At 51.3% G+C, this 115,010-nt stretch carries 109 protein-coding genes, 6 tRNA genes, 1 other RNA gene and 1 pseudogene (1 of these 117 running past the window's edge); 33 read left to right on the top strand and 84 right to left on the bottom strand.

Annotated elements, in window-relative coordinates; genetic code table 11:
- Positions 1-661: 661 nt before the first annotated feature.
- The 3 genes from clpB to rluD form a co-directional block, all read right to left on the bottom strand.
- The gene (clpB, locus tag VHA_RS03260; RefSeq protein WP_005501803.1) at positions 662-3,235 is read right to left on the bottom strand and encodes an ATP-dependent chaperone ClpB; all 2,574 of its coding nucleotides are present in this window, start codon (positions 3,233-3,235) and stop codon (positions 662-664) included.
- A 109-nt stretch (positions 3,236-3,344) separates the two neighbouring features.
- Positions 3,345-4,082 (bottom strand): peptidoglycan editing factor PgeF, encoded by a 738-nt coding sequence (gene pgeF / locus VHA_RS03265; protein ID WP_040528136.1) that lies wholly within the window; start codon positions 4,080-4,082, stop codon positions 3,345-3,347.
- A gap of 2 nt (positions 4,083-4,084) precedes the next feature.
- Positions 4,085-5,062, bottom strand: a complete 978-nt coding sequence (gene rluD, locus VHA_RS03270; RefSeq protein WP_005501807.1) for a 23S rRNA pseudouridine(1911/1915/1917) synthase RluD — start codon at positions 5,060-5,062, stop codon at positions 4,085-4,087.
- A gap of 196 nt (positions 5,063-5,258) precedes the next feature.
- On the opposite strand from rluD, the gene bamD reads away from it, so the two are divergent.
- The 3 genes from bamD (at position 5,259) to pheA (ending at position 8,162) form a co-directional block, all read left to right on the top strand.
- A complete protein-coding gene (gene bamD, locus VHA_RS03275; RefSeq protein WP_005501808.1) occupies positions 5,259-5,990 on the top strand; it encodes an outer membrane protein assembly factor BamD in 732 nt (243 codons plus the stop codon).
- A 367-nt stretch (positions 5,991-6,357) separates the two neighbouring features.
- Positions 6,358-6,699: a ribosome hibernation-promoting factor, HPF/YfiA family gene (gene hpf, locus VHA_RS03280; RefSeq protein WP_005501810.1), complete on the top strand. Its 342-nt coding sequence runs from the start codon at positions 6,358-6,360 to the stop codon at positions 6,697-6,699.
- Positions 6,700-6,992: 293 nt separating this feature from the next.
- Positions 6,993-8,162 (top strand): prephenate dehydratase, encoded by a 1,170-nt coding sequence (gene pheA, locus VHA_RS03290; protein WP_005501812.1) that lies wholly within the window; start codon positions 6,993-6,995, stop codon positions 8,160-8,162.
- A gap of 62 nt (positions 8,163-8,224) precedes the next feature.
- Here pheA and tyrA read toward each other — a convergent pair whose 3' ends face one another.
- From tyrA to ffh, 9 genes are all read right to left on the bottom strand, one after another.
- Positions 8,225-9,352, bottom strand: coding sequence for a bifunctional chorismate mutase/prephenate dehydrogenase (tyrA, locus tag VHA_RS03295; RefSeq protein WP_005501814.1), 1,128 nt, complete (start codon positions 9,350-9,352; stop codon positions 8,225-8,227).
- Positions 9,353-9,357: 5 nt separating this feature from the next.
- Positions 9,358-10,434, bottom strand: coding sequence for a 3-deoxy-7-phosphoheptulonate synthase (locus VHA_RS03300; protein ID WP_005501815.1), 1,077 nt, complete (start codon positions 10,432-10,434; stop codon positions 9,358-9,360).
- 360 nt (positions 10,435-10,794) lie between these two features.
- Positions 10,795-11,376 carry an HdeD family acid-resistance protein gene (locus VHA_RS03305; RefSeq protein WP_005501816.1) on the bottom strand — a complete coding sequence of 194 codons (582 nt, stop codon included), beginning with the start codon at positions 11,374-11,376 and terminating at the stop codon, positions 10,795-10,797.
- A 192-nt stretch (positions 11,377-11,568) separates the two neighbouring features.
- Positions 11,569-12,243 carry a pyrimidine 5'-nucleotidase gene (gene yjjG, locus VHA_RS03310; RefSeq protein WP_005501821.1) on the bottom strand — a complete coding sequence of 225 codons (675 nt, stop codon included), beginning with the start codon at positions 12,241-12,243 and terminating at the stop codon, positions 11,569-11,571.
- A 116-nt stretch (positions 12,244-12,359) separates the two neighbouring features.
- Positions 12,360-12,713, bottom strand: a complete 354-nt coding sequence (gene rplS / locus VHA_RS03315) for a 50S ribosomal protein L19 (RefSeq protein ID WP_005501822.1) — start codon at positions 12,711-12,713, stop codon at positions 12,360-12,362.
- 26 nt (positions 12,714-12,739) lie between these two features.
- Positions 12,740-13,495, bottom strand: a complete 756-nt coding sequence (trmD, locus tag VHA_RS03320; protein WP_005501823.1) for a tRNA (guanosine(37)-N1)-methyltransferase TrmD — start codon at positions 13,493-13,495, stop codon at positions 12,740-12,742.
- A gap of 37 nt (positions 13,496-13,532) precedes the next feature.
- Entirely contained in the window at positions 13,533-14,060 is a 528-nt protein-coding gene (rimM, locus tag VHA_RS03325; protein WP_040528141.1) for a ribosome maturation factor RimM, read from the bottom strand.
- A 31-nt stretch (positions 14,061-14,091) separates the two neighbouring features.
- A complete protein-coding gene (gene rpsP / locus VHA_RS03330) occupies positions 14,092-14,340 on the bottom strand; it encodes a 30S ribosomal protein S16 (RefSeq protein ID WP_002540065.1) in 249 nt (82 codons plus the stop codon).
- Between the two features lie 222 nt (positions 14,341-14,562).
- Entirely contained in the window at positions 14,563-15,927 is a 1,365-nt protein-coding gene (ffh, locus tag VHA_RS03335) for a signal recognition particle protein (RefSeq protein WP_005501828.1), read from the bottom strand.
- A gap of 270 nt (positions 15,928-16,197) precedes the next feature.
- Between ffh and VHA_RS03340 the strand changes: the two genes are divergently transcribed.
- The 3 genes from VHA_RS03340 to VHA_RS19190 all read left to right on the top strand — a co-directional run bounded on the left by VHA_RS03340 (position 16,198) and on the right by VHA_RS19190 (position 19,884).
- Complete coding sequence (locus VHA_RS03340; RefSeq protein WP_005501830.1) at positions 16,198-16,995, top strand: cytochrome C assembly family protein; 798 nt, start codon at positions 16,198-16,200, stop codon at positions 16,993-16,995.
- Positions 16,996-17,118: 123 nt separating this feature from the next.
- Positions 17,119-18,393: an HlyC/CorC family transporter gene (locus tag VHA_RS03345; RefSeq protein WP_005501833.1), complete on the top strand. Its 1,275-nt coding sequence runs from the start codon at positions 17,119-17,121 to the stop codon at positions 18,391-18,393.
- 189 nt (positions 18,394-18,582) lie between these two features.
- Complete coding sequence (locus VHA_RS19190) at positions 18,583-19,884, top strand: methyl-accepting chemotaxis protein (protein WP_005501835.1); 1,302 nt, start codon at positions 18,583-18,585, stop codon at positions 19,882-19,884.
- Between the two features lie 60 nt (positions 19,885-19,944).
- On the opposite strand, the gene VHA_RS03355 is transcribed toward VHA_RS19190, so the two are convergent.
- The 5 genes from VHA_RS03355 to VHA_RS03375 all read right to left on the bottom strand — a co-directional run bounded on the left by VHA_RS03355 (position 19,945) and on the right by VHA_RS03375 (position 25,323).
- Positions 19,945-21,045, bottom strand: coding sequence for an ABC transporter ATP-binding protein (locus VHA_RS03355; protein ID WP_005501838.1), 1,101 nt, complete (start codon positions 21,043-21,045; stop codon positions 19,945-19,947).
- A 5-nt stretch (positions 21,046-21,050) separates the two neighbouring features.
- Positions 21,051-21,932: a carbohydrate ABC transporter permease gene (locus tag VHA_RS03360; RefSeq protein WP_005501841.1), complete on the bottom strand. Its 882-nt coding sequence runs from the start codon at positions 21,930-21,932 to the stop codon at positions 21,051-21,053.
- Positions 21,919-22,824: a carbohydrate ABC transporter permease gene (locus VHA_RS03365; protein ID WP_005501844.1), complete on the bottom strand. Its 906-nt coding sequence runs from the start codon at positions 22,822-22,824 to the stop codon at positions 21,919-21,921. Before VHA_RS03365 ends, VHA_RS03360 begins: the two co-directional genes overlap by 14 nt.
- A 75-nt stretch (positions 22,825-22,899) precedes the next feature.
- Complete coding sequence (locus VHA_RS03370) at positions 22,900-24,147, bottom strand: ABC transporter substrate-binding protein (RefSeq protein ID WP_040528143.1); 1,248 nt, start codon at positions 24,145-24,147, stop codon at positions 22,900-22,902.
- Between the two features lie 132 nt (positions 24,148-24,279).
- Positions 24,280-25,323 (bottom strand): LacI family DNA-binding transcriptional regulator, encoded by a 1,044-nt coding sequence (locus VHA_RS03375; RefSeq protein WP_005501848.1) that lies wholly within the window; start codon positions 25,321-25,323, stop codon positions 24,280-24,282.
- A 293-nt stretch (positions 25,324-25,616) separates the two neighbouring features.
- Between VHA_RS03375 and VHA_RS03380 the strand changes: the two genes are divergently transcribed.
- Complete coding sequence (locus VHA_RS03380; RefSeq protein ID WP_005501849.1) at positions 25,617-26,852, top strand: YbiU family protein; 1,236 nt, start codon at positions 25,617-25,619, stop codon at positions 26,850-26,852.
- A 77-nt stretch (positions 26,853-26,929) separates the two neighbouring features.
- Here the strand turns inward: VHA_RS03380 and VHA_RS03385 are convergent, their stop codons facing one another.
- The 20 genes from VHA_RS03385 to pncC form a co-directional block, all read right to left on the bottom strand.
- Positions 26,930-27,538 carry a transglycosylase SLT domain-containing protein gene (locus VHA_RS03385; protein ID WP_005501850.1) on the bottom strand — a complete coding sequence of 203 codons (609 nt, stop codon included), beginning with the start codon at positions 27,536-27,538 and terminating at the stop codon, positions 26,930-26,932.
- A gap of 85 nt (positions 27,539-27,623) precedes the next feature.
- A complete protein-coding gene (gene gshA, locus VHA_RS03390; protein WP_005501851.1) occupies positions 27,624-29,177 on the bottom strand; it encodes a glutamate--cysteine ligase in 1,554 nt (517 codons plus the stop codon).
- Positions 29,178-29,310: 133 nt separating this feature from the next.
- Positions 29,311-32,145 carry a M16 family metallopeptidase gene (locus tag VHA_RS03395; protein ID WP_005501852.1) on the bottom strand — a complete coding sequence of 945 codons (2,835 nt, stop codon included), beginning with the start codon at positions 32,143-32,145 and terminating at the stop codon, positions 29,311-29,313.
- A 19-nt stretch (positions 32,146-32,164) separates the two neighbouring features.
- The gene (locus VHA_RS03400; protein WP_005501853.1) at positions 32,165-32,596 is read right to left on the bottom strand and encodes a YqaA family protein; all 432 of its coding nucleotides are present in this window, start codon (positions 32,594-32,596) and stop codon (positions 32,165-32,167) included.
- On the bottom strand, positions 32,583-33,170 hold the full coding sequence (locus tag VHA_RS03405; protein ID WP_005501854.1) for a beta-phosphoglucomutase family hydrolase: 588 nt from the start codon (positions 33,168-33,170) through the stop codon (positions 32,583-32,585). Before VHA_RS03405 ends, VHA_RS03400 begins: the two co-directional genes overlap by 14 nt.
- Entirely contained in the window at positions 33,170-34,105 is a 936-nt protein-coding gene (locus tag VHA_RS03410) for an NADP-dependent oxidoreductase (protein ID WP_005501856.1), read from the bottom strand. The genes VHA_RS03405 and VHA_RS03410 overlap by 1 nt, the downstream gene beginning before the upstream one ends.
- 104 nt (positions 34,106-34,209) lie before the next feature.
- Positions 34,210-35,340 carry a sodium ion-translocating decarboxylase subunit beta gene (locus VHA_RS03415; protein ID WP_005501858.1) on the bottom strand — a complete coding sequence of 377 codons (1,131 nt, stop codon included), beginning with the start codon at positions 35,338-35,340 and terminating at the stop codon, positions 34,210-34,212.
- A gap of 10 nt (positions 35,341-35,350) precedes the next feature.
- The gene (gene oadA / locus VHA_RS03420; protein ID WP_005501860.1) at positions 35,351-37,132 is read right to left on the bottom strand and encodes a sodium-extruding oxaloacetate decarboxylase subunit alpha; all 1,782 of its coding nucleotides are present in this window, start codon (positions 37,130-37,132) and stop codon (positions 35,351-35,353) included.
- Between the two features lie 37 nt (positions 37,133-37,169).
- On the bottom strand, positions 37,170-37,418 hold the full coding sequence (locus VHA_RS03425) for an oxaloacetate decarboxylase subunit gamma (RefSeq protein ID WP_005501862.1): 249 nt from the start codon (positions 37,416-37,418) through the stop codon (positions 37,170-37,172).
- Between the two features lie 441 nt (positions 37,419-37,859).
- Positions 37,860-37,936: transfer RNA gene (locus VHA_RS03430), tRNA-Arg, on the bottom strand.
- Between the two features lie 45 nt (positions 37,937-37,981).
- Positions 37,982-38,058, bottom strand: a tRNA-Arg gene (locus tag VHA_RS03435).
- A gap of 16 nt (positions 38,059-38,074) precedes the next feature.
- Positions 38,075-38,167: transfer RNA gene (locus tag VHA_RS03440), tRNA-Ser, on the bottom strand.
- Positions 38,168-38,177: 10 nt separating this feature from the next.
- A tRNA-Arg gene (locus VHA_RS03445) sits at positions 38,178-38,254 on the bottom strand.
- Between the two features lie 47 nt (positions 38,255-38,301).
- Positions 38,302-38,378, bottom strand: a tRNA-Arg gene (locus VHA_RS03450).
- A gap of 12 nt (positions 38,379-38,390) precedes the next feature.
- A tRNA-Ser gene (locus VHA_RS03455) sits at positions 38,391-38,483 on the bottom strand.
- A gap of 280 nt (positions 38,484-38,763) precedes the next feature.
- Positions 38,764-38,961 (bottom strand): carbon storage regulator CsrA, encoded by a 198-nt coding sequence (gene csrA, locus VHA_RS03460; RefSeq protein ID WP_002537591.1) that lies wholly within the window; start codon positions 38,959-38,961, stop codon positions 38,764-38,766.
- 482 nt (positions 38,962-39,443) lie between these two features.
- The gene (gene alaS, locus VHA_RS03465) at positions 39,444-42,026 is read right to left on the bottom strand and encodes an alanine--tRNA ligase (protein WP_005501865.1); all 2,583 of its coding nucleotides are present in this window, start codon (positions 42,024-42,026) and stop codon (positions 39,444-39,446) included.
- A gap of 155 nt (positions 42,027-42,181) precedes the next feature.
- On the bottom strand, positions 42,182-42,655 hold the full coding sequence (locus VHA_RS03470; RefSeq protein WP_418251499.1) for a regulatory protein RecX: 474 nt from the start codon (positions 42,653-42,655) through the stop codon (positions 42,182-42,184).
- Complete coding sequence (gene recA, locus VHA_RS03475; RefSeq protein ID WP_005501867.1) at positions 42,631-43,674, bottom strand: recombinase RecA; 1,044 nt, start codon at positions 43,672-43,674, stop codon at positions 42,631-42,633. The genes VHA_RS03470 and recA overlap by 25 nt, the downstream gene beginning before the upstream one ends.
- 110 nt (positions 43,675-43,784) lie before the next feature.
- Positions 43,785-44,282 (bottom strand): nicotinamide-nucleotide amidase, encoded by a 498-nt coding sequence (gene pncC, locus VHA_RS03480; RefSeq protein WP_040528146.1) that lies wholly within the window; start codon positions 44,280-44,282, stop codon positions 43,785-43,787.
- A 150-nt stretch (positions 44,283-44,432) separates the two neighbouring features.
- Between pncC and mutS the strand changes: the two genes are divergently transcribed.
- A complete protein-coding gene (mutS, locus tag VHA_RS03485; protein ID WP_050778526.1) occupies positions 44,433-46,970 on the top strand; it encodes a DNA mismatch repair protein MutS in 2,538 nt (845 codons plus the stop codon).
- Between the two features lie 82 nt (positions 46,971-47,052).
- On the opposite strand, the pseudogene rpoS reads toward mutS, so the two are convergent.
- From rpoS to VHA_RS03530, 9 genes and pseudogenes are all read right to left on the bottom strand, one after another.
- Positions 47,053-48,034, bottom strand: a pseudogene (gene rpoS, locus VHA_RS03490) (RNA polymerase sigma factor RpoS).
- A 54-nt stretch (positions 48,035-48,088) separates the two neighbouring features.
- A complete protein-coding gene (gene nlpD, locus VHA_RS03495; protein WP_104439910.1) occupies positions 48,089-49,057 on the bottom strand; it encodes a murein hydrolase activator NlpD in 969 nt (322 codons plus the stop codon).
- Positions 49,058-49,067: 10 nt separating this feature from the next.
- Positions 49,068-49,688 carry a protein-L-isoaspartate(D-aspartate) O-methyltransferase gene (locus VHA_RS03500; RefSeq protein WP_005501875.1) on the bottom strand — a complete coding sequence of 207 codons (621 nt, stop codon included), beginning with the start codon at positions 49,686-49,688 and terminating at the stop codon, positions 49,068-49,070.
- A gap of 10 nt (positions 49,689-49,698) precedes the next feature.
- The gene (gene surE, locus VHA_RS03505; RefSeq protein WP_005501877.1) at positions 49,699-50,448 is read right to left on the bottom strand and encodes a 5'/3'-nucleotidase SurE; all 750 of its coding nucleotides are present in this window, start codon (positions 50,446-50,448) and stop codon (positions 49,699-49,701) included.
- Positions 50,429-51,487, bottom strand: coding sequence for a tRNA pseudouridine(13) synthase TruD (gene truD / locus VHA_RS03510; protein WP_005501879.1), 1,059 nt, complete (start codon positions 51,485-51,487; stop codon positions 50,429-50,431). Before truD ends, surE begins: the two co-directional genes overlap by 20 nt.
- The gene (gene ispF / locus VHA_RS03515) at positions 51,480-51,965 is read right to left on the bottom strand and encodes a 2-C-methyl-D-erythritol 2,4-cyclodiphosphate synthase (protein ID WP_005501881.1); all 486 of its coding nucleotides are present in this window, start codon (positions 51,963-51,965) and stop codon (positions 51,480-51,482) included. Before ispF ends, truD begins: the two co-directional genes overlap by 8 nt.
- A 16-nt stretch (positions 51,966-51,981) precedes the next feature.
- Positions 51,982-52,716: a 2-C-methyl-D-erythritol 4-phosphate cytidylyltransferase gene (ispD, locus tag VHA_RS03520; protein WP_005501883.1), complete on the bottom strand. Its 735-nt coding sequence runs from the start codon at positions 52,714-52,716 to the stop codon at positions 51,982-51,984.
- Positions 52,717-52,744: 28 nt separating this feature from the next.
- Positions 52,745-53,017, bottom strand: a complete 273-nt coding sequence (gene ftsB / locus VHA_RS03525) for a cell division protein FtsB (protein WP_005501884.1) — start codon at positions 53,015-53,017, stop codon at positions 52,745-52,747.
- A gap of 191 nt (positions 53,018-53,208) precedes the next feature.
- Entirely contained in the window at positions 53,209-53,844 is a 636-nt protein-coding gene (locus tag VHA_RS03530; protein WP_005501887.1) for a LysE/ArgO family amino acid transporter, read from the bottom strand.
- Positions 53,845-53,950: 106 nt separating this feature from the next.
- Here VHA_RS03530 and VHA_RS03535 point away from each other — a divergent pair, with 106 nt between their 5' ends.
- Positions 53,951-54,868 carry a LysR family transcriptional regulator ArgP gene (locus VHA_RS03535; protein WP_040528149.1) on the top strand — a complete coding sequence of 306 codons (918 nt, stop codon included), beginning with the start codon at positions 53,951-53,953 and terminating at the stop codon, positions 54,866-54,868.
- Between the two features lie 65 nt (positions 54,869-54,933).
- Positions 54,934-55,641 carry an oxidative stress defense protein gene (locus VHA_RS03540; RefSeq protein ID WP_005501891.1) on the top strand — a complete coding sequence of 236 codons (708 nt, stop codon included), beginning with the start codon at positions 54,934-54,936 and terminating at the stop codon, positions 55,639-55,641.
- Between the two features lie 89 nt (positions 55,642-55,730).
- Here VHA_RS03540 and serA read toward each other — a convergent pair whose 3' ends face one another.
- From serA to zapA, 5 genes are all read right to left on the bottom strand, one after another.
- Positions 55,731-56,960, bottom strand: coding sequence for a phosphoglycerate dehydrogenase (gene serA, locus VHA_RS03545; RefSeq protein WP_005501893.1), 1,230 nt, complete (start codon positions 56,958-56,960; stop codon positions 55,731-55,733).
- Between the two features lie 267 nt (positions 56,961-57,227).
- Positions 57,228-57,881 (bottom strand): ribose-5-phosphate isomerase RpiA, encoded by a 654-nt coding sequence (gene rpiA / locus VHA_RS03550; protein ID WP_005501894.1) that lies wholly within the window; start codon positions 57,879-57,881, stop codon positions 57,228-57,230.
- Positions 57,882-57,997: 116 nt separating this feature from the next.
- Positions 57,998-58,600, bottom strand: a complete 603-nt coding sequence (locus tag VHA_RS03555; RefSeq protein WP_005501895.1) for a 5-formyltetrahydrofolate cyclo-ligase — start codon at positions 58,598-58,600, stop codon at positions 57,998-58,000.
- A gap of 35 nt (positions 58,601-58,635) precedes the next feature.
- Positions 58,636-58,818, bottom strand: a non-coding RNA gene (gene ssrS, locus VHA_RS18535) — 6S RNA.
- Positions 58,819-58,834: 16 nt separating this feature from the next.
- Positions 58,835-59,146, bottom strand: a complete 312-nt coding sequence (gene zapA / locus VHA_RS03560) for a cell division protein ZapA (RefSeq protein WP_005501896.1) — start codon at positions 59,144-59,146, stop codon at positions 58,835-58,837.
- Between the two features lie 272 nt (positions 59,147-59,418).
- Between zapA and VHA_RS03565 the strand changes: the two genes are divergently transcribed.
- Genes VHA_RS03565 through VHA_RS03575 form a run of 3 tightly spaced genes read left to right on the top strand, consistent with a single transcriptional unit; the run spans position 59,419 to position 62,447 of the window.
- Positions 59,419-59,988, top strand: a complete 570-nt coding sequence (locus VHA_RS03565; protein ID WP_040528210.1) for a YecA/YgfB family protein — start codon at positions 59,419-59,421, stop codon at positions 59,986-59,988.
- A gap of 42 nt (positions 59,989-60,030) precedes the next feature.
- Positions 60,031-61,236, top strand: a complete 1,206-nt coding sequence (gene ubiH, locus VHA_RS03570; RefSeq protein ID WP_005501898.1) for a 2-octaprenyl-6-methoxyphenyl hydroxylase — start codon at positions 60,031-60,033, stop codon at positions 61,234-61,236.
- The gene (locus tag VHA_RS03575) at positions 61,236-62,447 is read left to right on the top strand and encodes an FAD-dependent 2-octaprenylphenol hydroxylase (RefSeq protein WP_005501899.1); all 1,212 of its coding nucleotides are present in this window, start codon (positions 61,236-61,238) and stop codon (positions 62,445-62,447) included. Before ubiH ends, VHA_RS03575 begins: the two co-directional genes overlap by 1 nt.
- Positions 62,448-62,510: 63 nt before the next feature.
- Here the strand turns inward: VHA_RS03575 and VHA_RS03580 are convergent, their stop codons facing one another.
- The 7 genes from VHA_RS03580 to rlmD all read right to left on the bottom strand — a co-directional run bounded on the left by VHA_RS03580 (position 62,511) and on the right by rlmD (position 71,429).
- Positions 62,511-62,897 (bottom strand): hypothetical protein, encoded by a 387-nt coding sequence (locus tag VHA_RS03580; protein ID WP_040528152.1) that lies wholly within the window; start codon positions 62,895-62,897, stop codon positions 62,511-62,513.
- Positions 62,894-63,373 carry a Panacea domain-containing protein gene (locus VHA_RS03585; protein WP_040528154.1) on the bottom strand — a complete coding sequence of 160 codons (480 nt, stop codon included), beginning with the start codon at positions 63,371-63,373 and terminating at the stop codon, positions 62,894-62,896. Before VHA_RS03585 ends, VHA_RS03580 begins: the two co-directional genes overlap by 4 nt.
- A gap of 430 nt (positions 63,374-63,803) precedes the next feature.
- A complete protein-coding gene (eno, locus tag VHA_RS03590; RefSeq protein ID WP_005501903.1) occupies positions 63,804-65,105 on the bottom strand; it encodes a phosphopyruvate hydratase in 1,302 nt (433 codons plus the stop codon).
- An 81-nt stretch (positions 65,106-65,186) separates the two neighbouring features.
- A complete protein-coding gene (gene pyrG, locus VHA_RS03595) occupies positions 65,187-66,821 on the bottom strand; it encodes a CTP synthase (RefSeq protein ID WP_005501905.1) in 1,635 nt (544 codons plus the stop codon).
- 140 nt (positions 66,822-66,961) lie between these two features.
- The gene (gene mazG / locus VHA_RS03600; RefSeq protein WP_005501906.1) at positions 66,962-67,780 is read right to left on the bottom strand and encodes a nucleoside triphosphate pyrophosphohydrolase; all 819 of its coding nucleotides are present in this window, start codon (positions 67,778-67,780) and stop codon (positions 66,962-66,964) included.
- Positions 67,781-67,840: 60 nt separating this feature from the next.
- A complete protein-coding gene (relA, locus tag VHA_RS03605) occupies positions 67,841-70,051 on the bottom strand; it encodes a GTP diphosphokinase (protein ID WP_005501908.1) in 2,211 nt (736 codons plus the stop codon).
- A 61-nt stretch (positions 70,052-70,112) separates the two neighbouring features.
- Positions 70,113-71,429 carry a 23S rRNA (uracil(1939)-C(5))-methyltransferase RlmD gene (gene rlmD, locus VHA_RS03610; RefSeq protein WP_005501910.1) on the bottom strand — a complete coding sequence of 439 codons (1,317 nt, stop codon included), beginning with the start codon at positions 71,427-71,429 and terminating at the stop codon, positions 70,113-70,115.
- A 191-nt stretch (positions 71,430-71,620) separates the two neighbouring features.
- Between rlmD and barA the strand changes: the two genes are divergently transcribed.
- Positions 71,621-74,365 (top strand): two-component sensor histidine kinase BarA, encoded by a 2,745-nt coding sequence (gene barA, locus VHA_RS03615; protein WP_005501912.1) that lies wholly within the window; start codon positions 71,621-71,623, stop codon positions 74,363-74,365.
- Between the two features lie 51 nt (positions 74,366-74,416).
- Here the strand turns inward: barA and acpS are convergent, their stop codons facing one another.
- The 11 genes from acpS to rpoE form a co-directional block, all read right to left on the bottom strand.
- Positions 74,417-74,800: a holo-ACP synthase gene (gene acpS / locus VHA_RS03620; protein ID WP_005501913.1), complete on the bottom strand. Its 384-nt coding sequence runs from the start codon at positions 74,798-74,800 to the stop codon at positions 74,417-74,419.
- Positions 74,800-75,531: a pyridoxine 5'-phosphate synthase gene (gene pdxJ, locus VHA_RS03625; RefSeq protein WP_005501914.1), complete on the bottom strand. Its 732-nt coding sequence runs from the start codon at positions 75,529-75,531 to the stop codon at positions 74,800-74,802. Before pdxJ ends, acpS begins: the two co-directional genes overlap by 1 nt.
- Positions 75,528-76,241: a DNA repair protein RecO gene (recO, locus tag VHA_RS03630; RefSeq protein WP_005501915.1), complete on the bottom strand. Its 714-nt coding sequence runs from the start codon at positions 76,239-76,241 to the stop codon at positions 75,528-75,530. The genes pdxJ and recO overlap by 4 nt, the downstream gene beginning before the upstream one ends.
- A gap of 33 nt (positions 76,242-76,274) precedes the next feature.
- Positions 76,275-77,189 carry a GTPase Era gene (era, locus tag VHA_RS03635; protein ID WP_005501918.1) on the bottom strand — a complete coding sequence of 305 codons (915 nt, stop codon included), beginning with the start codon at positions 77,187-77,189 and terminating at the stop codon, positions 76,275-76,277.
- Complete coding sequence (gene rnc, locus VHA_RS03640; RefSeq protein ID WP_005501919.1) at positions 77,186-77,860, bottom strand: ribonuclease III; 675 nt, start codon at positions 77,858-77,860, stop codon at positions 77,186-77,188. Before rnc ends, era begins: the two co-directional genes overlap by 4 nt.
- An 11-nt stretch (positions 77,861-77,871) precedes the next feature.
- Positions 77,872-78,771 (bottom strand): signal peptidase I, encoded by a 900-nt coding sequence (gene lepB / locus VHA_RS03645; protein WP_005501922.1) that lies wholly within the window; start codon positions 78,769-78,771, stop codon positions 77,872-77,874.
- 60 nt (positions 78,772-78,831) lie between these two features.
- Positions 78,832-80,628, bottom strand: a complete 1,797-nt coding sequence (gene lepA / locus VHA_RS03650) for a translation elongation factor 4 (protein WP_005501923.1) — start codon at positions 80,626-80,628, stop codon at positions 78,832-78,834.
- Between the two features lie 75 nt (positions 80,629-80,703).
- Positions 80,704-81,198 carry a SoxR reducing system RseC family protein gene (locus VHA_RS03655; RefSeq protein WP_005501924.1) on the bottom strand — a complete coding sequence of 165 codons (495 nt, stop codon included), beginning with the start codon at positions 81,196-81,198 and terminating at the stop codon, positions 80,704-80,706.
- Entirely contained in the window at positions 81,195-82,169 is a 975-nt protein-coding gene (rseB, locus tag VHA_RS03660; RefSeq protein WP_005501925.1) for a sigma-E factor regulatory protein RseB, read from the bottom strand. Before rseB ends, VHA_RS03655 begins: the two co-directional genes overlap by 4 nt.
- A complete protein-coding gene (locus VHA_RS03665; protein WP_005501926.1) occupies positions 82,169-82,795 on the bottom strand; it encodes an RseA family anti-sigma factor in 627 nt (208 codons plus the stop codon). Before VHA_RS03665 ends, rseB begins: the two co-directional genes overlap by 1 nt.
- Positions 82,796-82,825: 30 nt before the next feature.
- Positions 82,826-83,404 carry an RNA polymerase sigma factor RpoE gene (gene rpoE / locus VHA_RS03670; RefSeq protein WP_005501933.1) on the bottom strand — a complete coding sequence of 193 codons (579 nt, stop codon included), beginning with the start codon at positions 83,402-83,404 and terminating at the stop codon, positions 82,826-82,828.
- A 462-nt stretch (positions 83,405-83,866) separates the two neighbouring features.
- On the opposite strand from rpoE, the gene nadB reads away from it, so the two are divergent.
- Entirely contained in the window at positions 83,867-85,480 is a 1,614-nt protein-coding gene (gene nadB / locus VHA_RS03675; RefSeq protein ID WP_005501940.1) for an L-aspartate oxidase, read from the top strand.
- 68 nt (positions 85,481-85,548) lie between these two features.
- Here the strand turns inward: nadB and VHA_RS03680 are convergent, their stop codons facing one another.
- From VHA_RS03680 to VHA_RS03690, 3 genes are all read right to left on the bottom strand, one after another.
- The gene (locus tag VHA_RS03680; RefSeq protein WP_040528157.1) at positions 85,549-87,357 is read right to left on the bottom strand and encodes a methyl-accepting chemotaxis protein; all 1,809 of its coding nucleotides are present in this window, start codon (positions 87,355-87,357) and stop codon (positions 85,549-85,551) included.
- Between the two features lie 126 nt (positions 87,358-87,483).
- A complete protein-coding gene (locus VHA_RS03685) occupies positions 87,484-87,891 on the bottom strand; it encodes a protein YgfX (protein WP_226926534.1) in 408 nt (135 codons plus the stop codon).
- Positions 87,863-88,123, bottom strand: coding sequence for an FAD assembly factor SdhE (locus tag VHA_RS03690; RefSeq protein ID WP_005501950.1), 261 nt, complete (start codon positions 88,121-88,123; stop codon positions 87,863-87,865). The genes VHA_RS03685 and VHA_RS03690 overlap by 29 nt, the downstream gene beginning before the upstream one ends.
- 183 nt (positions 88,124-88,306) lie before the next feature.
- On the opposite strand from VHA_RS03690, the gene ygfZ reads away from it, so the two are divergent.
- The 3 genes from ygfZ to VHA_RS03705 all read left to right on the top strand — a co-directional run bounded on the left by ygfZ (position 88,307) and on the right by VHA_RS03705 (position 90,250).
- Complete coding sequence (gene ygfZ / locus VHA_RS03695) at positions 88,307-89,287, top strand: tRNA-modifying protein YgfZ (RefSeq protein WP_005501951.1); 981 nt, start codon at positions 88,307-88,309, stop codon at positions 89,285-89,287.
- Positions 89,280-89,768 carry an aminoacyl-tRNA deacylase gene (locus VHA_RS03700; protein ID WP_005501952.1) on the top strand — a complete coding sequence of 163 codons (489 nt, stop codon included), beginning with the start codon at positions 89,280-89,282 and terminating at the stop codon, positions 89,766-89,768. Before ygfZ ends, VHA_RS03700 begins: the two co-directional genes overlap by 8 nt.
- 278 nt (positions 89,769-90,046) lie before the next feature.
- Entirely contained in the window at positions 90,047-90,250 is a 204-nt protein-coding gene (locus tag VHA_RS03705; RefSeq protein WP_005501954.1) for a DUF1107 family protein, read from the top strand.
- 83 nt (positions 90,251-90,333) lie between these two features.
- Here the strand turns inward: VHA_RS03705 and gcvH are convergent, their stop codons facing one another.
- From gcvH to tkt, 7 genes are all read right to left on the bottom strand, one after another.
- A complete protein-coding gene (gene gcvH / locus VHA_RS03710; protein ID WP_005501956.1) occupies positions 90,334-90,726 on the bottom strand; it encodes a glycine cleavage system protein GcvH in 393 nt (130 codons plus the stop codon).
- 211 nt (positions 90,727-90,937) lie between these two features.
- Positions 90,938-91,771, bottom strand: coding sequence for a small-conductance mechanosensitive channel MscS (gene mscS / locus VHA_RS03715; protein WP_005501957.1), 834 nt, complete (start codon positions 91,769-91,771; stop codon positions 90,938-90,940).
- A gap of 217 nt (positions 91,772-91,988) precedes the next feature.
- A complete protein-coding gene (mscS, locus tag VHA_RS03720; protein ID WP_005501959.1) occupies positions 91,989-92,882 on the bottom strand; it encodes a small-conductance mechanosensitive channel MscS in 894 nt (297 codons plus the stop codon).
- A gap of 220 nt (positions 92,883-93,102) precedes the next feature.
- A complete protein-coding gene (fbaA, locus tag VHA_RS03725) occupies positions 93,103-94,179 on the bottom strand; it encodes a class II fructose-bisphosphate aldolase (RefSeq protein WP_005501961.1) in 1,077 nt (358 codons plus the stop codon).
- A gap of 217 nt (positions 94,180-94,396) precedes the next feature.
- Positions 94,397-95,560, bottom strand: a complete 1,164-nt coding sequence (locus VHA_RS03730) for a phosphoglycerate kinase (protein WP_005501963.1) — start codon at positions 95,558-95,560, stop codon at positions 94,397-94,399.
- Between the two features lie 71 nt (positions 95,561-95,631).
- Entirely contained in the window at positions 95,632-96,660 is a 1,029-nt protein-coding gene (epd, locus tag VHA_RS03735; RefSeq protein WP_005501965.1) for an erythrose-4-phosphate dehydrogenase, read from the bottom strand.
- A gap of 171 nt (positions 96,661-96,831) precedes the next feature.
- Entirely contained in the window at positions 96,832-98,829 is a 1,998-nt protein-coding gene (gene tkt / locus VHA_RS03740; protein WP_005501966.1) for a transketolase, read from the bottom strand.
- 427 nt (positions 98,830-99,256) lie between these two features.
- Between tkt and metK the strand changes: the two genes are divergently transcribed.
- The 7 genes from metK (at position 99,257) to ruvX (ending at position 104,717) form a co-directional block, all read left to right on the top strand.
- On the top strand, positions 99,257-100,411 hold the full coding sequence (gene metK, locus VHA_RS03745) for a methionine adenosyltransferase (RefSeq protein ID WP_005501967.1): 1,155 nt from the start codon (positions 99,257-99,259) through the stop codon (positions 100,409-100,411).
- Between the two features lie 99 nt (positions 100,412-100,510).
- Entirely contained in the window at positions 100,511-101,002 is a 492-nt protein-coding gene (locus tag VHA_RS03750) for a SprT family zinc-dependent metalloprotease (protein ID WP_040528213.1), read from the top strand.
- Positions 101,003-101,133: 131 nt separating this feature from the next.
- The gene (gene endA / locus VHA_RS03755; RefSeq protein WP_005501969.1) at positions 101,134-101,826 is read left to right on the top strand and encodes a deoxyribonuclease I; all 693 of its coding nucleotides are present in this window, start codon (positions 101,134-101,136) and stop codon (positions 101,824-101,826) included.
- A gap of 84 nt (positions 101,827-101,910) precedes the next feature.
- On the top strand, positions 101,911-102,642 hold the full coding sequence (gene rsmE, locus VHA_RS03760; RefSeq protein WP_005501970.1) for a 16S rRNA (uracil(1498)-N(3))-methyltransferase: 732 nt from the start codon (positions 101,911-101,913) through the stop codon (positions 102,640-102,642).
- Positions 102,643-102,655: 13 nt separating this feature from the next.
- Complete coding sequence (gene gshB / locus VHA_RS03765; RefSeq protein ID WP_005501977.1) at positions 102,656-103,603, top strand: glutathione synthase; 948 nt, start codon at positions 102,656-102,658, stop codon at positions 103,601-103,603.
- Positions 103,604-103,712: 109 nt separating this feature from the next.
- On the top strand, positions 103,713-104,276 hold the full coding sequence (locus VHA_RS03770; RefSeq protein ID WP_040528215.1) for a YqgE/AlgH family protein: 564 nt from the start codon (positions 103,713-103,715) through the stop codon (positions 104,274-104,276).
- A gap of 9 nt (positions 104,277-104,285) precedes the next feature.
- On the top strand, positions 104,286-104,717 hold the full coding sequence (ruvX, locus tag VHA_RS03775) for a Holliday junction resolvase RuvX (RefSeq protein WP_005501982.1): 432 nt from the start codon (positions 104,286-104,288) through the stop codon (positions 104,715-104,717).
- Positions 104,718-104,755: 38 nt separating this feature from the next.
- Here ruvX and VHA_RS03780 read toward each other — a convergent pair whose 3' ends face one another.
- A complete protein-coding gene (locus VHA_RS03780; protein WP_005501984.1) occupies positions 104,756-105,871 on the bottom strand; it encodes a PilT/PilU family type 4a pilus ATPase in 1,116 nt (371 codons plus the stop codon).
- 2 nt (positions 105,872-105,873) lie between these two features.
- On the bottom strand, positions 105,874-106,911 hold the full coding sequence (locus VHA_RS03785) for a type IV pilus twitching motility protein PilT (RefSeq protein WP_040528160.1): 1,038 nt from the start codon (positions 106,909-106,911) through the stop codon (positions 105,874-105,876).
- Positions 106,912-106,937: 26 nt separating this feature from the next.
- On the opposite strand from VHA_RS03785, the gene VHA_RS03790 reads away from it, so the two are divergent.
- The 7 genes from VHA_RS03790 (at position 106,938) to hemW (ending at position 111,759) form a co-directional block, all read left to right on the top strand.
- Positions 106,938-107,642 carry a YggS family pyridoxal phosphate-dependent enzyme gene (locus VHA_RS03790; protein ID WP_040528162.1) on the top strand — a complete coding sequence of 235 codons (705 nt, stop codon included), beginning with the start codon at positions 106,938-106,940 and terminating at the stop codon, positions 107,640-107,642.
- Positions 107,643-107,691: 49 nt separating this feature from the next.
- Entirely contained in the window at positions 107,692-108,510 is an 819-nt protein-coding gene (proC, locus tag VHA_RS03795) for a pyrroline-5-carboxylate reductase (protein ID WP_005501990.1), read from the top strand.
- 9 nt (positions 108,511-108,519) lie between these two features.
- Complete coding sequence (locus VHA_RS03800; RefSeq protein WP_005501991.1) at positions 108,520-109,086, top strand: YggT family protein; 567 nt, start codon at positions 108,520-108,522, stop codon at positions 109,084-109,086.
- Positions 109,087-109,089: 3 nt separating this feature from the next.
- A complete protein-coding gene (gene yggU / locus VHA_RS03805) occupies positions 109,090-109,395 on the top strand; it encodes a DUF167 family protein YggU (RefSeq protein WP_005501993.1) in 306 nt (101 codons plus the stop codon).
- A gap of 76 nt (positions 109,396-109,471) precedes the next feature.
- On the top strand, positions 109,472-109,906 hold the full coding sequence (locus tag VHA_RS03810) for a DUF4426 domain-containing protein (protein ID WP_005501996.1): 435 nt from the start codon (positions 109,472-109,474) through the stop codon (positions 109,904-109,906).
- Positions 109,907-109,998: 92 nt separating this feature from the next.
- Complete coding sequence (locus tag VHA_RS03815) at positions 109,999-110,598, top strand: XTP/dITP diphosphatase (RefSeq protein WP_005501998.1); 600 nt, start codon at positions 109,999-110,001, stop codon at positions 110,596-110,598.
- 6 nt (positions 110,599-110,604) lie between these two features.
- Positions 110,605-111,759: a radical SAM family heme chaperone HemW gene (hemW, locus tag VHA_RS03820; RefSeq protein ID WP_005502000.1), complete on the top strand. Its 1,155-nt coding sequence runs from the start codon at positions 110,605-110,607 to the stop codon at positions 111,757-111,759.
- Between the two features lie 73 nt (positions 111,760-111,832).
- Here the strand turns inward: hemW and VHA_RS03825 are convergent, their stop codons facing one another.
- From VHA_RS03825 to trmB, 3 genes are all read right to left on the bottom strand, one after another.
- Positions 111,833-112,594, bottom strand: a complete 762-nt coding sequence (locus VHA_RS03825) for a DUF2884 family protein (protein WP_040528164.1) — start codon at positions 112,592-112,594, stop codon at positions 111,833-111,835.
- An 82-nt stretch (positions 112,595-112,676) separates the two neighbouring features.
- On the bottom strand, positions 112,677-113,597 hold the full coding sequence (gene glsB, locus VHA_RS03830; RefSeq protein WP_005502004.1) for a glutaminase B: 921 nt from the start codon (positions 113,595-113,597) through the stop codon (positions 112,677-112,679).
- A gap of 114 nt (positions 113,598-113,711) precedes the next feature.
- Positions 113,712-114,428: a tRNA (guanosine(46)-N7)-methyltransferase TrmB gene (gene trmB, locus VHA_RS03835; RefSeq protein ID WP_005502009.1), complete on the bottom strand. Its 717-nt coding sequence runs from the start codon at positions 114,426-114,428 to the stop codon at positions 113,712-113,714.
- Positions 114,429-114,613: 185 nt separating this feature from the next.
- Here trmB and mutY point away from each other — a divergent pair, with 185 nt between their 5' ends.
- Positions 114,614-115,010, top strand: partial view of an A/G-specific adenine glycosylase gene (gene mutY / locus VHA_RS03840; protein ID WP_005502014.1) — the 5' portion only. The gene runs 674 nt beyond the window's last position; only the first 397 of its 1,071 coding nucleotides appear in the window; it begins with the start codon at positions 114,614-114,616; its stop codon lies off the right edge, out of view.

Consider the following 115,010-nt stretch of genomic DNA (forward strand, 5'->3'; position numbering starts at 1 on the left):
TAAAGTTTTGGCTCAACGAATACTGATATAAATTGACTGTGCCGACTAACCGAAGTTAGTTCGTTTGGTCACTCAGTTCGTTGATAAATCTTTTGTCTATCAATGACGAGCGCCCACACAGATTGCATAGGTCAAATTGTTAAAGAACATTGACTTTAAGAAGTTTTACTTCTCACCGTCAGGGCTGCGAATTTTACGCCGCCAGGCGATGAAGTCAAGAAGAAATTTTGAGATTTTTCAGTGTTGCTTTTAGCACCCTCAAAACACCTTGTTGACTTGCCTCTCGGGGTGATTTTCCCTTCAAAGCGGGCGGCCATTTTACTGATCTACCTCAACGCGTCAAGCGTTTATTTAGACTCAGTTTTTAAGGCCTTCGCCGTACCGGTTTGGATGGGTAATTCCGCGTTGGAAGCCGCTCTCCGTGTCGGTGAGGCGGCATTATAGGGAGGCGAAAAAATCTGGCAAGGGCTTTTTTGCAGTTTTTTGTAGAAAAAACATCACCCGAGCATATTTTGAGCAAAAAGCTCATTTCCACACATTTTACACACACCAAGATCACAAAAAGCTGTGGGTAACTTTTAAAATTAAGCTCAGCCCTTACCGTCATATAAAAGAAAAGAGGCCAAAACGGCCTCTTTCACAGACGTTCTATAAAACACGCTTATTGCACAGCTTTGATTTGCTCATCTTCTACGATGAGTTTCACTGGCAAGCTCGGTTTTACTTCACCACGCAGGATAGACTGCGCCAATGGATTCTCAACGCTTTGCTGAATAGCGCGTTTCAGTGGGCGAGCACCATATACCGGATCAAAGCCAGCATCCGCAATAAGTGTCAGCGCTTCGTCAGTGACTTCCAGTATCAAATCACGTTCAGCCATACGCTTCGCCAAATGCGCCAACTGGATACTGGCAATTGACTTGATATGTTCCTGGCCGAGCGGGTGAAAGACCACTGACTCGTCAACGCGGTTAATGAACTCTGGACGGAAATGCTTACTCACCACATCCATTACCATGGCTTTGATACCACTGTAATCCAGTTCACCGAAGTGCTCCTGGATACGATCAGAACCCAGGTTGGAGGTCATAATGACTACCGCATTACGAAAATCAACAGTGCGTCCCTGTCCATCCGTCAGGCGTCCATCGTCCAGAACCTGCAGCAAGAGGTTAAAGACATCAGGATGCGCCTTCTCTACTTCATCCAACAGGATCACGGAATAAGGACGGCGACGGACAGCTTCGGTCAGGTAACCTCCTTCCTCGTAACCCACATAGCCCGGAGGTGCTCCCACCAGCCTTGCCACTGAATGTTTCTCCATAAACTCAGACATATCGATACGCACCATGGCATCGCTGCTGTCGAAGAGAAACTCTGCCAGTGATTTGCAAAGCTCAGTTTTACCCACCCCGGTTGGGCCAAGGAACAAGAACGAACCAATAGGACGGTTTGGATCGGCCAGACCCGCACGGCTGCGGCGAATAGCATTTGCTACCGAGGTCACCGCTTCTTCTTGTCCTATCACACGGCTGTGAAGCTCATCTTCCATATGAAGCAGCTTTTCTTTTTCACCTTCCAGCATCTTGGCAACAGGAATACCAGTCTGACGAGACAGCACTTCTGCAATCTCAGCATCTGTCACGCGGTTTTTCAGCAGTGTCATTTCCTGCATTTCCGCCTGACTTGCCAGATCGAGCTGTTTCTCAAGCTCTGGGATACGGCCATACTGCAACTCTGACATGCGGTTCAGATCACCGGCACGACGGGCGATTTCCAAATCTGTGCGTGCCTGCTCAAGCGCACTCTTGATATGTTGGGTACCGGAAAGCGCCGCTTTCTCAGCATTCCACACTTCTTCCAGCTCCGCATACTCACGCTCTTTCTCGTCGATTTCGCTTTGCAGGGTTTCCAGACGTTTCTTACTTGCTTCGTCGTTTTCTTTCGCCAGCGCCTGCTGCTCAATCTTGAGCTGAATTAAACGACGCTCGAGGCGATCAAGCTGCTCAGGTTTGGAGTCAATTTGCATACGAATGCTCGACGCCGCCTCATCAATCAGGTCAATGGCTTTATCCGGCAGTTGCCTGTCAGAAATGTAACGATGGGAAAGGCTCGCCGCAGCCACAATCGCCGGGTCTGTAATTTCCACCGCGTGATGAAGCTCATAACGTTCTTTAAGGCCACGCAGGATAGCAACGGTATCTTCAACCGTTGGCTCATCCACCAGCACTTTCTGGAAACGGCGCTCAAGGGCTGCATCTTTCTCTACATACTGGCGATATTCATCCAAGGTGGTCGCACCGACACAGTGAAGCTCGCCACGCGCCAGCGCAGGTTTGAGCATATTACCTGCATCCATCGCACCTTCTGCTTTACCCGCCCCTACCATGGTGTGGATTTCGTCAATAAACAGAATGACGTTGCCTTCTTCTTTTGCCAGTTCATTCAGAACAGACTTCAGACGCTCTTCAAACTCACCGCGGTACTTAGCACCGGCAACCAGTGACCCCATGTCGAGAGAAAGCACTCGCTTGTTGCGCAGCCCTTCCGGCACTTCACCGTTGACGATGCGCTGTGCCAGACCTTCAACAATGGCGGTTTTACCCACACCGGGTTCACCAATGATCACGGGGTTGTTTTTGGTGCGGCGTTGAAGCACTTGTACGGTACGGCGGATTTCTTCATCACGGCCAATCACCGGATCAAGTTTGCCCTGCTCAGCTTTTTCGGTCAGGTCGATGGTGAACTTTTCCAGTGCCTGACGCGCTTCTTCCGCATTGGGATCGTTAATGGCCTGGCCGCCACGTATTTTGTCAATCGCATCTTCCACTTTCTTGGTAGTCAGGCCAAGGCTTCTTAACAGCTCGCCCAGCGCACCTTTTTCTTCAACGGCAGCCAGAATGAATAGCTCAGAAGAAATGTACTTGTCTTTGCGCTTCTGCGACAGCTTGTCACACATGTTGAAAAGCATGCCCATACTGTGAGACAGCTGGACATCACCACCGGTGCCCGTCACTTTTGGCAACCTGTCGAGCATTTCGCTCAGGCTGGAGCGCAATTGGGTCAGATCCACATTCAGGAGCGTCATCAATGGACGGATGGTACTGCTGTCCTGATTGAGAAGAGACACCATCAAGTGAACAGGCTCGATATACTGGTGATCGCGCCCTAACGCCAATGACTGAGCGTCAGAAATGGCTAATTGGAATTTGCTGGTAAATCGGTCAAGGCGCATAGCCTCCCCCTTTAATTACGTCGACAATTGCTTCAAGAATGACTTAACAAAAAAATGGGAGCGGCTATGGCTGATTTCAAGTTGATTGGCGAAAATTTTATCTATGTGGTCAGCCACATTCTGTACTGATCCATATACAGCTGGCTTGACGGCCTGTACGGTTTTCCCTGCGGTAAGAAAAAAATGTTTCCGGCGCTGACACTGTACAATATTCACCCCCATAGATTTGGGTAACGCCAGAGGCCATCAAACGCTGTCTTGCCAGCAAATAGATATCTGCCAGCCAACGATCGTTATGCGGTTTAAACGCCACGACGGCATTGGCATCATGCGCCATAAACTGCTCACGTACCTCACTGCCGACTTCAAAGGCATCCGGTCCAATGGCCGGCCCTAACCAAGCCATCACTTTCCCCGGCTCATCAAACTTACTGAGTGTCTGCTCCAGCACACCATTTACCAAACCACGCCAGCCTGCATGAGCAGCCGCGACCTGCGTACCTTCCTCGTTACAGAAAAGCACAGGCAGGCAATCTGCCGTCATGACAATACAGACCTGACCATGAACATCAGTAAAAGAAGCATCCGCATCCGGAACTGCACCTGAGGGCAAAGGCAGTGTTACCACGTCAGTTCCGTGTACTTGATTAAGCCAGGCTGGCGATGTAGGCATCGACATTGTATCCATAAGTATCTGGCGGTTTGCCGCCACTCGATCCTTGTCATCACCCACATGATCCCCAAGGTTCAAGCTGTCAAAAGGGGCATGACTGACACCTCCCTTCCGGGTAGTGCTCACAGCCTTAATCCATGTCGGCGCCAGCCAGTTTGGCGTAATCCAATCCACGATCAGTAGTCCTCGCCGCCATGCTCCAGCACGTCTGCACGCAACACTTCTGTCAGGTTTACCATGTCATCCGGGATAGGCGCATGCCACTCCATCACTTCTTTAGTAGTAGGATGTTCGATACGTAACATCGCAGCATGAAGCGCCTGACGGTCAAATTGGCGTAAGGTTTGGATTAGCTTATCTCCAGCATTACGCGGCGGACGCGGACGGCCACCGTAGAGTGGATCGCCCACCAGAGGGTGGTTCAGGTATGCCATATGAACACGAATCTGGTGCGTACGGCCAGTTTCCAAGCGCAGGCGCAGGCGGGTGTGGGCACGGAAGTGCTCAACCACACGGTAATGCGTAATAGCAGGTTTACCCAGCTCCTGTACCGCCATGTGGGTGCGTTTTGTTGAATGACGGCCAATCGGCTTTTCAATCATGCCGCCACCGGTCATGTTCCCCAATGCAATAGCTTCGTATTCACGAGTGAATTTCTTGCGCTTTTGCAGCGCACGTACCAGACGTGTTTGCGTTGGAATATTTTTCGCCACCACCATCAAACCTGTGGTGTCTTTATCCAAACGGTGAACAATGCCTGCACGAGGCACTTCCGCAATGTCCGGATAGTGATAAAGCAAGCCATTTAACACGGTGCCGTCAGGGCATCCCGCACCGGGATGAACCACCAAATCACGCGGTTTATTGATCACGATAATATCGTCATCCTCATAAACAATGTTCAATGGGATGTCTTGCGCTTCAAAACGTTGCTCATCTTCAATTTCTGCCTGAACAACGATGACTTCACCGCCCATCATTTTTAAACGCGGCTTGTTGACGATCTCACCATCGACGCTTACTTTGTCGGCCAGAATCCATTCTTTGATGCGTGATCGAGAATAATCTGGAAATAACTCAGCCAGTGCCTGATCCAGACGCTGACCCAGTTGATTCTCATTTACTGTGCTGTTTAACTCTAACTGCTGTGCCATAACGAACTTTTTGATTCTCAATGAGACTAATACCACAGGGTATTGAATAAAGCCCTTGGGATTGGTCACGTTAACCAGTTGGTATTATATTTGGTCGATGGGTAGAATAGCCCATAATCGCGCCATTGTAGCTTTTTGCAGCTGACTCCGTAATGGCAAAGGCTGAAAATATTCTTTCAAGGAAGCACCCTTAGTAATGAAACGTCTTACTTTATCCTCTCTACTTGTCATTTCCTTGCTGGCAGGATGTGCCGGCAAGGAAGAGATCGTTCCTGATATCCCGCCGTCTGAACTGTATCAGGAAGCGCAGGTTTCCCTGAATGAAGGCAACTGGAACACCGCAATCCAAAAACTTGAAGCATTGGACTCCCGTTATCCGTTTGGCGCCTATTCAGAACAAGTTCAGCTAGACCTCATTTATGCCTATTACAAAAATGATGATCTGGCACTGGGTGAAGCGACGATTGACCGCTTTATACGCATGAATCCTGGTCATCCTGAAATGGACTGGGTGTTATACATGCGCGGCCTGACTAACATGGCGCAAGACAGAAGCCTCGTCCATGACTTGCTCAGTATGGAGCGAGAAGACCGCGATCCTGAACCGGTTCGCCGTGCCTTCGTCGACTTTCGCCGTCTACTCGATAGATACCCGGATAGTGACTACGCCGCGGATGCTGCAAAGCGTTTGGTGGCCCTGAAAAACCGTTTGGCAGATTATGAACTAGCGACAGCAGATTTCTATGTGCGCCGTGAGGCTTGGGTCGCCGTCATCAACCGCTGCCAACAAATCCAGCGTGATTTCCCGGATACTAACGCAGCGAAACGATCATTGCCGATGATGTTGAAAGCCTATGAAGCGCTGAAATTGGAAGAGCCCGCACAACGCATCCGTGAGTTGATGAAGCTAAACAGCGTTGATGCGTAAAAAATCCTTTTGAGCGGAAAAAGAAAAAGCAGCCATTGGCTGCTTTTGGGTTTTTAGGGTGTGAGATTATTTCCTGTCCGGGTGATTTTGTGAACTGCTGCATTCTTCACCAACACCATTTCTGGCACGAACAGTGCCCCTAACGTCCAATGTTCGCTAGCGACCTTAACCTCCACATCTTGCAATATTTATCAGCGAAGATTCAAGCACTTTCCAGATATTTAAAATCGAAGTTAAACACAGGATCACAATTCATTCGACCGCTAAAAACTCGCAGCATAAAAGTGATGATGATCACATTATTTCCTCGCCAGAAACGTAATCTGAAAGTGAGCCCAGCAAAGGGCAAGCAAAAGAGGAAACCCTTATGAGAGTAGAAATTACTGGTAAAAATATCGACATCACTGCAGCCATTCGCGATCGCATTACTGCTCGGTTTGAAAAGCTGGAGAAATGGCAAGTCGCTCTCATTAATCCTCATGCTGTGATCAGTGAAGAACCCGGCAATAAGTTTAAAATCGAAGCAGACGTGTCTGTACCCGGTGCGAAACTGATTGCCTCCGCAGAGCATGAAGACATGTATGCCGCCATCAATGAAGTGGGCCAGAAACTGGAGAAACAGCTGAATAAACAGGTTCACAAAGGCGAAGCGCGCCGTGCAAGTCACGCAGAGGTGGAAGTGCCGGAGGAGGAATCTGAAGCACTTTAATCACGCCAGAAGATTAAATCAGTCAGCCCCGCTCCGTGCGGGGCTGATTCGTCTTGACATGACAACACCGTGACAATATGGTTGAACAATAATCGAACCAACAAGATACTATATTGATGACGCTTAACCGCTTCACTTTCCCCCGTTTCTTTTTCCATTTCTGATAAGGTGGGGCGTAAGGGCATACATTGATAATGAAAGATTCCCGAGAAGCCTCCCTCACGTAGGGAGGCTTTTTTTCAGGGTCAGTCACCAGACTCCCGGGCGCTAAATAGAATAAGCAGGAACAAGGAATGAGCAAACCAACACTGTCACTGGACGAAATAAGGACTAACGTCAGCCGCATTGACCAGGAACTGCTGTCGCTGTTAGCCGAGCGGCGCAAACTCAGCCTCGAAGTAGCCAAGAGTAAAATCCAGACACAAAAACCGGTTCGTGATATCGAGCGTGAGCAAGCACTTTTGGAAAGGCTGGTTGCAGATGGTAAAAGCCATGATTTAGATCCTCAATACGTAACCAAAATATTCCATACCATCATTGAAGATTCTGTACTGTACCAACAGGCATTCCTTCAACGCTTGGCAAACCCAGAAAATGAACAGCCTCTTGCGCGTGTCTCATTTCTTGGCGGGAAAGGGTCATACTCCAACCTTGCTGCCCGCAACTTCTTTGCCCGCAAGCACACCAAACTGGCTGAGATCCAGTGCCAGAGTTTTAAGGACGTGCTGGAGATGGTGGAAACCGGGAATGCCGATTACGGTGTACTTCCGATTGAAAACACCAGTTCGGGCTCGATCAATGATGTGTACGATCAGCTCCAACATACACGCTTGTCGATTGTTGGCGAAATTACCCAGCCGATCGAGCATTGCCTGCTGACCGCGGTAGACACAGAGATTGATAAAATTGATGTGCTTTACTCGCACCCCCAGCCGCACCAGCAATGCAGCGAGTTTGTGCGATCGTTAGGTGACATCAAGCAGGAATATTGCTCGAGCACAGCGGAAGCGATGAAAGAAGTTGCCGCCATTGCCAAACCCAATGTGGCCGCAATCGGTAATGCTTCCAGTGGTGAATTGTATGGTCTGAAGCCCCTGAAGTTCGGTATCGCCAACCAGCAGGAAAACCACACGCGTTTTATCGTGGTTGCCAGAAAACCGGTGGAAGTGACCGCCCTTATCCCGGCCAAAACCACCTTTATTATGTCAACCGGCCAAACTGCAGGTTCATTGGTGGAATGCTTGCTGGTACTTCGAAACCACGGTATCAACATGACCAAACTGGAATCCCGCCCCGTGCTGGGGAACCCATGGGAAGAAATGTTCTACGTGGATGTCGAAGGCAACATGCGCACTGATGTGATGAAAAATGCGCTGGAAGAGCTCACCAAGATCACCCGTTATATCAAGGTGCTCGGCTCCTACCCGATAGAAAATGTCGCCCCGACAGAAATCGATGTTTAAAGGCATTCGACACCAGAAACGGAGAAGGAGCCAATTCGGCTCCTTCTCTTTTGTCAGAATGATTACCCACGATGAGCGGTGTCGTTTGCCTGACGCAGCAGATTCTGACTCTCTTTCATAAAGCGTGGTGCAAAATCACCAAACCAGTTTTCCACCTGGTTGAACGCCGTGATAAACCCCTCTTTATCCTGTTTATCCAGTAAGTTAATAGCTTCACCAAAGCGCGCATGAAAGCGTTTGATCATGTCGATATTCTGGGTTGATGACATGATGATGTCACCATAAAGCTGTGCATCCTGTGCGAATAACCTACCCACCATTGCCAATTCCAGACGGTAAATGGGCGAACTGAGTGCGGTCAGCTGCTCCAGATTGGCATTTTCCTCTGCCAGATGAAGACCATAAACAAAGGAAGTGAAGTGGCGTAGCGCCTGAATCAGCGTCATGCCCTGATCGTGCTCAATCGCACTGATACGATGCAGGCTCGCCCCCCAGATGCGGAACTGCTCCAACAGCCACTGATAGGCTTCCGGGTTACGGCCATCACAATAGACAATCACCTGTTTAGCAAGGCTGGAAATATCCGGGCCAAACATGGGATGCAATCCCACAACCGGACCTTTATGAGATTCCAGCATCGCTTGCAGAGGCTCGCTTTTAATCGATGTAAGATCAGCCAGCAGACAGTCATCCGGCAATTTACTCAAAGAGCGGATCACGCTATCGGTTTTGTTGATAGGCACCGTGATCACCACCATGCCAGCATCGCTCAGCATTTCATCGGCTTTATGCCAATCCTGCGATCCCAGTACTTTGACGTTATAGCCCGAGAGACGGAACAGCTTACAGAACACTTGCCCCAGCTGACCATTACCACCTACCACCACGATAGAGCGTAGATCAGGGTTCAGGCATTTAAAGCCAGAATCATTTTCGCTGGCATAAGACTCACGCATGGTCCGACGCAAAATATCTTCAATCAGATCCGGTGGAACGCCTTTAGATGCGGCTTCTTCACGGCGGGAAGCCAACATCGCTGCCTCCCGGTCAGGTGCATAAATCGGTAAACCGTGTTTGCTTTTCACCTCGCCCACTTCCGCCACCAGAGCCAAGCGGCGGGCAAGCAATTCGACCATCTGCTTATCGACGTCGTCAATCTGGTCCCGAAGATGGGTCAACTCTGCAACCATGAGGCTTAGTTTCCTTTTAAACGCTGTTCCAGGAAAGGGGTCAGTTCATCATGGGCGCGGCGCAACAGATTTTCCGTATCCTGCCAACCAATACACGCATCTGTGATTGACACCCCGTAGGCCATCTCTTCTCTCGGCAAATCAGCCGACTGATTCCCTTCGTTGATATTACTTTCAATCATCAAACCAATAATAGAGCGATTCCCTTCACGGATTTGATGGAAAACATCCTCGGCGACAAGCGGCTGACGACGGAAATCTTTTCGAGAGTTGGCATGGCTGCAGTCTACCATCAGTGACGCCTCAAGCCCTGCTTCTTTCATCTCATTTTCACATTCGACGACGGAGACAGAATCATAATTCGTCTGCTTACCGCCACGCAGGATCACATGACCATCGGGATTTCCCTGTGTGGTGAGCAATGCGACCTGGCCTTCTTTGTTTATACCCATAAAACGGTGGCCAGATGCAGCGGCCTTCATCGCATTGATTGCCGTGGACAAACTACCATCTGTGCCATTTTTAAAACCAATTGGCATAGACAGGCCACTTGCCATCTCACGGTGGGTTTGAGATTCCGTAGTACGCGCACCAATCGCCGCCCAGCTGAACAAATCGCCAATATACTGGGGACTGATAGGATCCAAGGCTTCCGTCGCCAATGGCAACCCCATGTCCGCCAGAGTGATCAACAGTTCGCGCGCTTTGTGTAGGCCGGCTTCAACATCAAAGGATCCATCCAGGTTTGGATCGTTAATCAAACCTTTCCAGCCAACGGTTGTACGCGGCTTTTCAAAGTACACACGCATCACGATATAAATTTGATCATTTAAAAGGTCAGCAAGCACTTTGAGTTTTTTAGCATATTCAATCGCCGCGTCGGTGTCGTGAATCGAGCATGGTCCACACACCACCAACAGGCGGTGATCTTTCTTATGGATAATGTCTGCGATCTCCTGACGAGCCCTGGAAATAAAGGCCAACGTCTCCTTCTTAACAGGCAGCTTCTTACGTAACTGCTCCGGTGTGATCAGAACAGTTTCGTCCTGAATGTGAATATTAGTGAGCAGATCTCTTTCCATGACAAATTTCCTCTACAATATTTTTCGCACGTAAAATGGTTATTTATCGTGCAACTGCCCATACAATAACAACCTCAAAGCTGATTGCAAGAACATGTAAAGAAAAATCAACATTGTAAATTATTTATTACACTCAAAGACAAAGAGCCAAAATAAGTCTAGATATAAGAGTTTATTACACCGTTCTATGGAAAGAAATATGTAAAGTAAAGTATACGAAATCAGATTTGCCGGTCTTCTATGATGCCTCTCTATTTTACGATCCAAGCTTAGAGGGTCTAGAACCACCCGGTTCACCAACGACCGGCTAATCGCTGTTTTATACCAACCATTCAGTACCTGTTGGTACTCTGTCCACCGTCAAAGAGACTCAGTATGCTTCAGCCCTCTCAGTTTCAAAGATAACGCCACAAACACAGCGCCAAACACAAAGGCATAGGTAGCAATCACCCAGATTATTGCCACCGCGCCAGCAGCCGGGTTAGCCATCAAAAATCCCCCAAACACAATGGAAAAGATGCCACCCAGAATAAGTAGCCACTCCCCAGCGATCTCTTTGCGAAGACGGAGCGCAGCAATAATTTCCAACACGCCTTTGGTAATTGCCCAGATAGCGATATAAAACAGCAATGCGATCGCTGTGATCCCGGGCATGGTGAATGTCAGGATACCGGCAACAACACTCACCACACCCCAGAGCAAAAGGAGTATCCAGTTTTCACGATCTTTTCGCTCAATGAGAGCAGTCCAGCTCTGAAGTAAGCCATCAGCCAGGACAAAGATCCCAAAGACCAAGACCAGTGTTTCTATCGACGCTACCGTTGGCAGGGTCCAAAGCATCAAGCCAAAAATGATGGAAATAATGCCCCTTAGCAGTAATACCCACCAATGGCGGATAAGCGCACCAGCCAGTTGTTTATGCAATGTTTCAGATGATTCCATAGCCACTCTCCTCTATCGTTTTGTTCAATGAAATACCGCGTAGTGAAGTCATTGATATGCAAAGAGTGAAGCGTGACTTGGCGGGAAACGGTGTCCTAAGTTTGAAACCGGGGATGAAATGCTGAATTTATGGAAGCAAACGCATACTAAGAAATTGAGAAATGGCGGGAAAGTTACCCGCCATCATGACGGTTAGCCAAGAAGCTGGGCATGTATTTCTGCCCATGAGGTTGCAACAAACGTCGGCTCGATATCTTCAGGTAAAGGTTTGCCATCAACATTTAGCCAGCAGGTATCAATACCCGCGTTGATACCCCCGCGGATATCAGAGTCAGCATTGTCACCCACCATCAGGATACGCGCTTTGTCAGGGTATTCCATCAACTGGAAAGCATGCTCGAAAATCGCCACATCCGGCTTTGCCACCCCGACTTCCTCTGAAATCACCACCCACTCGAAATATTCACGCAGGCCGGTTTTTTCAAGGCGGATTTGTTGGAGCTGTACAAAACCATTGGTGATAATGCCAAGCTTTGCCTTTTGTGCCAGCAGAGGCAGGATCTCGCGCACTCCCTCTAATGGCTGACAGACATCCGCCATCGCCTTCAGGAAACGGCGGTTAAGTTCAGCCGGTGCGATATCCAACCGGTTTGCCCACACCATAAACCTTTCTTCCTGAAGTTGTTTCGCGGTGATTTCACCATTCTGGTATTTCACCCAAAGTGGCTTATTCACAGCTTCATACTCCGCAAAATCCTGCTCGGTAAAATCCACGTCCAGTTCGTTGAACATAGTTTTGAGGCCCGCGAGGGCATCAAAGGAAAACAAGGTTTCATCAGCGTCAAATAAAATCCAATCGTACTGCACGTTATCTCTCCTGTGTAACGCTGACATTATTGCATGCACCCTCTTGTTTAAAAAAGAAAAAGCCCACCTTTACAGGCGGGCTTTCTGTCCCTTTCGGGAGATAAACGCCGGAGCGATTATTTCTTAGCCAGACGCTCTTTGATACGAGCTGCCTTACCAGAACGCTCACGCAGGTAGTACAGTTTGGCACGACGTACTGCACCGCGGCGTTTAACAGTAATGCTGTCAACAACTGGTGAGTGAGTTTGGAATACACGCTCAACGCCTTCACCGTTTGATACTTTACGTACGGTGAATGCAGAATGTAGACCACGGTTACGTTTTGCGATTACAACACCTTCATAGGCCTGCAGACGCGTACGTTCACCTTCTTTTACTTTAACCTGAACAACAACAGTGTCACCCACTTTGAATTCAGGAACGTCTTTCTTTAGTTGCTCTTCTTCGAGCGCTTTGATGATGTTACTCATTTTCTATACCCTAGAATAAACTGATACTAAATATCTTTAGGTACTTGACTGTGTTCATTGATGAACTCAGCAAGCAGTAATTCCTGTTCGTCAGTCAGAGCTAGGTTTTCCAGGAGCTCTGGTCTTCTGAGCCAGGTACGGCCCAGCGATTGTTTCAATCGCCAGCGGCGAATGACCTTATGATTTCCGGACTTCAGTACCGAAGGCACCTCTAATCCGTCCAACACCTCAGGACGCGTGTAGTGGGGACAATCTAACAAACCATTGGCGAAAGAATCTTCTTCCGCCGACGCCAAGTCTCCGAGGACACCCGGCACAAACCGGGCAACCGCGTCAACCAAAGTCATGGCTGGCAGTTCACCACCACTGAGCACAAAATCCCCGATAGACCATTCTTCATCGACTTCGGTTTGTATAATGCGCTCATCTACCCCTTCGTAGCGTCCACAGATAAGAATCAGCTTCTCGTTCTGCGCCAGCTCCTCAACCCCAGCTTGGTCAAGCTTTCGGCCTTGAGGTGAAAGGTAAATCACTTTCGCCTTGCCATCAGCGGCTTTCTTGGCAGAATGAATGGCATCGCGCAAAGGCTGTACCATCATCAACATGCCCGGGCCTCCACCATATGGGCGGTCATCAACCGTCCGGTGTTTGTCGTGGGTAAAATCGCGGGGATTCCACGTTTCTACCTCGAGCAGGCCTTTTTTTACCGCCTGGCCAGTTACCCCAAATTCAGTAACAGCACGGAACATTTCAGGAAAAAGGCTGATAATACCAACCCACATTTTTCCGCTCCTATTGCTTTACATGTTACTGGGGGAATTAAAATCCAGGATCCCAGTCAACTTCGATCCGTTGAGCAGAGCGATCAATCGACTTGATGACTTGCCCATCGAGGAACGGTATTAAACGTTCCTTCTGGCCAAAAGCATCTTTAGGGTTCGCTTGAACCACCAACACATCGTTAGAGCCGGTTTCCAGAATATCTGTGACTTTACCAAGGTTATACCCTTTGGTGGTCGCCACTTCCATTCCGTAGAGCTCACGCCAGTAGAATTCTTCATCTGACAGCTCAGGCAATACTTCTGCGTTGATCGCGATTTCGGCATTGGTCAGTGCCTGGGCGTCTTCACGCTGATCCAGACCTTTCAATTTACCGACATACCCCTGATTGTGACGTTTCCAGTCTTCAAGACTGAATTCCTGCCACTCGCCACGCACTTTGATAAACCAAGGTGAGTAGCTAAAGATGTTTTCAGCGTTTTCAGTGTAAGAAAAAACTTTGAGCCAGCCACGGATGCCATAAGAAGCACCTAGCTTGCCTACTACAACCTTTTCTTGCTCACTCATGTCTTTTTCTTTCAACCCTGACACTGATCAATTAAGCCGCTTTAGCCGCGTCTTTGATCAGCTTAGCTACGCGGTCAGAAACAGCTGCACCTTCGCCAACCCAGTGGTTAACGCGGTCCAGGTCCAGGCGCAGTTTTTCTTCTTGACCCTGTGCAACTGGGTTGAAGAAGCCTACTTTTTCGATGAAGCGACCGTCGCGCGCTTGGCGGCTGTCTGCAACAACGATTTGATAGAATGGACGCTTTTTAGCGCCGTGACGTGCCAAACGAATGGTTACCATATCGTCCTCTTTGCATTACTAAATTAAATTGGCCCCGCGCTAATACGGGGCCTCGTGCCAAAATAAAGCTCCGGAATTTTACGCTTTCTGTGATCGAATGCAACTGCTTTAGCTAAAAAAGCACCAGCAGTGTCTGTACTTCAATCACTTAGCGATTCCGTCGCTTTATTGATTAATGGCCGGCCTTTCCTGACCCGCCAATTCTTGGGTTATCCAAGGGGGTTAGCGTGGGAACATGCCACCGCCGCCCATCATGCTTTTCATATTGCGCATCATGTTCTTCATGCCACCCTTTTGCATCTTCTTCATCATTTTCTGCATCTGGGTAAACTGTTTGAGCAGGCGGTTAACATCCTGAACCTGGGTACCGGAACCGGCAGCAATACGTTTTTTACGTGAGCCTTTGATGAGATCAGGACGCGCACGTTCTTTTGGGGTCATGGAGTTTATGATGGCTTCCATCTGGACAAAGATTTTATCGTCTACCTGGTTTTTTACATCATCAGACAGGTTTGACATCCCCGGCAACTTGTCCAGCATGCCCATCATGCCACCCATGTTCTTCATCTGCTGAAGCTGGTCACGGAAGTCCTGCAGGTCGAACCCTTTCTTTTCTTTAAACTTCTTCGCCAGTTGCTCAGCTTTGTCTTTATCGACGTTACGCTCGAGCTCTTCAATCAGCGACAGCACATCCCCCATACCGAGGATGCGGCTGGCAACGCGGTCTGGGTGGAAAGGTTCCAGCGCGTCAGTTTTCTCACCCACACCCAGAAACTTGATAGGTTTACCGGTGATGTGGCGAACAGACAACGCCGCACCACCACGCGCATCGCCATCCACCTTGGTCAGTACCACACCGGTCAGCGGCAGGGCATCGTTAAACGCTTTTGCCGTGTTCGCCGCATCCTGACCTGTCATTGCATCAACAACAAACAGGGTTTCCACCGGCTTGATGGCGGCATGGATGTCTTTGATCTCATCCATCATCTCTTCGTCAATGTGCAGGCGGCCTGCGGTATCGACGATAACGACGTCATAGAATTTCAGTTTGCCATGATCAAGTGCCGCTTTCGCGATCTCTACCGGCTTCTGATCCGGTGTTGATGGGAAGAAATCGATGCCAACATCACCTGCCAGGGTTTCCAGTTGTTTGATTGCCGCAGGACGATAAACGTCAGCAGAGACCACCAGCACTTTCTTCTTATGGCGCTCTTTGAGCATCTTACCCAGCTTACCAACACTGGTGGTTTTACCCGCACCTTGCAAACCCGCCATCAGCACTACCGCCGGTGGCTGTGTGGCCAGATTCAGCTCTGCGTTGGATGCCCCCATCACCGCTTCCAGCTCAGACTGGACAATCTTGATGAACTCCTGACCGGGCGTCAGGCTTTTTGAGACTTCCAAGCCCACGGCACTTTCTTTTACTTTCTTCACGAAGTCTCGCACTACCGGTAACGCAACATCGGCTTCCAACAGTGCCATGCGCACTTCGCGCAGGGTCTCTTTTATATTGTCTTCAGTGAGGCGACCACGACCGCTGATGTTCTTCAACGTACGGGATAGACGATCTGTTAAGTTTTCAAACATGTCTTACTCGCTTATCTACGCGACAGTACCACGTGACCAAACCCTGTCAGGTGGCAATAAACAAAAATTGACGCGATTATATCTCATTATTGCTCTTGCTTACATGCTGGCATCACCGATAGTTTTAAAAGGATAGCAGGGGTTTTTGGCGGTATTTGCAATGGATAAGACAGGTTTACATCCTAAAGATCGGCGCGCGTTGATAGCGGCTCTCAATTGCACAGGGTATACTGAAGGCTTTCTTTTTGACGCGATGTTGTTGAAAGGCACATGGATATATTCTTAGCACTTACTGCTGCCCTGCTGTACTTTGCAGCACTTATGCAAATTATTCCCGGCTTGTCCGGCCCAAACCAGATCCCGGCGCGCAACGTCTTTTTGAGTGCTGCCGGCGCGTTGGCGCTTCATGTCTATCTATTATCTGATCTGATCTTTGCCGGGAGTGGGCAAAACCTCAGCATTCTCAATGTTGCCTCGCTGATCAGCTTTATTGTTGCGATCATCACGACCGGTTTAATGTTCAAAATGCGTATCTGGGTGCTTCTGCCTGTGGTCTATAGTTTTTCGGCCATTAATCTAACAGCAGCCACCGTGCTTCCCGGCGCCTTTATTACCCACCTGGAAGCGCAGCCAGAAGTACTGGTTCACATCTCGCTGGCGCTGTTCTCTTATTCCACGCTGATGATTGCCACCCTGTACGCCATTCAGCTGGCCTGGCTTGACCATCAACTCAAACACAAAAAGAAACGGGTGATGAACCCAAACCTGCCACCATTAATGGCCGTAGAACGGCAACTGTTCAATATCATCCTTATCGGAGAGATCCTGCTGACCCTCACCCTGTTGACTGGCCTTGTCTTTGTTCAGGATATGATTGCTCAAGGCAAAGCGCACAAGGCATTGCTCTCGGCCATGGCTTGGGTAGTGTATGGCGTGCTGCTTTGGGGCCATTATCAATCAGGCTGGCGGGGACGCCGCGTCATTTGGATCAGCATTGTGGGCGCATTCTTGCTCACCCTTGCTTATTTTGGCAGCCGGTTTGTGCGTGAGATCATCATCGCCGCGTGACAACCATGTTGTATTTTTAGCATTGGGTTTGACAGCTGAAGTAATTCTGGCCCTTAATGAGGGGCTGTTAACCTTTTGAGATCAACAGCCCCAGGGCTAATCAAACAAGAAGGAACTTGCAATTTGGACGACATATCGACGGGAACGTTAGCGACCGTTTTGGTATTGCTCATCTTTATTTCTGCGTACTTTTCCGGCTCCGAAACCGGCATGATGGCATTAAACCGATACCGGCTTCGGCACTTATCCAACCAAGGGCACAAAGGCGCCAAGCGTGTAGAAAAATTGCTGGAACGTCCTGACAGGCTGATTGGCCTGATCCTCATCGGTAATAACCTGGTCAACATCCTGGCTTCTGCGATAGCAACTATTCTGGGTATGCGCCTGTTTGGCGATCTTGGCGTGGCCATCGCGACCGGCGGCCTGACACTGGTTATTCTGGTCTTTGCAGAAGTCACCCCTAAGACGCTCGCCGCGCTCTATCCCGAAAAAGTCTCTTACACCAGCAGCTTTTTACTCAATGTCCTAATGAAAGTGCTTTATCCACTGGTGTGGATAATAAACGGCATTACCAATGGTTTTCTCAAGCTTATGGGCCTTGCGACCAGTCATGACGGCAAAGATCATTTGAGTTCAGAAGAGCTGCGTACTGTGGTCAACGAAGCTGGTGGGCTGATCCCGCGTCGCCACCAAAGTATGCTGCTGTCGATTCTGGAGCTTGAAGAGATCACCGTAGATGACATCATGGTACCGCGGAATGAAATTACCGGGATCAACGTGAATGACGACTGGAAAGCCATCATGCGCCAGCTCACCCACGCCCCCCATGGCCGTATGGTGCTCTATCGCGACAGCATTGATGAGGTCGTCGGTATGTTGCGTGTGCGTGAGGCATACCGGATGATGGTTGAAAACGAGTTCAACAAAGAGAACCTGCTTCGCGCCGCAGACGAGGTCTACTACATTCCGGAAGGGACACCACTGAATGTCCAGATGCTTAAGTTCCAGCGCAACAAACAGCGTATCGGACTGATTGTGGACGAGTATGGAGACATTATTGGCCTTGTCACACTGGAAGATATTCTTGAAGAGATCGTCGGGGAATTTACCACCTCACTTTCACCAAGCCTTGCTGAGGAAATTACAGCCCTTCCTGATGGCAGTTTTATGATTGATGGCACCGCCAATATCCGCGACCTCAACAAGAGCCTGAACTGGGATTTGCCCACTGACGGCCCTCGCACCCTTAATGGGCTAATTCTTGAACATCTCGAAGACATCCCAAGCAGCCAGTTAAGCATCGAAGTGGAAGGTCACCAAATGGAAATCATTGAGGTGGCAGAAAACATGATAAAGCAGGTAAAAATTCTTCCCGTTCCCAAAGAAGCCCATTTCTAATTTTTACGCTCAAACGCCAACTTAACCGTTGGCGTTTTCTCTTGCTGCCAACAACCAAATTTACCTGAAACGCACGCAGCGTACACCCCATAAAATTAACAACGTTACCAATAGTTAACTACTCTTAATAAGTGTCTCACATGATGTAAAGAAAAGTGCGGCGCGATAGATTTGACCTAAGGAAACAATATGTTCAACGGGAAACTAAAAAAAGAACTCGAAGCGTTGCAAGCCGAAAACAGCCACACCAAAGCAGTTATTGAAGCCATCAATAACAGTGTTGCCACAATTTATTTCACGCCGGAAGGCATCATTAAGCATGCTAATCAACATTTTCTGGCTGCAGTCGGTTTTTCGCGAGAACAGTTGATCGGCAGACATCATCGTGAACTGTGCGATACGGACTATGCCCAAAGTGCGGAATACACCCGATTTTGGGAGCGGCTACGTTCAGGTGAAGTCATTGGTGGTCAGATCCCCCGCGTAAATGCAAATGGTCAACGACTTTGGCTAGAAGCCACGTACTTTCCTATCAAAGAGAACGGCATAGTCACAGAAGTGATGAAAATCGCGTCTGATATAACGAAAGCGAAAACGCGGTTGGATGACCAATCTGCCGTGTTTACAGCACTAGATAAGTCGATGGCCGTGATTGAATTTGAACCCGATGGAACCATTATTCAGGCGAACGCTAACTTCCTCGGGGCTGTAGGCTACGCATTGGATCAAATTGTCGGAAAACACCATCGCATATTTTGTCCCGACCATTTTTATCAAGAAAACCCCGATTTTTGGGGTGAACTTGCGGCAGGTGACTTTAAAGCAGGCCAGTTTGAGCGCATAGACTCGATGGGCAACGTGCTTTGGTTACGGGCGACGTATAACCCGGTTTTTGACAACAAAGGGAAGGTAATACGCGTAGTGAAATTTGCCACCAACATCACCGAAAAAGTCACGCAAGAGCAAGCGATACGCTCAGCGGCCGAAGTGGCATATTCAACATCCGTAGAAACGTCGCAAATCGCCAAACAAGGGGCTGATGTACTGGCTGACACAGTGTCGACCTCACAATCCATTTCAGAGCAAGTCGCTGAAACAGCGTCTTCCATTGCACAGCTCAATGAACAGTCCCAGCATATCGAGGCAATTCTCTCAACCATCAGTGACATCGCAGACCAAACTAACCTTTTGGCGCTTAATGCTGCGATAGAAGCGGCACGTGCTGGCGATCAAGGTCGTGGTTTTGCTGTTGTCGCCGACGAAGTCCGCCAATTGGCTGCAAGAACCAGCCAATCAACAGCAGAAATCTCCGAGGTTGTAAAGAAAAACAGAGAGTTGACGACAGAAGCTACGCGCAAAATGGCGAGTGTGTCAGACTCCGCAGCGAAAGGTCAGCAACAGATAGCAGAAGCCTCATCCGTGATGGAGGAAATTCGTTCCGGAGCAGAAAATGTGGCACAAACAGTCTCCGGATTAAACGTCGGTAACTGATCATTTCTTCACTCACAAAAAACGCTCCACAGGGAGCGCTTTTAGGTTGAGCAGAAAAACCTAGCGTATCCGGCTACCGCTTTCAGCATCAAACAGCACCAGTTTTTCAGGGTTAAAGCCCAGATGCGCCATGTCGCCAGCGTTCAGTGCAACATTCGCTGGCATACGCGCCACCACTTCTTTCCCGCCCAGAGAGGTAATCACATAGGTATCCGCGCCGGTAGGCTCAGTGACATCAACCTTACAGTGCAATGTGCCCTCGCCACCGTCCTGTTCAGTGATATCTTCAGGGCGCACACCGAGACTGACGTTTTTCCCGACATAAGAAGACAGTGCCTTAAAACCGGTATTAATGACAACCGACTGGTGCTCACCATCAAACCCTTCCAGCTCGAGCACGGTTCTGTCATCCCCCGCTTCCAGTACCCTGGCATCAACCAGGTTCATTGACGGGCTTCCCATAAAAGTAGCCACAAACGTATTGGCAGGGTCGTCATACACCTCTGCGGGCGATCCCAGTTGCTGCAATTCGCCGTCTTTCATCACTGCAATCTTGGTTGCCAGCGTCATTGCCTCAATCTGATCATGGGTGACGTAGACAATGGTGGCATTCAAACGCTGGTGAAGACGCTTGATTTCGGTGCGCATATCAACACGCAGTTTGGCATCGAGGTTTGACAGCGGCTCATCGAACAGGAAGATTTTTGGATCACGGACCAATGCCCTCCCCATCGCAACCCTCTGGCGCTGGCCACCAGACAACTGTCCCGGTTTGCGGCTTAACAGGTGTCCGATTTGCAGCATTGAGGACACCTCACCGATTTTGCGCTCCCGTTCAGGTTTGGGCACATTGCGCATTTCCAGACCAAACGAAATATTCTGCGCCACCGTCATATTGGGATACAACGCATAGGACTGGAACACCATGGCAATGTCGCGATCAGCCGGGTGCAGGTCATTGATCACCACATCGCCGATAGCCACCTCACCATCGCTGATGCTGTCAAGCCCGGCAATCATATTCAGCAACGTCGATTTACCGCAGCCTGACGGCCCTACCAGCACCAGAAAATCGCCATCATCAATTGCGATATCAATTCCCTTCAATACTTCAATATGACTAAAGCGTTTTTTTACGTTATTAAGCGTCAAAGAAGCCATTCACATTATCCTTTTACTGAACCTGCCATCAGACCACGAACGAAATAGCGTCCGGCCAGGACATAAACCAAAAGGGTAGGCAGCGCTGCAATCATGGCCCCTGCCATGTGCACGTTGTATTCCTTTACACCCGTGGAAGAATTTACCAAGTTGTTCAGGGCCACCGTAATCGGCGCCGTGTCACCTGATGCAAACGATGCCCCGAAAAGAAAGTCATTCCAGATATTGGTGAACTGCCAGATGATGGTCACCACAATGATCGGCCCCGAACTTGGCAGCAGAATGCGGAAAAACATGCGGAAGAATCCTGCCCCATCAATCATCGCAGCCCGGATAAGCTCACTGGGAAATGCTTCGTAATAGTTACGGAAAAACAGAGTAGTAAAACCCAGACCGTAAACCACATGAACCAACACCAGCCCCGGCGTGGTGTTGGCAATCCCGAGTGTCCCCAGCACCTGACTCATGGGCACCAGCACCACCTGAAACGGAATAAAACAGCCAAACAGCATCAGACCGAATACCCATTTGTGCCCCGGAAAGCGCCATTTGGTCAGTACATACCCGTTGAGCGCTCCCAATAGGGTAGAAAGCAACACGCCCGGTACAGTGATAGCAATCGAGTTGGTGAAGTAACCGCTGATTCCCTCACAGGTCAGCCCGATACAGGCCGTACCCCATGCCGCTTTCCACGGTTCGACGGTCCATACCTCAGGCAGTGCCAGCATGTTGCCCTGACGGATTTCATCCAGCTCTTTAAACGAGGTCACCAGCATCACAAACAACGGCAGCAGGTACATGCAGGCGAACACCAGCAAGGTGGTATAAATCAACACCCGCCAAAATTTAGCCCCCTGAAACGGGGAGTTATTATCAATGCTCTCCATGCTTCGGCTCCTTCAACTCGCTGTAGAGGTAAGGCACGATGATGGCGGCAATGGTCATCAGCATGACAATAGCACTCGCCGAACCTACCGCCATCTGGTTGCGCGAGAAGGTGTAGGAGTACATAAACGTAGCAGGAAGCTCAGTGGCATTGCCCGGCCCGCCACCGGTCAGGGCGATAACCAGGTCATAGCTTTTGATTGCCATATGAGCGAGCACGATAAAGGCGCTCAAAAACACGGGCCGTAACTGTGGAATGATGATCCGGCGATACATCTGGAAGGAGGATGCACCATCAAGCTGCGCCGCTTTCAGCATTTCGCTGTCGATGCCACGAAGCCCTGCTAGGAACATCGCCATCACAAAGCCTGAGGTTTGCCACACGCCAGCTATCACAACCGTGTATATCGCCATCTCAGGGTTAATCAGCCAGTCAAAACTGAAGCTTTCCCACCCCAGTTCATGCATGGTTTTCTCAAGCCCGAGTCCGGGGTTTAAGAACCACTTCCAGGCAGTTCCTGTGACAATAAAGCTCAGCGCCATGGGGTAGAGGAAGACAGGGCGAAGCCCGCCCTCAAAGCGGATTTTCTGGTCGAGCAAAATGGCCAGAAACAGACCAAGCACACAACAAATCACAATATAAAGGATACCGAATACCGCAAGGTTTTCGAGTGCCACCTGCCAGTTCAGGCTGTTCCAGAGTTTTTCATAGGGACGGATCCCATCCAGGTTGTAATTGGGGAGCATCCGAGAACGGCTAAGCGAAATATAGGCTGTCCAGGCAATAAAGCCATAGACAAAAAATAGGATCAGCGCGAACGAGGGTGCAATAACAATTTTTGGCAACAGTTGCTGCCAGAAGCGGCGCGAACTGTACTTTCCTTGTGAAGCCATAGTTGGTCCTTCAAACGACGAGAAACGACTATATGTGGAGTAAAAAAGGAAGGGCTTTACCCCTTCCCCATTGGATTACTGCGCATCCTGAACGGCAGCAACCAGTGCTTTTGTCGCTTGCCTAGCGTCCATACCACCATTGAAGTGGTTGGTTACCACGTCATAGACCGCATTTTTCACCGCTGCTGGAGCCGCGTGTCCATGGGCCATACTGCCGACGAGAGTGTCGTTTTTGTCGGCTTCTGCCAGATCGGCCATGCCTTTCTGCCCGCAAGCATCAAACGCTTCGTTGGAGACATCGGTACGTGCCGGCACCGACCCTTTCACCACGTTGAACGCCGACTGAAACGCCGGAGACATGATGGCTTTTGCCATGGCTTTTTGCGCATCAGAGTCGCCCACATCAAACATCACAAATTGATCAGAGTTGAACGTGACCATGCCCTGGGTGCCCGGCATACGGAAGCAAAGGAAATCCTCATTCGGTTTTTTACCGGCTTTGAGAAACTCACCTTTCGCCCAGTCGCCCATGATCTGCATACCGGCCTTATCTTCAATCACCATGGCAGATGCCAGGTTCCAATCCCGGCCCGGGAAGTTTTTATCTACATAGCCACGCAGCTGCGACATGCGATCAAACACTTTCACCATGGTGTCTGAACCCAACGCTTTTGGATTCAGATCGACCATCGCTTTTCTATAAAAATCGATACCGCCAGTGGTCAACACCACGCCGTCAAAAAGGGTGGCATCCTGCCAGGCCTGGCCACCATGGGCGAGTGGGATATAGCCAGCTGCTTTAAGTTTATCCAGCGTATCAATCAACTCATCCCAATTGGTTGGCTGTTTGGCACCCACTTCATCCAGCAGTTTTTTGTTCGCCCAAATCCAGTTGGTGGAATGAACATTTACCGGTGCCGACACCCACTTACCATCGTATTTGGCAAAGTTTTGCAGCGCATTCGGCACCACACTATTCCAGCCTTCAGCATCGGCGACACGGTTAAGGTTGGCCACCACATCTTCTGCCGCCCAGTCCTGGATATCAAACCCCAACATTTGCACCGCAGTGGGGGGATTGCCCGAGGTCACCCGGGCGCGCAATACGGTCATTGCGTTCCCGCCACCGCCACCGGCAACAGGCATATCCTGCCAACCGATCCCCTGAGCTGCCAAATCGTCTTTGAGAACGTTCAGCGCCGCGGCTTCACCGCCAGACGTCCACCAGTGCAGCACTTCGACATCTTCCGCCTGAGCGACAGTCGCTGATAACAGCAAAGTACCTGCGAGCAGCAGGGTTTGCATCATGTTGTTCTTTATCATGATAGTTGTCCCATTATTGTTGTTCTGTCCCCCCAAGGCATCTGAATGACCTATTCAGCCTGCTTCTATTGCCTGGGAATCTACAGCAGTCTTCCTTTCCAAACCGGGAACCAAGGCCAGACTTCCGACCCTTTATCCCACTACCGAACAACATGACGAACGAACCACAAGCTCCACACCCACAAGGGCATTTCCCGGTACTTTCTGGTTCTCTCGCCATTGTTGCAAGCATTTACATGCCATCTGCCCTATGTCCCCAGCCCTGACCCTGACCGTCGTCAGGGCTGGCGACATCAACCGGCTGTCCTCTAAATCATCAAACCCCACCACCGCGATATCTTTTCCCGGGGTTAACCCCCTATCCTGCAAGGCGCTGTACACGCCATAAGCGATCACGTCGGTAAAGCAAATCACACCCGTGATGGATGGATCCCTGTCAAGCACCCGGTGAATCGCCACAGTGCCGCCTTTACGCTTGGTTGAGCCGGGTTCAATGTCACTGCTTTTCACTGTTAAACCGGCTTCCTGCATCGCTTTCAAAAAACCCGCCTTACGCCCGTGATAATCTGAAATTGCCGTCACGCCACCAACAAACGCGAGCCGCGTGTGGCCAAGCCTGATAAGATGACGCGTTGCCAGATACATACCCTGCTCGTTGTCAGGCATTACTGTCGGCAGCCCAGACCCTTCCACATCCCGCATCAGGCACACCACAGGCTGAGTAACACTGGCCAGCCCCGCGAGCCATTCCGGCTGGGTGCCCGGTGCCGGAGTCATAAAAAAACCAGTCACATTGTGTTCTTTCAGTGATGTCACCATGGTGCGCTGGCGCTCAACACTCTCATTGATATTGACGACAACAGGCATATAGCCTTGTTGTTCCAGTTCTTGCTCTAACGCAATGATCACCTGCGCCAGATACGGGTTAGCCAGATCATTAGCCACGATAGCCACTAGATTGGACTCCCGGCTTCTTAGTCCTGCTGCATCACGGTTATAGACATAGTCCAGCTCACGTATTGCACGATTTACCTTGTCGATGGTATCGGCCTTGACGCCGGTCCCCCCACGAAGCACCAAAGACACCGTCGACTTTGATACGCCCGCTGCTTTCGCAACGTCAATCACTGTGGCTTTTTTAGGGCTTCCATATCCCGCTCTCTGGTTTACGGCCACGCGATCGTCACTCCTGCTCAGACTATTCCGCCCTGAAAAATTACCGTTCAGTTACAAATATATGCGATAAAAAACATTAATTGATCAAAAAATAAACTGGAACGTTCCAGTAAAGGTAGTATATTTGTTCAAACAAGGTTGCAATTTAGTTAAAAGATAAATTAAAAATCAGCCTTCGATCACACCATCACCGCGAGTAATGTGAAAGTGGTTTAAGGACGTGACAAACGCAGAATCAATACCCTGATTTTATTGTGGTTTTTGTCTGCGATTGAGTAGCAAAAGGAGGACGTATGACACTATCCACAGAAAACCTTCCACAGCAGATCCGTGAATTCAAACAGGCACTAAAAGCACAAGTGCCAGATTACCAAAACAGATTTCAACAGGTTTCAGAAGCCATGGAGGAGGAAATTGCCCGGATCCGACAGGAGGAGGCAAGAGGCTCTGCCATTCCACAATTTGATTTTGCCAAGATTGAAAAGCAGGGATTCAGTGACGAACAAAGACAGCAAGTTCACCGCACCGGTTGCTGTATTATCCGCAACACATTACCGACCAAGGAAGTCAGTAAACATAACGAGGCTATTTCCCGCTACATCATCGATAATGGTTACTATGAACACACCCCAACGGTAGAAGATAATTACTTCAGCCAATTGAAATCTGACAAGCCCCAGATTTTCGGCATCTATTGGTCACAAGCCCAGATCTGGGCTCGCCAGCACCAGAACATGGCCACCATCCGCAAACACCTTAACCACCTCTGGACATGGCAAGACGGCGAAAACACCTTCTTTAACCCCGATCTGGAAGTGAGCTATGCTGATCGCGTCCGTCGCCGGGAACCCGGTGATGCCACCCTAGGGCTTTCTCCCCACGTGGACTCAGGTTCGATTGAACGCTGGATTGAGCCTCATTACCGGGAGGTTTACCGCGACGTCTTTCAGGGCAACTGGCAGAAGTATCAGGCTTTCCACGGCGCCAACCGCATCGACGTGGAAGAGTACCCGTCACCAGCAGTATGTAGTGTGTTCCGTACGTTTCAGGGCTGGGTGGCACTCACTGCCCAAGGCAAAGGCGATGGCACATTGCAAATGGTCCCTTCAACACTTGCTATGCCCTACATGCTGTTGCGCGCCATTCAGGATGATGTTCCTGATGATGATCTTTGCGGCGCGTCACCCGGGCGGGCATTAACAGTATCGCCGAAATGGCACCCTTTATTGCTCAAAGGGCTGTTGTCGATCCCGAAAATGCACCCCGGCGATACGGTATGGTGGCACCCGGATACCATTCATGCCGTAGAAGACAAGCATAATGGTGAGGGATACAGCAATGTGCTGTTTATCGGTGCAGCACCGGATTGCGAAAAAAACCGCCGCTTCCTTGAGAAACAACGCAACGCGTTTCTTGCTGGTGAAAGCTGCCCAGACTTCGCACCGGAGCACCATGAGAAAAACTATGTGGGACGTGCCACAGTGGATGATTTGTCTGCTCTTGGCAAACGCCAGATGGGGTTTAAGTAGCGATTTCCCTAAAGCAGGAAGCGCCATTGAAAGGCGCTTCCTGTTTATGTTTTGTCTGTCTGGGCGGTTTATAACACCTAAAATGGCCACCAACTGCGGTTATCTTCCAGCTCTTCCCGGCAACTTCTCAGCTGGGCACCATACGTCTTGGCCTGGCGTTCAACCTTCCTTGCTACCTGCATGACCTTGGGTTTTGATTTATAAGTGCCGCGTTTAAAGCCACCCCGCCCTTCGTGATAGGCCAGATATTGGTTATAGGCATCCCATTTTGAAATGCCCAGCTGGCGTTGGGTTTCGCTGGTATACCAGCCGATAAACTGCAAGGCATCGCCAAAATCGGTACGAGAACCCCCGTTGCGCGTCGCCTTCTGGTAATCAGACCAGGCAGGGTCCTGCGCCTGTGCGTAACCATAGGCACTGCTCACCCGCCCCCATGGGATCACCCAGAGCATATAATCACGCGGTGGCAGGGCGTTATGTACATACGCACTTTCCTGTTTCACAAACGCCATGGCGATATGAATGGGGGTACCCCACTCGTCTTCCATATCGACAGCATCTTCATACCAATCGTCATACTGGCGGAAAATGCTACAAAGGTTATCTGGATTTTTCGGTGGAGGGGTTGCACAACCGGTCAACGCCAGCGCATAGAACATAAGCAGCCATTTGGAAGTAACGCGCATGAGTGTCCTTTCTATTTATGCTTTTTGTAGACAAACAAAAACAGGCTGGGGATACCAGCCTGTTTTTTATAAAAGAGGTATCGTATCAAAGCGATACACTATCACCAAAATACGCCATCAGATACTGATCGAAGCTGATAGCATCGCTTTGCTCCACATCTTGTTGACGTTTCAGGCTGGCTTGGCTTTCTTCTTCAAATTGCTGGGCCGAAAAATACTGGTAATCACCGCCAGCAAACAGGGAGCGGTTATCCTTGGCGATAGACAGGCCCACCTGACCAATGCTTTTCTTCTCAAGGATCGCATTAAGTAATCTCGCTGACAGGGTTTTCTCTGGTTCATCAAACCAGGTGACCAGTTCCTGACAGACAGCCTGATACTTATCACCACCATATGCCTTGTCCATCACAACGGCCAGCTCTGCCAAATCTGCAAATACCCGGCGGCCCCATTCAGCTTGTGTCAGTTGTTCACCTTCACAGCCAATTTGCAGGGTCAGGCCCGGCTTGCGTCCTTCCAACACTACCTTGTTCCAGTTTTCGCGCCAGCACTGCAATTCGCAATCGGTCATTGGTTCGGACTCTGACAGCACGCACCAAGTCAAAAACAGATCCAGAAAGTAGACCTGGCTTTCATCGATGCCTACCGGACTGAACGGGTTAACATCCAGCGAACGGACCTCAATGTATTCTACCCCGCCACGTTCCAGTGCTTCAGACGGCTTTTCATTGCTTTTCGCAACGCGTTTGGGGCGGATCGGTGCATACAACTCGTTTTCAATTTGCAACACATTACTGTTGAGCTGGCGATAGCCATTTTCGTCTTTGACACCAATTTTGGAGAAATCGTCTGATGGTGTACCAATCGCGGCACGCACACCCTGAAGATACTGCTCCAGACTGTTAAACCCGATTTTGAGGCTGCTTTGTGCATTGTTGGTGTACCCCAAATCACTCAGACGCAATGAGGTGGCATATGGCAGGTAGTAAGTGCCATTGCCGACGGTTTCAAAGGCCAGTGTTGAATCGGTTTTGTTAACGAACGATCCGCACAGCGCCGGAGACGCACCAAACAGGTAAGGGATCATCCAGCCAAAGCGGTAGTAATTCCGGATCAAACCGAAATAGGCCTCAGACACAGATGCCTGCCTGTCATACGACGCCTGCTCACCAAATAACTGCTGCCAGAAGCTTGATGGAAAAGAAAAGTTGAAATGTACCCCGGAAATAATTTGCATCACGCTGCCATAGCGGTGCTTCAGTCCCTGGCGGTAGAGGGTTTTCATCTTTCCTACGTTGGAAGATCCATACTGTGCCAGCATAATGTCATCTTCATTACCTACGTAGCAGGGCATGGATAACGGCCATAGCGATTCCTCACCCAATGCGCGGTAGGTAAAGCGGTGAATATCCTGCAGCTGGGACAGCATTTCCGATACGGAATAGGTAACCGGCGTAATGAATTCCAGTAACTGCTCGGCAAAATCGGTAGTGATCCACTGGTGCGTCAAGGCAGAGCCTAGCGCTTTCGGGTGGGTGTCGGATGACAAGGCACCTTGTGGTGTAATGCGCAACGCTTCACGCTCAACACCCCGGCCAATGCTTTTTAGCGCTTCCGGATGCTCAGAAAACGCTTCCAACCTTTTTGAGAAACTAGTCAAGGCTGCACTCGTTTATTGTAATAAAGCAGTAAGATGGCTAAGCATAATCACCTTTTCATGCAAATGCCATCTCACTGTTTCCGCTGTTAGCTTCCCTGCCACAATTTAGTGTTTAATTCTCAATCACTAAACGTTTTACGGGCAGTCCCAGTGTCGATAATGCCGGCTCAAGCGATGCCGCATCACCCACAATAATGATCTGATAGTCTTCAGGCCTAAACCATTTGGCAGCCAGTTTATTGAGGGTGTCTTTGCTCACCGTCTCAATGATTTTTTTCTGCTGCGCCTTATAATCTGGCGGCAGTTGATAACGCAACATGTTGTCAATAAGACCGGCTTTATCCCCAGGTGTTTCATAGCTTAGCGCATCTTTTTGCCCAGCCGCGAGACGCAAGAATGCCAGCTCGTCATCTGTCATGCCACTTTCTGCCATCGTGCGCAATTCATTTTGCATTTCCCGCACCGCATCTACCGTGCTGTCAGCACGTACTTGCGTCTGGTAGACAACACGACCATGATCCTGATCTCCCACAACGTAGCCACCCGCTCCGTAAGTGTAGCCCTTGTCTTCCCGTAAGTTGAGATTCAGGCGCGAATTGAAATTGCCCGCCAGGTTAAAGTTAGCTAACTGGGTCTGGAACATTTCCCCGGTAGCGTCATAGGGCATGGCATGACGTACCATTTGCACCACACTTTGCGGTGCCCCGGGTTTATCCACCAACCAGATTTGCGATTGCGAATAGCGCTTGGGTTTTACACGCGCAGGCTCAGTCGCTTTACTGCCCTGCCATAAACGAAGTCCATTGAGTTTTGCCAGTAAGGTTTGCCTGTCAATGTCGCCAACCGCAATCAGGCGTGCGTTGTCCGGCGTGTAATGCGCAGCATAAAACTGCTTCACATCGTCCAGTGTCAACTGACTCAGTGTTTCTTTTGTTCCTTCAGAAGGCAGAGCATGCCAAGGGTCAGCATAGAGCACTTCGCGCCTTGCCTGCCCAGCTAGCCATTGTGGTGTTTGGTGACTAAACTGGATGCCTTCCAGTGACTGCTTTTTCAAACGGTCAAAATCGGTTTCACTGAATTTAGGGTTAAACAGCATATCCCCAGCAAGTACCAGAGTCTCTCTGAGATGTTTTGTCAGGGAAGAAACACTGACGATGGTGTTTCTGGAAGACGCGGTAACGCTGATACTGGAACCGAGGCGATCAAGTTCTGCTGCGATCTCCTCACTGGTACGGTTGGTGGTACCTTCTGCCAACAAGTCCGCAGTGAGTGACGCCAGGCCATTCTTCCCTTCCGGCTCCATCAGGCTACCTGCCTGTAGTACCAAATGTACCGTGACCGTTGGGGTTTCCTTGGATTCTGACCCGGTGATTTCAATGCCATTTTCCAGGGTAGCCTGATAGAGCTCAGGCACATTGACACTAACCGCACCATTCGGGGATGGTGGCACACTGCGATCAATGGTCTCCGGCGTGTAACGCATCGGTGTTTTTTCACTCCCGCCAGCAACCTGTTTCACCCTGACAGCCGTAAAATTCTGGGGCGCAGCTTCCAATGCGGTATTACCGACGGGGACAACAGACACATTCACCGAAGGTTGGTGCCATATAAAGCGTTTAAATGCCGCTTCTACATCCTGGGTCGTCACCGCATCCAGTTCAGCCAGCCAGCTGCCAAGACGGTCAGGATCACCATAGAAGGTTTCATTGGAGGCAAGCTGTGAAACCTTACCCTGAACACTCTGCAAGCCGAACACAGCGCTGGCTTCTGCGCTGCCTTTCACTTGCGCCAGATCGTCCTCTTTAATGCCGCGCACCTTGAGCGAATCCAGCACTTTCATCACGTCTTCGCGAAGCGCTTTCAGGCTTTGTCCCTGGTTGCCCAATACATAAAGCTGGAAGTTACAGGCAAGCTCAGCACAATCCTGATAGGCACTGGCACTGAGTGCTTTTCCCGGTTTAACCAAATCCTGATACAGAAGGCTGTTTCTCCCCTGCCCCAGCACAGAGCCCAACATGTCGAGTGCAACCTGTGATTCTGCACCAGGGTACTCGGTCGGCCAGCTCATCATCAGCATCGGTTGGCGGATCTTGTCTTCCAACGTCACAAAGCGGTCGACATCAATGGTCACCGGCCACTTCTCGGCCGCTTTCACCTCCGGCCCCCGAGGAATATCGCCAAAGTACTTTTTCACCCACGCCAGCGTCTGGTCGATGTCGATATCACCACCAATGGTCAGTGTCGCGTTGTTAGGCCCATACCAGCGAAGAAAGAAGGCTTTCAGATCGTTAACATCAACCCGGTTGAGATCCTCGACATAACCAATGGTTGACCAACTGTAGGGATGGGTAGGGGGATAAAGGGCGGCCGCCAGCGTTTCATGCACCAATCCATAAGGGCGGTTTTCGACACTCTGTGCCCGTTCATTTTTTACTGTATCACGCTGAATTTCGAACTTGCGCTGCGAAACGGCTTCAAGCAAAAAGCCCATACGATCCGATTCCAGCCACAGCATTTTTTCGAGCTCATTGGCCGGCACCGTCTGGTAATAATTGGTACGATCCCGGTTAGTGGCGCCATTTACACTGCCGCCGGACTCGGTGACAGTTTTAAAATGCTGCTGATCCCCAACGTGCTTGGAGCCCTGGAACATCATGTGTTCAAAGAAATGGGCGAATCCAGACTTACCCGGCTCTTCCCGGGCAGATCCAACATGGTAGGTGACATCAACGTGCACCAAGGGATCAGAATGATCTGGGTGGAGAACAACCGTCAGGCCGTTATCAAGCTGGTATTTCTGATAAGGAATGGCAGGAACATCACCGCCTGCTTGCTTTTGTTCTTCAACAAAGGTGATGCCTTCGGGAAGTGCCGCATCTGTTGATGTCTGGTAAATGCCACATCCCGACAGCCCAAGCAGGGCTGCAGAAAGGATTAAGTAACGCACACACTGTCCTTTTCGGTAGTTAATACAAAATGCCCCGGGTGATCAGCGACAGGATCAAATATCTCAGTGCCTTACCGGTCGCAATCAGGATCCAGCACCAACGTTGTTTGAGTCTCAGCCATCCTGCCGCAAGGCAAAGCGGATCGCCAATCACTGGTAGCCAACTGAGCAGCAGTGTCCAGTACCCGTAGCGCTGAAGCCAGTTAATGGCTTTTTGACCATGTTTTTGTTCAAGGGTTCGCGCAGGGATCACACGGCCAATCCAGTAATTGGTCATTCCCCCGAGCGTATTGCCAAGGGTGGCAACAAGTACCAGAATGCCGACGCCAAATTCGCGCTGTTTCAGCAAGTAAACCAGATTAGCCTCAGAACCACCGGGCAATAAGGTTGCACTCAGAAAACCGGTGGAAAACAACACCCAAAGTGCAGACTCCCCGTTAATCCAATCCAATGTCTGTCACCCTGACATCAATGACATCCATCCCGGCTGATGCGGCGGCATCAATGCCAAATTGCGCATCTTCAAATACCAGACATTTTTCCGGTGACACATTCAAAAGCGTCGCACAACGAAGAAAGGTATCCGGCGCCGGTTTGTGGGCAGCGACCTGATCTGCACCCACAACATAGTCAAACAAGGGAAGAAGCTGGGACTTTTCCAGCATCCTGACAGCGATATTGGTTAATGTCCCAGTACCTACTGCCATGGGCTTTTTCCCGGCATAGCGACGGGCGACCGCAGCAAAAGGCAACACGTCGAGATGCTCTTCCATCAATCCCGCAAAATGCTGTAACTTTCTGTCGGCCAGCGCCTGTGGATCAACATCCAGCTTCAGTGTTTCCACCAGCGCTTTTGCTGTCAGGAGTGTCGGACTGCCGCCACGGGTGTGATACCAGCTTTCGTCAACTGAAAAGCCAAAGTCTGCCGCTGTTTGTTGCCATGCTGCAAAATGCGCCGGCATCGAATCCAGCAAGGTGCCATCCAAATCGAAAATCAAGGCATCATAGTGATCGTAACGACTCATTACTGGGGGATCTCCAACAACATTTTTCCACGGGTCCTGCCGCTCTGGATAGCAATGTGCGCCTGAACACCCTGCTCAAGCGGATAAATCTGACTGATTTCAATATTAAGCATGTTATCAGAAATAGCATTCAGCAACGCATCCAGCTGCGCCGTATTCGGTTCAACCAGCATGCCCAGGGCATCAATGCCCCGTTTTTCCGCCACCTCGATGATACGTGGAGCCGTTATCGTCGGCACGGTGACAACCCGCCCGCCCATTTTAACGGCAGCCAATGCCGCTTCACCGACATCACCCCCCATCAGATCGATCAGTACATCAACATCCTGAACCTGCTCTTCCACGGGTGCCTTGGCGTAATCCAGTGCCTTGGCACCCAAGGATTCCACAAAGGCGAGGTTTTTTTCAGAACAGCTGGCGTAAACGTCAGCGCCCTTTGCCTTGGCGAGCTGGATGGCAATGTGTCCCACACCGCCTGCCCCGGCAAGGATCAGTATTTTATCGCCTTTTCCAGCATTCACTTGTTCCAGCGCCTGAAGCGCAGTCAATCCCGCCACGGGCAATGTGCAGGCTTGCTCCAGAGTGACCTCTTCCGGAATCAAAGAGAGTGCATCCGCCGGTGCACAAAGGTACTGACCATAGCCGCCCCCTTCCACAATGCGCCCGACAACACGATCGCCCGCTTTGAATATACCACTGTCATGAACCACGACACCGGCGGCATCGAACCCGGGTGTCCAAGGCAGGTTGTCCTTAATTTTTTCAGCGCCCCAGCCAAGTCCTGCACGGGTTTTGGCATCTATCGGATTGACCCCAGCAAAGGCCACTTTCACCAGTACCTCGCCTTCGGATGGGGTTGGGATGTCGGATTTTTGCAGTTTGAGGGTGTCAGGTTCACCGAAAGCAGTGATCACAAGTTGAAGGTTCTGGGGCATGGTTTCATCCTTTTCTACGCCAGCGTTAGCGTCCAGTGTTAATAAAAAAAGCGGAAGACTCAATGCCTTCCGCCTTATTATTTGGATGAATGTGCTATTTGGGTCTAGCCAACCAGTGCGAGCAGAACGCCGGCTGCAACTGCCGAGCCCAGCACACCGGCCACATTGGGCCCCATCGCATGCATCAGCAGGAAGTTGTGGGGGTTCGAATCCAGCCCCACCTTGTTCACGACCCGCGCTGCCATCGGTACGGCTGACACACCTGCCGCACCAATCAGTGGGTTGATGTTATCTTTGCTGTACTTGTTCAAAAGCTTCGCCATTAAAACACCTGCCGCCGTACCGATACTGAATGCCACCGCCCCCAGCACCAGAATGCCGAGGGTTTCAAACTGCAGAAATGCATCTGCCTTCAGCTTCGAGCCCACCGCCAGCCCAAGAAAGATGGTGACGATATTAATCAATTCGTTTTGTGCTGTGTTCGACAGACGGTCAACCACACCACACTCACGCATCAGGTTACCCAGACAGAACATACCCACCAACGGAGTGGCTGATGGCAGGAACAAAATCGCCATCATCAGCACAGCCAATGGGAAGATAATTTTTTCTGTCTTCGAGACATGGCGCAACTGCTGCATTTCAATCTTGCGCTCTTCCTCGTTGGTCAGCAGCTTCATGATAGGCGGCTGGATAATCGGCACCAATGCCATATAGCTGTAGGCTGCCACCGCAATTGCACCGAGCAAATCCGGCGACAGGCGACTGGCCAGAAAGATAGCGGTTGGGCCATCTGCGCCCCCAATAATAGCGATAGAGGCCGCATCCGCCAGGGTAAACTCCATTCCCGGCACCAGATTCAGCAAAATCGCACCAAACAAAGTGGCAAAAATACCAAACTGCGCAGCGGCTCCTAACCACAAGGTTCTGGGGTTGGCGATAAGCGCGCCAAAGTCAGTCATCGCACCGACACCCATGAAAATCAGCAGCGGGAAGATGCCTGACTCAATGCCAACGTAGTAGATGTAGTACAGCACTCCACCCGGCTCGGTAAAGCCGGCGTTTGGAATGTTCGCGAGGATAGCACCAAAGCCGATTGGCAATAGCAGCAAGGGCTCAAAACCCTTGCGGATGGCAAGAAATAACAGGATACAACCTACAGTGATCATCACCAATTGGCCAAAGTCAAAGTTAGCCAGACCTGTTTCACTCCAGAGGATCAACAAACCTTCCATGTTTTCCCTCTTACGCCAGACTCAGCAGCGGTGAGCCAACAGTGACAGAATCACCCTCTTTCACCATCACGTCCTGCACAATCCCGGCACGGGTTGCACGAACTTCTGTTTCCATCTTCATCGCTTCCAGAATAAGCAGCACATCACCTTCCTGAACCTGATGACCTTGTTTCGCGACGACTTTGAAAATATTGCCCGCCAAAGGGGCAGCTACGGCCTCAGAATTGCCGGCAGTAGGTGCCGGGGCGGGCGCCGCCGTTGGTGCAGCCGCTGCTGGTGTAACCGATGTCAGTTCACCTTGCGGGCCAACAACCACATCATACACCTGACCGTTCACCTGAACGCTGTAAGCCTCTGTACCGCTGGCCGGTGTCGGTGCAGTTGCTGGCGCGACCTCAGGCTCAGTACCCGGCGCAGGTTCAAACGCATCCGGGTTGCCGCGGTTCTTCAGGAACTTGAGGCCAACCTGTGGGAACAGGGAATACGTCAGTACATCATCAACCTGTGCTTCAGCCAGTAAAATGCCTTCGGCTTTGGATTTTGCAATCAGTTCCTCAGTCAGAATATGAAGCTCTGGCTCAAGCAAATCAGCAGGGCGGCAGGTAATCGCTTCACCACCATCCAGCACACGCGCCTGAAGCGCTGTGTTCACAGTCGCCGGTGCCGCGCCGTATTCGCCTTTCAGCACACCTGCGGTTTCTTTGGTAATGCTCTTATAGCGCTCGCCGGTCAGTACGTTGATCACCGCCTGGGTGCCCACGATTTGGGAAGTCGGTGTGACCAATGGGATATATCCCAGATCTTCGCGAACGCGTGGGATTTCTTCCAGCACTTCATCGAGGCGATCCGCAGCGCCTTGCTCTTTCAGTTGGCCTTCCATGTTGGTCAGCATGCCACCCGGCACCTGGGCAATCAGGATACGAGAATCCACGCCTTTCAGCTGACCTTCAAATTTGGCGTACTTTTTACGGACTTCACGGAAGTAAGCTGCGATAGGTTCAATCTTCTCAAGTTGAAGCCCTGTGTCACGCTCGGTGCCCTGCAGCATGGCAACCACAGTTTCAGTCGGGGTATGCCCATACGTCTGGCTCATGGATGAAATCGCCGTGTCCAGCACATCCAGACCCGCTTCAATGGCCTTCACCGCAGTTGCCGTAGAAAGACCGGTCGTCGCATGGCAATGCAGCGCAAGAGGGATATCACAAGAGGCTTTGATACGCTTGATCAGCTCTTCAGCTTCGTAAGGCTTAAGCAGGCCAGACATGTCTTTAATACACAGGGAATGACAGCCCAAATCTTCCAGGCGTTTCGCCAAATCGGTCCAGGTGTCAATCGTGTGGTAAGGGCTGGTGGTATATGAGAGCGTACCCTGTGCGTGAGCGCCGATATCCACCGCCGATTTCACCGCCTTTTCAAAGTTTCTCACGTCATTCATTGCATCAAAGATACGGAAGACATCCATACCATTGGCGTGTGCACGCTCAACAAACTTCTCCACCACGTCATCCGCGTAATGGCGATAACCCAACAGGTTTTGGCCGCGAAGTAACATTTGCATTGGGGTTTTGGGCATTGCCTTTTTCAGTTCACGCAAACGAACCCAGGGATCTTCGCCCAGAAAACGGATACAGGCGTCAAACGTCGCCCCACCCCAGGTTTCCAATGACCAGTAACCGACATCATCTAACTCAGCGGCTATCGGTAACATATCGTCCAGACGCATGCGGGTCGCAAACAGCGATTGATGAGCATCACGCAAGACAACGTCTGTAATAGCAAGTGGCTTAGACATACGACAAAACTCCTTGTAATTGTATGTTTCGCATCAGCTAGCGCTGACGATTACGATATTTATGAACAGCAGCTGAAATAGCGGCAATGGTTTCCCCGGATATCTGGCCATGATTGTTACTTGAAGGGGGGGGCGTGGTGGCGGTTGCCTGCGGCGGCAACTCTTCGGGGATCAAACGGGACATCAGTTTGACCAGACCAACCAAAATAGTAAGAAAAACGAAAACCACCACCATGCCTGTCAGCATAAGTGTGGCAGCGTGTTGGAGTGTACTACCCAAATCCATATGCGTATTTCCCTGCTGATGCTGCCCTGTCTTCCAAACACCGGGCAGCCAAACACATTCCCACAAAATGGTGTGTTACATTTTGTGGAGAATTTACTTACTCAGTTAAGTTGTTGGTCAAAATACTAACAAAAAGCAATGATGACAATCCTGCTGTTCTCATCATTTGTTCCATTTTCGGCCTCTAACGCAATAAAGACGCGAAATTGTTGCTGCACTGTTAAAAGCGGAGTGGTAAATAGGCGCTATTCTTGTTGCAGAAAGATCATCACATAAAACCGCAGGTTTTCATGCAATTAATCTCGTTTTTCAGTGTAATGGGACAAAGTTCGGTCGAAAACCAGCGAAAATGCAGAAACGAGAGAATGCTACGCTAAGTCAGCTTTTTGAGACAATGGAGAGTTAGTCGAAAAGATGAAATAAAAATGCAAAAGAGGATAATGGCGCGTCCGGGAGGATTCGAACCTCCGACCGCCTGGTTCGTAGCCAGGTACTCTATCCAGCTGAGCTACGGACGCGCAGGCATTGATTGACACTGGTATCAATCAAGGTAAAGGTGAAGATGGCGCGCTCGGGAGGATTCGAACCTCCGACCGCCTGGTTCGTAGCCAGGTACTCTATCCAGCTGAGCTACGAGCGCGCAACGTACTTACAAATGGCGGTGAAGGAGGGATTCGAACCCTCGATACGGCTACAAACCGTATACTCCCTTAGCAGGGGAGCGCCTTCAGCCTCTCGGCCACCTCACCGCACAAATCATGGCGCGCTCGGGAGGATTCGAACCTCCGACCGCCTGGTTCGTAGCCAGGTACTCTATCCAGCTGAGCTACGAGCGCACAACAATTCGGGCTTATTTTCCGGCATTTGCCAAAAAACAAAAATATGGCGCGTCCGGGAGGATTCGAACCTCCGACCGCCTGGTTCGTAGCCAGGTACTCTATCCAGCTGAGCTACGGACGCGCAATGCAAGAATGGCGGTGAAGGAGGGATTCGAACCCTCGATACGGCTACAAACCGTATACTCCCTTAGCAGGGGAGCGCCTTCAGCCTCTCGGCCACCTCACCGTCTTGCGGAGGCACATATTACTTTGAGCCAAGAATATGTCAAACATTTTATCGGGAAAAACCGGCAATCCCGTTGCGTTTGCACACTTCTCCGCCACCTCACAGTTTAAGCGGACAAAATTACCGCCAATTGCATTTTAAATGAACGACATGAGCAAACTTGGTCTATCTGACCACTGGCAAGAAAAGCGAGATTAATGCTATCGGTTTTTTATCGGCTATAAAAAGAAGAAAAGGCCGAGTACAACTCTGGCCTTTCTGAAAACATCTTACACAGTGCTTAGAAGTTACCACCAGTGGGTGCTGGGTTGCCTTTCTCTGCCTGTATACGCATATAGATTTCTTCACGGTGAACAGACACTTCTTTAGGCGCGTTTACACCGATACGTACCTGATTGCCTTTTACGCCCAGCACAGTCACAGTCACTTCATCACCAATCATCAGCGTTTCGCCGACGCGACGAGTCAAAATCAGCATTCTTCTACTCCTTGAGTATTTACAACTTTCTTCTAGTTGAGTCTGTTTGGTCTTTTTACTGCACGAGATTAACTCACACGGCAGCATAAGCCCCGAGATGGACGTTCAACTACTTTCCTTCCTGGCGAGCATCCGTTGCAGGCACCAGTAAGTTTCGTGTGCCTGTCTGGCATAACAATATGGCCCATTTCACTGGCTAACTCCAGTTAACCAATGAGATTTCCACTATCGAATCCAGACATTGTGACCCCTGTGCCCAGAAGATCACGTTGTCAGATGCTGCGAAGCAGGAGAAGTTCATCCTACCGGCGCAAAAAATCGCATCGTATGGTTGAAAATTGATAGCCATACTTACATTAAGGCGATGCACTATACAGCGTTAAAATAAAAGTGCAATTAATAAACTATGTGTTGTATTAGATAAAAAAAAGGCTTCCAGAGGAAGCCTTTTTTTACAGTGAATTTTTGGGTTGAAAAAGCAGTTACAAACGCTCCGCCAGCCATGGTGACACAGATGCCAAAGCCGCAGGCAGCGCAGCCACATCAGAGCCTCCGGCCTGAGCCATATCAGGACGACCGCCCCCTTTACCACCCACTTGTTGGGCCACCATGTTAACCAGTTCACCGGCCTTCACTTTACCCGTCAGGTCTTTGGTCACACCTGCAATCAGGCCAACTTTGTCATCCGCCACATTAGCAAGGAATACCACACCGCTGCCCATCTGGTTTTTCAGGTCATCAACCATGGTACGCAGTGCTTTGCTGTCGGCACCGTCCAGTTTACTGATCAACACTTTGATGCCATTGATTTCCTCAACGTTATTGATCAGGTTTGCGCTTTCCTGAGCCGCCAGTTTCTCTTTCAGGAGCTGGATTTCTTTCTCCAACAATCTGGCACGGTTTTGCGATTCAGACACTTTCTTCGCAAACTCTTGCTGCTGGCTGTAGAAGGCTTCTTCCGCGCCTTGGCCAGTAACAGCTTCAATACGGCGTACGCCTGCCGCAATACCGCCTTCAGAAACGATCTTCAGCATGCCGATATCACCGGTACGGTTGGCGTGAGTACCGCCACAAAGCTCAATCGAGAAATCGCCCATGGTCAGTACGCGCACGTTGTCGTCATACTTTTCACCAAACAGGGCCATGGCACCTTTGGCTTTCGCCGCTTCGATGTTCATGATTTCGGTCGACACTTCATGATTACGGCGAATATGTTCGTTCACCAGTTTCTCAACCGCGCGAAGTTCTTCCGGTTTCACTGCTTCAAGGTGAGAGAAGTCAAAACGCAGGCCTTCTGCACGAACCAGTGAGCCTTTCTGCTGTACGTGTTCACCCAATACAACACGCAGTGCTTCATGAAGCAAGTGCGTCGCCGAGTGGTTCAGGGCAATCGCTTGACGACGCTCAGCATCCACTTTCGCATCAACAGTGTCACCAACGCTTAGCGTACCGTCGACCAGTTTACCGCGGTGGCCAATGGCAGCCCCATATTTCTGGGTATCGATAACTTCGAACTTGCCTGCTTCTGTAACGAGGAAGCCTGTGTCACCGCACTGGCCACCTGATTCGGCATAGAATGGTGTCTGGTCGAGAATAATCACCGCTTCGTCTGCGGTTGCCAGCGCTTCAGACGCCATGCCATCAACAAAGATATTGGTGATCAGGCCCTCGCCTTCCGTCGCGCCGTAACCGGTAAACGCTGACTCACCGTCCACTTTAATCACTGCGTTATAGTCGGTACCGAACTGGCCCGCCTCGCGGGCACGCTGGCGCTGCGCTTCCATTGCAGCCTCGAAGCCTTCCTCATCAATAGAAAAACCACGCTCACGCGCGACATCATTGGTCAGGTCAGCCGGGAAGCCGTAAGTGTCATACAGTTTGAAGACGGTTTCGCCGTCCAGCACCTTGCCGTCCAGCGCTTCCAGTGCGTCATTCAGGATTGCCATGCCGCGATCCAGTGTGCGACCGAAGTTTTCTTCTTCAATCTTCAGCACTTTCTCAACCACAGCTTGCTGCTTTTTCAGCTCTTCACCGGCAGAACCCATCACCTCAGCCAAAGGCCCAACCAGTTTGTAGAAGAAGGCACCGGTTGCACCCAGCTTATTACCGTGACGCACGGCACGGCGGATAATACGACGAAGCACATAACCACGGCCTTCGTTTGAAGGCATCACGCCATCAACAATCAGGAATGCACACGAACGGATGTGGTCAGCCACAACACGCAAAGACTGGTTGGACAGATCGTCATAACCAATCACTTCCGCCGCGGATTTGATCAGGGTCTGGAAAACATCAATTTCATAGTTTGAGTGAACGCCCTGCATAATGGCAGCAATACGCTCAATACCCATACCGGTATCAACTGATGGTTTAGGCAGTGGTTCCATCGTGCCATCAGCATGACGGTTGTACTGCATGAATACGTTGTTCCAGATTTCGATGAAACGATCGCCGTCTTCTTCTGGTGAACCCGGAGGACCACCCCAGATGTGATCGCCATGATCGTAGAAAATCTCAGTGCAAGGACCACAAGGACCGGTGTCCCCCATCTGCCAGAAGTTGTCTGACTCGTAAGGTTTGCCACCTTTCTTGTCACCAATGCGAACAATACGGTCTGCCGGGATGCCAATTTTCTCGTTCCAAAGGGCAAACGCTTCATCATCGGTTTCGTACACAGTCACCATCAGGCGTTCCTTTGGCAACTTGAGCACTTCAGTCAGAAATTCCCAAGCAAAGGAAATGGCATCTTCTTTAAAGTAATCACCAAAGCTGAAGTTACCCAGCATTTCAAAGAAAGTGTGGTGACGGGCAGTGAAGCCTACGTTTTCCAGGTCGTTGTGCTTACCACCCGCACGGACACAGCGCTGTGCGGTTGTTGCTCGGGTGTAGGCGCGTTTTTCTAGGCCTAGGAAGCAATCTTTAAACTGGTTCATACCTGCGTTTGTGAACAACAGCGTTGGGTCGTTGGCAGGCACGAGCGATGAGCTAGACACAATAGCGTGCCCTTTGCTTTCAAAGAATTCGAGAAACGCACGGCGGATCTCGTCGGTGCTCATGTACATTGGCTAATCCTGAAAAATGGAGTTGTAGTAATCACTGCGTCGCCGAATAAGCGACGTGATCAGCGTCAATTGGCGGTCATTGTAAACAACCTGACCCATGGCGAAAAGAGGTAGAAACAAGATAGATCGCAGACTATGCCTGCAACGACAGGGTTTCAGCCTTCATTAGAGAGGGCATAATTGATCTGATCGAAACTGAATCCGCGGCTTTGCAGGTAGCGGGTCCACCTAGCGCGCTGTTTGACATCCACTTTTGGTAAGGTGCCATCTAAATTGCCAAAACGGCGATAGGCGAGATCTTTGGCTAATTCAAACCAATCGTGTTGTTGGTTTTCCTGAGCGGCTTCCAGCAAGGCGACACTGATGCCTTTTCTCTTGGCATCAAAGCAGATGCGTTGCCAGCCATGCCCTTTAGAGGCACCGTGGCGCAGTAGCATTTCCGCAAAACGTTTATCATCCAGCCAGGTATGGGCAAGACAATGTTCTATCGCAGCGTCAATGTCTTCAGGTGAGCACTGTCGCTGCGCCAGTTTCTGGCGCAGTTCCAGCTCAGAATGATCGCGGCGGGACAACATGCCCACCGCTAATTCTTTGGCAGTTAAATTCAGAATGCTTCCTCTTCTGGCAATTCTGCATCCTTGTTTTCTGCTTGTGGCTGACCGTTTTGCAGCAACATATCACGCAGGGTTTTATCCAACTCTTTGGCAATTTCCGGATTTTCTTTCAGGAACTTACACGCGTTCGCTTTACCCTGGCCTATCTTTTCACCGTTGTAGCTGTACCATGCACCCGCTTTCTCAACCAGTTTGTGTTTCACACCCAAGTCAATCAACTCACCGTAAAGGTTGATGCCTTCGCCGTACAGAATTTGGAACTCCGCCTGTTTGAATGGCGCCGCAATTTTGTTCTTCACTACTTTCACACGGGTGTCGTTACCCACCACTTCGTCGCCTTCTTTGATAGAGCCAATGCGGCGGATATCAAGGCGAACAGACGCATAGAATTTCAGGGCATTACCACCGGTTGTAGTTTCAGGGTTGCCAAACATCACACCAATCTTCATCCGAATCTGGTTGATAAAGATCATCAGGGTGTTGCTGTTTTTAATGTTCGCAGTCAGCTTACGCATCGCCTGGGACAACATACGTGCTTGCAAACCCATATGCGAATCGCCCATTTCACCTTCAATTTCCGCTTTCGGCGTCAATGCTGCTACAGAGTCGATGATGATGACGTCAACCGCCCCCGAACGTGTCAGGGCATCAGCAATTTCCAGTGCCTGCTCACCGGTATCTGGCTGGGATACCAACAGGTTATCGATATCAACGTTCAGCTTGCGCGCGTAGATAGGATCCAGCGCGTGCTCGGCGTCGATAAATGCACAGGTTTTGCCTTGCTTTTGCGCTTCCGCAATCACTTGCAGTGTCAGCGTGGTTTTACCGGAAGACTCAGGGCCATAGATTTCAACAATACGGCCATATGGCAGACCACCCGCGCCCAGTGCGATGTCCAGAGACAGTGAGCCGGTCGAAACGGTTTCGATGTCCATGGTGCGGTCATCACCCAGACGCATGATCGAACCTTTACCGAATTGTTTTTCGATCTGACCCAGGGCTGCGGCTAACGCCTTCTGTTTGTTGTCGTCCATTTGATTCTCCAACGGAAGCAATAATCGCTGATAACTGTGAATTGCTGTTAAGTATACTGTCCATTTATACAGTGTCTAGCCCTGTATAAACTTTTTCTTTGCTTTTCGTGTCACAGCTCTGTTTTTTCACTATCCAGGTAAGCCAGTAAACGACACAAACTGTGTGCAATGGTATTGCGACGAATTTCATGCCTGTCCCCCTCAAACAGGCAGGTTTCGGTCACAGTCCCCTTTCGGGTTGCCCAGCCAAAACAAACCATGCCCACCGGCTTTTCCTCACTGCCTCCGGTCGGGCCCGCAATGCCACTGACTGCCAGACCAAAATCGGCATTCGCCGCTTTCATGGCCCCTAACGCCATCTCAGCGGCCACGTCTTCACTGACAGCGCCGTGTTTTGCCAAGGTGTCTGTAGCCACACCCACCAGCTCTTGCTTGGCATCATTGCTGTAGGTCACAAAAGCACGTTCAAACCAGGCGGAGCTCCCCGCCACTTCCGTTAACACATAAGAAATACCACCGCCGGTGCAGGACTCTGCGGTCGTCACTGTCTGGTTGTTCGCTTTTAACCGGTCACCAATTTGCGTGGCTATTTTCACTAACTGTTCCATGCTTTTCCTCATTACGGCTATTTTTCCGTCATCGCGATATCGGTACTTTACCCGTTCGCCGCGATTCACGTATCCTTGTTGCCTTCTCTATATCTTTGTAATTTTGCAGGCCAGACAGTGACAGCACAAGCGACAGCAAATCACACACCGATGATGCAGCAATACTTGAAGATCAAGGCGCAGCATCCCGAAGAACTTTTATTCTATCGCATGGGTGATTTTTACGAGCTGTTTTATGATGACGCCAAACGCGCATCCCAACTGCTTGATATATCACTGACCAAACGCGGTGCTTCTGCCGGGGAACCTATCCCAATGGCAGGGGTTCCGTATCATTCTGTAGAAGGATACCTTGCCCGTCTGGTTCAGCTCGGAGAATCCGTGGCGATTTGTGAACAAATCGGCGATCCGGCCACCAGCAAGGGGCCCGTTGAGCGCCAGGTTGTCCGGATTGTTACCCCGGGTACCGTGTCTGACGAGGCGCTTCTGAGCGAGCGTGTTGATAACCTGATTGCCGCCATCTTCGCCCATGGCGAACGCTTTGGTTATGCCACCCTGGATATCACATCCGGCCGCTTTCTGCTCTGTGAGCCTGCTACCGAAGAAGAGATGCAGGCAGAGCTTCAGCGTACCCGTCCGGCAGAACTGTTATATCCAGAAAATTTCGCTTTTCCAGCACTGACTGAAACGTGCAAAGGCAGCCGTCGCCGTCCGATCTGGGAATTTGATCTTGAAACCGCCAAGCAGCAACTTAACCAGCAGTTTGGCACCCGTGATCTGGTGGGATTCGGCGTTGAGGAATGTGCGTTGGGCCTCGCTGCGGCTGGCTGTCTGATGCAATATGTTAAAGACACACAGCGTACGTCCCTGCCCCATATTCGCTCTCTGGTGAAGGAAAACAAAGATCAATCCGTGATTCTGGATGCGGCAACCCGTCGTAATCTGGAACTGACCCAGAATCTTTCCGGCGGATTGGAAAACACCCTCGCCTCCGTGCTCGACAGAACGACCACACCTATGGGGAGCCGTCTGCTGAAGCGTTGGCTGCACCAACCAATGCGCGACTTCAAAATCGTCAACCGCCGGCTGGATGCCATCACCGCACTGAAAGATACCGGCCTCTATGTCGATTTAGCCGCCGCCCTTCGCCCAGTCGGCGATATGGAACGTATCCTTGGCAGGCTGGCTATCCGCTCTGCCCGTCCCCGTGACATGGCAAGGCTTCGCGGTGCGCTGCAACAATTACCGGAAATTGAAAGCCTGTTAGAAGAGGTACAGGACAGCGCCATTACGCCACTGAAAACGGCATCGGCCCCCATGCCTGAGCTTGCCGAGCTTTTGGAGCGTGCGATTGTTGAAGCACCACCAGTCGTCATCCGCGATGGCGGCGTGATTGCACCGGGCTACAACGCAGAACTGGACGAATGGCGTGACCTTGCTGACGGTGCGACCCGCTATCTGGAAGAGCTTGAGGCGCGGGAACGCGATCGCCATGACATCGACACCCTGAAGGTAGGCTTCAATCAGGTACACGGTTTCTACATTCAGGTCAGCCGGGGCCAAAGCCATTTGGTGCCGCCTTATTATGTGCGCCGCCAGACCCTGAAAAACGCCGAACGTTACATCATCCCTGAGCTCAAAGAGCACGAAGATAAAGTACTGAACTCCAAGTCGAAAGCACTGGCACTGGAGAAAAAACTGTGGGAAGAGCTGTTCGACCAATTGTTGCCACACCTTGAAAAGCTCCAGCTTGCGGCTGACGCCCTTTCCACCCTCGATGTGTTAGCAAACCTGGCAGAGCGCGCGGAGTCACTGAATTACTGCCGCCCAACGCTCACAGAAACACGGGGCATTGATATCGCTGGAGGCCGTCACCCTGTGGTTGAGCAAGTCATGGATGCGCCATTTATTGCCAACCCAACCGCGCTGCACCCCGATCGCCGCATGTTGATCATCACCGGCCCCAACATGGGCGGTAAATCAACGTACATGCGCCAGACTGCTCTGATCACACTGATGGCCCACATCGGTTCGTATGTGCCGGCGGAGTCCGCCACTATGGGACCGGTAGATCGCATCTTTACCCGTATAGGTGCATCAGACGATCTGGCGTCCGGCCGTTCAACGTTCATGGTTGAAATGACAGAAACGGCCAATATTCTCCACAATGCCACGGAAAACAGCCTGGTGTTGATGGATGAAATTGGCCGTGGAACCAGCACTTATGATGGTCTGTCGCTGGCATGGGCCAGCGCCGAATGGCTGGCGGAAAAGCTCAAGGCCATGACGCTGTTTGCCACCCACTACTTTGAGCTGACTGAGTTGGCAGGTCAGGTACCGGGATTGGTGAACGTCCATCTGGATGCAGTTGAGCACGGTGATGAAATTGCGTTTATGCACGCCGTGCAGGAAGGGGCCGCCAGCAAATCTTACGGCCTTGCCGTCGCAGGCCTCGCCGGCGTACCTAAAGCCGTGATCCAACGGGCAAAAACCAAGCTTCGCCAACTGGAAGCCAGCGGTCATGAAGTTGTGACCGGTGAGCATACAACATCACACCAAGTGGCAGCACAGCTTTCTCTGTTGCCGGAGCTCAGTGAAGCCGAGAAAGCTTTGGCAGACCTGGAGCCGGACAACCTGACACCGCGCCAGGCACTGGATGCCTTATACCGACTCAAAGCTTTGCTGTAATACTTAAAAACTTGTCGTAATAAACAGAAAAGCCCCATCAGGGGCTTTTTTCATGAGCACAACACGGAGAAATCAAAGAATTTTAGTGCTCCTGATTGAACAGTGACTCAATGCTCAGGCCCTGGTGAGTCAACATATCGCGCAGGCGACGTAAACCTTCGACCTGAATCTGGCGAACACGCTCACGGGTCAACCCGATTTCACGGCCCACATCTTCCAGCGTAGATGCTTCATGACCAAGAAGACCAAAGCGACGTGCCAGCACTTCACGCTGTTTCGGGTTGAGTTCCTGCAACCAATGGACAATCGACTTTTTCATGTCGTCATCCTGAGTTGTACTCTCTCTCTGGCCCGCCTTCTTTCTCATCCGGGATGATATCCAGTAGCGCCTTCTCAGAATCCCCACCAATCGGATTATCGACCGAACTGATACGCTCATTCAGGCGCAGCATTCGGTTAACGTCTTCAACCGGTTTGTCGAGTTGGAAGGCGATGTCTTCTGCTGTTGGTTCATGATCCAGCTTTTGAGCCAGCTCACGGGCAGTACGCAGATAGACGTTGAGCTCTTTCACTACGTGGATAGGCAGACGGATGGTACGCGTCTGGTTCATGATCGCACGTTCAATGGTCTGGCGAATCCACCAGGTTGCGTAGGTAGAGAAGCGGAAACCACGCTCTGGGTCAAACTTCTCTACTGCACGGATAAGCCCAAGGTTACCTTCTTCAACCAAGTCTAACAGTGCCAGTCCACGGTTTGAGTAACGCCGAGAAATCTTGACCACCAAACGGAGGTTACTTTCTATCATGCGTTTACGTGCTGCTTCATCACCACGTAGCGCGCGGCGTGCATAAAGCACTTCCTCTTCTGCAGTCAGTAAAGGAGAGTAGCCTATCTCACTGAGATAGAGTTGTGTCGCGTCGAGTGCCTTTGTAGATGTGGCAAACGATACCGACTCTTCAACCTCTTCAACTACTTCGTCTTCCGACTCAATGGCGAGTTGTTCCATGTCAACGTCGTCAACACCCAAGTCTTCGACTTTCTTTGCAGTATTATTCTGACTCATAGCGCCTCCCAATTTGGCGTAGCAGCTAGACAGTACAGCAAAATCTGTCCCGGGTTACCGTTTCGGTAAATACCTTAACGGATTAACCGATTTTCCTTTATAGCGAATCTCGAAGTGCAACCGGACACTGTTTGTACCAGAGCTGCCCATTGAGGCTATTCTTTGCCCCTTCTTGACACTCTGACGTTCTGAAACAAATACACGGTCATTGTGCGCATAAGCACTCAAATAATCATCATTGTGTTTGATGATGATTAAATTGCCATAGCCTCGAAGCGCATTACCCGCGTAAACCACTTTCCCATCTGCAGAAGCATTCACGCTTTGACCGCGGTTACCTGCAATGTCTATCCCTTTATTCCCCAGCTCTGAGCTGGAAAATCCAGAGACAACCCGTCCTTTAGATGGCCATTGCCAACTAATTTCCTGTGACGTTGTAGATGGCTTAATTACCAACTTATCAACAGATGGTTTATTTTTTGTTACATCCTGACTGTACTCCTTCACTTTTTGCTGTTCAACATTTTTCTTATTTTGAGACGATGATCCCGACTTATTTTTCGAAGCGATTTTTTGATTATTGGGTTTAGCGTCCGCAGAAGATCCTGAAACAGCAGGCGGTTTCGCTATCACTGCGGCAGGAACAGTTGCTGCTGAGCCCGTTGACGTTATGACAGCTACTGCGGCCCCCTCACCACCGCTGTTTTTTTTCCCGTACGAGGGAGGGGTGTATTTTTCATGCCACAGGTTCAGTTTCTGGCCTGGAAAGATAGTATAGGGTGCTCTCAGTTTGTTGGCGGAGATAATGTCATTGACATCCCGGTCAGTGATATAGGCGATATAATACAAGGTATCGCCCTTTTGCACCTCATAGTAACTGCCACGATAGCTTCCACGCTTAATTTGGCCATAGTCCGGCCCGACGCTTGAAACGGGCGCCGGGCTGGTTATCGAGCACGCAGACAATAACCCCAAGACAGAGAGAAAAACTAAAATTTTCAACTGAATTGAAACCACTGTCACCGAAAGATACCTATGCCAAATCACCAGCGACGAGAGGGACAAAACGTACCGCCTCAATGGCTGTTGTTTCAATGTCATCACCACAACGCGTCACCCGGTAAAGCGTTTGCTCTATCTCGCCAACAGGCACAATAAGAGATCCACCGTCCGCCAGCTGTTCAATTAATGCCTGAGGCATACTAGAGGCTGCGGCGGTTACAATAATGGCGTCGAAAGGTCCTTTACTGGCCCATCCTTGCCAGCCGTCACCGTGTTTTGTTGAGATGTTGTAGAGCTCAAACTGCTTAAAACGGCGCTTGGCAACCATTTGTAATTGCTTAATTCGCTCCACGGAATAAACATGCTCAACCAGTTGCGCCAGTACACATGTCTGGAAGCCTGAACCCGTTCCTATCTCCAACACACGGCTGTCGTGTCTGAGGTTGAGAAGCTCAGTCATTTTCGCAACGATATAAGGCTGGGAAATGGTTTGCCCAAAACCGATGGGCAGCGCATTGTTATCGTAGGCCTGGTGAGCCATAGCTTCAGAAACAAAAAGGTGTCTGGGCAAGCGTGCGATGGCATCCAGTACACGTTGATCTGAAATTCCCTGTTGTCGAAGTTGTTGAATAAGTGAATGCGAGTAATTCACCAATATCACCTTATTGTTTCGTTGCGTGTGTTACCCAGTGGTTCAAAGTATCAATGGTGTCATGCGCTGTCAGATCGATCTGAAGCGGTGTCAGTGAGACACAATTATGCTCAATGGCATAAAAATCCGTACCCGGCCCGGCGTCCTGCTTGGCCCCCGGAGGTCCAATCCAATAAATAGTATGGCCGCGCGGATCTTTATCTTCGATCATGTCTTCCGCACGATGACGCGCACCGAGCCTGGTAACCTGCCAGCCCTGGATCTCTTCCAAAGGCACATCAGGCACATTGATATTTAGCAGACGGTTACGCGGCAACGGTTGCACTTTGTCATTCAGTACCACTTTTTTTACCACCTGCGCAGCAGTATGGAAATGTGTGTTACCACAAAGGGAGACCGCTATCGCAGGCACGCCCATGAAAAAGCCTTCTGTCGCCGCCGCCACCGTACCGGAATACAGTACATCATCGCCCAGATTGGCGCCGTGATTGATCCCGGCAATGACAAAATCCACGTTGTCTTTCACCAGCGCATTCAGGGCGACATGAACACTGTCAGTCGGTGTGCCCTGAACAGCAAACCGGTTTTCTCCCACTTCACGCAAGCGAAGTGGGTTTTCTAACGTCAGGGAGTTAGACGCACCAGAGCGGTTTCTGTCGGGCGCAACAACAGTCACCGTCGCAATCTCAGATAACACCTCTGCCAGCACGTTGATACCGTCGGCAAAGACGCCATCATCGTTACTGATCAAAATGTGCATCTGTCTCTCCCTCATTATTCTCTTCTATGACTTCACGCATCACGGCAGTGGCAAAACAGCCTGCCGGCAATGAAAATTCCACGCTCAGTGTGTCACTTTCATGTTGCCAGCGCATGTCCTGCGGGTAGAGCAGCAAAGCACGGCGCTCATGGCGCATACGGTTGCCACGTATCACAGCCAGCAGGTGCGGCTCCATATCCACGATGGCCTGTTCAAACGCTTGGGCTTCCCCCTGTGTCGGCAGCGCATTGTCGCCGGTCATCGGGCCGGTGATTTGCCAGTTCTTACTCGCCAACAATGTCTGGGCTGTGGCGATATCTTCCACCAGCGATGTTTCTTCCTGCCCATTAACAAGCAGGTCACCCTTCATAGGGGTATGACACAATGCTTTTTCGATCCGGGCAGAGAGCACCTGGTTGAACAGGTAAGATCGTGCAGCAGACAGGTAGAAACTGCGTTTACTCTTGTCCCGGACGCGGAACTTGTCCTGCCCCCAGTCGCGTGCGGATATCACATTGTTTCCGTTGCGGCCAAAACGCTGGCTGCCAAAGTAGTTGGGCACACCTTTGTCACGAATGTCAGCCAGACGCGCTTCAATCGTCTCATCGCCATCAAATTCTGTGACCATCAGCTTAAAGCGGTTCCCTGTCAAATCGCCCGGTCGCAGTTTTTTATCGTGACGGGCGGTTTCCAAAATAGCATCCACGCCTTCGTGAGTTGCAACAAACTCCGAGAGATCCGGATCCGGTTGCCCAGGAAGATGCACGCTGAACCACTGTTCTGTCACTGCGTGGCGATCTTTCAGTCCCGCCCAGCTCACATCGCGGGATTTCACACCACAGGCTTTCGCCAGTTCGTTGGCGACATATTTGGTGTTTTCGCCCACCTTGCGGATACGCACCAGGAAATGCTCGCCGTGACCAGCCGGGGTGAAACCCAGTGTTTCACTGACAAAAAAGTGTTCGGGTCTGGCTTTAAGGCGGCCTTTTGCTGTTGGCTTACCGTGCAGGTAAGCCAACGCACTCATTACATCACTCATTGGAATCCTTACGGATGATCACCACCGCTTCGCAGGCAATGCCTTCTTTGCGGCCGGTGAACCCCAGTCGTTCAGTGGTTGTCGCTTTAACGTTAATGTTGCTGACATCCGTTTCCAGATCCTCAGCGATCACGGCACACATCGCATCAATATGGGGGGCCATCTTGGGTGCCTGCGCCATGATCGTGACGTCCAGGTTACCAATGACATAGCCTTTGGCTTTCACTTTGGCGTAAACATCACGCAGCAGGTGGCGGCTGTCTGCCCCTTTCCACTCAGCATCGGTATCCGGGAAATGGCGGCCAATATCACCGGCAGCAATCGCCCCCAACAGGGCATCGCAGACTGCATGCAAAGCAACATCGCCATCCGAATGGGCAATCAGGCCCTGTTCATACGGCACATTTACGCCACCAATAATCACCGGGCCTTGGCCCCCAAATTTGTGAACGTCAAAACCGTGCCCAATACGTATCATTGTTCTTCCTCGTGTCTCACTGGCCGCGTTTGCGTTGGGCCAGGAAAAAGGCGGCGAGCGCGAGATCTTCCGGCTGCGTCACCTTGATATTGTCTGCATGTCCTGTCACCAGTTTGGGCGCCCCGCCGGTAAGCTCAATCGCAGAGGCTTCATCAGTCACTGCCAGCGATTGATCCCGCGCCGTTTCAAGTGCGGCCAATAACTGATCACGCAAAAACATTTGTGGTGTCAGCGCGTGCCAGAGGTTGTCACGGCACACCGTTGTTTCAATCTTGCCATCAAGGCTGCTACGTTTCATGGTGTCACGTACCGGAGCCGCAAGGATAGCACCATGAGTGTGGGTAGCTGCCGCGTCAATCAGGGCATCAATATCGCTGTGGCGGACACAGGGCCGGGCGGCATCATGCACCATCACCCATTGTGCATCCGTCGCTTTCAGTCCCGCCAATACAGAGTCGGCACGCTCTTGCCCGCCAGTGGTCACCACCACCCGCTTGTTATGGGCAAGGGATGTGGATTGGAAATAGGCATCTTCAGCGCCAATCGCGATCACCACGTTTGAAATTCTTGGATGTTCAAGCAGGTAATGCACCGTGTGCTCGAGCAAGGTTTTATCTCCAATAGTGAGATATTGCTTGGGCAGGTCAGCACGCATGCGCTTACCCACCCCTGCCGCAGGGACAATAGCAACGACGTCAGGCACGACGGGTTGCGGCAAGCTTAGCGTTTGTTCACTGGCCGGGGTTTTCATGTTTCTCTACTTAGTTTGGCGAGAGGGATTAATCACTGACGATCCGAAAGAAGGTTTCTCCCGGTTTGATCATGCCCAGTTCATTGCGGGCACGTTCTTCAATCGCTTCCTGCCCGCGTTTGAGATCGGCAATTTCTGCATACATTTGCTGGTTGCGCTGGTGAAGCTTTTCGTTCGCCTGAGCCACAGACTCAGCAACGGCTGTCACGGCGAAGTAATCTTCGACGCCGTTTTTGCCCCACCAAAGGTGATATTGGAGCCATCCAAACAACACGAACAGTAACACTGTCAACATTCGCATTGAATTCATCCTCCGTTATCCACACAAACCATTTCCTCGCCCATAACGGGGGCAGGAAGACCTAATAATCCCACATTCGTCACTATCGCACCAGTAATGGCAGTGTCAGATCAACGAATTGGGATAAGTATGGCGAAGAATTCCCCCAAGGCAAACAATCTCAGTACGACTGATGGGCAAAGGGGTGGATATTATATGGAAAGACTTGCCAGCCATTTTTGCATCAACAGGTATGCCACATAGAGCATCATGGCTGCCACTAGCAGATCAACGATCCTCTGTACCTTTGGTCTGGAAAGAAACGGAGACATTTTCGCCGCGCCAAGGGCAATGCCATAAAACCAGACCAGTGATGCCAGCATCGTACCCACAGCAAAGGCCATACGCTGTGAGGATTCAAGCTGCCCACCAATCGACCCCAGCACTACCACAGTGTCGAGATAAACATGGGGATTGAGCAAGGTCACCGCCGCAGCACCAAGCAACACCGCCAACAGCCCTTTCCCGGTTTTACCTGTTTGTGTCTGTTCCTTGGCAGGCCCGGTGCGCCAAGCGCTTTTCAATGACTGCCATGCATAGGTCAGGAGAAAGGCAATGCCCCCCAGCGTCACCACACTGAGCAGAGTTTCGTTATCCGCCAGCATTGCGCCACCACCAAACACTCCCAGGGCAATTAAGGCAAAATCGCAAAGAAAGCAGAGTGTTGCCGTTGCAATGTGGTGATGACGACGGATTCCCTGATTAAGCACAAACGTATTTTGCGCCCCGATCGGGATAATCATCGAGAGCCCCAAGCCAAATCCCTGCAGTAATACTGTGCTACTCATTGCCGTGTCTCATGACTTTCATCCCGTGGGGTTAAATTAGTCACGTGACAAGAGTAAGTAAAACTAATAGTTTTAATCACAAATAAGTATTTCTTATGAGGCAGGCATGAAGGGAATGGATTACCGCTGGCTCGATGCACTGGATGCTGTTATCGCCCATGGCGGGTTTGATAAAGCCGCTGATGCCCTGTTTATTACCCAGTCAGCGGTATCGCAGCGGATAAAACAGCTGGAAACGCTGGTCGCACAACCCGTGCTTATCCGGGAATCGCCGCCACAACCGACAGCCATTGGCAGAAAGCTGCTTGGGCTCCATCGCCGGGTACAGTTGCTGGAAAAAGAACTGCTGCCCGAGCTGACACCTGACGGACTGTCTGGCCCGATCACCGTCCCTATTGCCACCAATGCTGACAGCCTGGCCACCTGGCTGTTGCCTGCCCTTTCCCCCTTAATGAAGGCGCAAACGCTGGAGATTAACCTGATTGTGGATGACGAATGCCGCACGTTGAACCGGCTACGATCCGGAGAGGCCGTTGTCGCCATCAGCAATGAACCAACAGCGTTAAAAGGCTGTGTGGCGCAGCCACTTGGGGTCATGGACTACCTTTGTGTCTGCACGCCGGCCTTTAAAGCCAGCTATTTCCCGGACGGGCTCAATGCCGGTGCAGTCAGTCGCGCACCGGCAGTGGTATTTGATCGCTTTGATGACATGCACACCCAGTTTGTTTCCGAACGGTTCCAACTGCCTACGCCGGGTTGGCGAAGCCACATGGTGCGCTCGTCAGAAGCGTTCGTCAAAATGGCTAAACTCGGGGTTGCCTATTGCCTGATCCCACGGCTCCAGATCCGCCAAGAACTGGCACGGGGTGAGCTTATCGACCTTTGTCCCGGAGATGGCATAACGCGCCATCTCTACTGGCATCACTTTGCCACCGAAAGCGGGATATTGGCAGAGATGACCTCGGCCTGCCTTAGTTATGCGCGAACCGTATTCGACAATGGAAAAATATCCCGCGAAGTGTGAATCTTTTCTATATACGCAGAGTCATATAGTCAGATAATGTCGAAAAACAACGTGGAAACAAGACCATGAAAAAACATCTGATTGCTTCCTTCATTAGCGCAACACTTGCGCTCACGGCTCCTTTCGCCTCTGCCTCTGCCTCTGCCCCTGAATTTCCCCATCTGGAAACAACAGGTATCGGAGAAGTGGTTGCTCAACCGGACACAGCCATCATCAATGTTGCGGTTTCCCTGACCCGCGACACTGCACAGGCGGCGAAAAAAGCCTCTGACGATGCCATTGTTGCCTTACTTGGACGCCTTGAGAAAATGGGCGTGGCCCGCAAAGATATCGAAAGTGCCAATCTCAATATCCAGCCTCAGTACACGTACCCGAAAAACGGCGAGCCCAAACTGGACGGCTACCGTGCCAGCCGCAATGTTGCCGTCACCCTCACCGATCTGGGCATGCTCAACACTGTTTTGGATGGCGCTCTGGCTGATGGTCTTAACCGTGTGAACGGCATCCAGTTTTCTTCCAGTAAAGAAACCGAATTAAAAGAGCAAGCCAGAATAGCGGCCATCCGGGATGCGCAGGCTAAAGCCGCTTCACTGGCGAAAGGGTTTGACCTGGATCTTGGTAGCGTGTGGGAGATCCGTTACATGGATACAAACGCTAACCGCCCGGTTTTGATGCGAATGGCAGAATCGTCAGCCAATGTGGGGGCGAGTTACCAGGATGCAGAAATCACCGTCCGCGATCAGGTGGAAGTGGTGTATAAGCTGGGACGATAAGTTTCCAGAGCGCTTTCGCCCAAAACGACAATGGCCGCGAGTGCGGCCATTTTTATTGTCATAAATCAGTACTGTAGACAAACAGTTCATCAGTGGAGAATACGCGCGCGAAGAGTACCTTCAATCGCTTTAAGTTTCTCCAGCGCTTTCTCTGAATGCTCCGTTTCAACATCGATCACCACATAACCATATTCGGCATTGGTCTGCAGGTACTGGCCAGCGATGTTGATGCCTTCCTCTGCAAAGATGGTGTTGATCTTGGTCAGGATGCCCGGCTTGTTCTGGTGAATGTGCAGCAGGCGCGAGGAACCAGTGTGTTCAGGCAGCGACACTTCCGGGAAGTTGACACAAGACAGGGTCGAACCGTTGTCTGAGTACTTCACCAGTTTACCGGCCACTTCGATCCCGATGTTTTCCTGCGCTTCTTGCGTCGAGCCACCGATGTGTGGTGTCAGGATAACATTGTCAAACGCCTGGAGTGGCGACGTAAATGGGTCGCTGTTGGTTTTTGGCTCGGTGGGGAACACGTCAATGGCGGCACCGCCAATATGGCCGCTTTCCAATGCACCGCACAGAGCATCGATATCCACCACTGTACCGCGCGCCGCATTGATGAAAATCGCGCCCGGTTTCATACGCGCAAACTCTTCGCTGCCCATCATGTTCTGGGTGGAATCGGTTTCCGGCACATGTAGAGTGACCACATCACTCTTGTTCAACAGTTCTGACATCGATGCCACCTGCTGGGCATTCCCCAAAGAGAGCTTGTTTTCGATGTCATAGAAGAAAACCCGCATTCCAAGGTTTTCCGCCAGAATCCCCAGCTGGGTACCAATGTGGCCATAACCGATGATGCCAAGGTTTTTACCGCGCGCTTCAAATGAACGGTCAGCCGATTTCATCCACTCGCCGCGATGTGCCATGGCATTTTTCGCCGGAATGCCGCGAAGCAGAAGCAGGATTTCGCCCAGAACCAGTTCAGCGACACTGCGGGTGTTGGAGAATGGCGCGTTAAATACCGGGATACCGCGTTTCGCAGCAGCGTTTAAATCAACCTGGTTGGTGCCGATACAGAAACACCCTACCGCCACCAGCTTCTGGGCTTTTGCAAATACCTGTTCGGTCAGTTGGGTACGGGAACGAATACCCACGAAATGCGCATCGGCAATGGCCGCTTCCAGCTCTTCGCCCGACAGGGAGCCTTTGTGATACTCAATGTTGCTGTAACCTGCGCCCTGAAATACTTCCAGCGCCGTTGGGTGAACACCTTCAAGGAGAAGGATTTTTATTTTGTCTTTTTCAAGCGACACTTTAGCCATGCAATTCTCATCCTTAAAAAAATCTGCATAAGAAATCCGTATATGTCTTCCAGACTGCGGTACCTTTGGTGTTGTTTTCTCTCAGGCCCGCTCAATTAGTGACTAAGGTAACAAAAATTTTTTTACATGGGTAAGAATATTACGTCATAAGTACGAAAAAAAACGGCGCCGGAAAGGCACCGCTAACTTGTTGAGTTACTTAAACGCAAACGTTTGGCTTTTACTTAAAAAAAAGTAAACATCTAACTTGTTATTGATTAACAATTTTTAGCTTTTTACGACACCGTTTGCCGTGCCTTCCAGCACCACATCTGCACCACGGTTAGCAAACAGGCCCACAGTGACAACACCCGGGATCGCATTGATCTTGTCTTCCAACTCTTTCGCATTGGTGATTTTCAGGTTGTGAACGTCCAGAATGACGTTGCCATTGTCGGTAATACAGCCTTCACGATAACAAGGATCGCCGCCCAGTTTCACCAGTTCGCGGGCTACATAAGAGCGTGCCATTGGGATCACCTCTACCGGCAGGGGGAACTGGCCCAGTACATCCACTTTTTTGCTGTCATCAATAATGCAAATGAACTGCTTGGCGATCGCGGCAACGATCTTCTCGCGGGTCAGGGCTGCGCCGCCGCCTTTGATCATTTCATTGTTTGGGTTGATCTCATCTGCGCCATCAACATAGATATCTAAGCTGTCTACCTCATTGGCATCAAACACCGGGATGCCAATTTTCTCAAGGCGCTCGGTTGATGCCACTGAGCTCGACACCGCACCTTTGATTTGCTCTTTAATGGTTTCAAGCGCATCGATGAAGTGATTAACGGTTGACCCCGTGCCGACACCAACAATACTGCCTTTGGTCACGTATTCCAGCGCAGCCCAGCCAGCCGCCTTTTTCATTTCATCCTGAGTCATGAGGATCTCCTGCTAAATAGGGGAAAAATTGCGAGGCCGATTATACAGATCTCACTCTCGCACGGGCAGGTTTTTATAAACCCAGATCCCGTTCTTGCCGATCCATGCTGATCGTGTCAGATCGACCATATCCAGTGTCTGGAAGGCGTCAGGATCTCCGGCAACGGCACATCCCACGCTTCAACAGGCAGTGCACTTACCTGCTGACAATCATGGGCAATACCGATAGGTTTCGCACCACAGCGTGACGCATACCAGGGGGCAAGCGTGCGGTCATAATAACCGCCGCCCATACCAAGGCGCTGACCACACTCATCAAATGCCACAAGCGGGGTGCAAATCACATCGAGCCGGTGGGCTGGCAACACATCAAGCACGCTCAGTTTAGGTTCCAGAATGCCATACCGGTTCGCTATCAGCGTCGAATCAGGATGGTAATGCAGAAACAATAAGTGACCTTTGCTGAAAGGATGAATGACTGGCAAATAGACCGCCTTGCCTTCACGCCAGCAATGTTCGATTAAAGGTTGGGTATTCAGTTCGCCGTCAACAGACAGGTAAAGCGCGATGCGTTGGGCTTGGCGGATGCAGTCCGCGTTTTGGAAATGAGCCAGCACGTCGTGGGCAGCCTGATATTGCTGCTCATCTGTCAGTGACTGTCTTTTGGCCCGGATGGTTTTTCGCAGTTCATTGCGCAGGGAAAACGTGGTTGCTTGCATCGGCTTTCCTTGCCGCAAAGCGGGTTGATGCTAGGGAAAGCCCCGGAGTGCCGTTGGGATCTTTTGCCCTTGAACCCTGCGGTTCAAGGCGGATGAGAAGAATAAACCGCAGGCTTCTCGGTACGGGCCGAGCTTGCTCAAAAGTCTATAACATCCCACCCTTAGGTGTGCTTATCGGCTCAGGGACGCGGATCCGCTGACGCACACTCCAGGGTCAACTTGGTGTGGAAGGGTCTAACCTTCCTTCGATGCGCTGTGTTTTAACAACGCCTCTTCAATCGTCTGTTGCAACAGCGAGATACGCTGTGCCATATCTGCCTGCTCATCAATGCTCTTTTGCCTTTCGGCCCGTAACTCGTAGCAGACGTTCAGGGCAGCAATCGTCAATAACTGCTCTGTATTCGTTACTTTAGTGCGCTCAGACAATTCATGCAACCGTTGATCAAAGTCGTTTGCAGCATCCGTCAACGCCTGCTCCTGCCCGGTTGGACAGTTTACACGCATTGTTTTGCCAAGGATTCGAATTTCAACAGCCTGCGTAGTCATATTTTTTCTGGGCTCCCTTCAAAGCACGAGATCGCACCCTGACGTGACGGGCGCAAACTATAGAAAATGGCAGATTAAACTGCAAGTCTATCCTATAGCGTATTGGCTCACGACGCACCAATCAGACGAAAAGTCGTCAATATGATGAAAATCAGAGCTATCGGGATTCTGTTTTAGTGCTTTTGCTTTTTTCAATCAACAAGAACAGTTCAGTGACTTGGCCCGAAGTGTTAGGATACTGGCAAGACATAACCGGTACCCAAGGTGACCCCGTGACCCAAGCAACTTTACCTGAATACAGCAGCATAGCTGCCACACTAAACGCCGATTCCCTGGCCGTAACCCCAGCGGAAATGCATGGATTGCTCAGTGGTATGCTGTGCGGTGGACTCGACCCGGAACGGGGGAACTGGATGCCGATGCTTTATGACTACACCAATGATGGCGCAGGCTGGCCCCATCAATCCAAGGCACTGGCAGCAACCAGTATTGGCCTTGCGAGCGCCGCGTTGGCCAGTGGACAGATGGATTTCGACATCCTGCTGCCGGAAGAAGGTGTGTCACTGCTTGACCGTGCTGATGCCCTGTCCGAGTGGTTGAATGCATTTATCGCGGGTATCGGTCTGGTGGGTATAACTGCCGGTAAGCTGTCTGAAGACACCAAAGAAGTGCTTTCCGATCTGTCTGAAATTGCCCAATTGGGCATTGATGAAGATGACGATATGGAAGAGCAGGCACAACTGCTGGAACAGGTGATTGAACACGTTCGTGTCTGCGCGATGACCCTTCATGCAGAGTTGGGCATCAAACCACAGACTGAAGAAAAACCTACCCTTCACTAAGGTCTGTTGACCCAAAAGGGCATTGCCGGAGAGTGACACAGAATGGACGCAAGCGCGCCTACCACACACACCTTTGATGTTGTTATCGCAGGCGGTGCGATGGCAGGGGCTACCCTGGCCCTGGCTATTGAACGCCTGACAGGGGCTGGACTGTCGGTCGCCGTGGTTGAAGCCGCCATTCCCGACCACAGCCATCCGGGTTACGATGCCCGCAGTATTGCCCTGTCTTACGGGAGTTGCCAGCTACTCGAACAGATTGGCATCTGGCCGGTGCTGGCACCGTTCGCAACCTCCATCACCACGATTCATGTTTCTGACCGCGGCCACTTTGGACTGACAGAAATGCACGCCTCGAAGGAAGGTGTCCCCTTCCTTGGCAACGTGATTGAACTTGCTGATGCCGGACGCGTGTTCCATAAAGCGCTGGGCGATGCCCAAAACATCACGCTTTTCTGCCCTGCCTTTGTTTCTGAGATTGAACGCGACACAGACAAAGTAACCCTGACACTCAATGACGGCCAGACACTGACAACCCGGCTGGTAGTTGCCGCAGACGGTGCCCTTTCCTCCTGCTGCGAGAAGGTGGGTATTGACCGCCACGAGCATGATTTCGAACAAATTGCGCTGATTGCCAATGTGACCACTGAGCTTGCCCATCAGGGGCGAGCGTTTGAGCGCTTCACCGAGACAGGCCCTGTCGCCCTGTTGCCGATGTCAGAAGGCAGAAGCTCACTGGTATGGTGTGTGAACCCCCACGAAGCGCCAGCCCTGCTCGCCATGTCCGATAACGAATTCGCGCAGGCACTGCAGCGTGCCTTTGGCTGGCGTCTTGGCAGGCTACTTCATGTCGGCCAGCGGGGCAACTACCCACTGGTTTTACGCCAGGCAACCCGTCTTATCAGCCACCGCTTTGCCGTGGTGGGCAACGCTGCACAAACCCTGCACCCTATCGCCGGTCAGGGCTTTAACCTTGGGCTTCGCGATGTGGTGACACTGGCAGAGGAAATCGCAAACGCCCACCTGAACCAAAAAGATTGTGGTGAAATGCCGGTCTTGCAATCCTACCTTGCCCGCCGTGAGCCGGATCGTGATGCCACAGTCGCCATGACGTCAGGATTGGTTCATGGTTTTTCCAATACCGCTGCCCCGTTGATTCTGGGGCGCAATCTGGGACTGGCAGCCATGTCAGTCTGTAGTGAATTGAAAGCCCCCCTGCTTAAACGGGCGATGGGTCTGGTAGAACGATAATGAAAATGACAAATGTAGACATCGCCATTATCGGCGGTGGTATGGTTGGCCTGACACTGGCAGCGGCACTGGCTGAAAGCGATCTCCGTATCGCCATCATTGAAGGCAAGATGCCCGAACCGGAACTGGACACCCTGCCCGACCTTCGCGTTTCGGCCCTGAGCCGCGCCAGCGAACGTATCCTGAAAAACGTGGGAGCGTGGGACGGCATCCTTTCCCGTCGCTACAGCCCGTATCACAAAATGTCAGTGTGGGAACAGGACAGCTTTGCCGCCATTGATTTTGACGCCACCGATCTGGGGCAACCCAACCTTGGCTGCATTGTTGAAAACCGTGTGATTCAGCTGGCGCTGATGGAATGCGTCAAACAGCAGCACAACGTTACCCTGTTCTGCCCGGAACGCTGCCAGAGCATGATGTTCGGTGAAACCGAAGCCTGGCTGACGCTGGAATCCGGCAGTGCCATTACCGCCAAACTGGTCGTGGGGGCAGACGGTGCCAATTCCTGGGGGCGAAACCAGCTTTCAATCCCCCTGACCCATTGGGATTACGGCCACAGTGCGCTGGTGGCGAATATCCGCACAGAAGAGCCTCACGGTGGTGTAGCACGCCAAATTTTCACCCCGGATGGTCCGCTGGCATTCCTGCCTTTGCCTGACTCACACCTGAGCTCGATTGTCTGGTCACAATCACCGGAACAGGCCGATGCCCGCTGCACCATGTCCGCAGAAGCATTCAACAAAGCACTGAGCGCAGCGTTTGATCTTCGCCTTGGCCTTTGCACTGTCGAAGGTGAACGGGCGGCGTTCCCCCTTAAAATGCGCTATGCGAGGGATTTTGTCGTTGATCGCGTCGCGCTGGTTGGCGATGCAGCCCATACCATTCACCCACTGGCCGGTCAGGGCGTCAACCTTGGGCTGTTAGATGCCGCCACGCTGGCACAGGAGCTGGTTCGCCTGAGCAATGAAGGCAAAGACGTCGGTGAAAAAGCCAACCTGCGCACCTTTGAACGCTGGCGCAAGGCCGAAGCGGCGCAAATGATTGCCGCCATGCAGGGCTTTCGCGATCTGTTTGCCGGTGAAAACCCGGCGAAGAAACTAATCCGCGGAATTGGCCTGATGGCAGCAGCAACCCTGCCGGGCATCAAGACGCAGTTTATCAAGCGGGCGTTGGGGCTGACGGGCGATTTGCCGGAGCTGGCGAAGAAGTAGGTTTGAGGTTTGTCAAAGTAGTTTGGTTTTATGCGTTGCCAGCCCCTAGGAGGAAGTTAGCCTTCACTTAGAACTAGAACCAAACATCCCTTTTAATATAATAACCATCAACCCGATAACTGTAGCAAGAGTTGTGGTTATAAAGGTAATCATAACCGACTCTGGAATTTCTTTGCCATTTTGCAAGAAAGAAGAAATATATAACCAAAAAACCAAGGCTGAAAAAATTGTGAACTTTTCCATAAACGAGAAAGTTTTATCAGCTAAATCTTTTCTCATTTTTGTATTGTTTTTAGTATCATCAATGCCTGCTCTAAGTTCATCGATTTCAGCCTGCATTTTTTGTATCTCTAATTGAAGCTTTAGCTCGGCTACTTCGTCAGATAACTCACTTTCATCTTTTGGCGATGTTTCTTTGAAATCCGCGTTTACATTAATGTCTGAAATCATAGAGATGAAGCTTGTCCTGTCGCTTTGATGTTCTCATAATGTGCGCGGATAACATCGTTTGGCATTACTGCGTTATAGGTAGCATTTCCACAATGGTCATACCAAATCTTATGCCATGGGCTACCTTCTTTATGTGTAAGTTCACGCAGTTGCCAGCCATCGAATTTGCCAAAGTTCTTGTAAGCACCTGCTACAATCTCTTTTTCTTCAGTGGTCAGGTCATCACAAGCGGAGATTTCTTTGTTAAGATCAATGTTACCATTGATATATTTTTTGTATCTGTGATACAAAACAGGGATGACTGGACCATGCTTCCATGCATTAACTTCTTCATCTAGGAGTGGTTTTCCTGTATAGCCAAGAGACAAGCCGTGTGCAGTGTACACAAGCTTTTGAATCTGCATGTTTGTTATGCTTTTTTTGTTTTCTTTAGCTAATCTTAAAAACTCATTAGCTACACTCAACGCTTTAGCCATGCAGCCCCCCTACCTATAAGTAACGCTTGATTCATTGTGAGTGTATAACAGTTTACTGTTGTTTTGTCCAGTAATTTCTTAGGAGGCTAACAACATATGAGCCCTTCTCCGGTCAATAGGCAATAGCCTTCTTTCTGGTTGCACCAGCAGCCAATGCTCTCGATCAACAAAGTCGTCTACTTCGTTTCCCCAAACTAAAGTTATCCAAAGTAGACACCCGAGTGAACAAGTGCCAACTCACTTTTGTGTCCAAAAATCCATTCACACCTTAATCTATTCAAATTGCATGGTTCGAGGGAACAGAAGCAACAAAGCAGTCTGGGAGCGTATAAATTTCTCCCCTCTCGAACTCCACTTACCCGATATACCACACAAAAAAAACGGCGCCTTTTCAGCGCCGTTTCTTATTTAGCCAGCTTCAGGTCAGCGATTACGCTTGGCCTTTTACTTCTTTCAGACCGTTGAAAGGTGCTTTGCCAGCCAGTGCTTCTTCGATGCGGATCAGCTGGTTGTACTTAGCAACACGGTCAGAACGGCTCATAGAACCGGTCTTGATTTGGCCTGCTGCAGTACCTACCGCCAGGTCAGCGATAGTTGCGTCTTCAGTTTCGCCGCTGCGGTGAGAGATAACAGCGGTGTAGCCTGCATCTTTCGCCATCTTGATAGCAGCCAGAGTTTCAGTCAGAGAACCAATCTGGTTGAACTTGATCAAGATAGAGTTAGCAATGCCTTTCTCGATACCTTGCGCCAGGATCTTGGTGTTGGTTACAAACAGGTCGTCACCCACCAGCTGGATTTTGCCGCCCAGCAGTTCTGTCTGGTGCTTGAAGCCGTCCCAGTCAGACTCGTCCAGACCGTCTTCGATAGACACGATTGGGAACTGCTCTACCAGGCCAGCCAGGTAGTGGTTGAACTCTTCAGAGGTGAAGGTTTTGCCTTCGCCTTTCATGTTGTAGATGCCAGCTTCTTTGTCGTAGAACTCAGATGCTGCACAGTCCATTGCCAGAGTGATGTCTTTGCCCAGCTCGTAACCCGCTGCCGCAACAGCTTCTGCAATCACTTCCAGCGCTTCAGCGTTAGATTTCAGGTTAGGCGCGAAACCACCTTCGTCACCCACTGCGGTGTTGTAGCCTTTAGACTTCAGTACTTTTGCCAGGTTGTGGAACACTTCTGAACCCATGCGTACTGCTTCTTTCAGGGTTGCAGCGCCAACTGGCTGGATCATGAATTCTTGGATATCAACGTTGTTGTCTGCGTGCTCACCACCGTTGATGATGTTCATCATTGGCAGAGGCATAGAGAATACGCCTGGCGTACCGTTCAGCTCAGCAATGTGCTCGTAAAGTGGCATGCCTTTCGCAGCCGCTGCTGCTTTTGCGTTTGCCAGAGAAACCGCCAGGATTGCGTTAGCACCGAGTTTAGATTTGTTGTCGGTACCATCCAGGTCAATCATGATCTGGTCGATTTCTGCTTGGTTTTTCGCGTCTTTGCCTTCCAGCGCTGCTGCGATTGGGCCGTTAACCGCTTCAACCGCTTTCAGTACACCTTTACCCAGGAAACGTGCTTTGTCGCCATCACGCAGTTCCAGTGCTTCGCGAGAACCGGTAGATGCACCAGAAGGCGCAGCTGCCATGCCTACGAAACCACCTTCCAGGTGAACTTCCGCTTCTACAGTTGGGTTACCGCGTGAATCGATAATTTCGCGGCCCAGAACTTTAACGATCTTAGACATTGTGTTTCCTCTCGTATGTCATATAGCTTAAGAATGCGAAAAAGCGGCCGCACTACCTTCGCGACCGCTTCCTTTTTTCAGTTACAGCTCACCACGCTGGTATTTACCCGCTGCCGCCACAAAGCCTGCAAACAGCGGATGGCCATCGCGTGGGGTTGAGGTAAATTCAGGGTGGAACTGGCACGCCACAAACCATGGGTGCGCAGGGTTTTCGATAATCTCAACCAGCTTTTTATCCGCAGACAGGCCAGATACTACGAGACCTGCTTTTTCGATCTGCGGGCGCAGTACGTTATTCACTTCATAACGGTGACGGTGACGCTCGTGAATCGTCGCATTACCGTACAGCTCGCGCGCTTTTGTTCCTTCTTTCAGGTGACACAGTTGGGCGCCAAGGCGCATGGTGCCACCCAGATCAGATTTTTCGCTACGCTCTTCAACCTTACCGTCACTGTCGACCCATTCCGTGATCAGGCCAACGACCGGGTACTTACAGTTTTTGTCGAACTCGGTGGAGTTTGCACCTTCCATGCCTGCCACATTGCGCGCGTATTCAATCAGCGCAACCTGCATGCCCAGACAGATGCCAAGGTATGGGATTTTGTTTTCGCGGGCGTATTTTGCCGCCAGGATCTTGCCTTCAACACCGCGGTCACCGAAGCCACCCGGTACCAGAATTGCGTCCAGACCCTGCAGTGCTTCTTCGCCTTTGCTTTCTACGTCTTGTGAATCAATGTATTTGATGTTCACTGTCAGGCGGTTTTTCAGGCCACCGTGTTTCAGTGCTTCGTTCACTGACTTGTAAGCATCTGGCAGTTCGATGTATTTGCCCACCATGCCGATGGTCACTTCACCGGTTGGGTTGGCTTCTTCATAAATAACTTGTTCCCACTCAGACAGGTCTGCTTCTGGCGCTGTGATGCCAAAGCGCTGACAGATCAGGTCATCAAGACCTTGTGAGCGGATCAGTGAAGGGATTTTGTAGATAGAATCTACGTCCTTCATCGAGATAACCGCTTTTTCTGACACGTTACAGAACAGGGCAATCTTCGAGCGCTCATTGGCAGGAATAACGCGGTCGCTACGACAAACCAGAATGTCTGGCTGGATACCGATAGAAAGCAGTTCTTTCACTGAGTGTTGGGTAGGCTTGGTTTTCACCTCACCGGCGGCTGCCAGGTAAGGGACCAACGTCAGGTGCATGAACATCGCGCGCTCACGGCCCAGCTCAACCGCCAGCTGGCGGATCGCTTCCAGGAACGGCAGTGATTCGATATCACCCACGGTGCCACCGATTTCTACGATAGCAACGTCGTGACCTTCGCCACCGGCAAGCACACGTTCTTTGATGGAGTTGGTAATGTGTGGAATCACCTGAATGGTTGCACCCAGGTAGTCACCACGGCGCTCTTTGCGCAGCACGTCAGCGTACACACGGCCAGAGGTGAAGTTATTGCGTTTGGTCATCTTGGTGCGGATGAAACGCTCATAGTGACCCAAATCCAGGTCAGTTTCTGCACCATCTTCCGTAACGAATACCTCACCGTGCTGGGTTGGGCTCATGGTGCCCGGATCCACGTTGATGTAAGGGTCAAGCTTCATGATGGTCACATTAAGACCACGCGCTTCTAAAATTGCTGCCAATGACGCTGCTGCAATACCCTTACCTAGGGAGGATACCACCCCGCCCGTAACAAAAATGTAATTCGTTGTCATGCTAAACCTGAGAGTTGGATTTAGGGGAAATTATTGGAAATCTGGACGGGACGACATGTTACCAGAGCCAGAAACTTCCCACAACGTGAAAACTATCACACGGAATGCCGTTTTTTTTTGTCATAAATCAATTGAGTGATTTACGACGATGTGTTGCCCTCATCACGTTTTACTTCCTGCCACAACATTTCGAGTTCATCTTGATGACTTTCGTGCAAATTTTTACCCTTTTCGCGTAATTTCATTTCAACATTCCGAAAACGTTTTTCGAATTTCAGGTTGGCTTTGCGAAGTGCCCTTTCGGGATTGGTGCCAAGATGCCGTGCCAGGTTGACAACAGCAAACAGCAAATCGCCGATTTCTTCATCCACACGCTGCTGGTCAACATCCACCATCAGCGCCTCTTCCATCACCTCTTCTAGCTCTTCCTGCACTTTTTCAGCAACAGGGCCAACAGAATCCCAGTCAAAGCCAAACCGTGCACACCGTTTTTGCAGTTTGGCTGCCCGCCCCAATGCCGGGAGCGATGTCGGTACATCATCGAGAATGCTGGGTTCAGCATCCGGTTTGGCTTTTGCTGCACGTTCCTGAGCTTTGATACCTTCCCAATCGGCTTTTTCCAGCGGATTGCCCTCGGCATCTTTTTCACCAAACACGTGCGGATGCCTGCGCACCAGCTTGTCGCAGATCGCACCGGCGATGTCTTCAAAGTCGAACAGCCCCTGCTCTTTACCGAGTTGACTATAGAACACAATCTGGAACAGCAGATCGCCCAGCTCGTCGCGCACATCGGCCCATTCCTGGCGCTCAATGGCATCCACGGCTTCAAAAGTTTCTTCGACGGTGTAAGGAATTATGGAATCGAATGTTTGCTTCCTGTCCCACTCACAGCCGTTTTCCGGGTCTCTGAGGGTGGCCATAATTTCCAGCAATTCTTGCATTCGTGACAGTGTTTTCATCTGCTACCTTCGGTTGCCACAACGAAAAAGGGAAAGCCGTGCTTTCCCCTTTGATGATTGTCAGTGAAGCCGCTTGGCTTCATGCACATCCTTGACCTGTTCAAGGCGGGAAATCACCCGGCTCAATACATCAAGGTCGCCCAGTTCCAGATCAAAGTCCATGATCGACAACTGCTGTTTAAAATCGACCCGGCTTTGCATGCCGGAGACTTTCACTTTCTCGTTGGTCAGTACATGGGTGAGATCTTTAATCAAACCGCTGCGCTCTGAGGCCGATACCCGCACCGTGATTTGGTAGCTGCCGATGTAGCCACTGCCCCAGACCGTCTCAATGATACGCTCGGGCGCATGGTGGCGAAGCTCGGCAAGCTGCTCACAATCGGCGCGGTGAACCGAGATACCACGGCCTTGAGTAACATAACCTTCAATATCATCGCCCGGGATAGGCTGACAACAGCGCGCCAGGTGAGTCATCAGGTTATCCACCCCCTCCACTACCACGGCATCACGGCGTGGCCGCTTGGTGGAGGTTGCCGCTTCTGCCTGCGCCAGCTTTTCACGAAGCTGCTGGTCTTCCTGCTCCTTGGTCAGTTTGTTGACCACGGAATTGATGTAGTTGATCACCTGATTAATGCGCAGGTCACCGCTGCCCACACCGGCATAGACTTCATCGAGACTGTTGACGTTAAAGCGCTTCATAGCAAGGGCGGCGTCTTTACTGGCAGCGCCGATTTTCGCCAGCTCGGCATCCATGATTTCCTTGCCCGCCTCAACATTTTTCTCACGCGCCTGCTTGCGGAACCAGGCGTTGATCTTGGCGCGTGCCCGGCCTGACGTGACAAAGCCAAGGCTTGGGTTTAGCCAGTCGCGGGACGGATTGGGCTCTTTCTGGGTGATGATTTCAACCTGATCGCCCATGTTAAGGTGGTAGGTAAACGGCACTATTCGCCCTTCCACCTTGGCACCGATACAGCGGTGACCCACTTCCGAGTGAATGTGGTAGGCAAAATCGAGCGGTGTGGCACCGCTTGGCAAATCCACCACATCCCCTTTTGGGGTGAAGGCGTAAACGCGATCGTCAAACACCTGGCTGCGCAGTTCATCCAGCATTTCGCCGGAATCCGACATTTCTTCCTGCCAGGCCAGCAGCTTCCGCAGCCAGGTAATTTTCTCGTCGTAACCGCTCCGGCCCGCTGATGCCCCTTCTTTATATTTCCAGTGTGCGGCCACACCCAGCTCAGCATCATCGTGCATCTGCTTGGTACGGATTTGGATTTCTACCGTTTTGCCTTCCGGCCCCAGCACCACGGTGTGAATGGACTGATAACCGTTAGGCTTGGGGTTGGCGACATAGTCATCAAACTCTTTCGGCAGGTGACGGTATTTGGTGTGCACAACCCCAAGGGCAGCGTAACAGTCCTGCAATTGGTCAGCAATAATGCGCACGGCACGCACATCAAACAGCTCATCAAACGCCAGCCCTTTTTTCTGCATCTTGCGCCAGATGCTGTAAATATGTTTGGGGCGGCCGTAGACCTGAGCGTTGATGTTGGACGCTTCCATCGCGTTTTGCAGATCGGACACAAAGGCCTCGATATATTGCTCGCGGTCAATGCGTCGCTCCGCCAGTTGTTTGGCGATTTGCTTATAGGTAGTGGCATGCTGGTAACGGAAGGCGTAGTCTTCAATTTCCCACTTCAGCTGGCCAATGCCCAGCCGGTTTGCCAATGGCGCATAAATATTGGCGCACTCTTTGGCCACCGCCTGACGTACCTCATCCGGCTCGTTTTTCACTTCACGCAGGTAGGTGATGCGCTCGGCAAGTTTGATCACCACGCAGCGAAAATCATCCACCATCGACAGCAACATGCGCCGCACATTGTCCACTTGCGCGGCAGTGGCCTGTTCATTGTTGGCATTCAGGTGGCGAATTGCCGCCATTTCCTGAACCCCTGCCACCAGTTTGGCGATATTGCTGCCATAGCGCTCTTGTAACAGCTCAAGGCTGAGCACGCCATCTTCGACCATGGGGAACAGCAGGGCAGCAAGGAGGGTGTCCTTGTCCATACTCAGGGTGACAAGGATTTCAATCATCTCCCGGCCACACCAGAGCGACTGTGCGAGCGTTTGCTCATCCCCCAGTGTCTGGCAATAGTGATAGGCTTCCGTTAAAGCCTGAGACACAACAGCTTCCTGGGCAAGGCCTTCCACCCAGCGTTCAAGCACAAATTCTTTATTGTTGTTTAGGTGCGCGCCACGAATTGCGACCATTTCACTTTCCTGTTTTTCTTATCCTTAAACCGGCCATCGCCATGACAGCCGGATGGGCAACTTACTCTCTGACAAACAGTGCCATCGACTCCAGATGCCCGGTATGAGGGAACATATCCAACATGCCCAGCCGAACCAACTGATACCCGTTTTCGAGCAGTACCTGACTGTCTCGCGCCAGGGTTGCCGGGTTGCAGGACACATACACAACCCGCTCAGCCTCGGATTGTGCCACATAAGGCATCACCTCTAAAGCACCGGCACGTGCGGGGTCGAGCAAAATTTTATTGTACTGCTCTTTTCCCCAGACCGTTCCTGTCACATCAAGTTCCAGGTTGGCATGGTAGAAACGTGCGTTTGCCTGATTATTGCTCAACGCATTCTGCGAGGCACGTGCAACCATCTCTTCCACCCCTTCAATGCCCACCACGGCTTTCACTTTTTCCGCCAGTGGCAAACTGAAGTTACCCAGTCCACAGAACAGATCAAGCACCTTGTCTGATTCATCTAGCGCCAGCCAGTCTAACGCCTGTGCAATCATCTTTTCATTGATGTCAGCATTGACCTGGATAAAATCCTGTGGCTCAAACGCCAGGGTTTGCCCACCGATGGAATAAGCGGGCTGCGGTCCTGTCAGGCGGACAACCTCGCCGTCTTCCTGTTGCAGGTAAAGCACCAGGTTATGCTCTCCGGCAAAGGCTTTGAGTCGGCTGATGTCCTCGTCATGCAACAGCTTGATGGCACGCACCAGCAAAACGCGCCCGGCATCCGAGTCCACCAGCTCGATATGACCAATAATGCGACGACCTCGCAGCCCATCAAGCAGGGAATACACCCCGGGCAGCAAGGCATTCAGTTCGGTGCTGAGCACCGGACAGTCTGTCACCGTCACAATGTCATTCGTGCTGCGCTGGCGGAATCCCATTTCCAGCTCACCCTGTTTGCTGACTTTCACACTGAGGCGGGCGCGGCGACGATACGCCAGCGGCTTAGAAATAACTGGGGCATCCTGCGCCAGATCAGCCGACGCAAATTTCTTCATCAACTGTGAAAGGGTGGCTTGCTTGGCCTCGATTTGCGCTTCATGGCTCAGATGCTGGAGGTTACAGCCTCCACATACGCCATAATGCCGACAGAAGGGTTTGATGCGCTCAGCACTGGCTTTCACCACTTTGATCAGGCGCGCGCGGGCAAACTGGCGTTTGTCTTCGGTCAGTTGCACCACCACCTCTTCGCCCGGCAAGGCACCGGCGACAAACACCGGCTTCTTACCATCAAATGCCACACCGTCCCCCTGATGGTCGAGACGCACTACTGAGAAGGCTTTATGTTTGGTATCGAGAGTTTTTTTCTTCTGTGGCTTAAAAAAACGCGCCATGGCTCTTGGTTCCAGCTTTCTGCGCAAACCGGTATGGTGGTTTGCGCATAGATTCGAATATTGGCGGCCAGCCAGTTGTGATAACCTGCTGAATTCTCGCCGTCAGCTTTGGTGTCGATGCGCACCTCTGTTTAGAATGGTTCTTAGGTACGCCGCAAAAATGACGGCAATTCTCCCACAGAATAGACAGCATGACCAAATACGGACTTCGCGCCAGAGTAATCACCCTGACACTCGCCCCGACGCTTATCATCGGCATCTTACTGAGCGCCTATTTTATCAAAAACCGCTATCAGGAGCTGGAGCAACAGCTTGCCGTTGCCGGTCAGGCGATCATTGAACCACTGGCTATTGCCAGCGAAATCGGCCTTGCCAATGAAAGCCGGGAGAATGTGCAGCGCCTGATTGGGCACACCCATCGCCAGCACTCCCAGTACATTCGCAGCATTGCGGTCTTTTCCAGCCAGAATAAGCTGTTTGTTACCTCCAACTATCACCGAAACCTGGACATACTCTCCGTGCCCCGGGGACAGCCCTTGCCAGACCGGCTGGACATTATCCACCTGAAGGACGCCATTTTGCTGCGCGCCCCCATCCGTGCTATCACCGATTCTAACAATGCACAGGTGCAGGATAAGCCCATAGGTTACATCGCCATGGAAATGGACATTTCCTCGGTCAAACTCAAGCAATACCGGGAAATTATTTCTGCTGGTGTGGTGCTGGTTTTAGGGCTTATCCTTTCCTGTTTCTTTGCCTACCGCCTGCTGCAGGATGTGGAAATGCCGATCAAGCAGATGATAAGCATGATTGACAGGATCCGCCGTGGACACCTTGATGTCCGGATTGAAGGCAAATTACTCGGTGAGCTCGATACGTTGAAAAACGGCATCAACGCGATGGCCATTTCGCTGTCGGAATATCACCTGGAAATGCAGCAAAGCATCGATCAGGCAACGTCAGATTTGCGTGAAACACTCGAGCAGCTCGAGATCCAGAACGTTGAGCTGGATATCGCCAAGAAAAACGCCCAGGAAGCGGCGCGGGTAAAATCGGAATTCCTCGCCAACATGTCACACGAGCTGCGAACTCCGCTCAATGGTGTCATTGGCTTTACCCGCCAGATGCTGAAAACCCAGCTTTCCAGCAGTCAGCAGGATTACCTGCAAACGATTGAAAAATCTGCCAATAACCTGCTGACCATCATCAACGACATTCTCGATTTCTCAAAACTTGAAGCGGGCAAGCTGCTGCTTGAAAACATTCCGTTTGATTTTGAGGATTCGCTGGATGAAGTGATGCGCCTGCTGGCCCCCATGGCGCATGAAAAAGGGCTGGAACTCAACCTTCGCATCGACCCACGTATTCCTGCCGGGGTGATTGGCGACCCGCTTCGCATCCAGCAAGTGCTCACTAACCTGATTGGTAACGCCACCAAATTCACGGAACGGGGTCACATCAATGTCAGTGTTGAGCTCAAGCAGCAACGGGACGAACGGCTGGAATTGCAATTCGTGATCCGTGATACCGGTATTGGAATTTCCGAGCGCCAGCAATCGCAACTGTTCCAGGCATTCCGTCAGGCCGACACCAGCATCAGCCGACGCTATGGCGGGACAGGCTTAGGGCTGGTGATCACCCAGAAGCTGGTGCAGCAAATGGGTGGGGATATCGGTTTCAGCAGCCGGCTTCATCAAGGGTCGACGTTCTGGTTCACCATGACCCTGATTAAAACCGACCTACCACTGGTACAGCCGATAGATGCAGAAGGGCTGAAAGGCCAGAGTCTGTTGCTGATTGAACCCAACGCAGAAAGCCGCCACATGATGCGCGACCGTCTTTCTCACCTCAGTATCGACATTGTCGATTACGCCGAGCTGCCCGACAATGCACCGTTCACGTCCTGCGCCCTGATCTGTGTCGATGCCGCCGAGGTACCGACGGCTGACACTCTTGCCGCCATGGCCAAGCAGGCTGAATCATTCACCGATAAAGTGATTTTCTGTCTCCCTACGACCGAACTTGCCCTGTCGGAGTCCTTGCTGTCTTCCGGTGTCGCTGCCTGCCTTGCCAAACCGTTATCGGTGCGCAAGCTGATTGAACAATTACAGGGGCAACGGCACTCACTCGCTCCTCTGCCACCTGCCGTAGAAACCCAGACAGATAAAGTGCCCATTTCGGTGATGGCTGTGGATGATAACCCAGCCAACCTGAAGCTTATCACTGCCCTGCTCAAAGAACGGGTTACCCATGTGGTGACAGCGTCAGACGGAAAACAAGCGGTCGAACAGGCACAAACCCAGAAGTTTGATCTCATCTTGATGGATATCCAGATGCCGGAAATGGACGGCGTCACCGCCTGCCATGAGATCCGTCAAACGCCGATGAATCACCTGACGCCGGTGGTAGCGGTTACCGCCCATGCTATGAGCGGAGAACGTGAGCGCTTACTCAATGAAGGCATGGATGATTACCTGACCAAGCCGATTGAGGAACATATTCTTGAGCAAGTCTTACATCACTGGACTCATCCACACACTGGCGAAGCCCAGCCTAACTCCCCCCTTATCACCCCGAACAAACTGGGGGAATCACTCAGTATTGATTGGTCACTGGCGATGAAGCAGGCGTCGGGCAAGGAAGACCTGGCCAGAGAAATGCTACAGATGTTGGTACGTTCTTTCGATGAAGTGGAAGAGAAGGTCAACCTCGCCCTCAAAGAGAGCGATGTGAACCTTGGCCCGGCAATCCACAAGCTCCACGGCAGCTGCGCCTACAGTGGTGTGCCACGGCTCAAAAGCCTCTGCCATGAACTGGAAACCCAGCTAAAACGCGGGGCCACTGTTGAAGAGATTGAGCCGGAACTGTTTGAGCTGTTGGATGAAATGCAAAACATTCGGGACCAGTCACCGCATTATCTGGAGGATAACTCCTGAACCTAAAGACAAAACGCCCGCACACGGGGCGTTTTGGTCATGGTGTACAGGCTAACAGGACTCGAGCAGTACCGTCGCTACCGCGTAGCGTTTCTCATCGGCAAGGGTGAGAAAAATATTTTGCACCCCACGTTCGTCCGCGAGCTTTCGCGCGACGCCGGAAAATTCGACGACAGGCTTCCCCAACTCGTCATTGGTCACTTCAAAGTCATGGAAAGTGACGCCACAGGCGATACCGGTGCCTAACGCTTTTGACGCGGCTTCTTTGACCGCAAAACGCTTGGCCAGAAAACGGGCCGGGAAATTGGAGCTGGAATAGGTAACCAGCTCCTTTTCGGTCAGGACACGTCTGGCAAACGCATCCCCGGTGCGCGCAATGACCTTCTCAAGGCGCGCAATTTCAACGATGTCAGTCCCAAGGCCCACCACCGCCATCAGCGACGTGCTTCCAGCATCAGGGCTTTCATGTCCGCCACGGCTTTATGCAGGCCATCAAATACCGCGCGGCCAATAATCGCATGACCAATGTTCAGCTCATAAATCTCAGGGATTGCCGCAATCGGTTTCACGTTGTGATAAGTCAGGCCGTGGCCTGCGTTCACTTTGATGCCCAGATCTGCCGCATAACTCGCGCCTGCGGCAATTTTCTTCAGCTCTGCCTGCATCTCTTCGTCGGTCGAGGCTTCCGCATAACGGCCGGTGTGCAGTTCGATAAACGGGGCACCACAGGCTTTCGCCGCATCAATCTGGGCGCGGTCTGCATCGATAAACAGGGATACTTTGATACCGGCAGCGGTCAGGGTTTCGGTGGCAGCTTTCACTTTCTCAAGCTGGCCTGCCACATCCAGGCCACCTTCTGTCGTGAGTTCTTCACGCTTTTCAGGCACCAGACAGACATACGCCGGTTTTACCTCGAGTGCGATGTTCACCATCTCGTCGGTCACCGCCATCTCCAGATTCATACGGGTCTGGATGGTCTCTTTCAACAGGTAAACATCGCGGTCTTTAATGTGGCGACGGTCTTCACGCAAGTGAATGGTAATACCATCTGCACCGGCACGCTCTGCAATCTCTGCGGCGTGGACAGGATCAGGATATTGGGTGCCACGCGCATTACGGACGGTCGCAACGTGGTCAATATTAACGCCCAGGTAAAGGGTATTCATTGCGTTGATTTCCTTGTTCTTAACAAAAATAGCTCACGGCTTTTCAGCGGTTTAGGGCCAAGATAAGGCTTAAGGGCCAGCCGTGTAAAGCGCTTGGCGGCCTTTAGCTGTTCTGCCGTCGAGAATTGCCGGGTTGCCAGCGCCTTCAGGTCGCTGCCCGTAAACATAAGCGTATTGCTTTTCATCAGCGAGGCAACAAACCCCTGCTGCTCACGGAAGATATACGTCATGGTTTCATCAACGGGCTCACCGCTGCCGGCACAGTGGAGAAAATCCACTCCATAGCCGAGTGAGTCGAGCAAGGCAAGCTCAAACCGACGCAGGGCAGGTTCAGGATTGCGGTGCTGGGCGAGCTCCGTCAAGGCGGTGACATAATCATAGAAAAGCTGATGATACGCGGTTTCCGGCTCGACAACCCGGCTCAGGATCTCATTGAGATAAAAGCCCGAAAACAGGGCATTGCCAGAAAGGGGAATTGCAAGCCCCATGGCTTCGGCATGGCGAAGAGTATGCATTTCGCCGCGGCCAGACCATTTCATTAACAGCGGGGTGAAGGGCTGAAGCGCCCCTTTCAGGGGAGAACGTTTACCACGGGCGCCTTTTGCCATCAGGCTGACGCGCCCGTGATTTTCGCTGAATACATCCAGGATCAGGCTGGTCTCACTGTAGGGTCGTGAGTGCAGAACAAAGCAGCGCTGCAAGCCTTCCATAGTGCTCCTGGATTTTCTCTGGTGGTGTGGCGGTTACAGGTCGTCGATGTAACCGAGGCTGCGCAGTGCGCGCTCGTCATCCGCCCAACCGGATTTCACTTTCACCCAAAGCTCAAGGTACACCTTGCGCTCAAACAGCTCTTCCATATCAAGGCGGGCTTCACGGCCAATGGTTTTGATTTTATCGCCACCTTTGCCGATCACCATACGTTTCTGGCCGTTACGCTCAACCAGGATCAGGCCATTGATTTCAAAGCCATCCGTTTCCGGGTTGTAGTCAAAGCGCTCGATTTCCACGGTCACGGAGTAAGGCAGTTCGTCGCCGGTAAAACGCATCAATTTTTCACGGATAATTTCCGAGGCCATAAAGCGCTGTGAGCGGTCAGTCACGTACTCTTCCGGGAAATACCACTCGCCTTCCGGCAGGTGTTTACGCACCAGTTTTTCTACCACATCGATATTGGTACCGTGCTTCGCCGATACCGGCACGACATCGATAAAGTCCATTTTCTGGCTGATTTCCTGCAAGTGCGGGAACAACTCGCCTTTTTCTTTGACGTTATCGACTTTGTTGACCAACAACACTGTGGGCAGCTGGGCTTTTTTCAGCTTGTTCAGCACCATTTCATCGTCTTGCGTCCAGTGGGTACCGTCCACCAGAAACAATACCAGCTCAACGTCGGTCAGGGAGCTGGATGCAGCACGGTTCATCAGTCGGTTGATGGTGCGCTTTTCTTCAATGTGAAGCCCCGGCGTATCCACATACACGGCCTGATAACCGTCACGGGTATCTACCCCCATGATGCGGTGACGGGTCGTTTGCGGTTTACGCGAGGTAATAGACAGCTTCTGCCCAACCAGACGGTTGAGCAGGGTTGATTTGCCGACGTTGGGGCGGCCTACGATGGCAATAAAGCCACAGTGGCGTGTTTGCGGTGTATCTGTCATGAGTCCAGCTTTTGTAATGCCAATTCCGCAGCCGCTTGTTCTGCCTTGCGACGACTGCTGCCTTTACCTACTACAGGCCGATCCAGTCCTGCCACTTCACATTCCACCGTAAATTGCTGGTTATGCGCTTCACCTTGTACCTTGGTTACATTATAGGCAGGCAATGGCTTACGACGCCCTTGCAGGAATTCCTGCAACCGTGTTTTCGGATCCTTCTGGTTCGCGCCCGGCTGAATGGTTTCCAGACGTTGTTTGTACCAGTTCAATACAATTCCACGTACCGTTTCCAGAGAGCTGTCGAGGTAAATGGCACCGATGATCGCCTCTACGGCGTCTGCCAGGATGGAGTCGCGGCGGAAACCACCACTTTTCAACTCTCCTGGTCCCAGTTGCAATACATCACCCAGTTCAAACTCGCGGCCTAGTTCAGCCAGCGTGTTACCGCGAACCAGCGTTGCACGCATACGGCTCATATCACCTTCATCAACGTTCGGGAAACGATGGTAGAGATCGTCAGCAACAACGAAACTCAAAATAGAATCGCCCAAGAACTCCAAGCGCTCATTGTGGTTTCCACTGGCGCTTCGGTGTGTCAGGGCGAGACTGAGAAGCGTCGTATCGTTAAATGTATAACCGATACGACGCTGTAATCTATTCATTGGTGTTGTCATGTTGTTCCAAGTTAATCAATGCCGCCGATGCGGTTGAAGCGCACCCCGACAGGTACCCAAGACGGCAGGAAGCTGTCGCCTTGCTCATCAAATTCAAAACTGATCCAGATACCGACAGCTTTACCTACCAGGTTCGCTTCCGGCACAAAGCCCCAGAAGCGGCTGTCTTTACTGTTGTCGCGGTTATCGCCCATCACGAAATACTGGCCTTCCGGCACCACCCACTCACCCAGACCCGGCGTTGGATAATACTGCCCGGTTTGGTTTGGTATGAAAGGATTCACTAGGATTTGATGCGGCTCAGCGCCAAGGTTTTCCTGCGCCTGAACCAGATTAACGCCACGCTGGACAAATTCACTCTTGTGAACATCGTCGACCGGCACCAGCTCACAGCTAGACTCACCTTGCTTTTGAACACAAAGGCGCTTGTCTTCGTTGTAGCGTACCGTATCGCCCGGCAGGCCGATAACACGCTTGATAAAGTCAATATTGGGCTGTGGCGGGTATTTGAACACCACCACATCACCGCGTTCCGGTTTTCCGGTTTCCACCAACTGATGGCGGAACACCGGATCTTTCAGGCCGTAGGCAAACTTCTCTACCAGAATGAAGTCGCCCACCAGCAATGTCGGCATCATGGAGCCAGAAGGGATCTGAAACGGCTCATAAACAAAAGAGCGCAATACCAGAACAAGGCTAATCACGGGGAACACAGAAGCGGACGTTTCCACCCAGTTTGGTTGAGGAGCAACCTGTGCCACCTGCTCCGCACTCAGCTCGCCGCTGTCCATGTTTAGCGCCTCAGCCGCTTTTTGCTGGCGGCGAGGCGCCCACTTGAACTTATCCAGTACCCAGATAATCCCGGTAAACAGGGTGACAAGCACCAGAATCAGCGAGAAAGTATTAGCCATCGTGTACCCCTAAACCTCTATTCCCTTTGTTACATCACCTTCGCTTTCGTAACGCTCAGGTTATTTATCTTTGCCTACGTGCAGAATCGCCAGGAACGCTTCTTGTGGCAGCTCGACGTTACCGATCTGCTTCATGCGTTTCTTACCTTCTTTTTGTTTCTGCAGCAGTTTTTTCTTACGGCTTACGTCACCACCGTAACACTTCGCCGTCACGTTCTTACGCAACTGTTTTACGGTAGAACGCGCAATAATGTGGTTACCGATAGCTGCCTGAATCGCGATGTCGAATTGCTGGCGGGGAATGAACTCTTTCATTTTCTCAACCAGATCACGGCCACGGCTTTGTGCCTGATCTTTATGGGTGATGATGGCCAGCGCATCCACGTTATCGCCGTTCAGTAGCACATCTACACGCACCATCTTCGACACTTCATAACGCTGGAAATTGTAATCCAGCGACGCATAACCACGTGAGGTGGATTTCAGGCGATCGAAGAAGTCCAGTACCACTTCGGCCATTGGGATGTCATACGTCAGGGCCACCTGGTTACCGTGGTAAATCATGTCGACCTGTGTACCACGTTTCTCAATACACAGGGTGATCACGTTACCCAGATATTCGGATGGCACCAGAATATTACAGCGTGCAATCGGCTCACCAATGTGCTCAATGTCGTTCACCGCTGGCAGTTTTGCCGGGCTGTCTACATACAGTACGTCACCATTGGTTTTCTTCACTTCGTACACCACCGTCGGTGCAGTGGTGATCAGGTCCAGGTCGTATTCACGCTCCAGACGTTCCTGGATAATTTCCATGTGCAGCATGCCAAGGAAACCACAACGGAAACCAAAGCCCAGCGCCGCTGAGTTTTCCGGCTCATAGAACAGGGATGCATCGTTCAGGCTCAGTTTACCCAGCGCATCACGGAAAGCTTCGTAATCGTCTGACGATACCGGGAACAGGCCCGCATAAACCTGTGGCTTCACTTTTTTAAAGCCAGGCAATGGCGCGTCTGCACCGTGTTTTGCGTGGGTCAGGGTATCACCGACCGGTGCACCCAGGATGTCTTTGATACCACAGACAACCCAGCCCACTTCACCGGTACGCAGCCCCTGGGTATCGGTTTGTTTAGGTGTAAAGATACCGATGCGATCAACGCCCCACACCTGACCGGTGCTCATGACCTTGATCTTGTCACCTTTCTTCAACTCACCGTTTTTAATACGTACCAGAGACACAACGCCCAGGTAGTTGTCGAACCATGAGTCAATAATCAGTGCCTGCAATGGCGCTGCGGGATCGCCTTCCGGTGGTGGAATGTTCTTAACAATGTCTTCCAGAACCAGATCAACACCGAGGCCAGTTTTTGCTGAGCAGCGGGTTGCTTCGGTGGCATCGATGCCGACAATGTCTTCAATCTCTTCTGCTACGCGATCCGGGTCTGCGGCGGGCAAGTCGATCTTGTTCAGGATTGGCACCACTTCCAAGTCCATTTCAATCGCGGTGTAGCAGTTTGCCAGTGTCTGAGCTTCAACACCCTGACCCGCGTCCACCACCAGCAAAGCACCCTCACACGCCGCCAAGGAGCGCGATACCTCGTAAGAGAAGTCAACGTGTCCCGGAGTGTCGATGAAGTTCAACTGATAGGTTTCCCCATCCTTTGCTGTGTAATTCAGCGTCACACTTTGTGCTTTGATGGTGATACCACGTTCGCGTTCCAGATCCATGGAGTCCAGAACCTGTGCTGCCATTTCACGATCGGTTAAACCGCCACAAACCTGAATCAGACGGTCTGAAAGGGTCGATTTACCGTGGTCAATGTGGGCAATAATCGAAAAGTTACGAATGTGCTTCATAAATGGTGTGACTAACTCGTTAATGAAAATTAAAGATCGTACGATCAAGTGGCGGGATTCTACCGAAATAAATGGCTAGTCGCTATCCTCTGTTGCGGCATTTATCAGCGTGGCAGTATTCATCGCATTGCCAAGGACACGTAACAGTTTGGGCGTAGTCCCAATTTCTTGTTCCAGCTTTCGCGAGAAACAGCGTGCAACAACGACACCCAACACACCCGCAAGTAAGGAAGACAGGATAATAACGCCCTCTCCTGCTGCCATTAAATCTGCGAGGATCTGTCCCAAAAACGCACCGGATACCGCAAATACCAAAGGCAGGATATACACCACAACGGCCGACTTGAGTATCGTTTGTTCTTCAAGGCCAATTTCCACCAGTGTACCGGCGGCGATCGCTTTTTCACTCGGCACCCGGATATCCATTACCTTGCCCGGTAAGGCATTGCTGACAATTCCGGTGCCACAGGTGTTTTTAGACGCACAGCTGCCACAACTGGTTTTTTGCTGGCAGCGTACTGTCAGATACCCATCGCCGCTACCGGTCACTTCAGCCAGTGCGGTGATCATGGTGCCTGTTTCCCCTTAGTCTTGTTCGGTGCTGTCATCCGGACTGATTCCGCCACACGCTTTGCCGTTGCCGGAGGAATATCACCAACAACCGTAATTTCTGCATTGCCGGAAACCTGGCTGTGCAGTGTACGACGCCCTTTTCTCACCAACTGCTCCCGTACAGAGAAGTCATCGGCTTCAGAAAGGTAAACAGAGAAACTGAACAGACCATCACTGAACATTTGGCTTTCAACCGGGCGTTTCGTGATCATCAAGCGATGGCGGTTGCTGTAAATCGGCGAAAAGCCGTCCGGCAAGGCGGTGACTTGCCAGTTCAACCCCAGATCCTGTTGCTTGGGCACCTGCACCACAGGTGGCAGTTCAATCGATGACATCTGCTTCATCATCTCGCCAACTTGTGACGAGATCACCAACGAAAGTGCGCGATACTGTTCAATCGGCTCGCCATCACGGTCCAGCAGATCCGAACGAACCAACAGCTTGGTATTCTGGTCTATCCAGAGCACGTAGGAATAACGAGTCCCATCTTTCGGAGACACACGCACAACATCACACGCCAGCCCCGCTTCCCGGGCACGGCCAAGCGGCACAAAATCATACAAGGTCGCAAGGTGTTCAATGTCAGACTGCATGATGGCCGGCAGTGGTGCCACCATCTGGTTGCTTTCAATCGTGAAAGGATCGATCCCCGGCTCGAAGTAACTCACTTCATCCCCCCGACGGATCACTTCACGGGGAGGGCCTGCCAGATAAGCAATGTGTCCAAACGATTTATCGTCAATCCGTGCATGACGAAAGCGAAGGGGCTCAATACTGTTCTTGCGAACCAGAATATAGGAGAGTTCGTAATCCAGTTGTTCGGTTGCCTGGTCCATCTGATGCAACAATGCCTCGGCGGGATTTCCTTCCGTCGAGGCATTCGCTACCAGACTGACCAGTGCACAGGCACCGATCAGAAGATGTTTCATCAATCTTGTTTGCTCACTTCTGGTGATAGCTTCTCGTCTCGTTCCATCATTTCATCAGCATTGAGGCGAAGCTGCAACTCATAGTCCTGGAACATGGCATTCACACGACGTCGCTGTTCCATTAACTTCGCTTCAGTCGGATCACCCTGAAGCGACTCCCGACTCAGGCTCACTGGCTCAGCAGAGCCAGACAGAGGAATGGTCTGCAATACGGGAGGCTGAGAACCTGCCAATACCGGATCCGCCTGCTCACCACCATTATACTGCTGCACACCGACAATCACGGCCAATGATACCGCTGCCGCCATGCCCACCTGAGTAAGTTGTTGCAGCCAGGATGGCAGTCCTTTTCTCGCCACATGTGGCGTTGGCTGGGACGCCTGCATTGGCACCACATTGGGTATAGATTGCGGGCCATGCGCTGGCTCGTCTTCAAGCGCTAATGCAACACGGGAGGCAATATCCCAGCCTGTATGACTTGGCGCATCTCCACGCATCACATCCCGGGTGACGGCAAAGCTTTTCCATGCTTGCTGCGCAGACTGATCGTTTTCCAGCACATCAATCAGCGCCTGATCAATCTCATCACCATCGAAGAGAGCGGAAAGGTTTTCTTTTTCAGCCATTTATTTCACCGTAATCAACAGATAACACTGTTAGTGGTTCATCAAAGGACGAACACGCTTGTCTACCGCTTCCCTGGCACGGAAGATACGAGAACGCACCGTTCCCACCGGGCAGTCCATCACTTCTGCGATCTCTTCATAACTTAAGCCATCGATCTCACGCAGGGTGATTGCCGTTTTCAGATCATCAGGTAACGCTTCAATCGTACTGAAAACGACCTGCTTCAACTGTTCAGACAACATAAGGTTCTCAGGGTTCGAAATTTCTTTCAGTGCTCCCCCATTCTCGTAATTTTCCGCCTCTTCCGCGTCAATATCACTCGATGGTGGACGGCGTCCCTGGGCAACCAGATAATTCTTCGCTGTGTTGACCGCTATGCGGTAAAGCCAGGTATAAAAAGCACTTTCACCGCGAAACCCCGGTAAGGCACGGTACGCTTTAATAAAGGCTTCCTGAGCAACATCGGGCACGTCCCCGTTGTTGCTGACGTAGCGAGAGATCAGATTGCATACCTTGTTTTGATATTTTACGACCAGCAGGTTGAACGCCTGCTTGTCACCATTCTGTACGCGCTCAATTAAGGCTTGATCGGTTAACTGCTCGCTCATTCGAGCGCCTTCTCCTTATTATTGATACCGTTAGTCGGCGTTTGTAAGTGCCAGTGTCGCTGCAAAAGGTCAAGGCACTGTCAACTACCGGTATTTCTTCTCGCTCGTTGCCACTGTGGTGCACGACATCTTTAGGGTCGCGCGATTTTGTTAAATGAGCACAGTGTATGAGTGAAACATTAAAAGAAAGTTCCTTTAACGGTTCTGATTAATTTGATGATTAGATCCCACTCGCAAAGTCTACCAGAATGTTTGGCTACGCCCTAACCCGGGCCCATACCTTATTTTCAACACTGTCTCATCATGGCATATCCAATAACGGAAAGAGGGTTGTCGCCGGAAGTTGCAGGCGGATAAGTGAATTGCACAGCAACATTAGTGTAAACTCACTGACATAACTCGAACTCGTTGTTCCAGATGAAGGGATGTTCCTTTCATTTGAGCGAAAGGAATACGTAATCAATGAGCAATCAAGAACACGTATGTGACGTGCTGGTGATTGGCAGTGGCGCTGCCGGCCTTTCCCTGGCGCTCCATTTAGCACCGACACAAAAAGTGATGGTGCTGAGTAAAGGACCACGCAGTGAAGGGGCGACGTATTACGCGCAAGGAGGTATTGCTGCGGTATTCGATGAGAGTGATTCGGTCGAGTCCCACGTGGAAGATACCCAGATTGCCGGCGACGGTATCTGTGATACAGAGGTGGTGAAGTTTATTGCGGAAAACGCCAAGGAATGTGTTCAATGGTTGATTGATGGCGGCGTCCCATTCGATCGCGAAGATGACAACGACAGCGATGAGCCCAAGTTCCACCTCACCCGTGAAGGCGGGCATAGCCACCGGCGTATCCTTCATGCTGCCGACGCAACTGGCGCTGCCGTGCAGACATCGCTGCAGGAAAATGTCATGCAGCATCCCAATATCCGGGTCATGGAGCGTCACAACGCGCTGGATCTGATCACCCGCAAGAAAATCGGTATCTCCGGTCCAAACCGTGTCCTCGGTGCTTATGTGTGGAACCGTGACCGTGAAGCGGTCGAAACTGTGCGTGCCAAGTTCGTCGTGTTGGCAACCGGTGGTGCGTCGAAAGTCTATCAATATACCTCTAACCCGGACGTCTCATCCGGAGACGGTATCGCCATGGCGTGGCGTGCAGGGTGCCGGGTTGCCAACCTTGAATTTAACCAGTTTCACCCGACTTGCCTGTTCCACCCGGAAGCGCGCAATTTCCTGCTGACTGAAGCCTTGCGGGGGGAAGGGGCTTACCTGCGCCGTCCTGATGGTTCACGCTTTATGCCGGATTTTGATGAGCGGGCAGAGCTGGCCCCACGCGATGTCGTTGCCCGTGCGATTGACTACGAAATGAAGCGCCTGGGTGCTGATTGTATGTATCTCGACATCAGCCACAAAGACCCGGAGTTCATTACCAAGCACTTCCCCACTATCAATGAAAAGCTCCTATCTTTTGGCTTTGATTTGACCAAAGAGGCAATCCCGATTGTGCCTGCGGCCCATTACACCTGTGGCGGGGTAATGGTGGACAAAAACGGCCAGACGGATCTGGAAGGCCTCTATGCGGTTGGTGAAGTGAGTTACACCGGCCTGCACGGTGCCAATCGCATGGCCTCTAACTCCCTGCTGGAGTGTGTGGTGTATGCCTGGTCAGCCGCAAAGCACATTGGTGAGCACGCCACACAAGCAGAGCTACCGCCAACGCTGCCACACTGGGATGACAGCCTGGTTACCTGTTCAGATGAAGAGGTGGTGATCCAACACAACTGGCATGAGCTACGCCTGTTTATGTGGGACTATGTCGGCATTGTGCGCTCTACCAAACGCCTGGAACGCGCACTGCGCCGCATCGAACTGTTAAAGCAGGAAACCCACGAGTATTACAGCAATTTCCGGGTTTCAAACAACCTGCTGGAGCTGCGTAACCTGCTACAGGTAGCAGAGCTGATGGTACGCTGTGCCATGGCACGAAAAGAAAGCCGGGGCCTGCATTACACCATCGATTATCCGGATAAAGCCGAAGATTCCGGCCCAACCATTCTGGTGCCGGATTTCCCCTGTTAACTAACGCGCCCTGATGAACAAAAGCCCTCAGATTGAGGGCTTTTTGAATCGGGGGATGTCGGGGATATTTAAGAGCGGAAGGCCAAAACCGCCGTTTCCAGCTCACCACTCTGGGCGGCAACCCTTGCCGCTGCCTGGGCATTTTCACTGGTCGCTACCGTATTTTCCGAGGTGATTGACTGGATCGAATGCACGTTTTGGTTGACTTCCTTCGCCACCATGCTTTGCTCTTCCACCGCAGCGGCAATCTGGGTACTCATGTCCATGATCTGCTGCATATCGATAATGATGTTATCCAGCTCTGACGCTGCCTCTTCAACATGGCTAACCGATTGGTCACTGTCATTCTTGCACGCATTAATACGCTCTACCACACTGTTGGTCTGCTCTTGCAGAGATAAAATCATGGTCGCTATTTCATCGGTGGATTGATTGGTACGGTTCGCCAGCGAGCGCACTTCATCGGCGACCACCGCAAACCCCCGCCCCTGTTCACCGGCCCGGGCTGCTTCAATTGCCGCATTCAACGCCAGCAGGTTGGTCTGCTCAGAAATGTCTTTGATAACATCGACCACTGTCCCAATTTTTTGCGATAGGGACACCAGGCCATGAATGTCGTTACTGGCGGTACAAAGGCCTTCTGACAAGGTAAGAATAGCCTCTCGTGTTGCCTGAACTGTTTGATGCCCTTTCTGGGCGCGCGTCAGGCTTTGTCCGGCATTGATTGCCGCCGTTTCGGTATTGCTGGCAATTTCACGGATAGTCGCTTCCATTTCATTGACCGCCGTCGCCGCCATATCGGCTTCTGAATGCTGCTTGCTAAGGGCCATCTCGGCACTGTGGCTGCGTGACTGAACATCAGACGCTGTAGCATTCAACGTGGTGATTGATGCTTTCACGCCGACAATCAGGGTCTGGCAATGTTCCAGTACCAAGTTAAAGTCTTTCGCCACCAGAGCAATTTCATCGTTCCCTTCTGTCGCTGCACGCAAGGTTAAATCCCGATCAGTGGCCACGTTATCCATGGTTGCTGTCAGGTTAGTCAGGCGACGCTGGATATACCGGTTCAGCAGAACACTGGCGGTAATTAAAAGGGCTGAGATAATGGCCAGGACGATAATCGCACCAACAACCAGGGTATGTTGGGCACCATCTAACTCATTGGCAAGGTGACGGCGCATATCATCAAAATCAGCTTCCACCTGATGAGTCTGGCTACGAATAGCACCGAGCAAGCCCGATTTATGATCTAGCCCGACATCGCGACTCAACTGCATATAACGCTCAACCAGCCCTTTTTGTACATCAAGGGCTGGCAATCCGGTCTCCGATTTTACGCCTTGCCAGACACGTCCAAACTCTTCATACGAAGCTTCGCTGACATCATTGATCAAAAGGCGGCTTAATGTGACAAGGTACGCGATGTCACTGACAGCAGGATTATTCTCAAGCAATTGTGCATTGGCCGCACTGAGTTCTCCCCGAATACCCGATTGGGTATCAAGGCCGAGTTTTTCATAGCCACCAGCCAGCGTCATAAAGCCTTGGTGATATTGCTTCATCGCCTGAGACACAGCACTGATCTGTGGAAGTGGAATGTTCAGTCTTTTCGCTTCTTCGTCCAGGGTATTAAGTAGGGAATTAAAGGTGTCCACGTTATCAACAAAACGGTTGACGTATTTGTTATCCATCCGTGCCAGAAAATCTTTCTCATTACGGCGCAAGTTCAACAGGCGCACTTCCAGATCAGCCACCAGAGATTGTTTGGTTTTCAAATCAATCAAGCGCTCAGATGCCTGCCAGCCAATAAAAGCAAACAACAATAACGACACGGCTGAAAATGCCGTAAGGCCATATAATTTCGTTCTAATTTTCATATCACCACTTCCCTCTTCCACATCATGAGCCGGTGGCAGCCCGTATGGCTGCTGATTTAGGTATCGGCGTACTCAAGGTTTTTTTTAGGGATCGCGTACGATAAACAACTGACGTGGCGATCTTTGTCACACTTTCAATGCCAGATACACACGGCAAAGGTGTCTGAATGCGTATGGGGGAAACGCATCAAAAGACAGCACCAAACGGCGATTCTCCCCGTTACGGGCAATATCCAAAACGATGAGATAACGGCTGAAAAACACCCTCTTCACGACGTTATATTCCTGCCCTTGATACCGACAGGTGCCATCAATATGAAGCGAGAGCTCGCCGCGATTCTGGGCAGCCAGCGTTTGCCACCCCCGGACTTCACGTAACAGAAAGCAGAGAAGGAGAGATTTGACTTCAAGCGGAAGGGCACTGGCGGCAAAAAGCAGACCTGCCGCCAGCAAGTAAAAACAAACAACCCCGCTCACACACAAGCGGGATGACCGGACCTCAGTATTAACGAAGCTTGCGGCGGTTGTGCTCAACAATCTTGTCCGTCATCGCCGCCAGCGCAGGATTTTCACTGCGGCCATGTCCCATTAACCAAGTGAACAAATCAGGATCATCGCATTCCAGTAACGCGACAAAATCCTGCTTTTCATCTTCAGATAATGTATCGAAACACTCTTCAAAAAACGGCATGATAATAACATCAAGCTCCAACATACCACGGCGGCATGCCCATTTGATACGCGCTTTGTCTTCTGCGCCCAGCATGAGTACCTCTGAAATTAGGTTGTAATAACTGGCCCAAATAGTATCAGTGAGGTGGTGGCCTTGCTACGGCTGAAGGATTGAATCTTGTAACCCTGTGATCTGCCCCCATATCAAAGGCATATTGCTGACTTTGCACGTTAATAGCATTAACATAACACCCCTGATTTTTAAGCGAGACACTCCATGACTAACTGGTACCAAACACACGCTTTCCACCGGCTTCCCCTGTCGTCAGACAGCGCACTGCCAGCCCTGTCAGTGATTGCGCTCGATCATCTGGCACTGATCACGGCAGTGGGTCAGGACACCATTCCATACCTGCAAGGACAGCTCACCTGTGATCTGGTGTCGCTTGAAAAAACACGCTCAACCCTTGCCGCACACTGTGACGCCAAAGGCAAGGTGTGGTCTGCTATCCGGATTTTCCACCACGGTAACGGGGTTGCCTACGTTCAACCCGCTTCTGTGGCCGAAAAACAGTTGGCGGAGATTAAAAAATACGCGGTGTTTTCTAAAACTGAGTTCACCCTTTCTGAGCAGGTTCTCATTGGTATTGCCGGGGAAAAAGCGAACAATGCCGTCGAGTCCCGCTTTATCGGTGAGGGGGATGTCAGACCGACACAAACCGGCACGGCAGTGCGCATTGATGGTAACCGCTGGTTACTCGCCATCGACAAAGAAGAAGCCGACACCCTGATAACTGAGCTGGGTGAACGCGCCACCCTGAGCGATAACGCACTTTGGACACTGCTCGACCTACGTGCAGCCCTGCCTGCTATCGAGGATGCCACCACCAACGAGTTCATTCCTCAGGCCCTGAACCTTCAGGCGCTGGATGGTATCAGCTTTAAAAAAGGCTGTTATACCGGTCAGGAAACCGTGGCGCGTGCCAAATACCGTGGCATCAATAAACGTGCAACCTACCTGCTTCAGGGTAAAGCCGAAGACGCCCCCAAAGCCGGTGATGTGTTTGACCGCAGTGTGGGCGAAAACTGGCGTACTGGCGGTACCGTGCTGACCGGCTACCGTTTTGAGGACGGCCAGGCATTGGCATTGGTTGTATTGCCCAATAACTTGGATGATAACAGCCAGTTTCGTCTGCCAGAAACAGACACGTTGTGGCAAAAAGTCGACCTGCCGTATAGCTTGGAAGACGATGCCTGATTTGGACACCCCCATCCTCTCTGTCCTTCGTGATGCCGGGATCCCTTTCCGGCTGTTACCGCATCAACGTGCGGCAACCACAATTCATGACGCCGCCGAGCAGCGTGGCGTCCTACCACAGCAATTGGTGAAATCCATGCTGCTTCGAGACATGGGCGGACAAATGGCATTGGCTTGCGTTCCAGGAACAGCGTCGGTTGATCCCCGTAAAGTACGGGCTCTGCTTGGCTGCCGACGCATGACCATGGTTGACAGCCAGCATGTTCAAAGCATTACCGGCTACTCTCCCGGCACGGTAACCCCCCTTTCCGTATATGGAATGGTCCCCATTTTCTTTGACCCGTCACTCAGTGCGTTTGAACGGGTCAATATCAGTAGCGGCTCCCCCATGGCGGGGGTTGAACTGCGCTATCAGGATTTGGCCGATATCTGTCAGCCCGTGCTTGCGGACATTTGCCGCGAGCACAAAGACGATCCTTGAAACCATTCACCATACGGTTCGATAAAAAGGGTGTAATTTACGTGCCAGAAAGCCACCCATATTTGTCTTATTTTCCATACTGTGAGCTACCCCAAACTCACGATATTGTCTTTCTGAAAATTCAATTAAGTGTCTTGCCTGTCACAATGTAGTCATACCCGCATCGCTATAATGCCGCCCGCCCAAACCGGACCAAAAAGCGTGGCGGTTAACCCTCACAGTTCGTCTTACTGGTTTTAGGTTGTTGACGAGCAAAGAATACACAAAAGGAATAGCGAATGCGGATGTTTAATCGTTATGTCCCTTCATTGATTGCGAAACACGTTTACCGGCTGTTCAGTGGACGTATTCATATTGATGGACGGGGCGATTTCGACTTTCATCAGGGAATGGTGCAGGCGCAGTCAGATGGAAATATTGAGCATTACCGGACAGTCAAGGAAATCAACGCTGAAATCCGTAAACTAAAGGAAATGTATTAATAGTTTTGGGGTTGTTTCCCCAGCACTTCGCTTGAAAAAACACCGCGTTCATGCGGTGTTTTTTTCTCTGGATGTCAGAGGAGTTACTCTTCTTCGTCAATGGAATCCTGATACGCTTCTGCATCCAGCAAATCATCAATTTCACCCTGATCGCTGATACGTATTTGGAACAACCAGCCGTCGCCATAAGGATCGCTGTTGACCAATTCAGGCGCACCATCAAGCTCCTCATTAATCGCAACGATCTCGCCCGTCAAGGGTGAATAAATATCAGATGCCGCCTTTACAGACTCTGCCACGGCACAGTCATCACCGGCATCAACGGTGTCACCCACATCCGGCAAATCGACAAAAACCATGTCACCCAGCAGAGCTTGAGCGTGATCAGAAATACCCACGGTATAAACACCGTCACCTTCTGGCCTCACCCATTCGTGAGAGGAGGTAAATTTTAGCTCAGAGGGGATATTGCTCATAAATCAGATTCCTTCTAAAAAAATGCAGCGATGCCGGACAAATTAGGAAAGCCTTAAGCCGTTAGCAAGAAAAATCACCGTACAAAAAGCCATTGTTTTAACTCGATCATACCTTGGGATTATGGCTCATGATCCGGGCCGCACCTCACCGTTTTCTTCCCAATAAAAACGCCAGCGACTGTCTCCATATCGCTGGCGAATAGCCAAAGACTTAACCGTTGGCTTTGTTGACGTGCACGTCCATCTGCGGGAAGGGAATTTCAATACCTTCTGCATCCAGCGCTTCTTTCATCGCTTGCAACAGGTCGAAATACACTGCCCAGTAGTCTGCTGTGCGTACCCAAGGACGTACCACCAGGTTAACAGATGAATCGGCCAGTTCTACCACACCGATAGTTGGCGCCGGGGTGCTCAGCAGGCGGGTTTCTTTTGCCAATACATCTGCCAGCACGTGTTTGGTTTTCTGCAGATCAGCACTGTAGGAGACCCCTATCACATAATCGATTCGACGGGTATCGTGGCGAGAATAGTTAGTGATGGGACTCGAGATAATCGCACCGTTGGGTACCACCACCATTTTGTTATCCGGTGTTTTCAGCACAGTAGAGAAAATTTGGATCGAGTCAACAGAGCCTGAGACGCCAGCCACTTCTACATAGTCACCACTCTTGAATGGACGAAACGCCACAATCAATACACCCGCAGCAAAGTTTGACAGTGAGCCTTGCAGAGCCAGGCCAACCGCCAGGCCTGCGGCACCAATAACCGCAACGACGGATGCGGTCTGGACACCGAGACGGCCCAACGCGGCAATCAACACGATAACGAACAGTAAGTAACGAACAAAAGTATGCACGAAGTCGACAACGGCTTTGTCGAACCCTTTTTTACGCATCACATTGGCGGCACTATTAGCAATGGCTTTAACAACCCAGTTACCAATAATAAGAATGAGAAGCGCGGAGATGATGTTGACACCGTATTGAAGTAGCAGTTCCTGATTATTATTAAACCAGTTCATTGCTTCATTTGTAGCATTTTCCATTGCAGTTTCCTTGGTGTTGTTACGCCTTATAAATATCATCCTGAACCTGACGAACTTGCCCGGATGAAAATCAGAGCAGAGTGTACAGTTTAATCAGCAATAAAAAGTGTCTCAATTTTAACACGAAAACGCTCTAATCATGTGCTTTCGCGAGAGCTTAAACAAAAAACCCTGCCAATTGGCAGGGTTTCAGCATCAAGATTGCTAGTATCCGCAATTATGCTGCTTGCTTCTCTCCTTTCTCGGTTTTTGTGGCTGTTGCCGCGTAATAATGCACATCCATTTGTGGGAACGGGATTTCGATACCTTCTTTATCCAGGCCTTCTTTGATTGCTTGCAGCAGATCAAAGTATGTTGACCAGTAATCTTCTGTTTTCACCCAAGGACGCACCACAAAGTTAACCGATGAATCCATCAGTGCTGATACACCCACTGTTGGCTTTGGCTCAGGCAGTACACGGGGATCAGCTTTTACGATACGGCTCAGCACTTCTTTGGTTTTCTGCAGATCAGACTTATAAGAAACGCCGATGATAAAATCGATACGACGTGTCGCATGGCGCGAGTAGTTAGTGATAGGGCTGGAGATCACCGTACCGTTTGGCACCACCACCATTTTGTTGTCGGTGGTCTTCAGCACGGTAGAGAAAATCTGGATTGACTCCACCAGACCCGCAACGCCACCCACTTCGACATAGTCACCGGATTTGAATGGGCGGAAAGTCACAATCAGCACACCTGCGGCAAAGTTAGACAGTGAGCCTTGCAGTGCCAGACCAATTGCCAGACCGGCAGCACCAATAACGGCAACGATAGACGCAGTTTCCACGCCAACACGGCCCAGTGCGGCCATCAAGACAACCGCAAACATCACATAGCGAACCAGGTTCTCGATAAAATCGATCACCGCCTGATCCAGGTTACGTTTTTTCAGCACAACCTTGAGCGAACCGGCCACTTTCTTCACCAGCCAGTTACCAATAAACAGGATCAGCAGTGCCGTCAAAATGTTCACCGAGTACTGGATTAACAGTTCTTGATGTGATTCCAGCCAGCTAATGACTTGGGTTGCTGTTTGTTCAACAGACTCTACTGGGTTTTGTTCAATCATTTACTTCTCTCACCACGTCCAATAACCATTGGCACACAAAATCACGCTGCCAGACTCAATGCCTACTGATAAAACAAAACGTTATTCTTAATTCGTATCAGCAAGATAAGCATCAGGCAGCAAGAAAAAAGCGCCTACCGAAATAGCGCCCAATAAAAAACCCGCTAAATTTAGCGGGTTTTATCACATTTTTTAACTGTTATTTTTGGCGTGTCAGCAATTACAGCACGTCGATCGCGTTAAGATCTTTGAACGCCTGCTCAAGACGCGCAACCATAGACTCCTGACCTGCACGCAGCCATACGCGAGGGTCATAGTATTTTTTGTTCGGAGCATCTTCACCGGTTGGGTTACCGATTTGGCCTTGCAGGTAGTCATGATTCTTCGCTTCGTACTGACGGATACCATTCCATGTTGCCCACTGGGTATCGGTATCGATGTTCATTTTGATCACGCCGTAAGAGATAGACTCTTCGATTTCTGCCTGAGAAGAGCCAGAACCACCGTGGAAAACGAAGTTCAGCGCGTTTGGTGCAAGACCAAACTTCTCTGCGCAGTATGCCTGAGAATCACGCAGGATGGTTGGGGTCAGAACAACGTTACCTGGCTTGTATACGCCGTGTACGTTGCCGAAGGATGCTGCGATAGTGAAACGGTGGCTAATCGCACTCAGTTTCTCGTAAGCATAGGCAACGTCTTCTGGAGAGGTGTACAGCTCAGACTGCTCCATGTGAGAGTTGTCTACGCCATCTTCCTCACCACCGGTACAACCCAGTTCGATTTCCAGCGTCATGCCCATCTTTTCCATGCGAGCCAGGTACTGGGCACAGATTTCGATGTTTTCTTCCAGAGATTCTTCAGACAGGTCAATCATGTGAGAAGAGAACAGCGGTTTGCCTGTTGCAGCAAAGTGTTCTTCACCCGCCGCCAGAAGACCGTCAATCCATGGCAGCAGTTTCTTCGCAGCATGGTCAGTATGCAGGATAACTGGCACACCGTAAGATTCAGCGATAGCGTGAACGTATTTTGCACCCGCTACTGCGCCTTTGATTTGCGCTTCCTGGCCTTCCAGTTTCAGGCCTTTACCAACGAAAAAGCCTGCGCCACCGTTAGAGAATTGAACAACAACCGGCGCTTTAACCTTCGCAGCCGCTTCCAGTACTGAGTTGATAGAGTCAGTGTTTACTACGTTTACCGCTGGCAGAGCGAATTTGTGCTCTTTAGCAATCTCAAACACTTTCTGAACGTCATCACCAGAGATAACGCCAGGTTTTACGAAATCAAAAACTTTAGACATAACAATAGTCCTATTTACTCTGTTGTCTTGAGTGAAATCCTATCCAAGCCAGTTTTCCTGCTAGCTTGTTTAATTCGGCAAACGTTTGCGAACAATGCTAGGCATTGTACCCAAACGTGATTCCAAACACAGTATTTTTTGCGCTCGGATATGCATCAATATGATAAATATTTAACTGAGATGCATAAAAAACGGGGGCTACTACCCCCGTCAGCTATTACGCCTTCGCGCGTTTTTCCAGCATTTCTACTGCAGGCAGCACTTTACCTTCAACGAACTCAAGGAATGCACCGCCACCGGTTGAGATGTAAGACACATCTGCTTTGATACCGAACTTGTCGATCGCCGCCAATGTGTCACCACCGCCCGCAACAGAGAAGCCTTCAGACGCCGCAATCGCTTCAGAGATCCCTTTAGTGCCTGCTTCGAAGTTCTTGAACTCAAAGACACCTACAGGGCCATTCCACAGAATGGTTTTTGCATTTTTCAGGATGTCTGCCAGCGCCTGGGTAGATTCAGGGCCCAAGTCGAAGATCATGTCATCGTCCTGAACCTCAGAAACATGCTTGATTTCTGCTTCTGCGTTTTCGTCGAATGCTTTCGCACAGGCAACGTCAGTCGCGACAGGGATAGCACACTCTTCCATCAGTTTCTTCGCCGTATCAACCAGATCTGCTTCGTACAGAGACTTACCGACGTTGTGGCCTGCTGCCGCGATGAAGGTGTTTGCGATACCACCGCCAACAACCAGTTGGTCAGCAATTTTAGACAGGGATTCCAGAACGGTCAGTTTGGTCGATACTTTTGAACCACCAACGATGGCTACCATTGGGCGTGCCGGGTTATCCATCGCTTTACCCAGCGCTTCCAGTTCTGCCGCCAGCAGAGGGCCAGCACATGCAACAGGGGCAAACATACCAACGCCGTAAGTTGACGCTTGTGCACGGTGAGCAGTACCGAATGCATCCATTACGAAAACGTCACACAGCGCTGCGTATTTCTTCGCCAGCTCGTCGTCGTTTTTCTTCTCGCCTTTATTGAAACGCACGTTTTCCAGAACGACCACTTCACCGGCGTTCAGCTCCAGACCATCCAGGTAATCTTTTGCCAGCTTAACGTCGCAATCCAGTACGTCGTTCAGGTAGTTAACCACTGGCTGTAGAGAGAATTCTTCTGCGTACTCACCTTCTGTCGGGCGACCCAGGTGAGATGTCACCATGACTTTCGCACCGGCTTCCAGGCAGTGTTTAATGGTTGGCAGAGACGCCAGGATACGCGCGTCGGAAGTCACTTTACCGTCTTTTACTGGTACGTTCAGATCGGCACGGATAAATACGCGTTTGCCAGCCAGATCCAGATCGGTCATTTTGATTACAGACATGTTCGTCCTCTCTCTAAGTTGCAAAAATTAAAAAATTTGCGGAGGCTTTCGTTACTTCAGAAAGCCGTGGCTCAAGCCTTCGAGCCACCGGTAACGGTTGCCATGGCCAGCGCCGTATCCAGCATACGGTTGGCAAATCCCCATTCGTTGTCGCACCACACCAACATCTTTACCAAATTGTGGTTACTGACCCGGGTCTGCGAGCCATCAACAATGGCACTGTGGGGATCATGGTTAAAATCTATCGAGACAAGCGGTGCCTCGGTATAGTCGACGATGCCGTTCAATGTACACCGAGCGGCCTCTTCGAGTGATTGATTTACGTCATTAACTTTCACTTTCGTGTGAACCGTGACACTTAAATCCATTGCAGTGACGTTAATTGTTGGCACTCTAACCGAAATCGCCTCAAATTTGTCAGAAAATTTCGGAAAGATCCGTCCAATTCCTAAATGTAATTTGGTGTTGACTGGAATAATAGACTGACTGGCGGCGCGTGTGCGTCGCAAATCTGGGTGATAAGCGTCAATCACCTGCTGGTCATTCATCGAGGAATGAATGGTGGTGATGGTGCCGGATTCAATCCCAAATTGCTCATCAAGAACCTTTATCACCGGGACAATACAGTTAGTGGTACAAGATCCATTCGAGACGATGCGATCGCTGGGTTTCAGCGTGTCTTCGTTCACACCAAAGATAATGGTGTTGTCGAGATCGTTACTGCCCGGATGGGAGAACAGGACTTTCTTGGCGCCGGCATCCAAGTGGGCCTGACCATGTTCGCGGGTTCCAAACACGCCGGTGCAATCGAGCACGATATCGATGTCGAGATCACGCCATGGCAACAGGTGAAGATCACTGAGATGGAGGATCCTGATACTGTCGTCGCCGACAAAAAGAAACTCCTGACTGTTGGTCACCTTTTTGAAAAAACGCCCATGGCTGGAGTCATATTGCAGAAGGTGCGCCATGGCATCCGGCTCTGCCAGTTCGTTGACTGCAACCACTTCTATCTGGTCACGTTTATCACTTTCATACAGCGCACGGAGCACGCTACGACCAATACGGCCAAATCCATTAATTGCGACGCGTAATGCCATATCCCTGTCGATCTTTGTCGTTAATGAAATACGGCTGACAGTCTATCCCAAGCCTATGAATTTCGCACGCAATACGTGATGGGTCTCTCATCAAATATTGGGAAGCGTTCAGGACGACTATCCCAAGAAAAAACCCGCCGGATAGCGGGTTTATAAAGGGGATTCTAGCGCTTATGCCAGCAGCTCTCTGGCTGTCTCCACCACGTTTTCAGTGGTGAAACCAAACAGCTTGAACAGCTCACCCGCTGGGGCTGATTCACCGAAGGTGTGCATGCCAATGATGCGGCCGTCAAAGCCCACGTACTTGTACCAGAAGTCGGCAATGCCCGCTTCAATAGCGATACGTGCTGTCACGTCTGATGGCAGTACGGCTTCACGGTAAGCCGCATCCTGTTTGTCAAAGGTGTCAGTCGATGGCATAGATACCACGCGAACCGCTTTGCCTTCTGCGCTCAGCTGTGCTGCCGCGTCTACTGCCAGCTCTACCTCTGATCCGGTTGCAATCAGGATAAGCTCTGGCTTGCCTGCGCAATCTTTCAGGATGTACCCCCCCTTGGCGATGTCAGCCACCTGCTCAGCAGTGCGGTCTTGCTGTGCCAGGTTCTGACGCGAGAAGATAAGAGACGTTGGAGCGTCTTTACGCTCGATCGCCAGTTTCCACGCGACGGCAGATTCTACCTGGTCACACGGACGCCAGGTGCTCATGTTCGGTGTCAGGCGCAGGGAGGCGATTTGCTCAACCGGCTGGTGGGTTGGGCCATCTTCACCCAGACCGATAGAGTCATGGGTATAAACCTGAATATTCTGCACTTTCATCAGTGCGGCCATACGCATCGCGTTACGTGCGTATTCCATGAACATCAGGAAGGTCGCGCCGTAAGGCACAAAACCACCGTGCAGGGCGATACCGTTGATGATGGCGGTCATACCGAACTCACGCACACCGTAGTGGATGTAGTTGCCTGATGCGTCATCTGCGGTCAGCGACTTAGAGCCAGACCACATGGTCAGGTTTGAAGGCGCCAGGTCAGCGGAGCCACCCATAAATTCTGGCAGCAGTTTGCCGAACGCTTCCAGCGCGTTTTGCGACGCTTTACGTGAGGCGATGTTCGCTGGGTTGGCTTGCAGGTCAGCAATGATTTGGTTCGCTTGCGCTTCCCAGTCGGCTGGCAGTTCACCGTTCATGCGGCGTTTGAATTCTGCAGCCAGTTCTGGGTAAGCCGCTTCATACGCGGCAAATTTCTCGTTCCATGCTGCTTCTTTGGCTGCACCGGCTTCTTTGGCATCCCATGCGCGGTAAACGTCTGCCGGGATGTCAAACGGGCCGTGTTCCCAACCGAGGAATTCACGCGCGGCTTTGATTTCATCATGGCCCAGAGGGGCACCGTGACAGTCGTGAGAGCCGGCTTTGTTGGGTGAACCGAAACCGATGATGGTTTTGGTACAAATCAGGGTCGGACGGCCGGTTTCTGCTTTCGCCGCTTCAATCGCTGCGTTGATAGCGTCTGCATCGTGACCGTCTACGGCCGGAATAACGTGCCAGCCGTAAGATTCGAAACGCTTCGGCGTGTCGTCAGTGAACCAGCCTTCAACGTGACCGTCGATAGAGATGCCGTTGTCATCCCAGAAGGCAATCAGTTTGCCAAGGCCCAGCGTCCCCGCCAGTGAACACGCTTCGTGCGAGATACCTTCCATCAGACAGCCATCGCCCATAAACACGTAAGTGTTGTGGTCAACGATGTTGTGGCCGTCACGGTTGAACTGGGCGGCCAGTGCTTTTTCCGCAATCGCCATACCCACCGCATTGGTGATGCCCTGTCCCAGCGGACCGGTGGTGGTTTCAACGCCCGGTGCGTAACCGTATTCCGGGTGGCCCGGAGTTTTGGAGTGCAGCTGGCGGAAGTTTTTCAGATCGTCAATAGACAGGTCGTAACCGGTCAGGTGCAACAGGGAGTAAATCAGCATCGAGCCGTGGCCGTTAGACAGCACGAAGCGGTCGCGGTCAGCCCACGCAGGGTTTTGTGGGTTGTGGTTCATGTGGTCGCGCCACAGCACTTCGGCGATGTCCGCCATGCCCATGGGGGCGCCTGGGTGACCAGAGTTAGCTTGTTGTACACCGTCCATGCTGAGGGCACGGATTGCATTGGCTAAAACCTTGCGGGAAGACATGTCTGCTCCTGGGATCATTGAGGGTCTGATGACCTTTTGGGGTTTGAGTTATGGGCAATCCAGCACAATACTTATACCCAAGCTAACTTGAATATGCTTGAGCACCGCAGTAACACAGCCAGATTGCTGAATTCGGCGGGTAAGTATTGTCGCAAGACTCCGACAGTACTGCAAACGTTTACTTGGTCGATTTTTTCGAGATCTCGTGCGTTTAGTAACGAACGCGCAGCCTCTGGTTACTTGGGTATAGCCGGGGCATAAACGTTTTCTATTTTTATCGACAAAAATGTACGGTTGATTTATGTGTAACTCCACGTAAAATAGACGTCCAGACGGAAAAGCATCTATACTTTTAAACGGTCAAACATCCAAAGATGCTTTTATAAACATTCGATATCAACCACTTATTTATTGCTAGGAAAAAGACATGGCTAAACACCTGTTTACTTCTGAGTCAGTATCAGAAGGTCATCCAGATAAAATCGCAGACCAGATTTCAGACGCCGTTCTTGACGCGATTCTGGAGCAGGATCCAAAAGCACGCGTCGCCTGTGAGACTTACGTTAAAACCGGCATGGTCATGGTCGGTGGTGAGATCACCACATCAGCATGGGTTGATATCGAAGAACTGACCCGTGAAACAGTGCGTGAGATCGGCTATGTACACTCAGACATGGGTTTTGACGCAGATTCTTGTGCGGTTTTGAACACCATTGGTAAACAGTCACCAGACATCAACCAAGGTGTTGATAAGGCGGATCCGAAAGAACAAGGCGCGGGCGATCAGGGCATCATGTTCGGTTACGCCTGTAACGAAACTGACGTACTGATGCCAGCACCGATTACCTATTCACACCGACTGGTGCAGCGCCAGGCGGAAGTGCGTAAAAACGGCACTTTGCCATGGCTGCGCCCAGATGCCAAATCCCAGGTCACTTTCCAGTACGACCAAGGCAAGATCGTAGGCATTGACGCAGTCGTTTTGTCTACCCAGCACTGTGATTCCATCTCAACCCCAGATCTGCGTGAAGCGGTGATGGAAGAAATCATCAAGCCAGTCCTACCAGCAGAGTGGCTAAACAAAGAGACTAAGTACTTTATCAACCCAACCGGTCGTTTCGTTATCGGTGGCCCAATGGGTGACTGTGGTCTGACTGGTCGTAAGATCATTGTTGATACCTACGGCGGCGCAGCACGCCACGGTGGCGGTGCATTCTCCGGTAAAGATCCATCGAAAGTTGACCGTTCTGCTGCATACGCAGCGCGCTACGTGGCGAAAAATATCGTTGCTGCCGGTATGGCTGATCGCTGTGAAATCCAGCTTTCTTACGCCATTGGTGTAGCAGATCCAACGTCTATCATGGTGGAAACTTTCGGCACTGAAAAAGTGTCTCACGACATCATTATCGACGCGGTTCGCCAGCACTTCGACCTGCGCCCATACGGCCTGCAGGAAATGCTGAACCTGCTGCAACCTATCTATAAAAAGACCGCGGCATACGGTCACTTCGGTCGTGAAGAATTCCCTTGGGAGAAAACCGACAAAGTGGCAGCGCTGCGCGACTTTGCAAACCTGAAATAAACGCACTGAAAAGTCCGTTTTAAACAAAGAGGCCACTGGGCCTCTTTGTTGATCCAGGCAGCAAGACAACAGCAACAGGAAAAAACAGAAATCCTCCCCATGAATCAACTGGAATATCAGGTTATCCAAGCCGTAACACGCTGTATAAAGCGTGCAGGCGCTTACTTCCAGTGCACGTTTCCCGTCCCACAGGTGCTTTTTAACCAACGGGGGAAATCGGCAGGCACCGCCCGGCTGCAAAGCTGGCAACTGCGCTTTAACCCGGTGCTTTTGCGGGAAAACCCTCAGGCGTTTCTCGACGAAGTGGTTCCCCATGAAGTCAGCCATCTGGTGGTGTATGCCCGGTTTGGGCGCGTAAAACCGCACGGCAGGGAGTGGCAGTCGGTGATGTCCCAGGTGTTTGGGGTTGCGCCGAAAACCACCCACAGTTTTGATGTTTCATCGGTACAGGGAAAAACCTATATCTACCAATGCAGCTGTGACCAGATAGCGCTTTCCGTACGCCGCCATAACCGGGTACAGCGGGAACAGGTGCAATACGTGTGTCGTCGCTGTCAGCAACCACTGCTCTTTGTCCAAACTGAACAATAAGCGACGGCCCCACTTATCGACAACCTTTTCAATTAACACTCATTTAATGAGATTTCACTCACAATAGTCTGTAATAATCAAACCACACTATTTCTATTTCGAGTGCCAATCCCATGATGAGAACACGATTGATGCTGCTTTCAGCGCTGCTGGTGATCTCCGTTTCCGCAGCGGCTGAGCATCCCCAGTCCTTCAGCAAAGCCAAACATATCGCGCAAAAAATCTATCAGGACCACCCTACCTCGTTTTACTGCGGCTGTAACATCAACTGGCAGGGCAAAAAAGGCGTGCCGGATCTAGAAAGCTGCGGCTATAAAGTGCGTAAACAGGAAGGCCGTGCCAGCCGTATCGAGTGGGAACATGTAGTTCCTGCCTGGCAATTCGGCCACCAGCGCCAATGCTGGCAGGAAGGCGGACGCAAAAACTGCAGCCGCAACGACGTAGCATTCAGGCTGATGGAAGCAGACCTCCACAATCTGGTGCCGGCAATCGGTGAGGTAAACGGAGACCGCTCCAACTTCCGCTTCTCACAATGGAATGGCGATAACGGTGCTTTCTATGGTCAGTGCGCGGCAAAAGTAGACTTCAAACAGCGCGTTTTTGAGCCACCGGCGCAAAGCCGTGGCGCCATTGCACGCATCTACAAGTACATGAACCAACAATATGATTTCCGTCTGGCGTCTGCACAGAAAAAGCTGATGGATGCCTGGGACAAAACCTATCCCGTGACCGCATGGGAGTGTGAGCGTGACCGTCGTATCGCTAAAGAACAAGGGAACCATAACCCTTTCGTGCAAGCTTCCTGCGACAAAGCCGGTCTGTAACTGTTGGTACGACGTGTAAGACTACAGTCAATAGGCAGCCGCGTGATACACTGCTGCCTATTGTTCTCCAGTCATTAAAATACCATGCGTATCCCAAGAATATTCCATCCTGAACCCTTGCCAGACACTGGCCGTGTTGCCCTGAGCGACGATGCAGCCAACCACGTTGGCCGTGTGCTTCGCATGCAGGCTGGTCAGGAGGTTCTATTATTTGATGGCAGTGGCGCAGAATTCCCGGCAGTGATTGCGGAATCGGGCAAAAAGTCAGTTACCGTCGATGTGGCTGAGCGCGTTGAGCGCAGCATCGAATCACCACTGGACTTGCATCTGGGACAGGTCATCAGCCGTGGCGACAAGATGGAATTTACCATCCAGAAATCGGTTGAGCTTGGCGTGAACGTGATCACTCCGCTTATCTCTGAGCGTTGTGGGGTCAAACTCAACGCTGACCGTTTTGACAAGAAATGGCAGCAGTGGCAGAAAATTGCTATTGCCGCATGCGAGCAGTGTGGACGCAACATTGTGCCGGAAGTCCGCCCTGTGATGTCTTTGGATGCGTGGATGCAAGAGCCTTTCGACGGACTGAAACTCAACCTTCATCCTCGTGCGAAATACTCTATCAACACCCTGCCGGAGCCTGTCAGCCGGTTGCGTTTGCTGATTGGCCCGGAAGGCGGCCTGTCATCAGAAGAAATTGCGCGAACCCGCAAGTTCGGGTTTGAAGAAACATTATTGGGGCCACGTGTTCTGCGCACAGAAACCGCAGCACTGACGGCGATAACAGCCTTGCAGGTTCGCTTCGGCGACCTCGGTTAATAAGGATAATTCAATGATCAAACTGGGCGTAGTGATGGATCCGATTGAGTCCATCAACATCAAAAAAGACTCCACCTTTGCCATGATGCTGGAAGCACAAAAGCGCGGCTGGGAAATTCACTATATGCAGATGAATGACCTGTCCATGGAGCAAGGCAAAGCGCTGGCACGCACCAAAGTCGTGACCCTTGAAGAAAACCCGGAGAAGTGGTTCGAGGTAGTCAGCGAGCAGGAGATCGCACTGGCGGATCTGGATGCGGTCTTGATGCGCAAAGACCCACCGTTTGACACTGAATACATCTACGCAACCTACATTCTGGAGCGTGCAGAGGTAGAAGGTTGCCTTATCGTCAACAAGCCACAGAGCCTGCGTGACTGCAACGAGAAACTGTTCACAGCCTGGTTCCCGGAACACACCCCGACAACCCTGGTGACTCGCCGTGCTGAGCACATCAAAGCGTTTCAGGAAAAACATGGTGACGTGATCCTGAAGCCATTGGACGGCATGGGTGGCTCATCTATCTTCCGCGTGAAACAGGGCGATCCTAACCTCTCAGTGATCATCGAAACCCTGACAGGTCTCGGTAACAACTACTGCATGGCACAGACCTTTGTGCCTGACATCAGCAACGGCGACAAACGCATTCTGGTGGTAGATGGTGAACCTATGCCTTACTGTCTGGCCCGTATTCCGGCCAAAGGCGAAACCCGTGGTAACCTTGCCGCCGGAGGTCGTGGTGAAGCGCGCCCATTGAGTGACACCGACTGGGCGATTGCCCGTGCGGTTGCCCCTACGCTGAAAGAAAAAGGGTTGATCTTTGTCGGTCTGGATATCATCGGCGATAAACTGACAGAAATCAATGTCACCAGCCCGACGTGTATCCGCGAGATCGAGGCCGCATTTGATATCAATATCTGCGGTAAACTGATGGATGCTATCGAAGCACGCCTACAGAAATAACTGCAAGATGATCCGGGCAAAACCATCGCCCGGATCTGACTTTCCCTGGCTTACTGCCCATACTGGAAGTAAGCCCGTACGCAATAAAGGGCACAATGTGAAAGGAACAATAAACCTAAAAAACCATTTTTTAGTCGCAATGCCCAGCATGGCAGATAAACGCTTCCAGCACAGCGTTGTTTACATGTGCGAACATAATGAAGACGGCGCAATGGGATTGGTGATCAACCAACCCATCAACATTTCGATTGCCAATATGCTGGAGCAGATTGAGGTAGAGCGCGAGCAGGATGTCACCCGTCCGGTCAGTCTGAATCAACCTGTGTTGTTTGGTGGCCCGGTGTCTGAAGATCGCGGCTTTGTCCTGCACAAGAATACAAAGCTATTTGGCTCTAGCATCCAACTCTCCGAGGAGCTGACCGTCACCACCTCCAAAGATATTCTCAGCATTCTCGGCACTAACGAAGAGCCTGAGCAATTTATTGTTGCACTGGGTTACGCCGGCTGGGATGCAGGTCAGCTGGAACAGGAGCTGGCAGAGAACAGCTGGCTGACGATTGAAGCCGATCCAACCGTGATTTTTGACACCCCAATCAATGAGCGCTGGGAAAAAGCCCTCAAACAACTGGGCATCGACGCCCTGAACCTGTCCGCAGATGTCGGGCACGCATAAGAGTTTTCCATGAGTAACATTCAAACCGTGCTGGGTTTTGACTACGGCACCAAAAGCATTGGCGTGGCCATTGGTCAGGCCATCACCGGCACCGCACGTCCCCTCAAGGCACTGAAAGCCAAAGACGGCATCCCAAGCTGGGAGGCTATCGAAGCCATATTGAAAGAATGGGCACCGGATTTGGTGGTGGTGGGCTTGCCGCTTGATTTACATGGCGGCGAGTTGGAAACCATTACTCCCCGCGCCCGCAAATTTGCCAACCGCCTGAAAGGGCGTTTCGGAGTCAATGTTGAACTGCATGATGAGCGCCTGACCACCACAGAAGCCCGCGCTTCCCTGTTTGAATACGGTGGCTACAAAGCGCTGGGCAAAGGGGAAATCGACAGCCAGTCAGCGGTGATCATTGTCGAAAGCTGGTTTGAAAACCAATATAGCAAGTAGAAGAAAAGTGCCTTGGGCACTTTTCTTCTATGGGCAACTTACCGACCTTCGATACTGACATTGGCCAGTGACAACCCTCCCGAAGACTCCTCCGCCATTTTCATCATCAGTTTCAGATCGTTTCGGGAGTCGGCATGGTGCAAAGCCTCTTCCTTCGATACCTTGCCGGCTTTGAAAAGGTCAAACAGAGACTGGTCGAACGTGCACATCCCCGCGTTTTTGCCTTTGCGGATAGTTTCTTTCAGTTCATGAAGCTCACCGCGGCGAATTAAGTCCGACACGTGAGAGGTGTTCAGCAGCAGCTCGTAAGCGCCATGGCGACCAATACCGCTGACATCCGGCACCAGCTGTTGCGCCAGAATGCCCCGCAAGTTTAGCGACAGATCAAACAGGAACTGTTCACGCCGCTCTTTGGGCACCAGATGCAGCACCCGCTCCAGCGCCTGGTTGGCATTGTTGGCATGCAGGGTAGCAATACACAGGTGACCGGTTTCGGCAAACTGCATCGCGTATTCCATGGTTTCACGGGTACGGATTTCACCAATCATGATCATATCCGGCGCCTGGCGCAGCGAGTTTTTCAGCGCCACTTCATAGCTTTCGGTATCAATCCCAATCTCCCGCTGGGTAACGATGCACTTGTCATGCGGGTGGATAAATTCAATCGGGTCTTCCACCGTCAGGATATGGCCACTGCGGTGGCGGTTTCGGAACCCCACCATCGCCGCCATCGATGTCGATTTCCCCGAACCGGTGGCCCCAACAATCAGCACCAGACCGCGTTTGGCAATCGACAGGTCCTGGATCACGTCCGGCAAGCCGAGCGAATGAATATCTGGGATCTCGGTTTCAATACGGCGAAGTACCATGCCGGGCAAATCCCGTTGCCAGAATGCACTGACCCGGAACCGGCCATTAGGGATCACCAGTGCGAAATTTGCCTCCCGCTCTGAATAAAATTTTTGCCGGGTTTCACCGTCCATGGCTTGATCAACCAGTGCTTTCACACCATCAAGATCCAGCACATCTCCCACAGGTTTCAGATTACCGTCAACCCGTAGCATACAGGCTGCACCCACTGTGATGTAACAGTCAGAGGCGCGCTGCGCCAACATATTTTCAAGAAGCGGCTGAAGCCTGTTTTGTCCTTGCATGATTAAAAGCCCATTCCTGCGTTATCCATGGCCTTGTTAGCCTCTGCCGTATCCACCAGTCCCTGCATTGTCAGGTTCCGCAATGATTGTTCCATGGTCTGCATGCCAAGGCCCGAGCCAGTCTGGATCATCGAGTACATCTGCGCGACCTTGTCTTCACGGATAAGGTTACGGATAGCTGGCGTGGCAATCATCACTTCATGGGCGGCAATCCGGCCTCCTGCTACTTGCTTCACCAGTTTTTGCGATACCACTGCGCGCAACGATTCTGACAGCATCGAGCGCACCATAGGTTTATCGGCTCCCGGGAAAACATCAATAATACGGTCAATGGTTTTCGCGGCACTGGATGTATGCAGCGTACCAAACACTAGGTGACCGGTTTCAGCCGCGGTCAGGGCGAGACTGATGGTTTCCTTGTCACGCAGCTCACCCACTAAAATTACATCCGGGTCTTCACGCAATGCCGAGCGAAGTGCGTTATTGAAAGAGTGGGTGTCACGGTGCACTTCACGTTGGTTAATCAGGCAGTTTTTCTGCGCATGGATAAACTCAATCGGATCTTCGATAGTCAGGATATGGCGGTGCTGGTTGTTGTTTATCTGGTCGATCATCGCCGCCAGCGTGGTGGATTTACCGGAACCTGTAGGGCCAGTCACCAGCACCAGTCCTTTCTGGTACTCGGTAAATTGCTTGAACACTGCCGGCGCATTGATGGCTTCCAGTGTCGGAATATTGGAGGGAATGCTACGGAACACCGCCGCACAGCCACGGGACTGGTGAAAAGCATTAACACGGAAGCGGCCCACGGCGGCCAGCTCAAACGAGAAATCAACTTCGAGGTTTTGTTCAAACTCCCGTTGCTGGGCTTCGTTCATGATATCAAAGACAAGACGGTGCACGACATTGTGGTCCAGTGGCGGCAAGCTCAGCTTGCGGACATCACCATCTACGCGGACCATTGGGGGAACCCCTGCTGAAAGATGTAGATCTGACGCGTTATGCTTTACACTAAAGTCCAGTAATTCAGTTATATCCATTAACCCGTTTCCTCGCAGAATGAATCATGTGTAGTATCAGACAAAACCTAGAGCAGGTCACCAGCCAAATAGACAGTGCCGCACAAAAATGCGGGAGAAACGCCTCCGCCGTGCAACTGCTGGCTGTCAGCAAGACCAAACCCATTGAGGCTATCGCAGACGCTGTAGAAGCCGGACAAACCCGCTTCGGTGAAAACTACGTGCAGGAAGGGGTAGAGAAAATCACCCACTTCCGTGACATTCACCCTCACCTTGAGTGGCATTTTATCGGCCCTATCCAGTCCAACAAAACCCGCCTGATAGCGGAACATTTTGACTGGGTACACTCTATCGACCGCAGTAAAGTCGCCCATCGCCTCAGTGAACAGCGTCCAGCAGACTTGCCACCGCTACAGGTGCTTATCCAGGTCAACACCAGTGGTGAAGCGTCGAAATCCGGCATTGGATTTGATGATGTTAAAGCCCTGGCTGAGGAAATTGATGCGCTGCCAAACCTGACCCTGCGCGGTCTGATGTGCATTCCACAGCCGGAAGAAGATCACCAGAAGCAGCTTGACGCCTTTGCGCCATTGTCTGCGCTGTTTGAAACAATGAAAGCAAGCCGCCCTGACTTTGATACCCTGTCGATGGGCATGAGCGGCGACATGGATGCAGCGATTGCTTCCGGCAGTACCATGGTGCGCATTGGCACCGCCATTTTTGGTGCACGTGACTATAGCAAGCGCCAGTAAGACACTATGTAGCGGCGTTGACACCGCCTCACTAAAGGAACAGAGATTGATGGAACACCGTACAATCGCCTTTATCGGTGCCGGAAATATGGCCCGTTCAATCATTGCCGGGCTGGTTCAATCCGGTTATCCGGCAGAAAACATTACCGCCGTAAACCGCACAGCGGAGAAAAGTGCCGCCTTCCGCGACACCTTTGGCGTTCATGCCAACGAAGATGCGGTTGCCAGCGCAAAGCAGGCTGACGTGGTGGTTCTTGGGGTTAAACCGCAAGGGATGGAAGAGCTGCTGGCCTCGATGCAAGCCGTTGACTGGTCAGAAAAACTGGTTATTTCCATTGCGGCAGGCATTTCAATCGCCCGCCTGTGTGAAATGGCTGGCGCGCCGCTGAAACTGGTTCGCGTGATGCCAAACACCCCTTCACTGGTAGGGGAAGGGATGAGCGGCCTGTATGCGCCTGATTCAGTCTCTGACGCCGACCGCACTTTCTCTGGCGATCTGCTCAGTGCCGTCGGCAAAGTGTGCTGGGTCGAGGATGAATCCGGCATCAATGGCGTGATTGCTGCCGCTGGCAGCGCCCCGGCTTACTTCTTCCTGTTTATGGAGGCGATGCAAAAAGAAGCCGAGCGTCAGGGCTTTGATAAACAGACGGCAAGGGCACTTGTGCAACAGGCAGCACTCGGCGCAGCAAAAATGGTGGTTGCCAACCCGGACACGGAACTGGCAACCTTAAGGGAACAAGTTACGTCCAAAGGCGGCACCACCGCCGAGGCACTGAACGTATTCAATAACAACCAACTCACAGAAACGGTCTCTGAAGCCATGCAGGCTGCAGTGCGCCGCGCCGAAGAGATGGAATCGCTATTTTAGGGCTACTTTATGAACTCGATGACTTTTCTCGTTTCAACCCTGTTCGACCTTTACATCATGGTGGTGTTGCTCCGGGTCTGGTTGCAATGGGCACGTGCAGACTTCTACAACCCATTCAGCCAGTTTGTGGTAAAAGCTACCCAACCGGTGGTTGCACCGCTTCGCCGTATTATCCCATCTATTGGCAGCCTGGATTTAGCAACCGTGCTGTTCGCGTACCTGCTGTGTGTGGCGAAGTTTTTCACCCTGCAATTGGTTGGCTCAGGCACCCTGGTGTTTGATTCCAGCTACTTACTGATTGGTCTGGTTGCGGTGGTTAAAGCTGCCGGTGGCCTGCTGTTCTGGGTGCTTATCCTGCGCGCTATCCTGAGCTGGGTCAGCCAGGGCCGCAGCCCTATCGAATATGTGATGATTCAGCTGACTGAGCCGCTGGTGGCGCCAATCCGCCGGGTTATCCCACCACTGGGCGGACTGGATCTCAGTATCCTGTTCCTGTTTATTGCACTGCAGTTCCTGAATTTCTTTATCGGCGACCTGCTGAGCCCATTCTTCGGCAACCTGTGGTTTGTGCTGTAAGTCATGAGCGCGCCACACCCTGCCTGGCTGGAAAACGATGACCTGATCTTAAGGCTCTACATCCAGCCCAAAGCAAGCCGGGACCAATGGATGGGGCAACATGGCGAGGAGATAAAACTCGCCATCACTGCCCCACCGGTTGATGGTAAAGCCAACGCCCACCTCACCAAATTCCTGTCGAAACAGTTCAAAGTGGCCAAAAGCCAGATTGATATTGAAAAAGGTGAGCTTGGCAGGCACAAGCAGGTGCGTATTCACCGCCCGGTGCTTTGCCCGGATGCCATCAGTGATCTGCTCCCTGCCTTTTAGATGTACTGCAAAGTGCGCCCTGCCGGGTTTATCCCGAGCCGGGCGCACAGGTTTCACCCGACAAGGATACTGAGTCATGAAACGTTTTTTCTTGCCCCTTATCAGCGCCCTGATACTGCTCTCCCCTTTGGCACAGGCCGGACAGTCCAAAGACATCGGCACGCTGGAAGTCCACTACTCTGCATTTAACTCAACCTTTATCACCCCGCAGGTTGCCAAGGCCTACAACCTGACACGCAGTGGTGTGAACGCCATCATTAACATCGCGGTTCTCGATAAAGCCCAGTCCGGCAAACCGGCCCTGACCGCCACGCTCACCGGTGAAGCACGAAACCTGCTCGGCACCCGAAAACCGCTGGTTTTTCGCGAGGTGCGGGAAGGTGACGCGATTTACTACCTGGCAGAACTTCGGTTTGCCAACGAGGAAAATTACACCTTCACTATAGATATCAGCGCGGAAGGAAACCGCAGCGGAAAACTGACCTTTAACCAGGTGTTTTACGCTGACTGAATACAGGGAATTCAGGTATCATGGCGCCCGATTGCGGCGCCTTTTTTATTGGAACAACGCATTCGCAGCCGTATTAATTTCAGGAGAAAACGATGAGCAAAGTGGTTCTGGCGACAGGTAACGCCGGTAAAGTGAAAGAAATGGCTGATCTGCTGCAGGATTTCGGCCTTGAAGTTTTCGCACAAAGCGAATTCGCGGTAAAAGACGCCGAAGAAACCGGCACCACTTTTATCGAAAATGCCATCATCAAAGCGCGCCATGCGGCCAAGGAAACCGGTCTGCCTGCCATTGCTGATGATTCCGGCCTGGAAGTGGATTACCTCAACGGTGCGCCAGGCGTTTACAGCGCGCGTTTTGCCGGAGAAGGCAAAGGCGATCAGGCGAACCTGGAAAAACTGCTGGAATGCATGGCAGATGCACCGGATGACAAACGCACGGCTCGCTTCCATTGCGTACTGGTTTACATGCGTCACGCCAATGACCCAACACCACTGGTTTGCCACGGCACGTTTGAAGGCTCCATTGCCCGCGAGCCGTCCGGTTCACACGGCTTTGGCTACGATCCGGTGTTCTTCGTTGAAGAGTACGGCTGCACTCTGGCAAACATTGAGCCTGCAGTGAAAAAACAAATTTCGCACCGTGGCCAGGCGCTGAAAAAGCTGTTTGCGGCCATGCGCGAAGAGAAGAAGTAAATCCCGATGGCGGTTCACATTCCCCTGAGCCTTTATGTCCACATCCCCTGGTGTGTACAAAAGTGCCCGTATTGCGATTTCAACTCCCACACCCTGAAAGGCGATGTGCCGGAGCGGGATTATATTGATGCCCTGCTCGATGACCTGAGAAAAGACCTCAACCGTTTCCATGGGGTCAGTGGACGCGAGTTGTCTTCCATTTTCATCGGTGGTGGCACACCAAGTCTGGTGTCACCAGAGGAAATCGCCCGTTTGCTGCAAGGCATTGAGGCACAAATCCCGTTTGCAGATGACATTGAAATCACCATGGAAGCCAACCCGGGCACGGTGGAAGCAGACAAGTTTGTCGCTTACCGTAAGGCGGGGGTGAACCGCATATCCATTGGCGTACAAAGCTTTGATAACCAAAAGCTCGCCCGCCTTGGCCGTATCCATGGCGCGGACGAAGCCATCCGTGCTGCCAGACTGGCGCATGAAGCCGATCTGAACAGCTTTAACCTCGATTTGATGCACGGCCTGCCTGACCAGACACTGGAAGGGGCGCTGGACGATCTCAGACAGGCGATTGCGCTTAATCCGCCGCACCTTTCGTGGTATCAGCTTACCATCGAACCCAATACTCAGTATTACTCCAAGCCGCCAACCCTGCCGGATGATGATGACCTTTGGGACATTTTTGAACAGGGCCACGCGCTGCTGACAGAAGCCGGTTATGTGCAATATGAAACCTCGGGTTACAGCAAACCGGGATTCCAGTGCCGCCATAACCTCAACTACTGGCGTTTTGGTGATTACCTTGGCATTGGCTGTGGCGCACACGGCAAAGTCACTCTGGAAGACAACACCGTAAAACGCACCGTAAAAGTGAAACACCCGCGCGGGTATCTCGACCCGGATAACGCGTACCTCAGCGAAATCATTACCGTTGAAGCCAGTGAGCTGCCATTCGAGTTTTTCATGAACCGGTTCCGTCTGGTTGAACCCTGCCCGAAAGCTGATTATCCAGCGAGGACCGGGTTGTCCTTGGATACTGTGGAAGCCCCTCTTCGCCATGCGATCATAGAAGGCCTGCTGACTGAAACGCAGACCCATTGGCAGGTCACAGAAAAAGGCCGCCTGTTCCTGAACGATCTTCTCGCCAACTTCATCGGCGAACAGTGATAGCCCCAGATTGAAAAGGGATAAAAAAACAGCGCAGACACAATCCGCGCTGTTTTTTATTGCAAGCTTTCTGTTAGCGCACGGTGACGATTTTCCAGCCGTTAAGCGCCGGGATAAGCGCCGCGATTTCAGCTTCCTGCGCTTGCCATTTATCCAGCCGCGAACACAGTTCCCTGCGTACACCTGACGTCCGGTCACGTTGTGCTTTCACTTCATCCGCCAGCTTGTTTTGCAGCGTCGCCATTTTGTTGGAAATAAACTCCATACGGTTTTTCTGTCCCGCACTCAGCGCCGCGATATCCATCAGCCCCCGGCTTGAAACCGTGGCAATTAACTGTGGCAGGCTCGCCTCCAGTTCACGCACAGCATTGGTCAGAACCTGGTGCTTAAGCTGGGGGGAGAAATCTTCGGAATAAAATGAGGCAGCCACGCTGCGCTGGATATGTTGGTAAAACTGGCCGAACTCACCCCGCAGGCTGCTGCGATCACCCAGCTCTTCAGCCAACACACTGTCCAACGCCCGCCAGGACGTTTGTAACTCGTCAGACAATGATTTGCTGAAATACGGCAAATCAGACCGCACCGTTTTGCTGTACGCCGTCAACGAGGCTTTCTGTGCCTCATTCAGGCTGACCCGATGCACATCCACATACAGATTGCCATCGGGTTCTATCCGAAACCTGTTGTTGTTCTGCTCGATAAAAATACTGTCGGATTTAATTGCGATATCACCGTGCAGTTCCGGGCGGCAATTTTCCGCTGCCACCACAAAAGGCAGCATCGCCATTAAAACGCAGGATAACCGCAGCATGTTGGTCAGACTCACTATTCCCATAAACCTTCTCCGCATCTTGTGCTTAGACAGAGTGACGGCTGTTTGTGTCACACCTGTCCAGCATCTGGATCGCTTCGCGATCCTAAAAGATTGAACGGCCGATGCGCTCTGCCAGCAGTTCTAGCGCTGCTGTGCCAGCCAGTGAGTTACCTGAGGGATCCAGCTCCGGTGACCAGACGGCAATCGACATTTCGCCCGGTACTATCGCAATGATCCCGCCACCAACACCGGATTTACCCGGCATGCCAACCCGGTAGGCAAACTCACCTGCACCATCGTACAAACCACAGGTCGCAAGAAGCGCGTTAACCTGCTTACATTGAGTCTGGCTGACAATTGTTTTTTCTGCGCCTAAAGGAAGTCCCTTGTTGGCCAGATAGTTAAAGGTCTTTGCCAAATCCACACAGCTCATCCGCAGCGCACAGTAGTGGAAATAGTTGGCCAGCACCGGCATCACTTCGTTCTCGAAGTTGCCGAATGACCGCATCAGGTAAGCGATAGCAGCATTGCGATCACTGTGATCCATTTCTGACATCGCCACCACTTTGTCATAGCAAATGTGTTCATTGCCGGACAGGCGACGGACAAATTCCAGCATCCGCTGGCGCGGTGCCGAGAGACGGCTGTGGAGCATATCGCACACTACCAGCGCACCGGCATTGATAAACGGGTTACGCGGGATCCCCTGCTCCATTTCAAGCTGGATCATCGAATTGAATGCCTGGCCGGAAGGCTCTTTCCCAACACGCCGCCAGATCTCTTCCGGCTGGTAGTTTTGCAAGGCCAGCGTCAGACTGAGTACCTTGGAGATAGACTGGATCGAGAAGGCCTCTTCAGCGTCACCGGCTTTGATGATTTCACCGTCGTTGTAACACACTGCAATACCGAGTTTCGATGCAGGCACTTTTTTCAGGGCCGGAATGTAATCGGCCACTTTGCCCTGTCCGATCAGCGGGCGAACTTCTTCCAGGATACGGCTTAAAAGTGCTGGGGTAGGTTTCATAGCTATCTCCAGTGGTCAAAAAAGCCAACACAAGGTTGGCTTTATTAAACGTTCAGACTCAGCGCCACATAACAGAATGTAAACGCCTAAACGCTGGGAAATTAGGCTGTATGACTAATCGATACGAACGTACTTCATGTCCCAGACACCATGGCCTAAACGGTGTCCACGGGCTTCGAATTTGGTCAAAGGACGCTCTTCAGGACGCGGAATATAAGGGCCATCTACCGCCGTATTTTTGTAGCCCGGTGCCGCATCCATCACTTCAACCATGTGCTCAGCATAGTTTTCCCAGTCTGTTGCCATGTGGAAGATACCACCGATTTTCAGCTTGCTACGCAGCATTTGGGCAAACCCCGGCTGAACGATACGGCGTTTGTGGTGACGCTTCTTGTGCCAAGGATCAGGGAAGAACAGCTGTACTGTCTCCAGGCTCTCCTCCGGCAGCATCTGCTCAAACACTTCCACCGCGTCATGGCACATCACACGCAGGTTGGTCACACCGGCATCACGCGCCGCCATCAGGCACGCACCAACGCCAGGGCTGTGGACCTCAATGCCGATGAAGTTTTTCTCAGGGGCATTTTTTGCCATCTCAACCAAAGAGGCGCCCATGCCAAAACCGATTTCTAGCACCACCGGGTTGTCATTACCGAAGACCTCTGCCCAGTCCAGCTTCTTCGCGTCAAAGTCGATGCCCATGGTTGGCCAGCAATCATTTATTGCCTGCTCCTGCCCTTTGGTCAAGCGTCCTTCACGACGTACAAAGCTTCTGATTTTACGAAGAACTTTACCGTCTTCAGTCAATTCGGTTTTGATGACTTCTACCATGGTGTTATGCCTGCAACTCAGTAATGAAGAAAAGTTAAGCGGATCGCGCATTATCCAAAGATCGGGCCCCGGTGCAAGCCTTGTGCACAGGGTGAACAAATCTTTCCGTTATTCATGGTCTTTTTTGACCGTCTACCGTAGTAGACTGGTCGCCAATCCCATAAAGATAACAAAGAGCAAGCTAAGTGAGTCAGTCTTTTTCCGATGCCATTTTGACCTGGTATGACAAATACGGCCGTAAAACCCTGCCGTGGCAACAAGAAAAAACACCGTACAAAGTGTGGCTGTCTGAAATCATGTTGCAACAGACTCAGGTGGCAACCGTTATTCCCTACTTCGAACGCTTTATGACACGCTTCCCTACTGTGGTCGATCTCGCCCATGCGGAGCTTGATGAAGTGCTCCACCTCTGGACAGGACTGGGTTATTACGCCCGAGCCCGTAACCTGCATAAAGCCGCGCAGAAAATTGCGGCCGACTACAACGGTGAATTCCCCACCACCATTGAAGATGTCATGGCGCTGCCTGGCGTGGGACGCTCAACCGCCGGCGCGGTACTTTCACTCTCGCTCGGCCAACACC

Origin of the sequence: Grimontia hollisae CIP 101886 (genome assembly GCF_000176515.1) — a bacterium.
Classification (GTDB): domain Bacteria; phylum Pseudomonadota; class Gammaproteobacteria; order Enterobacterales; family Vibrionaceae; genus Enterovibrio; species Enterovibrio hollisae.

Excerpts from the sequence above, each read along its gene's own strand:
- clpB (WP_005501803.1), bottom strand. The coding sequence starts at position 3,235 with ATGCGCCTTGACCGATTTACCAGCAAATTCCAATTAGCCATTTCTGAC.
- rluD (WP_005501807.1), bottom strand. The coding sequence starts at position 5,062 with ATGGCACAGCAGTTAGAGTTAAACAGCACAGTAAATGAGAATCAACTG.
- bamD (WP_005501808.1), top strand. The coding sequence starts at position 5,259 with ATGAAACGTCTTACTTTATCCTCTCTACTTGTCATTTCCTTGCTGGCA.
- hpf (WP_005501810.1), top strand. The coding sequence starts at position 6,358 with ATGAGAGTAGAAATTACTGGTAAAAATATCGACATCACTGCAGCCATT.
- pheA (WP_005501812.1), top strand. The coding sequence starts at position 6,993 with ATGAGCAAACCAACACTGTCACTGGACGAAATAAGGACTAACGTCAGC.
- tyrA (WP_005501814.1), bottom strand. The coding sequence starts at position 9,352 with ATGGTTGCAGAGTTGACCCATCTTCGGGACCAGATTGACGACGTCGAT.
- VHA_RS03300 (WP_005501815.1), bottom strand. The coding sequence starts at position 10,434 with ATGGAAAGAGATCTGCTCACTAATATTCACATTCAGGACGAAACTGTT.
- VHA_RS03305 (WP_005501816.1), bottom strand. The coding sequence starts at position 11,376 with ATGGAATCATCTGAAACATTGCATAAACAACTGGCTGGTGCGCTTATC.
- rplS (WP_005501822.1), bottom strand. The coding sequence starts at position 12,713 with ATGAGTAACATCATCAAAGCGCTCGAAGAAGAGCAACTAAAGAAAGAC.
- trmD (WP_005501823.1), bottom strand. The coding sequence starts at position 13,495 with ATGTGGGTTGGTATTATCAGCCTTTTTCCTGAAATGTTCCGTGCTGTT.
- rimM (WP_040528141.1), bottom strand. The coding sequence starts at position 14,060 with ATGAGTGAGCAAGAAAAGGTTGTAGTAGGCAAGCTAGGTGCTTCTTAT.
- rpsP (WP_002540065.1), bottom strand. The coding sequence starts at position 14,340 with ATGGTAACCATTCGTTTGGCACGTCACGGCGCTAAAAAGCGTCCATTC.
- ffh (WP_005501828.1), bottom strand. The coding sequence starts at position 15,927 with ATGTTTGAAAACTTAACAGATCGTCTATCCCGTACGTTGAAGAACATC.
- VHA_RS03340 (WP_005501830.1), top strand. The coding sequence starts at position 16,198 with ATGGATATATTCTTAGCACTTACTGCTGCCCTGCTGTACTTTGCAGCA.
- VHA_RS19190 (WP_005501835.1), top strand. The coding sequence starts at position 18,583 with ATGTTCAACGGGAAACTAAAAAAAGAACTCGAAGCGTTGCAAGCCGAA.
- VHA_RS03355 (WP_005501838.1), bottom strand. The coding sequence starts at position 21,045 with ATGGCTTCTTTGACGCTTAATAACGTAAAAAAACGCTTTAGTCATATT.
- VHA_RS03360 (WP_005501841.1), bottom strand. The coding sequence starts at position 21,932 with ATGGAGAGCATTGATAATAACTCCCCGTTTCAGGGGGCTAAATTTTGG.
- VHA_RS03365 (WP_005501844.1), bottom strand. The coding sequence starts at position 22,824 with ATGGCTTCACAAGGAAAGTACAGTTCGCGCCGCTTCTGGCAGCAACTG.
- VHA_RS03370 (WP_040528143.1), bottom strand. The coding sequence starts at position 24,147 with ATGATAAAGAACAACATGATGCAAACCCTGCTGCTCGCAGGTACTTTG.
- VHA_RS03380 (WP_005501849.1), top strand. The coding sequence starts at position 25,617 with ATGACACTATCCACAGAAAACCTTCCACAGCAGATCCGTGAATTCAAA.
- VHA_RS03385 (WP_005501850.1), bottom strand. The coding sequence starts at position 27,538 with ATGCGCGTTACTTCCAAATGGCTGCTTATGTTCTATGCGCTGGCGTTG.
- VHA_RS03405 (WP_005501854.1), bottom strand. The coding sequence starts at position 33,170 with ATGAGTCGTTACGATCACTATGATGCCTTGATTTTCGATTTGGATGGC.
- VHA_RS03410 (WP_005501856.1), bottom strand. The coding sequence starts at position 34,105 with ATGCCCCAGAACCTTCAACTTGTGATCACTGCTTTCGGTGAACCTGAC.
- VHA_RS03415 (WP_005501858.1), bottom strand. The coding sequence starts at position 35,340 with ATGGAAGGTTTGTTGATCCTCTGGAGTGAAACAGGTCTGGCTAACTTT.
- oadA (WP_005501860.1), bottom strand. The coding sequence starts at position 37,132 with ATGTCTAAGCCACTTGCTATTACAGACGTTGTCTTGCGTGATGCTCAT.
- VHA_RS03425 (WP_005501862.1), bottom strand. The coding sequence starts at position 37,418 with ATGGATTTGGGTAGTACACTCCAACACGCTGCCACACTTATGCTGACA.
- csrA (WP_002537591.1), bottom strand. The coding sequence starts at position 38,961 with ATGCTGATTTTGACTCGTCGCGTCGGCGAAACGCTGATGATTGGTGAT.
- alaS (WP_005501865.1), bottom strand. The coding sequence starts at position 42,026 with ATGTACATGAGCACCGACGAGATCCGCCGTGCGTTTCTCGAATTCTTT.
- recA (WP_005501867.1), bottom strand. The coding sequence starts at position 43,674 with ATGGACGACAACAAACAGAAGGCGTTAGCCGCAGCCCTGGGTCAGATC.
- pncC (WP_040528146.1), bottom strand. The coding sequence starts at position 44,282 with ATGGAACAGTTAGTGAAAATAGCCACGCAAATTGGTGACCGGTTAAAA.
- mutS (WP_050778526.1), top strand. The coding sequence starts at position 44,433 with ATGATGCAGCAATACTTGAAGATCAAGGCGCAGCATCCCGAAGAACTT.
- surE (WP_005501877.1), bottom strand. The coding sequence starts at position 50,448 with ATGCACATTTTGATCAGTAACGATGATGGCGTCTTTGCCGACGGTATC.
- truD (WP_005501879.1), bottom strand. The coding sequence starts at position 51,487 with ATGAGTGATGTAATGAGTGCGTTGGCTTACCTGCACGGTAAGCCAACA.
- ispF (WP_005501881.1), bottom strand. The coding sequence starts at position 51,965 with ATGATACGTATTGGGCACGGTTTTGACGTTCACAAATTTGGGGGCCAA.
- ispD (WP_005501883.1), bottom strand. The coding sequence starts at position 52,716 with ATGAAAACCCCGGCCAGTGAACAAACGCTAAGCTTGCCGCAACCCGTC.
- ftsB (WP_005501884.1), bottom strand. The coding sequence starts at position 53,017 with ATGCGAATGTTGACAGTGTTACTGTTCGTGTTGTTTGGATGGCTCCAA.
- VHA_RS03530 (WP_005501887.1), bottom strand. The coding sequence starts at position 53,844 with ATGAGTAGCACAGTATTACTGCAGGGATTTGGCTTGGGGCTCTCGATG.
- VHA_RS03535 (WP_040528149.1), top strand. The coding sequence starts at position 53,951 with ATGAAGGGAATGGATTACCGCTGGCTCGATGCACTGGATGCTGTTATC.
- VHA_RS03540 (WP_005501891.1), top strand. The coding sequence starts at position 54,934 with ATGAAAAAACATCTGATTGCTTCCTTCATTAGCGCAACACTTGCGCTC.
- serA (WP_005501893.1), bottom strand. The coding sequence starts at position 56,960 with ATGGCTAAAGTGTCGCTTGAAAAAGACAAAATAAAAATCCTTCTCCTT.
- rpiA (WP_005501894.1), bottom strand. The coding sequence starts at position 57,881 with ATGACTCAGGATGAAATGAAAAAGGCGGCTGGCTGGGCTGCGCTGGAA.
- VHA_RS03555 (WP_005501895.1), bottom strand. The coding sequence starts at position 58,600 with ATGCAAGCAACCACGTTTTCCCTGCGCAATGAACTGCGAAAAACCATC.
- zapA (WP_005501896.1), bottom strand. The coding sequence starts at position 59,146 with ATGACTACGCAGGCTGTTGAAATTCGAATCCTTGGCAAAACAATGCGT.
- ubiH (WP_005501898.1), top strand. The coding sequence starts at position 60,031 with ATGGACGCAAGCGCGCCTACCACACACACCTTTGATGTTGTTATCGCA.
- VHA_RS03575 (WP_005501899.1), top strand. The coding sequence starts at position 61,236 with ATGAAAATGACAAATGTAGACATCGCCATTATCGGCGGTGGTATGGTT.
- VHA_RS03580 (WP_040528152.1), bottom strand. The coding sequence starts at position 62,897 with ATGATTTCAGACATTAATGTAAACGCGGATTTCAAAGAAACATCGCCA.
- VHA_RS03585 (WP_040528154.1), bottom strand. The coding sequence starts at position 63,373 with ATGGCTAAAGCGTTGAGTGTAGCTAATGAGTTTTTAAGATTAGCTAAA.
- eno (WP_005501903.1), bottom strand. The coding sequence starts at position 65,105 with ATGTCTAAGATCGTTAAAGTTCTGGGCCGCGAAATTATCGATTCACGC.
- pyrG (WP_005501905.1), bottom strand. The coding sequence starts at position 66,821 with ATGACAACGAATTACATTTTTGTTACGGGCGGGGTGGTATCCTCCCTA.
- mazG (WP_005501906.1), bottom strand. The coding sequence starts at position 67,780 with ATGAAAACACTGTCACGAATGCAAGAATTGCTGGAAATTATGGCCACC.
- relA (WP_005501908.1), bottom strand. The coding sequence starts at position 70,051 with ATGGTCGCAATTCGTGGCGCGCACCTAAACAACAATAAAGAATTTGTG.
- rlmD (WP_005501910.1), bottom strand. The coding sequence starts at position 71,429 with ATGGCGCGTTTTTTTAAGCCACAGAAGAAAAAAACTCTCGATACCAAA.
- barA (WP_005501912.1), top strand. The coding sequence starts at position 71,621 with ATGACCAAATACGGACTTCGCGCCAGAGTAATCACCCTGACACTCGCC.
- acpS (WP_005501913.1), bottom strand. The coding sequence starts at position 74,800 with ATGGCGGTGGTGGGCCTTGGGACTGACATCGTTGAAATTGCGCGCCTT.
- pdxJ (WP_005501914.1), bottom strand. The coding sequence starts at position 75,531 with ATGAATACCCTTTACCTGGGCGTTAATATTGACCACGTTGCGACCGTC.
- recO (WP_005501915.1), bottom strand. The coding sequence starts at position 76,241 with ATGGAAGGCTTGCAGCGCTGCTTTGTTCTGCACTCACGACCCTACAGT.
- era (WP_005501918.1), bottom strand. The coding sequence starts at position 77,189 with ATGACAGATACACCGCAAACACGCCACTGTGGCTTTATTGCCATCGTA.
- rnc (WP_005501919.1), bottom strand. The coding sequence starts at position 77,860 with ATGACAACACCAATGAATAGATTACAGCGTCGTATCGGTTATACATTT.
- lepB (WP_005501922.1), bottom strand. The coding sequence starts at position 78,771 with ATGGCTAATACTTTCTCGCTGATTCTGGTGCTTGTCACCCTGTTTACC.
- lepA (WP_005501923.1), bottom strand. The coding sequence starts at position 80,628 with ATGAAGCACATTCGTAACTTTTCGATTATTGCCCACATTGACCACGGT.
- VHA_RS03655 (WP_005501924.1), bottom strand. The coding sequence starts at position 81,198 with ATGATCACCGCACTGGCTGAAGTGACCGGTAGCGGCGATGGGTATCTG.
- rseB (WP_005501925.1), bottom strand. The coding sequence starts at position 82,169 with ATGAAACATCTTCTGATCGGTGCCTGTGCACTGGTCAGTCTGGTAGCG.
- VHA_RS03665 (WP_005501926.1), bottom strand. The coding sequence starts at position 82,795 with ATGGCTGAAAAAGAAAACCTTTCCGCTCTCTTCGATGGTGATGAGATT.
- rpoE (WP_005501933.1), bottom strand. The coding sequence starts at position 83,404 with ATGAGCGAGCAGTTAACCGATCAAGCCTTAATTGAGCGCGTACAGAAT.
- nadB (WP_005501940.1), top strand. The coding sequence starts at position 83,867 with ATGAGCAATCAAGAACACGTATGTGACGTGCTGGTGATTGGCAGTGGC.
- VHA_RS03680 (WP_040528157.1), bottom strand. The coding sequence starts at position 87,357 with ATGAAAATTAGAACGAAATTATATGGCCTTACGGCATTTTCAGCCGTG.
- VHA_RS03690 (WP_005501950.1), bottom strand. The coding sequence starts at position 88,123 with ATGCTGGGCGCAGAAGACAAAGCGCGTATCAAATGGGCATGCCGCCGT.
- ygfZ (WP_005501951.1), top strand. The coding sequence starts at position 88,307 with ATGACTAACTGGTACCAAACACACGCTTTCCACCGGCTTCCCCTGTCG.
- VHA_RS03700 (WP_005501952.1), top strand. The coding sequence starts at position 89,280 with ATGCCTGATTTGGACACCCCCATCCTCTCTGTCCTTCGTGATGCCGGG.
- VHA_RS03705 (WP_005501954.1), top strand. The coding sequence starts at position 90,047 with ATGCGGATGTTTAATCGTTATGTCCCTTCATTGATTGCGAAACACGTT.
- gcvH (WP_005501956.1), bottom strand. The coding sequence starts at position 90,726 with ATGAGCAATATCCCCTCTGAGCTAAAATTTACCTCCTCTCACGAATGG.
- mscS (WP_005501957.1), bottom strand. The coding sequence starts at position 91,771 with ATGGAAAATGCTACAAATGAAGCAATGAACTGGTTTAATAATAATCAG.
- mscS (WP_005501959.1), bottom strand. The coding sequence starts at position 92,882 with ATGATTGAACAAAACCCAGTAGAGTCTGTTGAACAAACAGCAACCCAA.
- fbaA (WP_005501961.1), bottom strand. The coding sequence starts at position 94,179 with ATGTCTAAAGTTTTTGATTTCGTAAAACCTGGCGTTATCTCTGGTGAT.
- VHA_RS03730 (WP_005501963.1), bottom strand. The coding sequence starts at position 95,560 with ATGTCTGTAATCAAAATGACCGATCTGGATCTGGCTGGCAAACGCGTA.
- epd (WP_005501965.1), bottom strand. The coding sequence starts at position 96,660 with ATGGCATTACGCGTCGCAATTAATGGATTTGGCCGTATTGGTCGTAGC.
- tkt (WP_005501966.1), bottom strand. The coding sequence starts at position 98,829 with ATGTCTTCCCGCAAGGTTTTAGCCAATGCAATCCGTGCCCTCAGCATG.
- metK (WP_005501967.1), top strand. The coding sequence starts at position 99,257 with ATGGCTAAACACCTGTTTACTTCTGAGTCAGTATCAGAAGGTCATCCA.
- VHA_RS03750 (WP_040528213.1), top strand. The coding sequence starts at position 100,511 with ATGAATCAACTGGAATATCAGGTTATCCAAGCCGTAACACGCTGTATA.
- endA (WP_005501969.1), top strand. The coding sequence starts at position 101,134 with ATGCTGCTTTCAGCGCTGCTGGTGATCTCCGTTTCCGCAGCGGCTGAG.
- rsmE (WP_005501970.1), top strand. The coding sequence starts at position 101,911 with ATGCGTATCCCAAGAATATTCCATCCTGAACCCTTGCCAGACACTGGC.
- gshB (WP_005501977.1), top strand. The coding sequence starts at position 102,656 with ATGATCAAACTGGGCGTAGTGATGGATCCGATTGAGTCCATCAACATC.
- ruvX (WP_005501982.1), top strand. The coding sequence starts at position 104,286 with ATGAGTAACATTCAAACCGTGCTGGGTTTTGACTACGGCACCAAAAGC.
- VHA_RS03780 (WP_005501984.1), bottom strand. The coding sequence starts at position 105,871 with ATGCAAGGACAAAACAGGCTTCAGCCGCTTCTTGAAAATATGTTGGCG.
- VHA_RS03785 (WP_040528160.1), bottom strand. The coding sequence starts at position 106,911 with ATGGATATAACTGAATTACTGGACTTTAGTGTAAAGCATAACGCGTCA.
- VHA_RS03790 (WP_040528162.1), top strand. The coding sequence starts at position 106,938 with ATGTGTAGTATCAGACAAAACCTAGAGCAGGTCACCAGCCAAATAGAC.
- proC (WP_005501990.1), top strand. The coding sequence starts at position 107,692 with ATGGAACACCGTACAATCGCCTTTATCGGTGCCGGAAATATGGCCCGT.
- VHA_RS03800 (WP_005501991.1), top strand. The coding sequence starts at position 108,520 with ATGAACTCGATGACTTTTCTCGTTTCAACCCTGTTCGACCTTTACATC.
- yggU (WP_005501993.1), top strand. The coding sequence starts at position 109,090 with ATGAGCGCGCCACACCCTGCCTGGCTGGAAAACGATGACCTGATCTTA.
- VHA_RS03810 (WP_005501996.1), top strand. The coding sequence starts at position 109,472 with ATGAAACGTTTTTTCTTGCCCCTTATCAGCGCCCTGATACTGCTCTCC.
- VHA_RS03815 (WP_005501998.1), top strand. The coding sequence starts at position 109,999 with ATGAGCAAAGTGGTTCTGGCGACAGGTAACGCCGGTAAAGTGAAAGAA.
- hemW (WP_005502000.1), top strand. The coding sequence starts at position 110,605 with ATGGCGGTTCACATTCCCCTGAGCCTTTATGTCCACATCCCCTGGTGT.
- VHA_RS03825 (WP_040528164.1), bottom strand. The coding sequence starts at position 112,594 with ATGGGAATAGTGAGTCTGACCAACATGCTGCGGTTATCCTGCGTTTTA.
- glsB (WP_005502004.1), bottom strand. The coding sequence starts at position 113,597 with ATGAAACCTACCCCAGCACTTTTAAGCCGTATCCTGGAAGAAGTTCGC.
- trmB (WP_005502009.1), bottom strand. The coding sequence starts at position 114,428 with ATGGTAGAAGTCATCAAAACCGAATTGACTGAAGACGGTAAAGTTCTT.